Below are 115,343 nucleotides of genomic sequence, written 5' to 3'. Positions count from 1 at the left end.
AAGTCTTAATCTAGATAACCTAATCATATTGCCTGCATCGGCATACTATAATAATGAACAATCTTTGAAAAGGAGGTGTTTCTATGAGTGGTATTTCTGGAATTTTCCTTGGATTTCTCACAGGTGTGATATGGCTGCTGCTAGCATTATTAGGATTCATTTCAGAGTTCTTCGGATTAATCGGTCTAGGAGGAGTTCTTGGTAATATTTTAAATATTCTTGTTGCGTTAATTGGCTTCCTTGCTTTTGTTTACTTTGGTTTACGCCTATTCAAGAAAGCATGGCACTAGTGCAAGTAAGTATAATGGACTTAAAGGAAATTTTACATTCCAAACAAGACAAAACGTTTTGGGGAACAAAGTCCACTTATAAATGAAGAGAAACTGCTTGTTTCCAAATACTATTTAGCTGCGTATGTTGCATCGGCACCTAACGGAGTGATACAAAGATGGCTAGAAACGAGAAGAAAAAAATTCCCTCAAGAAATAGCTCGACTTCTAGCCAACATAACAGTTAATGGTTCTTTTAATGCATTCGAGTTACGCATATTCTTCCTGCTGTATTTTCTCAACTTTTATTTTTAAAATGGATAGCGTTAAAAGCGTTAATATACCTACTATAAGATAACTAATCGTTACAATAAGAGGTAATCCTAATGGATGAAATAACATAAACGTCACTGCAAACATGCCTCCTAGCATTCCTACATTATTCGCTAGACTTGAATATCTTCCTCTAAAAGATGCTGGAATAAAGTTCGCTGAAATGCCCTGTAATGCGGGGAAAAGCAATATTTCTCCTACCGCTGCTAAAAACATAGCACTAAATAATTGTGGTTGCGTTTGCAGCATACTTAGCAAAATATAACCTACAAACAGCAAAACTCCTCCTGTTAACGCCACGTTCATTTCATTAAAACGAACGAATAATTTTTTTACTACTAATAGGAATACCACGGCAATCACCGTATTTTCTGTCCGTAAAAACCCTAATAAAGAATAGCTGTCTTCACCAAATAAATCATAATAATGCAAGCTTAAATAATAACCAATTTGTTGATCCATTAAACTAAATACAAAGCCTAAAAATAATAATAAAAGTAAAATCTTATTATTCCATACAACCTTCCAGATGGAGTTATTTATTGAATGTCCTTCATCTTCTTTGATTGATAGAGAAGTTTCTTGTGTCGCTTTATGAAGCGTTTCGGGAATCCACTTCATGATTACAATAACTGTGATGATCGAGCTTATAATGATGAAGGTGAACAGCAAAATTTTATATCCCGCAAATAAAAGTCCCCCTATTGAACTTCCTATTGCAAACCCTAAGTATGACGTCCACATCGAATAAATATAAACACTTTTGCGGTTTTCCATAGTCGTTTCATCTAATATTAGTGCACTATATCCTGGTAAAGCCATGGCTGTAAAAAAATTTGTTAAAATAAAGGCTACTACACTCAAAAGAATCATGTATTCATTCAGTATTTGTCCTAACAATAACAACATAAAACCAACTGCTGTCATTGATTCTCCTATAACAATCGTTAATTTTCTCCCTTTTAAATCGGCTAGTTGACCGCCAAGCAAACCACCAAATAAAGTTATTACACCTATTCCTATTGCTAAAATTGTTATTTTTACACTTCCGATTTCATTCGCAAAATATAAAACAATAAACGGTAACACTGCTGTATTTGTTATAACGGTAACAAATTTTAATATAATACGTATTTGTACACTTCTATTAAAATCTCGGAAATTCATACACAGCCCCCTATTTTGATTGATTAATCAATCAATAAATTGTTTAAGAAAAGGATTGCTTATTGCAATCCAAATAAACGCGTAGCATTTTCAGCATATAATTTTAAAGCACTCTCCGAAAATTGATCTGTATTAGATAAGAACAGGCCTAATAAAAGGGATATATATGAAATGGCTAAAACATTTGCATTTGCCTCTGCAAGCTTCCCTTCTCGCTGACCATTTTGAATTAACTGCTCAAATTTATCTGACATTTCCCGAGCAGCCTTATTCGCAATAAGATAGGGCTTCATATACTTCTCCCACTGGGATGTCACATGAATTAATAACAGTAAATATAAACGTTTTTCACTAAAAAGTTGGAAATGCTTCAATGTCATTTGATGAATTTCCTCTTGATAATCGTTCGGTTGCGTATTAAATCTTAATACCTCCTCCAAAAAATCTGCCATAGGTTCCTCAACACATTTTAATAGTAAATTTTCTTTGTTCTCAAAATATGTAGCCACTGTCCCAAACCCTACGTTTGCAAGCTTAGCAATTTCAGCCATTGTCGTAGCTTCGTATCCTTTTTCTGCGAATAATTTAGTCGCCACCTCTAAAACATCTTTTCGCTTTTCTTCAATTGTCTTTTTCATTTTGTCCCACCTACTTTTGATTGATTAATCAATCTTTTTATTAAATCTACTACATAAAACATATTTTGTAAATAAAAACCAGTAGTGCTGTAAAATAATATTAATTAAATTTTGAAACAGACCTTTATTTCATTCGAAAGGCGAGCTGTTCATAAACCAGCTCTTTTTCTTTTTAATTTCCATATTATTGCATCCTAAGCTCCTCCGCCATCGCCTATAAGGTAAAAACAAAAAAGGGGGTTATCCTAATGGAACAAGAAACACTGATGACACGAATTCGAAACGGTGAGGATGAAGCTTTTGCTCAACTTGTAAACCCCTTGATCGATAAGGGATACAGGACCAGTTTCAGTATCCTCAAATCGAAAGAACAGGCTGAAGAGGTTGTTCAAAATGCACTGATTGAGGCGTACCGCAACATCATGAGTGGAAAAGAAATCACTTATTTCAATACTTGGTTCTATAAACTCGTCTCCCTCCGCTCAATAGATGCATGGAGAAAAAATGACCGTCTGAAGGAAACTCCGCTTGAAATTGATATAGGGAGAGAAAAACTTGGCGTCATGGAAAGCGTGCTAAAAGAGGAAACCGAAAATGAACTTAAAAAAGGCATACTATCCCTCGACAATAGGGACTATCGAAATGTCCTCATCCTCTACTATTATCAAGACCATGCTATACAGGAAATATCAGCTTTGCTGGGACTGAAAACTTCGACGGTCAAATCCCACCTTCGCAGAGCACGTAACGCTTTGAAAAAAAGATTGATGGAAAATCAGTTTATAGGGGTGAATTCACATGAAAATCGATGACTCAATGAAGAAAGAAATTCAAGAAGAGATGGAAAAAATCCAGACACCATCTTCCTTATATGACTTTGCGAAAAATATTAAGGAAGAGTCGGAAATGAAAGTGGATTTCGTAAAAACAAAAGAAAGAAAAAGAGGCTGGAGGAAGTTCCAGTTTGCAGTTGCAGCGGTGATCAGCCTTAGTGTCCTAACGGCTTCTGCATTTTTAAATCCAACTATGGCAGAAATGGCTTCAAAAATTCCATATGTAGGACAAGTATTCCAAAAACCAATCCAAATAGTAATTAAAGAAGTGTTGGAGAAAGATGGATATAACACGGCAGGAGTCGGTATGAGCAGATGGGAGGATATGACACTTTTTGACATACAGCTGAAAGGAACGGAAGAATACGTCAATCAAGAAAAGGACAATGTTTTAGCTATTTTGTCGGGAGTTTTGGAAAAAAGAGGCTATGATAACTACGAGTTAATGATTTCTGAAACGAATGAAATATCACCTGTGCTAGCTGAAATATTTGATCAAAGGGCCGAAATAGGCGAAAAGTTGAAGTCGGAGTTGCAGGTAGCAGGCTATACGATTTTGGATGTTAACGCATACTCGCCTATCATCAAAGTATATATACCGGTTACTGATGAAGCTAAGAAAACAGAAATTAACACGGTAGCGAATGAATTTTTGGAATCAAACGGTTCATTGAAAAGTGTACACATTATAACTAAAGATGTTTCGGTTGAGGAAATTAAGACAAAGTGGCTGCCCGTCATTACGAGTATTGAAGAAGAGTTATACCTGAAAAAAGAGTACCGGATAGATGACATTCGTTATACCTTCAACCCTGAAAAAGTGTCTATTACCATCAAGCTGAACATGAACTCTTCACATACTGAATCTAAAGAGGCAGTGAACAAAATCCATAAAAGAATTACTGAATTCCTAAATAGTGAAGAAGTAAAAATAAAGACAGACAATCAGGTATATGAGTTAATAATCCAAGACAAGAACGGCAAGGATTTTCATTTTTAAATACTTACAAACATAGTAGAGCAACTTCATTTATGACGTTGCTCTTTTTCTATTTAAAGTTACTTTTGAATCCGAATTCATATTTTGACGTGTCTAGAAACTTTTAGTTTGTCCCTGTTAAATCCTCAATAGTCTCAAAAATTCTTGAGTATACATCTTGAATACTTTGTTCGTTTACTAATTCATTAGATAATACATAACCCCAATACCTTTGACTCTTACTATCATAAAGATAGGCGTAAACACCTGAATCAACATCCGGATAATTTTCAAAATCAAATTGTTCTTTAATGAAAGGAACATATCCTTTTTGTGAGTCGATAAATAAGAATGGACGAGGACTATTATTATAATCCTTCGCATATTGAGCTTTATCTGCTTCTTTGAGATTTTCCTTCGTAATAAATATAGCATCATAATTTTCTACTTTTTGCAGATCAGTAAAATCGATGCTTGTAAATTGTATTTGTTCTTCTCTAACATCTGGTTCTTCACCAATAATCCCAATATGTAACGGCTTGCCATGATAAAGTTCTGTTTCACTTTCATCATTCTGCATAGAACAACCGAATACTATAGCTAGAATTGAAATCATTATTATCGCAAGAAGAACTTTTGTTTTCATATGTTCACCTCAGTATATTAATGAATTCCCCTTCTTTAATTTTAACATAATTATCCATTATCTAATTATAAATTACTCAACAATATGGCGCTCAAATGAAAAGGCGCTTCCCTTTTATTCTAGGAAAGCGCCCGATTGCAGTACCAGTTATGAATTTATAATTATGTTTCTTTCTTTTTTGGATTACTTCTGCCAATTATGTATCCTGTAATGATTCCCATTAAAAACATGAAAAACCTTTCTCCAGAGAAATCACTCGTAAAATACCCCCATATAAGCCAGCCCACTAAGGAACCCAGTATTAATCCAAGTATAGTTTTCATACCATCCCTCCTCACAAATACTTAACTTTCCAATTCATACATATACAGTTCATTCCCGTCCAAAAACAGCAACTTATTCTCCCGGTTATTCACTAATTTCGGTTCGAGAGGCTTACCATTTGGTTTCATCAGTTCGAGTTTACGGACCGTCTTATATTCATTGCCTTCACGTTGTAACTCAAAAAATGCATATTGTTCCCATCTCCCTCGGTACGCAACGATTGTCTCCCCTTTTACCGCAAATGCCGTAAAAGACATATCTTCAGTTGAATAATACTTTGTGAGCCCTTCTTTCCGTAGACCAATCATCGATTCCACGCTAAAGAAAAACCAAATACCTTCATTAGGTACATCATTCAACGCCAAACACTCAAAAATATAATATTCCTTATCCTCTTCAAGCGAATCCATCTTACCACCCGACGCGTCCCAGCCAACTAACCCGCTGCTGCCAATTGGTTCCTTCCAACCGTAATTGCCGAAAACTCCTTCATCAAAGTATCCTGTCCAAATCTCTTGATTCTTTGTTACGTACACATGCTCTATACCATCCCCTAAACAAAATGATCGGATAAATTGCCCATTTTCATTATAGACTCGTGCGTTCTCTTCAATATTTTGAGCATCATGGTAATACGACCGCGCACCTACAAGGAGAATGTGTCCGTTATCAATCGGCTGTATGTAATGATAATTCCATTTCTCTTCTGGCAAATCCAGCACTTTCTTTTGTCCATCTTTTAAATGAATGACTTGATATCTATAGCTTTTTTCCGTAACAGTTGCAGGGAAGGAACCACCAATTAGTGGGATTTGCTCTTCCCTCAGTAGAACAAATACATCGTTATCATGTCCAAGTGCAATTGATTGAGGCATCATTTTTTTTAGCTCTTCTTTCAGATTAGCAATTGGCTTCATCGGTATTTTGAGTATTGATTTCATTTTCTTTCACCAACCTTTTCTTTATAAAGAATTTTTATATCTTAACGGCTATTAATTATTGCTTTTTACTTTTAAACTCTTCATATTCTCCCCAGGCTAAGTAAGCAATACCTATGATTAAAGCAATGATGCTCCCTACATTTAAAGGGCTTCCTACATTGGTTAGCATGGCATTAAATAATTCCTCGTTCCAACTTAAAACACCCGAACCAAAAATTGCTGCACTAATATATTTGGCAGAAAATAAAAATGCAGCTATCGCTATAAAAGCAACCCCAGTTCCACGTTTGTTCATATATTCCACTCCTTCCGATTTTTTATTATTCTATAAAAACAAATTAAGCAAATAATTCCCAATTAAAGATTATCTAAATATATTAACCCATACCTTTCGCCCAACACGCAAACTACATATATCTTTGACTCCTATATGTGAGTGTCATATGATTGGGGTACCCCCGAAGAAGGTGTACGGAGAAAATATTATCAATTATCAGAAGCAGAACAACGAGTTTTGGCAGAAATACTTCATATTTTTCATGACTTTTTGCTGTAAATTTGAGAGGAGATGCTGAGAATGATGAGAGAAAATAATGTAAACGAATACCTAGAAACCTTGAAGGAAAACTTAACTGGTGTTCCTCGAGAAGAAATAAAGCCGATATTACATGAAATAGAAGATCACTTGAATAGAGAAATACAAAATGAAATCCATAATGGCAAAGACAGACAAGAAGCGGAGAAGTATGTAATCTCTAGGTTTAAAAAGCCTCAACAATTAGCAGAAGAATATTTACAGACATATGAACAATCAAGTCCGAAATCCGTAACATTATTATCTGTTGTGTCATCCATGTGGTTAATCGGTGCTGTTTACTTAATGAACCCCATCCTCAAAGGTTTCATAGAACCAGCTTTTTTCACTCTTGGTTTAGCTGTATTGGTTTTCGCTTCCATTTATTTGATGTTGAAAAAGAACTGGAGAAAGCTAGAAATCAAGACGGTAAAGCTCATACCTCCTACGATTGCTTTTCTTATATTTCCTTTATCCATAGTATCGTTTTGGATTAACGGAAATATAAATTCTTTCTTGTTATCCTACACTGTTATCTATTGGCTATTTTTAATAATTAGCAGCCTTTACTTTTTTAAAATCATTAAAAAAAATAATCTTGGAAAAGTGTCTTACAGCTTTTTTTAAAAGATAATAGGTTCGGTTGACGGCAAGTATAAACGTTCAGATTTCTGAGCGTTTTTTGATGTAGTATTAAATTAATTGTACTAAGACATTACACTTCGCGACTTAACACTGAATAGTAGAAAATATCTTCTAAATGTAGTTAGAAACTAAAAAGAGCCATCACGATAATGATCAAAGATACGGGCATAAAAAATATTGCCCAGCTATTTTTACCTTTCGTTTTAAACTCCTCTATTGCAATAAGTGCAAGGAAAATACCAAGTAGTAATGATGATATTGGACCATACGAAAAATCTTTTGTAATTAAGCCATATGCTGATATTCCCATTGCAGCTAAAGCAAGGATGATTTTAATAATTTTCAACTTCAATCCCCCTTGTCTCACAATCCATCATTTTATTTTACCACAAATTTTCCATATCCCTGCGTTTAATATTATGCGAACAGTAAGTTTCAAACTAATCTAAATTACTTCTCATGAACTTTCACATATACACTTCCAAATAGGCTTTCTCCTATATAAGCATCTAACTTCCATATTCCACTTTTAGGTAATGACATGTTAGAGGGGGCGTGTTTGTCTGCGCCATTATTAGCACCACCTAGTCCGCCATTGGTCACAAGGATTTCTTCATCTTCATTTTCATGTGTGCCTACAACTTTTAGTTCTCCTTCTAACTCTTGTTCTTCCCCCCAAAAATGCCACATGTACTTTTGCTCTTTATCAGGATAGAACTTAACTACTTCGCTATCATCGTAAATAAAACCTAATCGACCTTCTTCTCCAATCATTGTGTAACCGCCTGATTCAAAAAGTGAACTTTCATTCCAATTGTTTTTAATTACTTTTTCATTTTTTCCAATGGACTCCTCTTCCTTACAGCCTGCAATTGCAAACGATAAAATTACTGCGAAGATTAAAAGGATTCTTTTTTTCAACATAAATACCTCCCACTGACTTTTTATGTTAATTCTCTAAATAGTACCGATACCCCTTCAAAAAGGGCCCACCCTTTATTTCAAGAAAACCTGAAACCCTACAGAGAAAAAATAAGGGGAGAATTTCCTGTTATTTGAAGAATTGTGCTCATTTCAATGAAAATAAGGGTTAGATTTACCGTTATTTACTTAAAATTTGCTGATTTTCATATTTTTTTAGGCAATAACGAGAATTCCTCCGTTTATTTTCATGGATTTTCACATGATTTTCTAAATAAGCAGAATTTCTCCCTCTATTTTAAACGCGCTTCATTATTATTTTGTTCCGCCTCCCCTGAAACCAAAAACACCATTTTTCACTTAAAGAAAAATGGTGTTTTTTACGCTTTCATATGATTGAAAAGTTAATTTTCCTCAATACTAAATGCACCTCTTTTCTAAACAACTTGATCAACCATCGTAATGAAACAACCCATCTACAAACGCTTTGAAATTCGGTGCCAGCTCTAAAATGAAAATGTCGTCGCCCCATTCCAAATCAATATAAATGATCGGTGGATTATCTTTCGTCTGTCTGTAATCCATTGCCGTCCACGTATGGCCGTCTCCACCTAAAAGGATGACATCTTTCGGTAAGTCCCACTCTTCTATGTAATAGTCATTGGAAAGGATCCCTTCTTCTTCAATGCCTCGAATGTGGTCAACTCCAATATGATCCTCCGCCCACCCTGTAGGAACCGACGTTGGAAAAGCATCGTAAGTGATATAACCTCCATTTTGAATTTTGCATAGCTCAATGTAGGCATCCGGTAATTTTACACCTAATTTTTTCTCGGCGTTTTTTACCATATCATCAGTTAGCTTTTCTTTTTCTTCTATGCGCCATATATTTTCCAACAAATACGCCTCCTTTATTTATCCTTTTTAAATAACACTTTTTCAAAAAGAATGGATAAACCGACCATTAAAAATAACAAATAAAACCCTTTCAGATCGCTTTTCATAAACACTAAATAAAAACCTGTTAGCCCGAGTGTTAGAAAGAGTATCCAGAAAATTATTGTATTGCCTAAAATCTTTTTCGCTAAAAACTCCATCTTTCCCCTCCTCAGTAAATGCACTTCAAATAATTGCCTTCGCAGTGATTACTTAGGAGTTTACCATAATCAAAAATAAATTTTTCTTTAGCTCGCATGCTACAAATAGTCTGAACCGCAAAAATTTAATATCAAAACAATAATAATAAAATAAGTTTAATATAAATCTGTTTATTCTAGCGCTTTCGAGAAAAAAATACACTACTTTTGAATGATTTGATAACTTACAAAAACACAAAAACCATTAAATTCACATCATTTAAAGGTGTAAAAGACATTTATCTAGAATTATTGAAATTTATAAGCCCATTTGACTGATTAATGGGTTGCTTTAGTGATTCGTCTCAGCAGCTTTCTAATGAAAAGACTTCTAACTCCCTATATAATAGAGAAAACTCAAAATAATTGGACGTGAGAATTATGGAAACCATTCATATCCCTGCAGATGAGATGAATGATCCGATTTTTAAACATCTATTCGTGGAAGGTAGTGAAACACATGATTGATTATATGAAGTTTGATGTCATGTGGATGGATGACATCATTGCAACAGTCGATTTAAAGCCTTCAAATGGTGGGTCGCCTTATGTTGTAAATTATATTAATGACTTTAACAAGCAGTTTTCACCAATGATGGAAGGGCATATTACACTAGAAGAACTTGAAAAATGGCTGAAGTGGCGTACGTTCCCACCAACACGTGCCAATGCCAATGAACTACTTGAAAGCCTTGACATGCAAGCCTATAACCGTTGGGGCATCGTACGTAAAACGCATGGTGTCATGGCAGATGACGAAATTTGGATACGATTTAAGGGTGAAAAATTACGTCATAAAGACGTGTGCTTACGAAAAGAGCTCTATTATCCGAATGATTCGGAAGGAACAAATGTTTCAAATATTTGATTATATATTTTTTTAGAGAATTGATTACTAGTCATCGTTGATATCGTATCTCACTTTATTTAAAGCGATGAATAAGTTGATTGGAGTGGAGGGACCGTGACTCCACCGGGAAACGCACGCGCGGAAGATCCACTAAATTGTGCCTGCCGTTGTAGGCACAATTTAGTTAGCTGGAGCCGTGCCCGGGGAAATCAACGGTGTTCATTAGTTAACTTTATTTTAATAAAAAAGACTGTAGGCAATCCCGAATTTCTTCGAGTTTGTCTACAGTCTGAGTTTCTGTATCTATTCTTTACAAAAATCCACGAATTTTTTTGCCTGTATTAAGGACAAACCTGTTTGTTCTCTCACAAACTTCACCGCTTTTACTTCACCGACGGATTTTATTTTCTCTTTTACTAAAATGATTAGTTCCTCATTATAGACTTTTGTATAATCCATTTTCCAACCTCCTCGAATCTTTTATTTGGTGCTACTTTTAACTGTAATACTTCTAATAAATAAAGGTAATAGGAAAGTAACTGTAACAATTAAAAATAACGCATCAGACATTATTCTAACAAAAGCTGTGTTAATAATATAAAGTGTAAGAAGTAATAAATAACCGACTAAAAAAATATAATCGAATACTCTTTTACTAAATAGATATGGTTTCTTCAAATAGATCATTAAAAATAAACCTAGCATTAAAACTACTAAAGTCACTATAACATCATCCCCCTTTTACTGCGTGAAGACTTGTTGGAACTGCCGCATTAGTAATTCTAGCCATTTTCATTTCCATAATATTTTTTATGAATGTTACCGAACTATGTTAAACTCACATTAACAAGATGAATCCCAATTCTGCAACACGAGTATTCACAAAAATCTATGAATGGGAAAGGTGAAGTTACTTATGGATGAAAAACGTAAAGAAGAGCTGAATAAGAAAGAAAATAAAGTAATGAAGAGACAAGTGGGCATTATTGCGTTAATGATTATACTTTATATTCCATTCTTTAACATAGCTGCGTATATATCAAATCAATATTTTTTTGATAGTTATTATTTCGGCTTAGTTATTTTGTTATTAGGTATCCCGTTAACATACTTTGCTGCAAAATATTTAGTTTGGTTAATAAAAAATATAAATTCCTATACCAAATAAGCGGAGGATCTCCCCTTATTTACCCCAAAACAGAGGCCACCTCACTAAATAGCGGGAAATTTCCCGCTTATTTTATTGCAATGCATTCTTAATAACTCAGCGGCAGATTTCCCTTCTCTTGTCTGTAACACTAAGCACTTCGTAAAATTCTACTTTTAAAAGGTGTTATCCCCTTCTAATGAATATAATTAATTTCCTACTACCAAACTGAATAATCGCAATATTTAATAAATATACCACAACCCTTATTTCTATTTATTAAATAGTAAGTATGCGTTAATATGAGAGATGTTGGAAGTCATACTTCTGTAATATACTTAAAGGAATGATGGAATGAAAAGAAAGTGGTTATTTTTATTTAGCTTTCTCGTTTCAATCTTACTTTCTGCTTGCTCAGAAAGTTCAGAGGAAATAAAACAGGAACGATTTAAAATTGGTGTTATGCTGTCAGATGCAGGGCTCGGTGACCAGTCATTTTCAGATATTGCGTTTGAAGGACTGGAAAAAGCGCGTGATGAATTGGATATTACGTTCGATTACCGAGAGCTTGAGATAAGCGGTACATATAAGCAAGGTTTGGAAGACCTGATGGCAGAGGGGCAAGACTTAATTATTGGTATTGGCTTCACAGTGCAAGATGATTTGGAAGCGATTGCTAAAGCCTATCCGGATCAGCAATTTTTATTGATTGATGCTGAATCAGATTTGCCGAATATTCATAATGTAACTTTTAAAGATGATGAAGGATCTTATTTAATCGGTGCATTGGCAGCGATGAAATCAAAAAGTAATGTTGTTGGATTTATCGGTGGCGTAAATAATCCTGTAATTAAACGATTTGAAAAGGGATTTATAGCAGGTGCAAAACAAGTAAATCCGGATGTTGAAGTTTTATCTGTATTTGCCGGGGATTTCGGGGATGATCAACTTGGTGCTTCTATTGCACGGGATATGATCGAACAAGGGGCGGACTATATTTATCCCGCTGCCGGCTTTACAGGTGTTGGCTCTATTTTAGCTGCACAGGAAGCAGGTGTACATGCATTCGGTGTGGACAGCGATCAGTTTTTCCTTGCAGAAGATACAATTGTTTCTTCCATGATGAAACGAGTTGATACAGCTGTTTATCAGGCAATCGAAGAAATTGCTGAAACAGGGGTACTTTCGGAAAAAGATAAAGTGCTTGGCATTAAAGAAAATGGTGTTAGCCTTGCGCCAATTCGTGTCGTGTCTTTAACTGAAGAGGAAAAAAAGCTATTGGAAGACGTTCAGCAAAAGCTTGCAGACGGGCAACTGATAATTAAGTAGAAGAAAGGGTCGTACAACAATGAAATTAAAACAGAAAATATTAATGTTGGCCTTGATTCCACTACTATTAGCTGTCTGTATTATTGCTTATAATATTAGCCAGCTTATGAGCCTCAACGCCTCTACGGAAGAAGTAGTGGATTCCCTTGTTGCAGTTGAGGAATTAAACAGCACGGTCCAAAGCCTTCAAAAGTCACTAAGTGTCTATTCAATTAATGTATCAGAAAACAATAAGCATAATATTGAAACCGATTTAGCCCGAACAGAAGAGGTTTATAAAAATCTGAAAGGCAGCTTTACATCAGGCCGCCAACAAAAGATTAGTACCCGCTTTGAAGAGAAATTCGCAAAAATCGCAGAAGCGACAGCTACCTCACTGCAAGATACAAATGTTGCAGAAATTAAGCGTCAATCACAGCGTACTCGCGGAATTGTAAATGATGTAATCGAGCTAAAACGAGAGGTTAGTGCAAACTATACCGCGATGCAACAAGAACTTGGCAACAAAATTAAAGCCATTACATGGATTTCGATTATTGCCGCAGTCGTACTTTTATTCTTGAGTGTCGTGTCAGCTCTTTACTTTACAAACAAAATTGTCAGTCGCATAGGACGATTAACAGCCGGTGCAAAGGAAATTGCAGCCGGGAATTTAAATGTGGAACTGGATGACAAGGATACAGACGATGAAGTAGGTGAGTTACAAGTTACCTTCCGTCAAATGACAAGCAATTTAAGGGATATTATTACACATGTGTCTGACAGTTCAGACCAAGTTGCTGCATCTGCCGAGGAGCTCATGGCCAGCGCGGACGAAACAATGCTTGGAACCGAACTTATTTCCACATCCATTCAAAATGTATCAGATGCAGCAGACAAGCAAAAAGAAATGTCGGGCTCTTCTGCTGCCTTCGCAAAGGATGTATTAATAGAGGCAAAAGAAATTGCTAGTCAGGCGGGTAAAGCGACGGCACTGTCTGCTTCAACAAGTGAAAAAATTGAAGAAGGTTCGGTGTATGTAGAAAATACCGTAACTCAAATGAATCTGATTCATTCTACCGTTGAGGAAACCGCAGATTCATTAACATTACTTGCTAGCCGTACGAAAGAAATCGTAAATATTTTAAAGCTTGTTCAAGATATTTCCGATCAAACAAACTTACTTGCACTGAATGCCGCGATTGAAGCCGCTCGTGCTGGTGAAGCTGGTAAAGGCTTTGCTGTTGTTGCAGACGAAGTTAAAAAGCTTTCCGAACAGACAAAGCAGTCTGTTTACGATATTTCACGCATTGCAGTTGAAATTGAAACAGATACGACGAAAACTGTTTCTTCTATTCAGCAAGTTAAGGATCGAGTAGATGCAGGAATCAGCATCTCCCATGATACAAAGGCTACATTTGAAGAGATATTGTCAATTATCGGTCAAGTGCAAAATCAAGTAAATCAGATTTCAACTGTATCCGATAGCATCCATTCTAAAATAGAATCTGTTTCAGAGCAGTCGCTACAAATGGCGAAGGTTTCTGAAACAACAGCTGACAATGCTGTATCAGTTGCCTCAGCTTCTGAGGAACAACTGGCATCTATGTCAGAAGTAAATGCAGCAGCTACTTCTCTCGCTCGTCTTGCCGAACAATTGCAAGCGATTGTGGCGGAGTTTAGAACATAAGTTTACTGTGGCTATCAAATAGCCTCACCATCTTATAACCTTTTACGATAAATAAGAAGAATCCATTTTGAAAAGAGATTTAGAAAAATGGATTCTTCTTTAGTAATTTTAAGGGAAGAAATCCTCCAGTTTAACCCCCACTACTTTCAAAACTTTTCAAACCGAATGGATAGACCCATCATTAAGAATAAAAAATAAAATCCTTTCGGGTCCTGTTTCATTAAAACTAAATAAAAACCTGTCGATCCAAATACTATATTAAAATGTTTCCTAAAATTCTTCTCGATAAAAAATTCATCTATATTCTTCTCGAACTCATCATTAATCAGATGAACGTTGACTTTAAACAAGAAAACGCGAAAACCGTTACACTCAACAGGTTTTCGCGTCTCCAATTTAAGAATGCTTCTTCAAATACTCCAACGTTGCCTTTGCAAGTGTGTTGGCAGCAACTAAAAGTGCACGCTCATCGATATCGAACTTCGGATGATGGTGCGGGTACGCCTCTTCTTTCTCTGGGTCACGCGCACCTGTGAAAAAGAATGTGCCCGGTACCTTTTCTAAATAGTAGGCAAAGTCCTCACCGCCCATTTCCGGTTCACAAATAACAACTTCCTCGACACCCGGTGTTTGTCTTGCTTGCTCGATAAAGAATCTTGTTGTCTCCGGATCATTAATAACAGCTGAATAACCGCGCACATAATCGTATTCGTAATCGGCCTTCATCACCAAGCATGCCGCCTTCAAGACATCTTCCAGCTCACGTTCAATCAGGTCACGCGTTTCTTCATCAAATACACGTGCTGTACCTTTAATTTTTACCGAATCGGCAATAACGTTAAATGGATTTAACGCTTCAAAGTGACAAATTGAAACGACTGCAGGTTTTAAAGGATTAATACGGCGACCTAATAGCTGCTGGGCGTTCACAACAAATTGTGAGCCGATATAAATCGAGTCTTTCGTTTCCTGTGGTTTCGCACCGTGACCGCCTTTTCCTTTAATCGTAATGTAAAACCCATCTGCTGCAGCCATTAACGGACCTTCACAAACAGCAATTTTCCCATGCTCAACCGGTGCCCATAAATGCTGACCGAAAATAACATCGACCCCGTCCAGGCAGCCATCTTCAATCATCGGAATCGCTCCACCCGGTGCAATTTCTTCCCCGAATTGGTGGATGAATACGACATTCCCTTGAATCTCATCCTGAATTTTGTTCAGTGCCTTTGCCAATACAAGGAGTGAAGCAGTATGGCCATCATGACCACATGCATGCATTCTACCATCAACTTTAGATTTATAAGGAACATCATTTTGCTCCTGAATTGACAATGCATCGAAATCTGCACGTAGCGCAACCGTTTTACCTGGCTTGCCGCCTCTTAAAGTAGCGACTACCCCACGACCACCTACACCTTCTCGTACTTCATGACCAAGTGCACGATGGTATGCCGCAATATATTTCGGCGTTTCTACTTCCTCATGTGAAAGCTCCGGATTTTCATGTAGGTAGCGACGAATCGCAACCATTTCATCAAAATGCTGTTCTAGTATTTCAAATATATTCGTCATTTCTCATACCCCATTTTCTAAGTTGTCTGTATTTCGAATAAACATTACAAGTAATTCCCTACTTCTAAAGGCTACTTTTCAAAATCCTAAAATATTACTTTAAATAAATCCCATCGCCAGGACCTAATGGCAGGCCAAACATGAACCATACAGCAAATAAAATAATCCACATAATCGCGAAGAATATTGAATAAGGCAATAACGCTGAAATTAACGTACCAATCCCGATATTCTTATCGTAGCGTCTCGCAAATGCTAGTAAAATCGCAAAGTATGCAAGCATCGGTGTAACTGGATTTGAAATGGAATCCCCTACACGGTAAGCCATTTGTGTAACAGCTGGTGAATAGTTTAAATACATGAACATCGGTACAAAGATTGGTGCCAGTAAAGCCCATTTAGCCGATGCACTTGCAACGAGTAAGTTGATCAATGCACAAATAATAATGAAACCGATAAACATTGGTGCGCCAGTAAAGTTCATATTTTGTAAAAACTCTGCACCCTTAATTGCTAAAATCGGACCAATATTACTCCACCCAAAATAAGCAATCATTTGTGCTGCTACGAATGCCAATACGATAAATGAAGATAGGTCACCGATTGATTTAAACATTTGCTCCGCTACATCGCGGTCCGATTTTACCTTCTTCGTCACGATACCATATGCTAAGCCCGGTAATAAGAAGAAGAATAGCATAATCGGCACAATACCCGTCATAAACGGTGAGTTTAAAAAGCCGTTATCTTCTGGATTACGTAATAACCCTGATTCTGGTACGACTAAAATAGCCATTAAAATGATATAGGCAACTGTGACAATCCCTGCCCAGCGAAGCCCTTTATTTTCTAGAGCTGTAAGTGGTTCAGCGACCTCAACTTCTCCGCTGTACTTACCAAAGCGGGGCTCTACGAATTTTACTGTTACCCAACTTGCTACAATCACTATTAAAAATGTCGAAACGATCATGAAGTAATAGTTCATCGTTGCAAGTCCTGTATATGTAGGATCAACCAATTGTGCTGCTGTTTGTGTAATACCTAGTAATAAAACGTCTAAAGACGAAATAATAATATTAGCACTGAACCCTCCGGCAATTGCTGCATACGTCGCGATTAAACCAACAAGTGGATTTCGTCCAACACTCATGAAAATCATCGCGGCAATTGGAGGTAAAATAATGAACGCTGCGTCTGCGGCAACAGTCCCGACAAGACCCGTAAAGATAATAACAGGCAAAATAAGCTTTTTAGGTGCACTTAACACCGTCTTTTTCATCAATGCCGATATTAAGCCACTGTTTTCAGCTACCCCGATACCGATCATCGTCACGACTACGATACCAAGTGGAGCAAATCCAGTAAAGTTCGTCACCATGTTCGTAACGATTTGAATAAGTCCTTCACGATTTAACAGGTTAATAACTTCAATTGTTTCTTCTGTGCCTGGCTTAACCGCCGATACGCCAATTTTTGATAGAACAAATGATAATGCCAGTACAAAGAATGCCAAAATAACGAATAATGTAACTGGGTCCGGCAATTTATTCCCCGCTCGTTCGATTCCATCTAAAAACCGATCCACCATTTTTTTCTTAGCAACTTTATTTTCCATATGGGCCCCCCTAGTTGATTAATGTTTTAAAGAATAACAAAGCAAGAAAAACTTAACAACTAGTTATGCAAATTTTTAGATTTTTTGTTATATTTCGATAATAATAGTGTTTAGTTTAGCGATGAACTTGGGAGGATGCTCTTATTCATTAGATGGTGAGATAGGCCTTTCTTAAGTTAAATAGATCCCTTTTTAGATGTATATAATGAAAATTTTTTTAGATATTCAGTTCTATTTTAAGTTATTACCGTAGAATATTGACATTCAATACCCTTTAATTTACCATTTAATTTACAAGACTACCTATTATTCCCTAGGAGGTATTTTTATGCACTATACCTTAGTAGATTACGAGCACAATATCACGACCGTCACGTTTCATCCTGCGTCCAATTCTGCAAGCATCACTTACTTTATTGATACAGAAGATCGTCACTATATCGAATCGCCACAATACACGTGGAAGCAAGGTGGGTGTGATACCCATAGCCTCCATTACCATGATGAAAATAAGACACGCGTTATGTATAAACGTTTCATTACCAATGCTCTTAAACATGAGGATACCTGTGCATTAAATAATAATAAAAAGGATTTACGGAAAAACAATATTATTAAATATCCTAAAGGGAAAATAGATGTGAGAGAAGAGCTTAAAGAAAGTAGGAAAGCGGAATTAATTCCCTTTGAAATCGATTTAACAAAATTAAAACCTGCTTCTCAAAAGTCCGAGGAAAAAAAGGAAAAAAAGAAAAAATCTAAGAAGAAAGATAAAAAGAAAAAAGAGGAATCAAAAAAGAAGAAGAAGGCGAAGAAAAAATAGCCCCAACATTAAGGGAGGTCCTATGAACGACATTTTAAAGCAATTAACCGAAATTGATCCTAAATTAAGAAAACCTTTTCCTACCCAAGATATTAATAAAATAACGGAAGATTTCCGAACAGAGTTTATGAAATTACCTAATGAGGTGGATTTCTATGATGACTTCCATTTTTATTGCATGAATATAGCCGGCACGCTAAGTTATGTTTTAAGCGATCACATAAATCAAATCCCCCAAGGTCAAATCGATATGCTATTTCAATCTTTTTTTGAGCATTATCAATATGAATTTCTAGAAGACCGAATAGCAAATTATCATCATTTCTATCAGGAATATACAACCTTTGAGCAAGCAAGGAAGCTGCTATTACAGCTGTTTTTCCCTACCTCCAATATTAGCTCCCACTAATTTCCAAACACAAAAAAAGCCTGGCTATACCTGTGCACAACTATTTTGTGCCAGGTTACCATGCCTTATATTTTATAATGCCACTTTGCAAACTCACTAGTTTTCAATCGGTAATCTTTTTTTCGTCTCGTACATATCTTTTAATTTAGCATAATAAGCCGCTGCATTTACTGCATCTTCGCCTTTTTTACGTAAAGCATACTCGAATGCCTCCACTAAATGCTCTGTTGTTACCAATTCATTTTTAATATTAATTAAATCATAATACTCATAGCGGTCAGGAATTTTCGATAAAATATCTTCATCGCCTGTAATCGAAATTAAATGATCGTCGTTAAAAAATAATTGTAGCATAGTTCATGTCCCCTTTTTTATGTAGTATCTGTGTTGTCACCCTTTGATAATATGCTGTTGCAGCCCGCTTTTAACACGCTGTAATGAAGCATCTTCTTATCTTTACCCTATTTCTTACATAATGAATCATCAATCAGTATAATAAATTTCCGACCCGCCCTCATTAATTTAATTATTCGGAAAAAATAAATCTATATGTTGTAAATTAGGTATAATATATCTATAATGACCATTTAACGTTTGGGACGAATTACTTGGAGAGGATAGTCATCTATGAAAATAACACGAACCGTTAAATATAATTTAATCCGTCTATTTCGGCTTAAATCGGGTCCACATGAAGTGGCGTCAGGAGTAACGATTGGTTTTATCCCAAGCTGGCTGCCTACATTCGGATTTGGCCCCGTACTTTCCATCGGTATGGCCAGGCTCGTAAAGGCGAATACCGTTTCCGCACTTGTCGGTGGTGTCATGGGCACTTTTATTTGGCCGCTCCTTTTCTTCTTAAATTATCAGGTCGGGAGCTTTCTATTGGATCGAAATACTAAAGTCAATGAACTGGATGAAGTAGGATACATTGACGCGATCGAACATGCTTATACAGGAATTGTGAGTTCCCATTCAAGTGGATTCATCTTTCTAACAGGTGCCACGTGCAATATCGTGATCTCCTCGATACTTATTTACATCATCGTATATGTCATGTTTAAGACAAACCGGGTAAGGATTTTAAATAAAATTAGGTGAGTCCATCACATAAAGAAAACCGGGTGCCCAACAATTCATCAATTGTTCGTGCACCCGGTTCGTTGTTATATTAAATTCATGATATTAGTGGAGCATGATCGAGCCGCCATCCACCATCAATGTTTGACCTGTTATATACTTCGAGTCTTCTGAAGCTAAAAAGACAGCAGCACGTCCGATATCTTGTTCCGGATCACCGAATTTACCCATCGGAATACCTGCAAGTACCCCTTCATAATATTCCGGTTGAGCTTTTGCCCATGCTTGTACACCTTCTGAATTGGCGATTGGTGAGATCAAGTTCGCCGTCACACCATCAGCCCCAAATTCATTGGCTACGACACGCGTAATCCCACGAATCGCTTCTTTTGCTGCCGCATAAGCAGCTTGTGTTTTATGTCCTTTTAACCCGGCACCTGAAGCAAAGTTTATAATATTACCACGAGTTTTCTTCAAATGTGGAATAGCCGCCTGCATTAAGTACCATGTAGGGTAGAAGCCTGTATCCATTGACAATGCTAAATGTTCTGGTGTTGTTTCAAGGAATGGCACTTGTTTCGAAGCGTGTGCATTATTCACTAACACATCTAAACGACCATATTTCTCGACAACTTGTTCCACTACATTTTTTAGTTGATCATGCTTTGTCAAATCACATTCAATAAAGCTAGATTGTGGTGAGTGTTGCTGCAAATCCGCCAATACTTTTGCGCCTGCTTCAGGATTGAGATCAACTGCCACAACAATTGCGCCCTCTTTTACCATTGCACGCCCCATACCAGCACCAATACCGCCAGCACCACCTGTAATGATCACTACCTTGTCTTTTAATTTCAATACAATTTCTCCTTCTCAGAAAAACCACAACGCTCACGTGATTGTTCCCAGTATCGTTAATAAATTTTTGTTACTAACAAATTAAATATACAACTTCATTATTTTAGAGGCAAATTATCAATCGGACTTATTATGCGCATTTTGGGCAGATACTATTACAGAAATTTGCTTTAATTTCAATCATTGAATGTCAGGAGAAAAACTGACTGTGATACCCTACCTCAGTCAGATACCTCTTTGTCTATATTGGTTCCACGAATGGTATCACTGAAAACTTCATAAGGCTCCATACCAGAAACATAAAACGTATAAGTAGTTTCAACTGCCAACGAGTCCTTTTTCACCACTTCAAACTCATACGTGACATCCGTCCAACCGTACCCTACCTGTTTAATCTCATAGTCCATGTCTGGATACGTTTCTTGCAAAAATGTTTCTAAGCTCACTTTTGCTCTTTGTTTATGCACTGTATTGCCGCTCATTTGCATGTAAGCGTACACTAGGACACCAATTAATGTAATAGCAATTACGCCATATAGTATTTTCTTTTTCATATTAATTTTCCTCTCTTATTTTAAGAATGCTAAAGCCGATCACAATTCCAATAAACGTTATGATTAAATGGATCACCACGGATGTGAGTGCGAGGGAAAAAGACTCCAAAAAGCTTCCTCCATAAAATTCACCGAACCAATCCGTCATATACAATAGACAGTTCCATATAAAATTCGGTACCCCTGCAAGCAGAACGGCAATAAAAATGGAGCGGTAAAACAAATATGTAACCGCGCCCAGTAAGGCATAGGTCAGGATAAATCCACTATTGTTATTCATCACGGTCGTCCCCATCGCCAAGATAAAGGCAATCGCTACAAAGAAAATCTGTATCGTTGTCAGCTTCAGCGTGATTTTTCGAATCATTTTTTTAGAGCCACCGCCATGTTCTACTTCCACAGGCAGCGGGATTTGTGATTGTTCTGCAATGTGGCGGCACTCTTGGCAACTTTTCAAATGCTCCTCGACAAATTGTTTTGTCCCTATCTGAACCAAATCTTCCTCGTATAAAGGTAAAAGATCTTGTATAACCGGACATTCTTTGTTCATAAAGTCACCTCCATTAATTTTTGAATCTTCAATTTCAGCCGGTGAAACGTTACCCGCGCATAGTTCTCTGATTTACCAATTAAGTCACCAATTTCTGCAAAGCTCAGTTCTCCATATATACGCAGCAATACAATTTCCCTCGAAGCATCATCTAGTTTTGAAATATGATGTAAAAGTATTCTTGTATCTTCATTGAGTTCTGCTAACTCTTCTATCGATGGCATTTCAGTTTCCGGAATCGCTGAGAGTTTTTGCATTAAGCTTTGCTGATACTTATTTTTCCGATAATATTTTTTCAGTAAATTTCCCGCAATCGAGAAGATCCATGTCGACAAAGTGGATTGTCCATTAAAGGAGCCAATGCTTTTACAAGCCTCGTAAAAGGTATCGTGGCAAAGATCTTGAGCAGTCATCCGATTTCCTGTCTTGGACAAAAAAAACGCATAGAGTTTTGGATGAATTTGTTCATATTGTTCCTCTAACTTGTTCATAACTGCCCTCACTTTCCTGTTGTTCGTAGTATTAATACCACGACCCTCTATTTCGTTACAAAATATTTTAAAATATTTTTTTCAAGTATTCTGTTGATTTCACTATAACGGCTTTGGAACAGTTATGTATTTGGGGATTGAAAAACAAAAAAAAAAATTTAATATCTGAGTAAGTAAATTATCTATCAATAGTCCGTAAAAAAAATGTGCCAAAATCCTTGATCATAAAGGATTTTGGCACTCATTGAATTCCTGTGAAGTTCATTAGCTTTCTCTAGTTATTTTTACATTAGCCAAGGTATTTCCCAGTTCTCCGCTAATAACTGATAAGCTGCCATCGTTTTCAAGAACAATCGCTTTAACTTCCTTTAAGTCTCCGATTCCATCATTCCGCACAGACTGTAGTATATCGCCCTCGCTAATTCTTTCTTTTTTCATCGTTTCTCTAAGAAATGAGCCATTCAAATAGAGCAAGCTCGGCTCTGACTTAATGATTTTATTGAATTTTTTCCAACGTACAGATGTGAATGTCAATAAGAATTGCAATAAAATCATCAGGACAAATGCTAACAGTCCCTCTAGCAAGCTCACGTTTTTATTCAATAAAATTGTAGAGAGTATAGAACCAAGTGCTACCGTTACCACTAAATCGAAAGCATTTAATTGGGTTAATGACCGTTTCCCAGAAGTCAGCAGAAAGAAGATTAGACCGACATAAGCTAGAATGCCAACAGTGATAATTCGAATAAAACTATCCAATGTTATTGAGAACATGCTACTAGCTCCTCTCCGTAATTATAATAAATTCTCACAACCATTGAAGCTGCTATACCTACTCTCTATACCCTATTCGTAACTTCCAAATACTCATTGCATATTAAATCTTGATTACAAAAAAGTACATCCTGAAAAAATCAAAATTTAATTTTCCCTATAATATCTGTACATATTTTTCTGTAATGATTTATACAAATGAAAATTCCATTCGATAAATTATATTAATAAAATAAATCCCTTTTATTATTCTAAAATAGAATTCCTTCTGTTTTCTCCAACATTTTTTGACCCGCTTTTACTCTTATTTCCTCAGCCAAATCCATCCCTTCCATCGACCCGTTCTAATCCCATCATCAACAACTCAATAAAATCCCATCATCATGTGCTCAAAAAAGTTCGCTCAAAAAGATTTAATTATTTTTTTAATTATTTTTATAAATATATATTGTTGCGTTAACACGCAACTGAATGGTTTTTTTCTTTAGGGCAATGCCAATTCGGATCTCCCCAAAAAATTATTTTCACTTTCATGTCCCTTTTTTTGATTATGGATGCCATATATAAGGCAAGACAGTAATTCAAATTTTGGAGGTTGGAACATGAAAGTATTAGTGAACGATAAACAATTACTTGTATCACACAGTTTGGCAGTCCGAATCGGTGTTGAGGAGGCATTATTCCTGCAGCTGCTGCATTATCGATTAGAAAAGAACGGTGTAGAGAAGGAAGGACATATTTGGTATCGCCAAACTTATGAAGGATGGGCAAAGCAATGCTCCTATTGGAACATAACGAAAGTGAAAAGACTCATAACGAAATTAGAACGCTATCAACTGATCCTTTCTTCAAACAAATTGAACAGTTTCGTTACCGACCGTTCGAAATGGTACCGAATTGATTATGAAAAAATTGAGAAGCTGCTTCAGAAAAAAGTTTATACCCAGGAAGAGCTGTTTCCAGAAGAGCCAAATTTACAGGAAAAGAAAAAAACAAAAGAAGATATGGACTATAGTAATGACATTGCAACGATCATTCACTATTTTAACGAAAAGACCAATAAACACTTTAATCCCGATTCAAAAACGAGTAACCGCCTCATCAAAGCGATTTTAAAAGAAGGCTACACGGTGGAAGACTGCCATTTAGTCATTGATGAGCAAGTGAGGAATTGGATGCACGACCCGCAAATGTACAAATACTTAAGGCCGATGACATTGTTCCGTTCGGGTAATTTTGAAAGCTATTTAAATAATGCCCTCGCAAGAATGCAGGATAATGATTACGTCCCGGCACCTGTCGTACTTGATTTTGATGAAGGTGATTATGAATGATTAAAAAGGAATTTTTAGAGCAAAGCATTTTAGCAACGATGCTCGAGGAAAATTATTTAATACTCGATAGTCAGCTCAAGCCGGACATGTTTTACGGCCAATACCACCGACAGCTTTTTGCGCTCATGCAGCAACTCGCAAATGAAGGACATCCAGTAGACTACTTAACACTAAGTGCACGGTTTGAACAGATTGAAGCGATTGGGATTTCCTATGTGACGGAGCTTATGAGGTTTGCCAATGCCGAAAAGTTCGACGATTATGTCCTACTACTACGAGAAATTTGGCGCGAGCGGCAAAAGGGGCAAATTTTATTTCAGGCGGCTGAGGGAGATTGGGCGATCCCGCAAATTATCGAGCGGCTTGATCATACACAGCTCGAAGGAAATCGGACAGATACAACAATCACGCAAACTTTAGTCGCAATGGATAATCGGCCGTGGGAGGAAGTAGAAACACCTGGACTCATTATCCCCCATATTAAGGATCTCGAGCTACTAATCGACGGATTCCGTCCAGGCGAGCTGACGATTATCGCAGCCCGCCCTTCGATGGGAAAAACCGATGTGATGAACAATTTAGCCCTTTATGCAGGCTGGCAAGGACATTTGCCGATTATCTTTTCATTGGAAATGAGTAAAACGATATTGCTCGATCGGCTCATTGCGACAACAGGTCAATACTCTCGATTAAAAATGCGCGACCCGAAGCAATACTTTTCAGAAGAACAAAAAAAGAACTGGATTCAAGTACTCGAACGGGTCAATAAATCGAGCATCGAAATTGATGATCGCAGCTCTTTAACAATCCCGCAAATCCGCAGCCAAGCCCGCCGTATTATTCGGCAAAACGAAAACAAAACACCAATTATTTTAATCGATTATTTACAAATCATCCAAGCAGACCGCGATGAGGAATATGCAGCCATCGCGATGAGCAAAATTAGCCGCGCCTTAAAGCAAATGGCAAAGGAGTTCAACTGCCCGGTCATTTGTCTATCCCAGCTCAACCGCAATGTGGAATCCCGCGGCAATAAGCGTCCTCTTATGAGTGATTTACGAGATTCGGGCTCCATCGAACAGGATGCAGACGTCATTATTTTGCTCTACCGCAACTCGTATTACGATCGAGAAGAGACCAATACCCCCGATGCATTAGAGCTCATCGTTGCCAAAAACCGCAATGGTCCAACAGGTACAGCTATGGCCCATTACAACAAAAAAACAGGTCATATTTGGACAAGGGAGCGATAAAAATGGAGAAACAAACCGTTTATACACTGCTACTTGAAATGATCAAATACGAGGAAAACTTCGGTGCTTACTGGATTTACCTCGCTTTAAAGAAAGGCTATTTGCAAAAGGAGGACGACCCATCGCGTATTTACGAAGTCCCATTTACGGAGGAGGAAATTGCCGAAATCCGTGAAATGAATCAACGCGACGTACTCGGCATCAACCGCATCAAGCTGTATGCAACAAGCGTTTCCCCTACCCAGTACGCCCTATACTTTGCCCAAACACCGTACGATGCCCAAATGCTCCACGCCTCTATTTACGGCACCAAACCAACAAAGTGGCACAGCATTTACAACCAGCACAAGTACACAAGTATCTACCATCAAGAAACGGATGAGGAAATTTATATGTTTATACTGAAGGAACGCATTAAGAAGTTTCCGTATTATATTGGGGAGGTTGCTGTGGAGGCTGTGAAGGAAAAGAGTTTGGTTAATTAATTTGATTAAACTAAATAGGAGTCTTCCATTTTGCATATTTGGAAGGCTCGTTAATTAAAGGAACAAATTTCCGTTATTTTAAAAATATTTCTTAAATCAGCGAAAATAACGGAACAGTTTTCCGTTATTCAGTAAAAAACCATGAAAATAATGCCTTTAGGACGGAATAGCGGAACTTTCTTCCCTTATTTTAACGTTATTTTTTCAATCAGCGGCAATAGCGGTAAATCGTTCCCTTATTTATTAAATAACTAGGAAAATACTAATCCCAATAATTAAACACTTAGAAGCCTACCATTTGATCACTGATTGAATTTAACAAATACGCTATCTAATAACTGCATGCACTATTTTATATTATTATTAATTAGCATATGATAAATGTATCATTTATTCTGCTATTACATATAACTCTATAATATGCATTATTCTTATCAATTGATTAATCGATTATAATCGATTATTTTTTACCTATAATCGGTAGAGGTGAATGAAATGAAAATGAAAGAATCACCGACTTTACAATTTAAGCGGGAATTAACCGATGCTATTAAGCGGGAAATTATTGCTTTTGCAAATACACAAGGTGGCGAGCTTTATATTGGCGTTGATGATGATGGTTCAATTATTGGTCTTGAAAATGCAGATAAAGTACTCGAATCCGTTTCGAGTATGCTACACGATAGTATCCAGCCAGACATTTTAGTGCATGCTTTTTTAGAAATTGTTAATTTAGAAGGTAAGAACGTTGTAAAAATTAGTGTTGCGAGAGGTACTCGTCGTCCTTATCATTTAAAAGCGAAGGGTATGAAACCATCAGGTGTCTTTATTCGCTATGGAACATCTGTTACAAATGCCTCCGAAGAAAATATCCGACAAATGATTATCGAATCGGACGGTACCAATTTTGAAACAATGCGAAGCTTACAACAAGAATTGACGTTTACTGAGGCGAAGAGAATTTTTGATGAACAAAACTTAAAATTCGGACCAGAAAAAATGCGTACCCTTGGTCTAATCACAGAAGACGGCTATTATACAAATTTAGGTCTACTTTTCTCCGATCAATGTGAACATACGATAAAATGCGCACGCTATTTAGGTAATGACAAAATAGAATTCCAAGACCGAAAAGAATTTAGCGGCTCGATTTTAAAGCAAGTGGAAGCTGTCTATGAATATTTATCAATCAATAACGCAAAGCATGCCCATTTTGAAGGACTTAAAAGGATTGAAACTGAAACCTATCCCAGCTACGCATTACGTGAAGCACTCATAAACGCATTCACACACCGTGATTATAGTTTTAGCGGAAGCATCCTCATCCACCTCTTCCAGGATCGACTGGAGCTTGTTTCAGTTGGTGGTCTCGTGAAAGGCTTAACGCTAGAAGATATTGAATTAGGCATCTCGCAAAGCCGCAACCCAAAACTTGCAAATGTTTTGTATCGATTAAAATGGATTGAAAGTTACGGCACAGGCTTACAACGAATGAGAGAAAGCTATAAAGGCAGTGTAATGGAACCGTACTGGACGGTTGGACCGAATGCTTTCGTCGTAACGCTTCCTAAATATATTTCACTCACGCCTACTGATGAAAATGAAGCATTATCTAACTGGCTAGCACAAAGTAAAGAATTTACTGCAAGAGACCTCGAAAATTATTTGAAAAAAAGTAAAGCGACAGTGCGGAAAATTCTTGAGGAATTAATACAAAGCGGACAAATTATGCGGGTCGGCAGCGGACCAAAGACAAAGTATCAGGTTTTATCTAATTACGAATAATATCAAATACATGAGTCTTCCATTTCGTATATTTGGAAGGCTCTTTGATTAAAGGAACAAATTTCCGTTATTTTAAAGTTTTTTCTTAAATCAACGAAAATAGCGGTAGCGTTTTCCGTTATTCAGTAAATATTCATGAAAATAATGCCATTATGGCGGAATAGCGGAACTTTCTACCCTTATTTTAACGTTATTTCTTAAATCAGCGGTAATAGCGGTAAATCTTTCCCTTATTTAGTTAATAAGCATGAAAATACTAATCCCAATAATTAAACACTAAATCCCCTACCGTCTGTGATCTAAAACGATTCATAAAATGAAGCTCCACATCATTCAGGTCATTTTCATTCAATAAAATATTCCCATTGCCACTAGCTTGAAATGCTAACGGCTCTGTTAATTGAGCTGCGGTTAATACTTGATAAGGATTTTTAAACAAGTCCGCCAATAATGGATGGTCAATAAATTCTAAGCCCCCCATCTCACAATTACTTGTGAAAGCTACATAATCATATAGATCATTATAAAAAATATAGAACGCTTCCCCATCGATTTTCACATGGGCATGAGCATAGCCAACAACACTATCCGGCTCATAAAAGGACAAAACCCTACCCTTTAACTGTCCGACATACGAGTAGCAATACCTTTTGAATTCAGCACTACATGCTACCCCATCCCGTTCAAGTGATAAATCCCCTTTAGTAAAACCAGTTACGCCTCTTTTTAAAATCATATACAAAGCCCCCTCTAATGGCGTTTACTTTAGAATGCCATAACCATTGGAATGAAGCAAAAAAGCACATCCTGATAAACCAAGATGTACTTAAACTTAATGATCGATATTTTTTTGACGAGAAAACTCAATTAACATTAAGTCTTCGGTATCCTTCTCAATCTTTTCTATATTCGGACGATCCCAGTCATCTCCGTTATACTTTTCTTGATCCAGTATATAATGAAGCTTAGTATACTCCGCATTTTGTAATAATTGCAGAATATATCCTACTCGGTCCATCATGTACTTATTTAAAGCCATCATATCTTTATTAGAAAGCTGGCTAATGACTTCTGGAGGTGTATTTTCGGGTATCTTTAAGAACTCATCATAACCATATTTACCAGCATGCATATCTTCAATAATTCCATTTCTAAAGATAAAATGGACAATTTTGCGCGATAAATCAAACACACTTTCTTCAAGATCAAACTCTTCAGGTACCTCGCACTTGTTAATATATTCTAAAATCATTGAATTCTTATGGCTTTCAAAATTTATAGCCTCTTCATCTTCCTCGTAAAAAAAGCCTTCCACTTCTACTAACTCATCGATGAATTCTCGATCAAGCTTTTCAAAGGTACCTTTCATAATCTTTAGCAAATTACTTCTCTCTAAAGGATCAATTGAATCCAAATATCTGTCTTTCTCTGCGCTCATATTTATAGCCTCCATATTGGCACAAGGTTTATGCGAGAATACTTCTTTACATACTTATAGTTATATCTCTATTCAATATTTTTATGCTGAAGGGTTTTTTCATTATTCAGGGGGGAGTTTTGTCTCCTACTACTGCCTTCAAAGTTCAGGACTTTCACTCTACCGCTCATATCCGTACCTGGCGCAAAAAAACGACAAAGCCTTTGTAACTTTGTCGTTTCTATTACTGCATCATGCCATATTTAATTTTAATACGTGTTAGTTTTTCCATTAGCGGCTTCGTTAAAATTAATAAAAAAATAACGTTCGATACAGCATAGATGATCGTAAACGGAATTGCTGAGGCAAGTGCTAATACGTAAGCTTCCATCTCAAATACGCCATACGTCGAAATTGCACCCCAAATGTCCATGCCAAATGAGAAAAAAATACCAGCGAAAATGCCGAATAATACGAGAGGCACCTTTTTCGTAATCCACTTTGTTTTACCTAGCAAACCAGCTACAAAGCCAATCATCCCCCAGGTAAACATTTGAAATGGTGTCCATGGGCCTTGTCCGAAAAACATATTTGATACGAGAGCTGACAATGCCCCTGTTAAAAAACCTGCCTCAGCTCCTAGTGCAAAACCAGTTATAGCCGTAATAGCCGTTACTGGTTTAAAACCTGGTGTAGCCACAAACAAGCAGCGTCCAGCCACAGAAATTGCTGCCATAACTGCAATCGTCAAAATTTCCCGGGGCTGCGGCTTACGACGTTCGAATGAAATGAAAAACGGGATACAGCTAAGTGCAATTACACACAGCGAAATCATATAATACTTTCGGTCCTCGAAAACCGTTATACCTAAATATAGAACAGCCGGCATGGCAAACCCAAACACTATTAAATTGACGAATAATCGAATTCTGTTTTTTGACATCGCGTAACCACATCCTCATATGTAATGACTTCTTTTTCAAACGAACGAGCAATGCGATGTGCTGCAGTTGTATAAAAACTGTTACCACTATAAAAGCTGCGTGGTGTCCCTTGTGACACGAGTGAGCCGTCAAAAAACAATGCACAGCGTGAGCTATATTGTGCAGAAAATTCGATATCATGCGTTACCATCACAATTGTTAACCCTTGTCGCTGTAGCTGATGCAAAATAGCAGCTAGTTCTTCCTTTGCATGTGCATCTAACCCTTTAGTCGGTTCATCTAAAAAAAGGAGTTTCGGTTCCAGCAGTAGCACTTTTGCAAGTGCTAGACGCTGTTGTTCGCCACCACTTAAATCATATGGATGACGCGTTAGAATATGCTGTAAATGCAGCTGTTCAATAAGTACAGCCATTTGTTGCTCTGTTGCCTCAACTACTTGTAATTCCTTTTCTGCAGTTTTTTCTGTGAATAATATTTTGGGGTCCTGTGGTAAGTATGCTACCGTTTGACGATAAAGCTCCTGATTTCGATATTGCTTTAAGTTCTTTCCAAAAATTAAAACCTCACCTCTATAAGGTTTCTCTAGACCTGCCAGTACATTAAGGGCAGTCGATTTCCCCGTACCATTGCCACCAATAATTGTATAAAATTCACCTTCATGCACGCTTAACTCAAATTGCTGTAATATATCGGGGGCATTACGTTCATAGCGAAACGCAATGTTTTTCGCTTCCAATATCGGGCTACCTAACTGTTGCTCCTCTGCTTTGAATGCGACCTTATGCCATGAAAAAGAACGGAGCCATTGTTGTCCTTCACGAATCGTAAGCGGTGCCTCACCTTCGCCGTCTAATGCAGCAAAAATTTTAGTCGCTGTTGGCAGCGCCGTAATCATCGGATGCTCTTTTGGAAGCTCTAATAGCATTTTTCGAGGCGTGCCATCATAGATTATTTCCCCTTGTTCCATCACAACAACACGATTGGAAATCGGTAACAACTCCTCTAATCGATGCTCAATACAAATAATCGTTATGCCAAGTTCTTCATTCAAGCGTTTTAATGTTTGAATGAATTCCATCGCTGCAATCGGATCCAGCTGAGATGTCGGCTCGTCTAATAATAATACTTTCGGCTGCCCTACTAAAACCGATGCTAAATTTAACAGCTGTTTTTGGCCACCCGATAACACCGTTGTCTTTTCACGGAACCATTTATGAATGCCAAAAAAATTTGCCATTTCAGCAACACGTCGACGAATTGTTAGCTGATCCATCCCTAAATTTTCAAGACCAAATGCGAGCTCATGCCATACTTTATCTGTCACAATTTGATTTTCAGGACTTTGCATAACGTAGCCAATTTCTGTCGCGGCTATTTTTGCGTCTAGCTGTTCCAAATTTTCACCTTGATAATAAATGGCGCCGCTTTTGTCCCCATGTGGCTGAAGTTCTTTTTTTAATTGCTTTAATAATGTACTTTTACCGCAACCAGATTGTCCAATTAGCGTAACAAATTCTCCGCTCGCCACCTTTAGCTTAATATTGTTTAACACCGGCTTCGGCTCATTTGGATACGTAAACGTTACATCTTCGACTTTAAGTATTTCCATTTTCGTGTCTCCCTTACTTCAATAACGAGTGGAATCATTAGTAATGCGGTATAAATCGCGTATACCGTTATACTATTCCAGCTCCAATTAATCGCTGTAAATGTTGGATAATAGTAAAAAGTCGCATAGCCTAATGCACTTGCAGTTAATAGCAGCGCGACAAGAAAACTAATCATACCAAGCATTATCCCGTCACGCTTTTCAAATAAAAACAATGAAAAAGACGAACGCTTGCCAATGCCATAACCGCGCGCCTTCATAGAATCTGCTGTTTCGATAGCGTTTTCGAGTGCCCATGTTATTAGAATAGAAATAATCCGCATCGTACATTTAGCTCGATGTATAAGTGAACCCGTAGTATAATCCATTCCCATCGTTTTTTGAGCTCGGGCAATACGCATGAGCTGATGCTGAAAGCGTGGAACAAGACGCATCGTAATCGATAGTGTTAACGCAAGGACGGGTGACAATTTCCCAAATAAATATAAAAATTTATCTGAGGTCATCACTTCGTTGTAGCTGCTAAACCAAAGCATAACAGCTGTTAGCATCGTTGCCATTGCCACACCATAGCAAATTGCCTCCATCGTTACCGCATTGCCATTCAAATAAAACAGTACCATTTTTCCATCGTGGCTTATGAGTGGATTGATAATGGCCATAATAATAAAAAGTGGCACATACAGCTTCCAATCTCGTAGAAATCGCCCTCGACGAAATGCAAAATTAACACTCATCGCCGCACAAATAGTAATAACTAAAAATACAGGATGCATAATAAACATGCCAATTCCTATGGCTGATAAAAAGAATGCAAATAAGACGATTGGATGATACGTTTCAAAAGCTGTCATTATTCCCCATCTACTCCTAAGTCGCGACCTAAATCGACCGTATAATGCCATTCGACAATATCCCCGTCCTTTAAAACGTATTGACTGCTTCCATAGTTCGGGAAATTACCATTTACACGATACATCCAACCACTTAAAGGACCTGCACTAAATTCATATAAATGATTAATCCCTTCAATATAGACGTTGTTATAAACGTTTTCATTTGCTCCTTCGTATTCTAAATGAATACCATGTTCCTTCACGGCACGCTGTAAAACCTTCCAAACAGTTTCATTGTCTGAGAGCAATTCATATTTTTTCGGCGTTAAAACAAAACCACTTGCTGGAACGTATTGCTCGCTTTGCAAAGAAGGGTGCAACATATCCCAATGTTTCAGTAAGCTGTGCACTTGAATCGAAATTGTGGCGTAACGCTTCGGCTTCTCTACTGGCTGAACTGGTTTTTGCTGTACTGGTTTTTGCTGTACCGGTTTTTCATCAGCCTTTTTTTGCTCTGTTGGCCTTTGTGTAATTGGCTGTTGTTCGACTGGCTGCTCAACTACTTTTTGTTCAGTCGGTTTTGGGGCCTGCTTTTCTTCAGTTTTTGTTGTTTCTACTACTCCGTCCACTTCTTCTTTTTGTTCTTTTGGAGACTTTACTTCCTCTACAATAGGTTCAGCGGTCTCTTCCTTTGTTTCTGAAGGGATTGGCTGTACGATTTCTTCCTTACTTCTTTCCTCTTCTTGCATTTGCTCATATTGTTCAACTGATTGAACCCCGCAGCCCGTTAGTAAAAAGGTAAGTAATAAAAAAATGATTAATTTTTTCATCACTTCATCGTTCCTTTCACAAATTGAACGCTCATTTTTGCCATTTGAGCACGTGTTGTCGGATCGGATGGGTTAAATCTACCGTTTGAGCCTGTTGCGATGCTATATTCAGCTAAAAAAGCAAGGGCTTGTTGTTCTTCTGCGGGTAAATGAGCAGTATCACTATAGGTTACATTCGCCTTCGCGACATATGGTGCATGCTGTGTGTTGTATGCACGCATAAGCATTAAACCTAGTTGCATACGTGTAATTTTCTTATTTGGATTGAATGTTCCATTGTTATATTTAATAATTCCAGCCTCATAAGCTGCAGCAATTTCATTTTTACTAGCAATCGCCATATTTCCTAAATCCTGATACGGTGCATTCTCTTTATTGGTAATCTTCATTGCACGAACAATAATTGCGACTGCCTGTGTTCTAGTTAAATGATTATTCGGCCTAAATGTACCATCGGCATATCCTTTTAAAAGACCTAACTCAACCGCTTCATCAATATAAGGTCTAGCCCAACCTGTTGTTGTATCATTAAAATTATTATTAGTTTCTTCCATCTCATATAATGACTTTTTACCATTTAGTACTCGGTTATATGCTGCTAAAGCATACGTCGCTTGCTCTGTTGCCATCCCATTTGCACTCTTTTCTGTTAAGACGTGCTTGAACCCACCATCAGCTGCATTATAAAAAGTTATCATTTTCTGTACATGTTCCGTTGCATCTAGACCTAATGCCGCATAAGCAGTTATTACTTGTGCAGCTGTCTCCGCATTGTTATAACCGTTTGCTGCTAATGCATTCATTTTTGCGATTGCACGCTGAAGTGCAGGTCCAACCTTTTTATCTTCCGCATACGGTGCAAGTGCTTGAATCGCCATCGCTGTTAAATCCAAATCAGCAGTTTCTCCACTTAGCGTAAATCCTCCATCTGGAAGCTGCTCTTGTAGTATAGCGTTTACTAATTGAGCTCTTACAGGGGAATCGTATTGCTTCGTATCTATGGCAATGAGTGCGAAAGTCGGACCGTTCACACCTTGCCAGACAACATTCGTTACTTCTTCAAGTGGCTTCGTTAAATCATAGCCACCTACATTTTTCGGATCTTTTCCAATTGCTGATAAGGCAATGATGACACGTGAGTATTCAGTATATTTATATTGGTGTAGCTTCCCTTTCAGTGCTTTTACTTCCTTCACTACATTTTGATAATACGTCTCAAAATAATTCGCTGGCACTTGAGCCTCGCCTCGTGCTAGACCGATTACAACCCATTCATCACCGTACGTTGGATTTGGCACTTGCTTCACCATGTACTGAGCGGCTGAATTATAAGCATCAACCGTATTTTTTGCCTCCACTTGCTGTAGCGGTACAAATGCAAGTATCGTTAGGAATAGCACAATGAGTATTTTATTCAATTGCTTCATTTTTTCCCCCTCTTTCATATGGCAAAGAGCCGGTACAAAACGAAAAATATCCATTTTCCTAAGGAGAAAATGGATATTTTTCTGCTTCTACCAAAATTGATTTCCGTTCCGGGGACGCTTTCCGGGGGCACGGCCTGAGCCTGTAGTCTCAGGCGTCGTGCTATTCCCCCAGGAGTCGCCCCTCCACTCCAATCAATTCATAAAGTATCAGTTTCTTAATAAGGACATTCCCCTTATACAAACACATTTCTACTTTTGTTCCAGGCTCTTCGACTTATTGTTTTACATCAATCCTGCTTCATTTAATGTACGTTTTAAAATTTTCGCCATTTGTGCACGTGTTAAAGAACCACGTGGATCAAATGAACCATCCTGTTTACCAGTCATAATGTTTAACTGCGCTAATAGTGCAACATCCTGCTTGTACATTGCTCCAATTTGCGCATTGTCCTTATAAGTTACCTCGCCATTTACAGATGGCTTCTTCTCTACGTAAGCAAGTACGCGTGCCATAAATGCTGCTGCTTGTTGACGTGTAACGTAATCTTTTGGATCGAATGTTGTATTTGTACGACCAGTTGTAATACCTGCTTCATATAAAGCTGTAATCGCCTGTTCATACTCTTTCCCAACTGTATCCGTGAATGGGTTCTCACCTAACGGTTGTAAACCTAATGCACGGGCAATCATCATCGCAAATTGACCGCGTGTAATCTTACTTTGTGGCATAAAGTTGCCGTTTGATCCTTTAATTACATAACGGTTTGCTAAATACGTGATTTCATCTTTATTGCTGAAATTTGCAATATCATTGAATGTCACTTGCTCAGTTGATGTTACAAATGTTCCACCTGCTTTTGTGAACACGGTTGCTTTACCGTCTACAATTAAATGCGGTACAGCTATTAACGCACTGTTCTCTTCTTGTAAAATAACGAGTTCTCCATTTTCTGCTGCATTTGATGTTGCATTAAATTTACTATTCACTGCCGCAATGAGTGTAGACTTTACATTGCCATTAGCTACAGCTACTTTATTTGCTGCATTAACAAGGAACGTTAATTTCACATAGCCTGATGAGAGTGGGAATGGCTTTGTTTCGCCTTTTTCATTCAAAATCTGAATTGCAAATATAATTTTCCCATCTTGTTCCTCAACCTTTACAGATAATTTTTCACCCTCTGCAAGTGTTACGTTTTCAACAGGAATTGTTAGTACTAAACCTTTTGGGGTTGTTACGATTACTTCTTTTTCCCCCGCTAAATCTGCACCTGTTAATTGTGTTGTAAAGATTTCATCCGTTTGCTCTGATTCTTCTGTTGTTGGTGGTGTTACTGTTGATCCTTCACCTGTTGAACCACCACCTGCACCTGCTGAATCGCCACCTGCACCTGCTGAACCGCCACCTGGTGAAGCGCCTACATCTTCACCTAAATCAGATGTGTAGACCCAACTTACAACATCGCCTGCTTTTAATTGATACACATCTGCTGATACTTCTGGGAATGCACCGTTAACACTGAACATCCAGCCGCTTAATTTACCACGATCAAACTCATTAACGCCCGCAATACCTGCAACATACATCCCCATTGATGTTTGTCGTGCATTTAACGCAATATTTTTTGCCTGTGTAACACGTTTTAATAAATCAAATGCTGTTTCATCTGCTAAAATTTCAAACTGCTCACTTGGTAAAACAACCTCTGATGCAGATACAGTGATCGACATCATTACCTTACTATTCGTTATCACTGGTGGAGCCGTTGCGCCGCCATCTGTACCTGGTTTCCCTTGATCTGGTTTCCCTTGATCTGGTTTCCCTGAATCAGGTTTTTCTGAATCTGGTTTCTCTGAATCAGGTTTTTCTGGTGTTGGAGCTGGAGTTACTACATTTTCTGCTACTGTATAAAATGTTGATTTTCCATTTAACGCATCCGCTAAAGCGATATACACTTGCTCTAATGCCATTAAATTCGAGTTCGTTTGCGACACCTTATACAGTACGCCACCATCTTTTAGAATATAGTTATCTACTAAGTGACCTACGATATTTACGTAGTCATCACCTTTTTTATACGACCATTTTGTTGAGAATAAATCTTCCTCTACTGCTGCTAGACCTGAAATAATCGCTGCCATTGAGTTCGAGTTATCTGTGAAGCCTTTTGCTTGGTAGTTCGCATGTACAGTCGCTACCGCTTTGTCAATCGCTGCTTTTACTGCTGGGTCATCTTTAAATGGTGAAAGTGCAAATAATGTCCACCCTGTTGCATCGTTATCACCAAAATAGCCTGTTGTTTTATTTTGTAAAGCTAATATAGCCTCGATTTGCTTTTGTTGGTCATACTCTGCATTAGCTAGCTCTAATGCGATTAAAGCGAATGCTTCACCCCAAATTGTCGAGAACAAACCATTTTCCTTTTGCATTGCTAATAAATCTGCTACTTGATTGCGCCCTTTAATGTTTAATGGATCTAAACCTAATGCTTTTGCTGCAATAATTGTACCCGCAATCTTGTTTGTATCATTTTGTGATGCTTCTAACGGGGTTGTAAAGAACGTACCTGCAGTTGTTGGTGCAGTTGTCCATTCGTATGTGCCTGCATTGACATTTGCTGCCTTCATCGCTGTTAACATCCAAAATGCGCTATGTGATTCGTTTACACGTGCCGTTACGGTTTCTTTATTTGCTTGTAAGTATGTTGCGCCTAATTTTAATGCATCTTCCGCTTTTTTACGGTTTTCTGCTGGTTGCTCATCTGGTGTAACCACTAATGATTCATACGTACGAATAATGCGAGGGAACGAGGCAAGTTCTTTATTGCCGTTATCCGTCAAAATAGTACCTGGTAAATCTTTTGTAAAGCGAAGTTCATAATTTCCTTCTACTACTTCCACTGCAGGAATCGTTACTTCACCTTGTGCATTTGTAACATATTTTTTTCCGTTATATTCAACGGTTACGTCTGCTAATTCCGTTGTATGTGGTCCTGAAATATGCTCATACAAGTAAGATACTGTATTATATTTACCTGTCACTTTAATTTTTACGTCTGTACCTGCCACTACCGTTGATGGCATATCAATGATTGGATTCAACGTAATTTTATCGACAGATTCAGCACCTGAATACATGATTAAGTTGTACTCTGGGAATTCATAGTTTCCTATAACTGAAGATGCATTAATATAATCCCAAACAATCGTATCGCCATTTTTAATTTCAACGTCTTTTCCATAAACATCTGGGTATTCCCCATTTACTTTGTACATCCAGCCACTGCCTACACCTAGGCCTTTTTCACCGTCTACACCAATGTTCTTAAAGTAGCCCGTTGAGGCGCTGTAGTCATACGTAATTTTATGGGCATCTAAAATTTGCTGTGTTACTTGTGCAGCATTAATTTTACCGTTACCTTTAATTTCAAAGTCTTTTACATTTAGTACTGTACCTGCAATGCCTTCAACACGGAAATTCACTTTTAAGTCATTTACAGGTTGAATTGAATCGACAACTTTTACCGAAACTTTTTGCTCTTGTGCACTTAATAATGCAGGAGCTAGTAGCTGTAATTCATATGTACCAGGTGCTGCTTCAATTGCTAATGTTAATTGTTGATCGTCCTGCTTAGTAATGTTTGTAATGGTTAAACCATCTGGCGTTATCCAATTTTCTAATGTTGCCGCCTGTTCAGTAAATAAATCTCCTTTTACAGACACTTCAACAAGATTCTCGCCCTCTTGTTCAGACGCCTGTGCCTCTAACATTGGCGATAAACTATAGTAAACAGAGACTATATCATCTGCTTGAAGTTCATAGCTTCCTAAACCAAGATCAGGTGATTCACCGTTAATCGAATAACCCCAACCATCCCAATGACCTAATGAACCCGATTCTAAACTATTAATTGATTTTACATACGGGCCATAATCGCTAGTCACGACTTCAAATGGGATATTTGCAGCTGTTAATGTTTGCTGTAACGCCTCAAGTGCACTTGCTCCCTTTGTTACGGATATATTGGAGTTGGCAATATTATTTTCTTTTAACCCTTTTACTTCTAGTTGCACACTAATTTGTTCCACTTGTTGCTCTAAGTTTTCTACCTGCTCAGCATCTACCGTTGCTGGCGCAATAAGTGATACCATTAGAACAAGTGTTAATGCTATATGCAACCACTTTTTCCAAAAATCCATGCAATAAACCTCCTGAAAGTTTTTTCATGAATTATGTTTTGCCATTAACCCAATACAAAAAAAAAGCCATTCCTCAAATTGAGAAATGGCGGAAAACAGAAAAAAGCATATAAAAATACCCGTTCATCTATTTGCCGTACATTCTCCTTATTCCGAAGAGAGTTAATACGATAAAAATAAGTCAGGTCTCCTGGCTCGTGTATCATGTGCAAGCCTTCCCATTGACTAGAGGCATTTTTCCTCATTTAACAGTGGCATATTTTACACAGTCTTCTACACTTACAGTTGCGGATACAGCTTCGGTTTCACACCGAATTCCCTATTATACTCAATTAAGAGCAACCTATTTCTGCAAAACATATTCAATTGGAATTTATTTTAACACAAAAATATGATTAGCATAGTACTTTTTTCAGAATACTATAAAAAAGAAATTTTTGAATTACTTAATTGTTTAACTTCGACCAACAGGTTTGTAATTGGTTGAGGCTCTTTATCTTTTAATTCAAAGAATATCTTTTCAATATCTCTTGTCAATGACACCATTTTATCCCTCCTCTTTTATTCGGTTATTTTAATCGTCCAATTTCAAAATCAAATTCGAGGATTCTTTTTTGGCATGACATGATAGAAATTCAGCGCTAGCTGAGCTCTAGTTTGTGGATTCGCGTAAGCGAGTGAACGGCAATCATGTGATGCCTTTTCTATTCGTAGTGGATACCCCTCGATCACTCTTAAAAAAGCAGAACCTTCTAGATCTAGTTAAAAAGAGTTATTAAATACAGTTTATTTTTCCCGAATAATAAATTACCATATAATAGTAAGTATCTGATTGGAAGACGGTGACTTAGTGGAGTTAATATTAATAGTTATAATTATTTTGGGGATTGTATTCGGAGGAAATAGACTTAGAAATAAGAAGTTAATTCCTGATATTAAATTATTAGAAGCATCAGAGCGTTTTAAAGATGACCTTGAACATTTAAAGCAACATTATATAGCAAATACAGATTTATTAAATCTCAAAAGAACTTATCTAGAAACAGCTCAAAGGATAAATCTCTTAAGTAAACGACTTTTAAAGAGCCAGGATTCGTTTCTGTATTTTAATCAGACTTATCCTAATTTAGATAAATTGGTACCAACGTATAATGAGGTCTTTATTGATAAAGAACTAACTGAAGCTAAACATCTCTTAAGCAATATTGATGGCAAGGCACTTGATCCTCAACAAAGCCGAGCCGTTGTAACAAACGAAGATAATACATTAGTTGTCGCTGGAGCTGGTAGTGGGAAGACGTTAACGATTTCAGGCAAAGTAAAGTATTTAGTAGAGCGATTGCATGTAGATCCTAAAGAGATTTTACTCATTTCATTTACAGCCAGCTCAGCTAAAGAGATGACCGAACGTATAAAAGAGAAATTAGATCTTCCCATTGATGCAATGACCTTTCATAAACTTGGTCTTGATACTATTACAAATGAAGAAAAACAACGTCCCGATATTTCGGATTCGCTATCTGATTATGTTACTACCTACTTTAATCAGCAAGCATTACATAATCCTTCCGTAATGAAGGAAATCATTCGTTTCTATGCTACATATTTAGCAGTTCCTAAAGATATCGAAAAGTTTACGACACTTGGCGAATATAAAGAAGACCAATCTTCTCATGATTTAGAAACGCTTCGTTCAAAAGTTATAAATACAGGGGAAGAGTTAAAAGTTAAACGGAGAACACTTAAATTTGAGCAAGTAAAAAGCTTGGAAGAAGTAATGATTGCGAACTATCTCTATTTACACGGCGTGAACTATGAATATGAAGCCGTTTACCCATTTGAAACGGATCAATTTAGAAAACGTTACCGACCAGACTTTTACTTACCAGATTACAATGTCTATCTAGAACACTTTGGTGTGAACAAAAACAATCGTGCCCCTTGGCTAACCCCTATTGAGGAACAGAAATATATCGAAGGCATGCAATGGAAACGGAGTCTCCACTTAAAGAATCAGACAAAATTGCTTGAAACATATTCACATTATGTGTCCAGTGGTGTGTTATTTGAAAAGCTAGAAGACATGTTGCGTAAGCTAAACATCCCTTTAATAGAGGCTGATTATGCAAGTATTTATAGGAAGTTACTGATTGAACAAAAGCAAAATCAGCAGTTCAAGGAGTTTAAAAATTTAGTTAGCACATTTATTACTTTATTTAAGTCTAACGGTTACGATGTACAGTATTATCAACAATTAGAAGCAGCTGCCAAACAAGGAGAAATTGATTTCTTACGTGACCGTACACTGCTCTTTTTAAAAATTGTACGTCCCGTTTATGAAGGCTACCAAGAAGAGTTACGAAAAAATTTGGCTATTGATTTCAATGATATGATCAACAAAGCGACGGATATTGTCAAAACAAAACTACCAACATCGATTCAATATAAATATATAATAATCGACGAGTTTCAGGATATTTCAATGGGACGTTTTCGTTTAGTTAAAGCTTTAAAAGATCTTACTAACGCCAAAATATTTGCCGTTGGAGATGACTGGCAAGCAATTTATCGCTTTGCAGGAAGTGACCTGAATATATTTACGAAATTTGAACAGTTTTTTGGCTTTTCAAAACAACTACGAATTGAAAAGACGTATCGAAACTCACAGCAATTGATTGATATTGCGTCTCATTTTGTTGTAAAAAATCCAATCCAAATTAAAAAGCAGCTGAATTCCGATAAACGTTTACTTAATCCTTTAAAGATCTATGGATATGTAGACAACGTTGTAAAAGCATTTGCAGCTGCAGTAGATGATATCGTGGCCTCTATGGGAGAACAGGCTGAGATTAAGGTCGTTGGCCGAAATAATATTGACTTAACATTTATGTTACAAAGAGATAATGAAGGTCGATTTTCAATTCACAATGAAAAAGGTGACCTCTTTATTAGAGATAAGCGACATCCACAAGCAAAAATTACCTATATTACGGTTCACCGTTCCAAAGGGCTTGAAGCTGATAATGTAATTGTAATTAATTTGCGTAACCATTTAATCGGATTTCCTAACAAAATTTCGGATGATCCATTATTAGCACTGGTTTTAACAGAGGCTGATTTATTTTTGTATGCAGAGGAACGTCGTCTATTTTATGTGGCGATTACACGTACGAAAAATAGAACATACTTAATTGCTCCTGAAAAAGATACATCTGTTTTTGTAGAAGAACTCATTAAAGAACAGTCCATCCCTTTTGAAATAGTAACAAATGAGCAAACTATACGTACTAATCCAAAGTGTGATGTCTGCCTAACAGGTGTATTAATGATTCGACAGAGTAATGATGGACGGAGCTTTTTAGGATGTTCGAATTATCCTGGGTGCAATAAAACTTATAAAGAACTTAATATTTTACAAAATCCTATCCGATGTACAAAATGTGGTGGTTATATGCTGAAGCGAAAAGGACCAACAGGCGAATTTTATGGCTGCAGTAATTACCCTACTTGCCATAATTCGATGAATATTAAATTTAATGTGAAGAGTTGAGTATTTATTAAGGGCAAAAGGTGTGACCTAATAGAACTCTACTTCATCGGAGATTCGGTTTGGATTATTCGAATAATGAGCCACCAATCAAGGTTCTGGTTCGAAAATCGATATATTCATTAATTTTGTGACATACTTTAAACTTAGAAATCGGATTAAAAAGTAGCTAGATTTTAATCCAGTTCCCTATACAAATCCAGTACAACTAAAAAGGAAAAAACCCTTGATACACAAGGGTTTTTACCAATCTAAACAACTCTAGAAATATTCATTTATGGAGACGGTGGGAATTTGAACTAATTGCCTATAAACCTAGTCATACCAACGTTTCCAAGCACTTTAAATTATTATTAGCCAGATTATAGCCAGACGTGTTAACACCGACAAAAAATACCCATACAGGGAGACTAGCTTGTTCTTATTGCTAAATGCACATAGTTAACAAAAATTGTGAAACCTATACACATCCTGGATTACTACATTGGTTTGAATAAAATGTTATTTAAGAAACATTCATGTACTTATATAAGTGAATTTTAGTTCATCTCAGTAAATATAATTATACCCATTTAAGCCATTTATATAAATAAAAAAGCCTTAGACACAGAAACCCCAAATACTTACTTTCGAAATTTCTACCTATTCAAGGGTTATAAGTAACTTTGTTAGGTAATTACCTAACACTTCAATTTAGCTATTCTGTTTTGCTAAAAACATACTATATATCGATTTTAAATGCTCAGCATCTATTTCTATATTATTTTCATACATATACTTAACTGCGTATCCTAAAGCAAGTGTAGTAGCACCAGCAACACTAGCACCTACAGCTGATCCAGCACCTGGAACAAATTTTACAATCTGTCTAAATACAGACTTACCTAGATTACCAACTATAGTAGCTAAAATTAACTCCTTTGCATTATCTTTTGATAAAGGTTTATCATATAACGTAGCTAACTTAAGCATCATACCCACCTGAATTCCTGTTATAGGTATAATATCTGACCCTGGAATGGGAGAAGCACCTACAGCTGCTGCTGAAGCCCCTGCTCCAACAATCCATTTATTTGCAACAGAACTTCTATTTTTTAAATGCTTTCCCATTAAAATATCCTTTGACTTTTTTCTAAGTATATTTAACAGATGTTTTTGTAACATCTCTATATTCTCACCTGTTTTGGACGATATTGGTGCGATTGGATATTGATTATAAGTTTTATCTTCTATATATTTGACTAGTGAAGGTAGATCTTCTGCCGCATCTATCTTATTCAAAACAATAACTATATCATTATTAGTTTGAGAAATATCTTTAAGATTTTTCAGTTCATTATCTGATAGTACTGTACCAGCTGCATTTAAAAAAAATAATATAATATCTGCATTTTTATAGTACTCAAGTGTTACGTTGGAATTTTCTTTATGAACATCATCTAAACCTGGTGTATCAACAAAAACAATATTTTCTTTATATGGTATTTCTTTAATTTTAACTGTTTCTCCAGGTTTGGCTCCTACAATAGCCACTTCTTCATTCATGAGTTTATTAATAGTAGATGACTTTCCGCTATTAACATCTCCTACTAAAGCCAATATAATTCTTTGAGATAACTGAGCATTTATTTCTTCTGATTCTTTTTCAAAAGCTTCTTCAAATACTTTATCAAATTCTTCCATATTAATTTGATTCGTCATAATCTCACCTCGGTTATATGATAATGTAATTATAACATTTTTTAACACATATAACTAAAATGGAAATAAATTGAATCCGATGGATTTAAAGGACTAGAAAGAGTATGGGTACAGCAAAACCACAATTGTTTTGCATGTAATTTTGATACCACAAAACCACATTGTATTTCATGCAATTTTGATACTACAAAACCACATTGTTTTTCATGCAATTTGATACTACAAAACCACATTGTTTTTCATGCAATTTTGATACTACAAAACCACATTGTTTTTCATGCAATTTTGATACTACAGAACCACATTGTTTTGCATGCAATTTTGATACTACAAAACCACATTATTTTGCACATTTTTATGGAAGAACAAAACTCCACTTCCGTAACTTTACACACTTCATTCAGTCTATAAATCTAGATACATGCCTCTATAATATTATATTCCTCTACTGAATTCCCTGCAAAAATTACCAGAACAAAGAGAACAAAACGGAATATTTCCATACCCCCTGCTTATAGTAAACAAACACATAAAAATGGTGTCTTTATGACAATTCGAAAGGACTTGTGAATATGAACTTAGTAGCTGAAAAATTAGAATTACAATCGCTTTTGCTGGAGCAGGATGTTTTTTACAATGGTGAATTAATAAGTACAGACATGAAAAAAATTATTCTTTCAACGGTATTCGATCTGTTGAACATTTCAAAAGATCACGCTAATTGCAAACAAAAATTACCATTGCTTAGTACATACTAGGCGATGGTATTTTGCTTTTTACTGAAGAAATTTCTCCTATTTACGAGGCAGCCTGCTTCACTAAGCTTTCTAAATAATCCAGCTTGTACTTAGGTGGAATCGTAATCGGATTTATTCCATGCTCATTGAACAGTTTCAGATATTTTCGATAGGTGCTATCTGAATAATGCTTAGTAGGTGTATCTAAGTTTCCTTTAGAAACATATTTTGCAAATTTTTTCATTTCTGATTTTTCTCTAATTGATAAATCCATTGCAGCAATCATTACCTCTAACATAGGATAAGAATAAAAATCACCAGTAGGGCAAATGTTCAAAATGTACTTGTTCACATAGTTGGCGTATTTTTCTTTTTTAAAATAATCCTTTAGAAACCGTAGCTCTCCTTTTTTATATTTTTTGTATTTCAAATGATCTTTTTTAACACACACCTCAAACCTCATCATCCCTCTTTCCCACATTTCAACATGTTCATTTTTATCTCTACGCTCTTGTTCTTTATCGTAGAAGATAATATGAATGCTTTTACATTGATGATATTGTGAAGTAAAATAAATCTTCTTTTCCAAATGAGCCTTTTTCTTTTTTAACTTCCTGAATAATTCAAAGTAAATCTTCCTAATATTTTCATCGGAAACCTCAATATCAAATCGATAGTCTACTCTACTAAGATTATGCTGCTCGAATAACTGCTCATCCCCATAAACGGTGCTCAATGCTCCTTTAATATAACGTTCAACTTGCTCATAATCGCTTTCTTCTACATTCCCTTTATTTAAAATCAAAGGAATATCTATTACCATCTTACAAGATGCATTTAGGTTATATGAATATTCCATACTACTAACCCCTTTAATCATATGCCTGTGTAAAATTTTGTTTATCGGTTCCTTGCCAAAGTGATCCTTTCTAAAATTTATATGTTCGTAATCTAGTTGTATTGATAACTCTGCTGTATGAATCATATTTCCCCTCCTCTTTTGTAGCAGATAATTTTCTATTTAACGTAGTTATATCAACGGATTGCCGTTTCTTTCTTACGCCAAATTACCGGCTTATTTAAGTCTCTTAACTGCTTATATTTCAAGTGACTTTTCATTCTACAAAGTTGCGAGAGAAACTATTCAAAAAATATTTTTTACACTAGAATTTTCAATTAAAAAATGCTAAAAAAGATAAATTGGGTATGCATAAAAATACGTATTTTTATGCTTTACATGGGGGTTCGATATAATGAAATACTTTACCGAAGAAGCTTTATGATAGTATTTATCACTTTAAATTAACGACAAGATATATGTATAATGTTGCAAATAAATGAGTATGCAACATTGCCGTGTATGACATAAACTGAATGCCAAATTCATTACACTAAATTTGTTTTCAATGTTACTTAGCTTACATTTTAAGAGTAGAATAACGGATGGATTGAAGAAGATAAGCAAAAAAATCCTACACCATTTACGATGTAGGATAGGGATTTAATATAGGGTGAGAATAGGATTTTATAACCCCTATTCTCGTTTACTGTTTTGTTACATCCAATAATCGTATACAAACTAATCACTGAACGACTTAAGTATTCATTCTTCAGGGTCAGTAAATCTTCAATCGATTGGTTTTTGCTTTATCGAATGATTGCCAATATTCACCCCACCCCTAACGTCTTATAAACTGCATCTATCGGATCTAAATAGAAAATCAGTGAATTTTTACAGTTAGGTCTGATGGTGCTGGTAGCAGGATTTTCTTCGCATCTGAATCCACACATACTTGAAGAATATCGGCTAATTTCTCTAACTTTTGTATTTCGCAAATGAAATAGCTCGACTTCTCAATTAAACAGGAGTTCCTTTTAAGTGGACAAGGTAAGTGTCACAGTGTGTTTTTCAGTAGGCATTACATAGAGAGCATAATGCTCGCTCAAAAGGCTTTGTATCGGTGGTTTAACGTCCGAATCAAGATATCATGCCCGCCACTCCAAGTAAAGCCGAAGTATTCTTTTAGAAAATACATATAGTGTAAAGTGCTTACTGGCTCAGTTAACAATTGGCTCATTATTGAATTGCGATATACAACCTTTAAAATTGTGCCACCTTCTGTCATATTTCCAACTATCACAAGAACGTCCTACACAGGTTTATCTAATCCCTATAAATTATGAGAGTAACAGGTACTTGAAGCTAATCATATTATCCAAAGAAAAATAATTCCTTTTTAAACTTAATTAATCAACTAATTGGTTTCATTTAATGGCATCAAACATCTTTTGAATATAAGTATTTTCATCATCATATTGGAATAAAATATGCTTTTGATTCATTTCTTCTTTAGTGAGAGTCGTTCCCGTGTTAATCAATAATTCAAATGGAGTATTAGAAATTATAAATGAATTTAAAACAACATTAGGATCTGCTAACTCTGCTTCTAGTTCTTTAATTGTTGAGGCAAATTCCACTTTTGGATCGTCAATTGATAAATTCCTTATACCTTTTGGATCTGCAAATGTAATAAACTGTTTACCTTCTGAAACCAGCCAAATAATAAAATCAGGATGGAAATTTCCTGCTTCAAAAAATCCAATACCTCTTCCACGAGATTGATTTCTTAACACATATAATTCTTTATTATTAAAGAACGAAGAATGCATTTCATAATAATTTCGTAAGTCAATTAAAAATTGATGTTCATCTTTGTTTAATGATACTGGTTTTATTTTCACGGTAGAGCTTTTTCCATCATAAGAAATTAATGGTTCATACAAATGATTTTCATACTTAAATGATTTGAATTGTCCAAACTCTATTTCTAGCAATTCTTTTTTATCCAAAGCAGCTTTAAGTTTTTTCAACTCTACAATTAATGTTTGTTCACTTTCTTTATCAGCCAATACTTGATATTCATTAATAAAGTTTTTATCATCTTCATCTATCTCGTAGTATTCCATATGCGGGGCTTCATATTGTTTTTTTGCGAATAAATAATACTTTTCACAATACTTTTTTAACAAAGAAATCGCTATTTCTTCCCAATACCGAACTTGCTTGAAACTATTAAATTTCATTTCTTTTTCAGGTATCTGAAGTACGTACCAACTATCATCTAATAGTAATTCCCAAATCTTTTGTTTGGATAAAATTAAATTATGCCATGTCCGCTCGTTTTTGAAATGTTGTAATTCAAAATAGATACTATCCATATTCATAAATTCTATATGGTATGGTTTAAATGTCGTTTCATGTAAAACAACAGGTGATAATGACAAATTGTTTTTATGACTACTTTTAAATTGAATTTTAGGATACCAATTGAGTATAACTTTTTGTGAAGTAAACATTTCTCCATCTGGTTTTTTTAACTCTGGTTTTGGTCCATTCAATTTAAAATTGATACCATCTTTTAATCTTAGTGCTTTTAATTTCAATTTTCGTTTTGCATAGGTAGGAATCGTTGGCAAAATTAATTCTTCAAATTCAATTTCAGTTGCAATCCCTTCATCTTCTAAATACTCTTTAAACTGTTGCATATAATCTGCACGAATTCCAAAAATATTAAGCGTCTCATTATACTTCAAATATTTGATATTTTGAATATCTGGTAAAACCATATTTAAAGCTGAGCTTCGTTTCAATCCATATTGATATCCTTTTAAACGAACTCCTCTACCGAACAATTGAATGATTTGTGATCCTTCACTTTTACCAATATTCATTAATCCCATTGAACTGACACGCCAACTACTCCATCCCTCTGTAAACTTTTTAGAGCCTATTAATAGATTAATTGAAGAGTCTTTAGTGTTTATCGATTGAAAGTAGGATTCAGAAAAATGTCGTTCAATTGTAATTAGTTCAGGGTATTGTTCACATAGCTTCCATAAATCATTTGAATCGCCGACATTTATTAAACCAAACGGTTCACTCTCGCCCAATCTAAGGGCTAATTCCCCATCTTGACCTTTTAACTTTTCAACTCTTAATGTTGTATTCATAACATTTGAATTGAATAAAGTTTGTATAATATCTAGATAAATTTCTTCAGTAGTTAAGTTTAATTCTGCAATATATGGAAATGCATTTTTAAATATTTCTTGATTATTAGAATTAACAAGACCTGATTTACCTTTAACTAATGATTCAATAATTGAAATGCTTTCACGGTCATTTTTTATAAAATGAGCAAGGAATAACAAAATATCTGTTACGTCTGAAACTTTTTTGCCTTTTACAGTTCGCAGGGAATTAACACTGCCGCCAACAAATATCCAAAGTGGCTTTTCTAATAAAAAAGCAGAAAAGTTTCTATGATTGTCCCCATAAATTTTTTGTTGCTGATAAAAAGATAATATAGCAGCTGTTAAATATGTTAGTCTAATATTTTCATCTTGGTCATTCTCTAGATTCAATATTTGATAATCTTTTCCATAGCCGTCAGCGTAAAAATAACGATATGAATAATCAAATAATATACATTTTGCATATTCATCAAATAAGTCTTTCTTTTTTGTTACTGCTTGACCAAATGTGGCAGAATATTCAAATGCAAAACCATTTTCACTTAATTGCTCACGCTTACTTTTCCATTCCTCACCTGAAGAGCCGCGATGTCCTTCATCAACTAATACAAGGTTATTTCCTTCGAATGCCCCAATTGCTACAGTTTTGTCTCCCATCTCATCTTTAAGTTTATGGATGTCTATAATAGAAACTTCTTGTTGCCTGAAAAAGCCACCTTCATTTTTATTAAAGAGTTTTGCTGAAATATTCGACAGTACAAATTCTCTTTCATGTTGTTTAGATAAACCTTCACTTGGTGTTAATAAAATAATGTTATCTAAAAGATTGCTACTGTTACTTCGATGGAAATAATAAAGATACTGCTTAATATTTACATGCATTATTAGTGTTTTTCCTGAGCCAGTTGCATTCCAAAATGCAAGCTTCTTCAAATCTGTTTCTTCATAAGGATTTATTTGTTCCTTTTTCGATAGTGTCTGATTAATTTTATTGAGCGATTCATTTAAATCTTCTAATAACTCTGCTCTAGAATTAAAATATTTATCTAAATATATTTCAGTAAACAGTAAACTTAAATACTGGAAGTATCTCCATTTAATATGTTCATCTCTTTTTTCGCTTATCTCTAAAGTATACCGAATAATATTTTCGTCATAAGTTCGTAACATTTTTTCTGACAGAACTGTTGTACTTGGTAATAATGTGACTAACTGCTGATGAAATTTAGATATATTATTTTCGGTTAAATCTTCAAATATTTCATTTTTCAGCTCATTTGTTAAACTTGCAAATGTATTTACACCAAATAATCCAAGCATATATTGATTTAATACGAGCTGATCACTAAATTTTGATTTTTTCGTCATAGCCTAGATTCTCCTTAAATATCATTTACCTCAAACATAAGTCTTTTAAATTCTTCTTCAATTAATCGAACTTTCCAATTACTTTCATCCACTTTTAAATTTTCTATATGGTTATCTCCATTAACATAAATAAGATCATACTCAGCGTCACGAGAGTTAATATCTAACTGGCGTAATAATTCATTCAACTGTTCATTTGATATTTCAGTACTATTCCGCCAAATAATTAATACTTTTTCATTAGTTTTTAAATTCCCTACCACCAGTTTACAACCTTTAATGAAATCAATTGATTTAACTTGTAACCCTAGTAAATAATTAAAAGTTTCTACTAAATCTACAATTTGCAGCTTACTTTCAGAACCATTACTAATTTTCATTTTATAATCAAATGGATTAGTAAGTTTGTCTATATTTAATAATGTTGTGCTGTTCTTAGTTTCCATGCCTAACATATAAGAAATAAAATATTCTTCCCTGGCTTGAGTACTCATCCGTTGGTCTAATGCACTTAATTGTTCTTCTGTTTGATTAAAAATTATATTATTTAATGCATCTTCATAGGATTCTAATCTCATATATTTAAACAAATGACTAGAGCCCTCACGCGAAACAGGTTTACCATCCTTCCAATCCTTGGAGTATATTATTTTTTGAATTCGAGGTTTTGTAACTGTTTCAAAATACTCTCCCATTTCTATAAGAATATACTTTCTATGCCCATTATCTTCTCTATTTAAATTGATAACTGCATTTCCTGTTGTGCCTGAACCTGCAAAATAGTCTACAGCTATAGCATCTTTTTCTCTAAAAGAGTTAATGGCAAATAAGCAATCCTGAACTGTATATACAGATTTAGGGAAATCAAATTTCTTAGAACCTAGAATATTATTTAACAATTTAGATCCATAAATATTCGCATAATATCTTTTATCTGTCCAAACTGTTTTATAACTAGTTTTTGATTTCGATCTCGAAATAGAAATTGTTCCATTTCTATTTTTTACAATTAAATTGTCTATAATTGACTCAACGGTATCTCTTGCAAATACCCATTTTCTTTCTTCTCCATCCTCAGCAATTGGATAAACTTCAATAATATCACCATTAATTATATTCGATGTACCTGGATGAAAATCATCAGGACAAACATCACCAAAGCCGATGATTGCATCATTTTTCACATATATTGGATAAAAACAATTTTTTGCTAAACTTCGGGCACTTGTACCTCCCCAATCCCTAAATGCTTCTTCAGAAACTTCGTCTCTATCAGCCTTTCCTATCAACCCTTTTTGAGTTTCAAAGGCAAAAATTGCATATTCATGACTGTAAGAAAAGTTATCTCCTTGAACGCCTGCGGGATTATGAACAATTGATATACTATTCTTCTCCCAATAAGGAAAATGTTCGTTAAATAATTGCATTAAATTTGTTATTTCATTTTCATCAATTGCTGTGATAAGTGCCCCATTCTTACTTTTCAAATTACTGGCAAGTTTTATTCTATCTAACATAAAACTCATCCAGGAAGAATGTTTAAATGAATTTTTATATAATATCTCACTACTTTTTGCGTTATATGGTGGATCCGCATATACGCAATTTATATTTTGTTTATATCTTTCCTGCAACAAATTTAGTGCATGAAAATTATCGCTATTAATTAATATTCCATCTATACTTTCATCTAGATTTTCAATAGATTTTAATAACTTAATTTTAAATTCCTCATCAAAAAACTTAGTATCGAGCAACAAAAACCTATTTTGTTCCAAAAACTCAATTTTTAAAGGTTCGCTATATCCAACTGTTGTTAAATCGTCATTTATTAATTCAATACTAAATAATTTTTTCCATTCTTCTAATTGTTCATGATTATTTATTATATCTTTAAACAATTCTTGTGGTACCCGATCTAATGTTATACAATAATTTGTTTCTACAATGAACTTTTTCTTTAACCATAATTTTTTTTGGAAATCTTCTACTTGAGCTAGAAATGTGATTATTTTATACCCAAGAGATTTTATAACTTTAATCTTAGATAAATATCGCACAAAATTTTCTTCATTTTGTAAGTCTAAGTCATCTAAATGCATAACTTCGTTCTTAATATAATAATCCAGCTCTCTATTTAAAAAGACACCTAATTCTTTATGAATAAAATAATCAAAAGTATTTTTAGCTGTATAATCATTTAAATGCTTCTCCAACAATGTTCGATTCTTATTTTTAGCAGTTGGTGCAAGCAATTTCAATTCTTTAATCCAATCATTTACTCTATCACAGTTATATATGTCATCTAAAGTATCCAAATTAATCTTTTCTCTAGAACGCTTTTTATCATCTACTGTATATTCGAAATGTATATAAAGCTCATTTCCATTCTCTATAATTGGTGAATTTTCAGAGAGAATAAATCTTCGCTCTTTGCCAGATTGAGCCTTATTATTATTTTGTTCAGTACTTGCTTCAACTAATTTAAAGTGAACTTTCTTGCCTGAAGGTAATGTAAAAGAATAATCTTTAAATTGTTCAGACGACTTTATATAATATTGGTCAGCATTTGCCCAGTGAAGCTTTACTTCCTCGCCTTCATATGGAATTGCGTATACATCTTTTTTATATCTTCTTAGAGAAATAAAATCTCCTTCACTGTAGTAACGCTTAAAGAAATTTGTTAAATGTGAATACACGTCATTTTCTAAAGCACTAGTATCTACACTTTGTGATAATTTTGCAGATAATGATTGATATTTCTCCGAACTTTCTTTTGCAACACCCATATCTGACAATTGTTTTTCTAATTGTTCTAACTCCTGCTTAATTACATCGACTTCGTAATTTTTAAATTTTTCAAATGCTTGGTTTACTTGAGGCATTAAATCATTCTTTAAGAAACTCTGAATTTCTTCACGTTTCTGATTCATAATACGATAAATACCAAAATCTAAATCTGCTTGGTCAAACTGAAACATTTCTTCAAGCAGGGAAATAAATTTTTCTAATTGTTTGCTCATGGTCTTCCTCCTCTTATACAACTCTCCATTTTATTATAAATAATTCTTCTTCGAAAGTGGTTTGAATCATTTGATTTTCTAATTCATTAATTAAATCATCTCGACGTTCTGCAATTTCATCTTCTGCTTCAAATATTTGCTGGCGTTTCCTACGTTGTGTTTTTTCTAATTCTTGTAGTTCCTTTTGAAATTTATGCTGCTCTTCCATCGAAATGGAATGTCTGGATTTTCTTTTTACTTCTTTAATTTTCACCTTAAGGTCCTGTAACTCTTTTTCCACGCTGTACATCATGTCATCTGCCCATTTTTCTAATCTCTCTCGTTCCTCATTGAAAAAACGGTGATTGTTCTCAAAAGATTTATTCACTGTTGCAGATACATGTTGTTTACTATCCTGTTTCAAACGATGCACCAATTCATGATTTACCTTGACATTTTCATTTACAACAGCATTACAATTAAACATCTTTTCAAAAATATCTGGTTCAACGGTTTGACCGTCTATAGTAAACCCATTAAATAGTAAATATTCTTCTTGTTGATAAGATACTATTGTTAGCTTTTTTAGTATTAAATACCCCTGTTGGCCTTTTAAATTTTCAATTACTGAAATTTTAGTTGGATGATTTGAAATATTGAAAATAACTTCATTACATTCAGTAGTTAACAGTTTACTCATTTCAAGGACAGTTTCTCCAATTGGATGGGACAACCTATATACTTGATGTGTTTTCTTTTGTAAAGATCTTTCTTTCATTTTCAATTGATAATTACCATTACTATTTTCAATAGATGGTATAGGCTTTATCACTTCAAATGAGTATGTCCTTTCATCAAAAGTTGCATAGGGCTTCAACATATATGATGTTACATTCCAAAACATTTGACTGAAACGGTCTAAATGTAGCACAGTTTCCGATACATGCATCTTTAGACGTTGATGTACATCTTCATCAAAATGTTCAAGCAAGCTTCGATGCGTGTCGTCTAACTTATTTTTTATTTGATCTTCTAATTCATCTTGTAATTGTTTAAACGCTATATTAATTTCTTCTGGCGTTCTACACTGTTGATATATTGATAAAATACGTTTTTCAAAATCCACACCAGATTCAATTGTACCCAATACTTCATCTGATGCCCCTAATACTCCTGCAAATAGATTAAACTTATCTTGTAGAAGCTCCAATACTCTTATATCTGCTTCGTTTCTTTTATTAAGGAAGTTAATTACTACTACATCATGTTTTTGACCATAGCGATGACAACGCCCAATTCGTTGTTCAATACGCTGTGGATTCCAAGGTAAGTCATAGTTAATAATTAAAGAACAGAATTGAAGGTTTACACCTTCTGCTGCAGACTCTGTTGCAATCATAATTTCTGCATGATTTTTAAAGTGGTCAATTAACGCTTGTCTTTTATCAGCTGTTTTAGAACCACTTATATTTTGTGCATTTTCATCATTAATCAGCCATTTTTCGTAAATTTGTTTTGATTCTACATCCGTATTTGTACCATTGAATAAAACAATCTTGTTTGCGTAGCCATTTGATTCTAAAAAATCTTTCAAGTATTGTTGAGTTCTTTTTGACTCAGTGAAAATTAGTACTTTTCTTTTAGCATCCATAGATGCCATTTCCTTAAAACCTGTTTCTATAGCTGTAAGTAACGCTTTACTTTTACTATCCACTCGTATTATTCTGGCACGTTGTTCTAAATCCTCTAATTCTTCAATTTCCTTTTTGAGTTTTTCCATTGATAGACTTGGTTCATCTTCAACGATTTCTTCATCTTCTGTTTCATCTTCTAGTTCTTCTAAAATGTCATATTCCATCTCATCATCGAAAATAATTTCAGAACTTAGATTTGTTAAATCTTGATGCTCTTGATTATTGTATTGTAATAAGAGACGTTCCTTAATTGTTTTTAATGTATTTGCAATTGCATATGATGATGATGCTAGTAACTTTCTCAATATCAGTGTAGTTAATACTCTTTGTCGTTTAGGTATTGCATATGTATCTTCTCTTAATAAAAATTCAGAAATTAATTGGTAAAGTTCATATTCATTGTCAGCTGGTGTAAAGGGAACAGTTATCGTCTTTCTTTCCGTATAACGAATATATTCTTGCACTTGGGATCTTAACGTTCTATTTGTAAAGTCTTTTAATCTATCCCTTAGTTCATTTAGATCTTGTTCTCCTTTTACATATTGATTACGGAATGAAGTAACGTCTCCAAATAAATGATCATCTATCAATGTTGATAAACCGTAAAGTTCCATAAGTGAGTTTTGAAGAGGGGTTGCAGTTAACAGTATTTTTTTTGAATCTTCTATAGCCCATTTTATTCCCTTTCCAAGTCTATTTTTTGTTTGATACACATTTCGTAATTTATGAGCCTCATCTATCACAACCAAATCGAAATTAGTTAAACGTATTTGCTCTTTTTTGCGGTTTGCAAATTGAAAAGAAGTAATAATGATTTTATTTTGATTAAATGGATTACTCATTCCTTCTTTTACAAATCGATTAAAAGATGACGATTCTAAAATTAGTGTTGGTAAATTAAATTTTTCTTCTAATTCATTACTCCACTGTTTTCTTAATGATGCAGGACAAATAATAATCAATTTTCTTTTTCGCTCAGCCCAATACTGACAGAGTACTAATCCTGCTTCTATTGTTTTTCCAAGACCCACTTCATCAGCCAGAAGTACCCCTTTTGATAAAGGTGATTTAAATGCAAATAATGCTGCTTCTATTTGATGTGGATTTAAATCTACATTTGCATCAAATAATGATTGAGAAAGCTTCTCTATCCCCTCCCCAGATGTAATACGTGTTAATTCATTTGCAAAATATTTTGCATGATATGGTGTTGTCACTTTAAACACTCCTTACAGATTTTTTTAACCGTTAAAATTTAGATTAAATTGTTTCCTATTTCAGGATTCGCGGTAATTGTGATTCATAACATTTAATCGTTCCTATGGCTCCTAATTACATTGTAATTTAACAGGGAATTATTAGGAATATCACATTGGAAAATTTAGCCAAGAATTATGAATTAAGAATTATTAACTAATATGGACTAATAGAATTTTTAATTATTATCGAGAGAGTGTAAAGTCATGTAAAAAACTTCATACAGTAACCAATCCCTTACGTGTAAGCGATTGGTTAGGGGGATATTGCCGAAGCGAAAACGCTACTCAACCCTTGGTACTAAAGTATTCTTGATAAAAAAGTTAAAAATTTTTTTCGGATTTTTTTATCTTTTTTTTCGCTAAAATTCTTGGAGGAATCAAATAATAGTTTTTTTAGTCGAATCCTTCCATAGCTATTTAACCCCATTTTTACTGGAATAATTATTTAATAGTTTCCCTAGTAATTTCCTTCCAGCAATAATCCCTCTATTTTTATAAATGTAGCTTGAATATTCAAGAAACCTGTATAGCTTTTTTGATATAAATTGTATAAATGTTATATAACTTATATTGTTTTTGGCATAAGTTATATAATTGTTATATAACTTTTTTGCATTATTTTACTCTGTATCAGCTTTTTCATTGGAAGAATCTAATTATAGTTTTTTCGGTCATTCTCTTCCTCTTAAATTTTCTTTAAACTTATAAAACAGTTATATATAAGTTATATAAATGTTGCATAACTTATATCCTTTTCCATATAAATTCGGCACTAATATCCAAGAAACACCCTATGACTTTCGGTATAAGTTATATATATGTTGTTTAACTTATATCCTTTTCCATATAAATGTAGCACTAATATCCAAGAAGCACCCTATGACTTTTCGATATAAGTTGTATATATGTTATATAACTATTTGGCAGTATAAAATCAAAACACTATTAATTAAGGGAAATTGGTATTTAAACCTCTAATGTAGCTGCTGGGTCGATAGTTTTTATAGCCACTATTTGTTTGCAATTATTGGCTTTCCGTAACGGTTGGTACATTAAATTTGCGTCTAAAATGTGACAACTGTGTACAACAAATCCCTATATGTGTGTACGCACTCGTTTCCCCCTTCGAACTAGATGCAGGTATTGCTGTACATTCGTACGTGCGTAAGCCTACTTGTTGGTGGATCACTACTAGCGAGCTTTACGAGTTACTCTCGCTCCGAGCACGCTTATGCCCTTTTGTTTACTAGCACGTACCACGGAATATCAAAACACTATTAATTAAAATGAAAAAGTCATTTAGACCTCAAATTTAGCTGCTGACCTAATTCCCCTTATAGCCCCTATTTGTTGAAAATTATTTGCCTAGGGTTTAGTTTCCTTTACGTAACGGCTGACATGTTTCGTTTGAGTCCAAAAAGTGACAACTATGTACAACAAATTCCTATATGTGTATCCACACTCGCTTTTCCCTTCGAACTAGAGGCAGGTATTGCTGTACATACGACCGTGCGTAAACCTACCTGTTATCGTACTACTACAAGCGTACTTTAAGGATTACTCTTACTCCGAGCACGCTTATACCATTTCGTTTAATGGCACGTATCATGGAAAAACCAAACACTATTAATTAAAAAGAAAAAGGCATTCAGACCTAAAATGTATCTGCTGATCTGAATGCTCTTATATCCCCTATTTTTTAGAATTTATTGGCTTTGAATTTAATTGGCTTTACAGCAGGAATGCTACATTTGCGTCTTAAATATGACAACTGTTTACAAAAAACACCTATATTGTGCACGCACTCGTTTCCTCCTTCGAACTAGGAGCAGGTATATCTCTGTACATTCTGCATGCCTAAGCCTACTTATTGTAGAATCACTTACAAGCGATCTTTACAGATTACATTCGCTCCAAGCCCATTACGTTATTAGCACGTATCATGGAATATAAAATCACTGTTAATTAAAAGAAATTGGTATTTAGACCTCAATAGATGTAAGTAGTTCGCCCTAAGAATTACTTTCTTCACTTCGGATGCTTTAGTACCGACTTTCTTATACTTAACATGACATTTTGTTTAGGTTTCAACCCTAAATTACAAAATGAACATCTCCCTGTAATCCTTCTCCTCGAATCTTAAATTTTCAATCAAACACTATAGCTACCTAATATAAATGTTTAGAAGTAAACAATTTAATTATCTTAATTCTAGTTTCTATCCTACTTAGAATGCTAATCAATAGTTAATTCCATGTATACGACACTTTTTTGTGAATCATCTTTCTTGCAAGTGTATAGAGTGTCGTAGTAATGCAAGCAAGCTTCATTCTTTGTAACAGCCAATTAGATGTGTACAACACTTTTTTTGGAATTATCTTTTCTGCAAGTGTATAGAGTGTCGAAGTAATAATTTAACAAGCGTCATTTTTTATAACTGCTGATTTGAATGTGTACGACACTTTTTTTGGAATCATCTTTTCTGCAAGTGTATAGAATGTCGTATTAACACTTTAGCAACATTCATTGCTTAATAACAATACTACCTATTACGGAGGAACTAACAAATGGAACTAACTATTGAAAAATCAATCGAAGAAAAAATTGAAAGCTTAATTACACAAAGCCTTGAAAAAAACATTGAATCAATCCTTGATACAAAGCTTGATTCTTACCTTGGAAAAAAGCTTGGATTTTCTCCTGATAAAATCCTTGAAAAAAAACTTGGTGAAACAATTGGACAGCATAATGAGCATGTAGCTAAAGAATGGCTAAACGTTCAGGAAACTTGCGATTATATCGGAATTTCCTATAAAAGTTTACAAAAGCTTATTAATCAAGGACTTAAAGGTAATTCAATTGGTCGCAGCAAGCGATTCTCCAAAACGGAAATCAATCACTTTTTAAAAAATGTACAAGCATAAAAATAATATAAAACACAAAAGGAGATCATTTTAATGACAACAATGGAAAAAGCAGTTAAAGAATATATGAAAAGAGGCGTTCCTCATTATATGGTGAAAATGTATGGGGGTATCGATCCTTATACGAAAAAGCAAATTGACATCACAAAGCGTGGTTTTAAAACAAAAACAGAAGCAAAAGCTTTTTATGCTCAAAAGCAAGCAGAAATGCTACAACGAAATGATACTGACAATCCAAACCTTACATTTGAGCAATTCTATCATTCTCACTATGAAAGATACCTTCAAAATTGTTCCCTCGAAAAAAGTACTTTAGGGAAAATTAAAGGTATTTTCAAAAACCACATCCTACCTTTTTACGGAGATTTAAAGCTTAAAAATATTTCTCACCAAGTTACATTGCGGTCTTTTGAAGTATGGAAAGAAAAATTACAAAAACCATCAAAGGTAGCAATCGAACTAAAAAAATGCTTAGAACAAGCTGTCTATGACGATTTCATTACGAAAAATCCCGTTAAAATCAAAGATTTAAGAATATGGGAAAAAAAAGAAGAAAGAAAGAGAGACAATGCACAAGGTGATAAACTGTTCTATACATCTGAAGAAATAGATTTATTTATTCAAAAGTTGAAAACAACTGATGATATACCAAAAATCGCAATTTTTCTAGTGTTTGTAAATTTAGGTTTACGCAAAGGGGAACTATTTGCACTGCAATGGCAAGATATTGATTTTCCAAATAAAAAAATCCGTATTCATCAAGCTGTTGGTACGGACGAATCGAATAAACCTTATATTAAAAGCACGAAAAACTCGTATGAAAGAACACTTGATATTGATGAAGAAACTTTACAAGCTTTATTAAATTGGAAGGTACTTCAAGCAGAGCAATTAAAGTGGCAACATCTTGAGCATCAAGGCGACAAGCAGTTTATCTTCCCAAACAATAAAAATACTTTTTATAATAACAGCAAGTTAAATGCCTGGTTAAAAAAGTTCCAAACTCAACACGGATTAAAGCTTGTATCAATTCATGGCTTACGTCACTCTTGTGCTACCCGCATCTATTATCAAACAAATGATGTAAAATTCATTCAACATTTCTTAGGTCACACAGACATAACAACAACGGTAGATACGTATATTCATTGCATTCCTGAATTAAGCGATCTATTAGTACAGCGATTTAAACGTACTGCATAAATGATCATTAGTTGAATCTCAATTCTTGCCAAAGTACATTCGTATTTTGGCATTTGTTCTTTCTCTATCTTTAAACAGTTTATTAAAATAAGTAAAGAAATACTTAAAACTAATCCCCTTTCATTTATACATTAATAAAAAAAAAGCTTGGCAGATATTTTATTTGATAAGGTTCTACCTAGCTTTTTACATTTTTATTAATTATCCCCACTCAATCGTTACCGGTGGCTTAAACGTAATGTTATACAGCACACGGTTCACGTGTTTTACTTCGTTTATGATACGTACCCAGTGGGAAGTCATCCCGTCGATAGATATTACAGCAAGGATACCTACTGAATAGTCATATGTTTATTTCAAAATATATTGGTGACTCAATTTCCACACCATTTGTTAATTCAATTACAGCTTAAATCTTATTCTATTCCCACTCGATTATCGCTTTAGATTTAAATCTTACAGTACACTGTTTACAACCACTTCTCAAACTGTATGATAAAGATGTAAGTCACTATGTTTCTTTAGAAAACTCCTCCTTTATTATTCCAGATGTTGTTTTTTCTAAAAATTGAAATAGAATAATATTAGAGATAATAGAAATGGAGAATGAAAATGAAAAAAGATATTAAAGTAATCTCCTTCATGAACATGAAGGGCGGGGTAGCGAAAACTACATTATCAGCTAATATTGCCTACACCTTAAGTAAACAAGGAAAAAAAGTATTATTCATTGATATGGACCCACAGTTTAATGCTACTCAATATTTATTCAGCAAATTCAGGAAAAGATATAATGAAACTAAGGAATTTAAAACTGTTGTAGATATATTCAAAATAGAGGAAGAACACAGTACGGTTACTATAAGTGATATCACTAACAAGCTGAACTATAGCCATTTAATTACCAACCTAAGCGATAACCTACATATTATACCGGGTGATTTAGAATTAATTAAATTTGACTTTAGTGATAGAGGAAATGAATTAGAGCTTAAAAACTTAGTAACAGATGAAATTATAAGAAAGAATTATAATTATATTTTAATTGATAGTGCACCTACCTACTCTTTTTATACACTTGCTACATACATCGCATGTGATGCTTTTCTAATGCCCGTAAAACCAGATTATTTCTCTTTATTAGGAACTAACCTATTTGATAGGGCTTTTGCCTCTAAAAAACGTACATATAAATTGGAAAATGTTTGTTTAGGTATTATCTTCACTATAGTTGAAGGAAATACAAATATTGCTTGGGATGTTGAACGTAAATTTAGAAGCAAATATTCCCAATTGCTATTCGAAAATAAATTACAAAAAAGAACCAGTATACAAAATGGTGTTAAAAACCATGAGATGATGCTTGACAACTCTGAAACCAGAAGAAACATCACGCTTATAACAAAAGAATTTATAGAGAGGGTGGAAAAGCTTAATGAACCCGAAGCAAAAGAAAAGTAATGTTTTACAATTATTCGTAGATAGATATAAGGATATTGCAGAAGTTGAAGAAGAAAAATTGCAATTACAGACTGAAGTTATTGCAGTATATACCGAATTATGTTTATCAACAGTATTATTCAAAAGAAATAGCGAATTAAAATCTTTTAATGACAGCCTATTTTTTAAAATAGTAGATTCCCCTCTACTAGACTATCTATATAAATCTAGGACACAACTTTTAGCCAGAGGTATTAGAGAAATATATAGTTTAGATTTATATACTCTAAAAACCGTTCAAGAAAGATTGATAGAATTTATAGATAACAACCATATTAATATTGATAGTCCTGAGAACTCTAATAATAACGATGAAAATAGTGGAGATTTTGTAGACTATTGGGCAAACATTATAAATAATAAAGGAAAGTGATTATATTGTCTTTCTTACAAAGTAAATCCAAAAAAGACTATATTGATTTTAAAGAATTTATAGCTGAATTTACTGTAAATTCAATCCCTCAAGATGCCGAACAATATATAAGAATTATCCATAAGAATTTGTTTAATATACATTTCTTTAAATATTCTATCAAAATAGATGATGTATATTTAAAAGAAACAATATCCGATTTACTTTCTTTTGCCTTCTTATCAAGATTAGGTACTCATAAAGCAGCAATGGTTGTTTTAAGAAGTTCTATAGAAAATTTTATTCGTTATATTGTAAATTCCTATTTAAATAGAGAAGAATTAATTCAATCTACTCTAGTACTACCTCTATTTGAAGAAAGTAAAAAATATTTTGATTCACATTCAATAGTTATTAATCATATTGATAAATTATACAGCAACTATTCCTTTTTATGCTCTTATTCCCACAGTGCACTAGTTGACTTTCAAGAACAAAATTTAGTTTTTAGCGACTTATTAGTGTTTAATACTACTGAAATAAAAAAGTCTTCGAGGGAATGTGAAAAAACTGTAAATAGCATGCTTACAATTTTATATTATTTCTATTACATAATAGATAAAAAAAATTCTTCTATTATTTTATCAGACTATCGTAGTGAATTTGTTGAATTAATTCCTAGTGAGATACTAGAAATACTTACTCCCCCTCTATAACATTAAGAAGGTCATTTCTCGACAAACTTTTATAATTGGAATGACCTTCTTATTTTTATATAGATTTATAGTCGTTAATTATTTTATAAACCGTCGCTCTTCCAATTCCATATTCTTTAGCGATATCAGTCGCACTCTCTCCCCCTTCAAATAATGCTCTAACATGCTTCTTAGTTTTTTCATCAATTGCAGGTCTTCCACCTACTTTTCCTCTCTTACGAGCAGCTTCTAATCCTGCTTTAGTACGTTGCTGAATAATATCACGTTCAAACTCTGCAAAGACAGCTAACATACCAAACATAGCTTTACCAGTTGGTGTTGAAGTATCAAATGAATCATGTACCGATACAAAATCTACTTCCTTTTCTTTTAATTTGTCAGTTAGCTCATATAACTCTTTTGTACTTCGTGCTAAACGGTCTAGCTTATACACAACGAACAAGTCACCTTTTGTAGCTGCTTTCATTGCATTGATTAATTCTGTACGCTCATTCTTACGGCTCGACACTTTCTCTACATATAAAACAAGCTCTAACCCTTTCTGATCTGCATAATTTTGAATTGCTCGTTCCTGCATATCTAAATTCTGTTCTTCAGTACTCACACGACAATAACCAATAATTCTAGTCAAAATTAAACCCTCATTTCTATAAACTTATACGTTTTATACACTTATAATAATAGACAAGTTTATAGACATATTCTATAAAAAAAAGAGAGCCTAAACGTTAATTTAAGCTCCTTCTTCAAATTGTCTATTAAACGATGGTTTTATAGACATTTATTTCATAATTAAAATGTGAACCATATCGCAACCGAAATACTAGATCATTCTGGTAGATAAGATTATCGAGACAGCAAGTTTACTGGTAGGCTTTACACGGATTCTTTGCGGGCATAATTCACTTTTAAAAGGCATAGTAAAAATGTTACTTAACATACCTTTTACTAGGGCTAAATCATACATGATTGAGAACATCAAAATTAATAATTCAATTCAAACTGTATTGAGAATATTCGAAAATTACGCTATAATTCAGTGTGTAGAGATTACAAATAAGACTGTTTAGTGGTGGTACACTAAGCAATCTTAGCAACAAGCAGAATCGATTCAAAGGCGTAGCGAGCAAAAAGTAAAAAAAGTAAACCACTACTCAACTTTGGCGGAGAGGGCGGTTTATTTTTTTTGTAAAAGCAAATGACAATGCCATTACAAATACGATAAGTGTTGAAAAACGTATAGCTATCATCATTGCTTCGCCCTTACCAACAGCTATACACCTCACGATTCTACAATACTAATGTCCGAACGAGTAATACACATGTAAATTGAAGAGGGAAAGTATTTAATCATAAAAAAAGGCTTACCGATCTTATAAGACCAATAAGCATGAGATGAATTCAGATGGATAAGTTTGTTTTTAAAGTTAATTCTCGATTCAACTGAGAGCCATTTAGTCAACGACCTCAAATTGCATCGTTTCAAAATTTAGCTCCATTGGAATGTAATGCGTTACGATCATCATTAATGGAAATGCCAGCGTCACTGTATAAGCATATACGTGCATGAATTGTAGCGGATCAACCTGTGCATATATTACCATCACCCAATGAGCGAGCACATACGGAACATAGAAAACGATAAAAAAGTAAGCTAGGCATCTGGCGGTTTGTTGCATACTCGAATAAAAGCCTGATGCGATATATAATAATACGTCTCTTGTTTCTTCTTTCATAATACCGTCGCCTCCATAATATAATGTTTCTTCTATTATATTATAAAAATGATGTACCACGATATTCTCTATTACACCATAAGACATGTTTTTAATTGTTTAGAAAGTAACTTTATACTATTGCTTAAACAGCAGCATACACCCTTCGTATTTATTCATAATGTAAATCACCCCTAGCCATTTTGAGCAAAAATAGAGATGCAATATGCTGCATCTACTCTATTTTACGCCAATCAATAATCTCAATTATTGCATTTGAAAGCTGATTGTACAGGATTAACCAATTTCCAACGATATTTAATTGAATCAATATTTCACCGTTAATATTTTCTCGAAATACAAGAACAATAATAGAGAGTTCTTTATTTTCGGAACGCTCTAATACCCCAGCCTTCACCATGTAGTCATTAAAATGGCATTCTACGTATTGTTTTTCATCTAGCTGAGCGTCTAGTAGCGTTCGTATCGTCTGAGCCACATGCTTGTACAGCTTATGTGTATTGAATTCGTCTTGTAGTGCTACTGCTAAATCGTGCTTAATTTGCTGTGCTTGCAAAAGAATCGCTCCCTTCATAATGTGTTCTTATTATCATTCTACACACTTCATTGAATTTTTTAACATTTATAAGTAGTTATTGGAACTTTTAGAATTCTTAGTCGTAAATGTAATATGAGTTTTGAAGGAGGTGTAGTGTAGCATGACTTATAAAATATTTATGAAAGATAAATTTGACGGCAGTCTTGAAGAAGTTGATGAAGAAATATATCACAGTAAAGATGATGCTCAAGATGCTTTATCTGAAGTAATCAATAATTTTATGACAGGAGCAGAAGTACTTGAACTGTCTGGAAGAAGCTCTTTAGATTCAAATGATTATGAATTTATAATCAAGAAAATTTAATTTTGGCAAAAGGGTGAAGGTTATTTTTCTTTACCCTTTTTCTGTATTTCATTCATATACACCTAGTTATGCACTATCGTTTGAACTTAAATACAACAAAGCTTTCAATGCTATTCAAAAGAAATTGCACCGGAACATATTTTGAATAAAATCTTGCATATACAGCCGATTCCTTAACGTTAAAAATCATCATTTATAGCTGCTTTTAATAAATCTTTATTCCAAGTCAACAAGAGAAGTGTATATTCTTCTGCCGATAAATCAAATGCTTTCTCACTATGTATTTTAGGTACTATGATGCATGCTCCTTCCAACTACACACCCTTTATAGAATTTATGCGTGCAAAATCTAATTATAGAAATATACAATCCCCATTATTTAAGATGATATTTTTGTCTGTTAGAACACTAAATTACATAACGAACAATTCTCCATAGTCCCCCTCTCTTCGAATCTAAAATTTCCAATTATACAACATAGCTACCTAATTTAAATGTTCAGAAGTAAACAATTTTAATTATTTTAACTTTAGCGTTTGTTCGACTTAGAAAGCTGATGAATAGCTGATTCGATGTATCCGACACTTTTTTCTGAATTACCTTTTCTACAAATGCATAGCATGTCGTATTAATACTTCAGCATGCTGCATACTTCATAATCGCTGATCCGATGTATCCGACACCTTTTTTTGAATAATCTCTTCTGCAAATTTGTAGAGTTGAGTATTAACACTTTAGCAATCTTCATCGCTTAAGAACACTTACTATCTATTACGGAGGAACAATCAAATGGAAAACTTAACTACACAAAACCTTGAAAAAAACATTGTAACAGAGCTTGAATTTGTCCTTGATAATAACATTGAACAAATCTTTGATAAATGCTTATTGATTAGTGGCATAACGATAGTTAACTTTGTCGAAGCGAGCGATTCTCAAAAACGAAAATCAATCACTTTTTAATTAATGTATAAGAATAAAAAAATTGAAAACATAAAAGGAGATCATTTTAATGACAACAATGAACAAAATTGTTAAAGATAAAAAAAATCAAATCGACGTTACAAAGCGTGGTTTTAAATCAAAAACTGAAGAAAAAGCTTTTTATACTCAAAAGCAAGCAGAAATGTTACAACGAAATGATACTGACAACCCAAACCTTTCATTTGAGCAATTCTATCATGCTATTTATGAAAAACACCTTCAAAATTGTACCATCGAAAAAAGTACTTTAGGGGAAATTAAAGGTATGTTTAAAAACCATATTCTTCCGTTTTATGGAGCTTTAAAGGTTAAAGATATTTCCTTTCAAGATACTTTACAGTCATTTGAAGTATGGAAAATAAAATTAATCAGACCATTAAAGGTAGCAAACGAACTAAATAAATGCTTACAACATGCGGTAGAATACGGCATCATTTCAAATAATCCTGTTGATCTTTGGGTTTTGCGTTTATGGGTAAAGAAGGATCGACGTATGAAAGGTAATCAACAAATTGAAAAATTATTTTATACCCCAGATGAATCGGACGAGTTTATTCAAAAATTGATAGCAACAGATGACATCTCAAAAATCGCAAGTTTTCTCTTGCTTATAAATTTAGGCTTACGCAAGAGTGAGCTTCTTGCACTGCAATGGCAAGATATTGATTTTCAAAACAAAACAATCCGTATTCATAAAACCATTGGTTCGGACGAATTGAATAAGCCTTATATCAAAATTCCGAAGAACTGTTATGGTAGAACGCTTGATATTGATAATGAAACTTTGAAAGCATTATTTAAATGGCAGGAGCTCCAAGCAGAGCAATTAAAGTTGCAAAATCTTGAGCATCAAGGCGAAAAGCAGTTTATCTTCCCAAACAATAAAAATACTTTTTATATTAACAGCAAGTTAAATACCTGGTTAAAAGAGTTCCAAACTCAGCATGGGCTAAGGCTTGTTTCAATTCATGGATTACGTCACTCTTGTGCTACCCGTATCTATTATCAAACGAATGATGTTAAATTCATTCAGCATTTCTTAGGTCACACAGACATAACAACTACAATAGATACGTATATTCATTGCATCCCTGAATTAGGCAATATACTAGTAAAGTAATTTAATCAAATTGTATAAATGATTGTTAATTGAATCTCAATCCGTGCCAAAGTACATTTGTATTTTGGCACTCTTTCTTACTCAATTTTTAACAGGTTGTCTCAATAAGTAATACCTTATTTGATTGCTATTGAGTACGCAATAACATTTACGAATTGTTTAGTATTACCTCATTCTGTATATTTATTTTCAGTTATTGGATAGTGATAAATTTCAATACCTGAATCAATAAAACCTCTTCGCTTTGCCCCATGCAACGTTTGATACATATTCTCTCTACCAACAGGGTTGTCCGTATGAATATATATTTTATTTGCCCGTAACCCTTTTTCACAAATATATTTTACTAAGTCATAACCTGTTGGCAATAGATTACCATGTAGGTCTTCTCCTAAATCATGATCAAGAGAAAGTATTTCTACTTCGTGATTTTCAATTAAGTGAATTGCTTCTTGAAAAGTTCTTGCCACGACAAAACCATTCGGACAATCTCTTAAATCATCCACATAAAGATTTATCTTTTGTGTCTCCAAAATCATCACATCCTTTATATAGCCTTTTTGCTATCACAATTATTTCATTTAATGCTACTAAAATAAAGGTAGCTGATTTATTGGGAAACCATTTTTTATAAGCTATACTTACAATATAGTTAATCGCAGCATTAACTGTACCCTAGTTTCCCTGTATGGTTCTAGGAGGCATTTCAATGAAAGAAAATATTAAATCGTACACTAAAAAAGATGGAAAAACTTACTACATGTTTAAACTTTATTTAGGAATGGATAACGAAACAGGCAAACAAATTCACGTTACTAGACGTGGTTTTCTAACGAAAAAAGAAGCTAATCTAGCATTGGCACAATTAAGAGTTGAAGTTAGCAATGGAGAATATAAGAAGCCTAAAACTGAAACATACGAGGATATATATAATGTCTGGATTCAGCACTACGAAAGAACTGTTGAAGAAAGTACCTTTGTCAAAACCCTTGGCATTTTCAAGCATCATATTTTACCTGCAATAGGTCACTACCGAATAGAGAAGCTGAGTGTAGCAATCTGCCAAAGCTTTGTTGATGACTGTTCCTTGAAACTAAAAAGGTTTCGAATGGTTAAAACATACGCATCTAAAGTGATAGATTTTGCAATTAAGCGTGAGTACATCAGTTCTAATCCCTTCAAGCTAGTGGATCTTCCAAAAACCAAAGCTTCTACTGTATTAGATACTGAGGTTAACTACTATTCAAAGGAGCAGCTAATTTACTTTCTACAATGTTTAAAGCAATATGGTAACGCTCAAATCACCGCATTTTTCTATCTGCTTTCATTTTCAGGTATCCGTAAAGGTGAGGCACTTGCATTAACCTGGGCGGATTTAAATTTCGATACAAAGGAATTGTTCATTACAAAAGCTCTTTCGAGAGGTAAAAATAACAAGCTCTATATTAAATCAACGAAAACCGATACTTCACGCCAGCTTTTAATCGATGATGAAACATGCGGCATCTTATCTGAATGGAAAAAGATTCAGCAAGGCAAATTTACAAATGTAAGTGACAAAAGCCAATTGATTTTTACAAACGAACAAAATGGTTTATTGCAGCAAACAGTTCCTAGAAAATGGCTCATGAAAATCATTGATAATTACAGCTTGCCATATACACATGTTCACTCATTTCGTCATGTGCATTGCTCTTTACTTTTCGAAGCGGGTGCAAGTGTCAAAGAAGTACAAGAACGATTAGGTCACACAGATGTGCAAACAACGCTCAACATTTATACGCACCTATCAAAGCGTGCAAAAAACGATACAATTAATAAATTTGTGACGTATTTAAACTCAGAATCTTGACCAAAAAGTAGCCAGATTTTTAGCCAGATTCCGATAAAAATCCCAGAAAACTCAATACAACAAAAAAAGAAAAAACCCTTGATTTACAAGGGTTTTGACCACTCTAGACAACTCTAGAAAATTCATGAATGGAGACGGTGGGAGTTATAACCTAACATCTCACAAATGTTGTTATATCAACGTTTAGAATCACTTTTTCAGTTTGATTTTAAAGTGCTCCTACGGATTTACCTACGGTTAACTAAAATACGCGTTGTAAGAGTATTATAAATATAAAGTATTAAACAAGTAATATAGGCTTGCAAGATTGCTCATCCTCCTCACAATTTTCATTAAATATATTAACGAAGCCTTCTCGTCCATTTTTTTCTCCATAAACGTTTAAGGACATTTTTCATTTTTTGTTGCTCTATATTTCGCTTAACAAAATGTAATTCTAATTCAATTGGCGGGCGTGGCGCCTTTATCCTTTTGATTATAGTAGGCAACATAATTAGAAATGCTCCTATGTAAATAATAGGAGAAATTAATTGAATATACTCTGATCCGTTTTCTAAGTTTGTGTAATCAATTTTTATTAGGGCACTGTACATTAGGAAACCTAAAATTAAAAAACTTAAAACATTAATAATCAAATTTAAATTTGATTCTAATCCTCTTGCTTTTATAACCGTCGGAAAAACAAATATATTCTTTTTCTGTTTTATTTGAAGATTCCAGTATGAATTCGAATTTATTTTAGTTTTCATCATTAAAGTAAAACCTTCATCTGGTCTCAGTAAATCAAAGTCAACTTTTACCATTTCATTCTCTTGATGTAAGTCAAGTCTAAAGTAATCACTGGTTACATCACTAATTTTGGCAAATTCCACAAAATTTTTGTCTTTAACTTTGATCTCCAAACATCTCGAATCATTAAGTAAATCTTCTTTGTAAATAGTCTCTTTCCCAGAGTTCCAAATATAATAATACTGGAAGTTTTCATCATCAAAACTTCCATCGCTCATTACAGTAATTTCATATGTTTTTTGAGCATTTTTATAAAAAAAGTAACTATAGCCAAATCCTAAAAAAAAGAAGATTAATGAACTTAACACACAGATACCTCCCTGATTTCTTTAAACACTTATTATAAATCTTCTTTTTTACAGTGTAAGTCAACTGTTTATTATCTCTTCAAAAAACAAAAAAATAACATGCTCTCTACACCAACTAAATATTACCATATTTAAAGTAATACAGAATTTTTTTTATCCCCCAATTTTTCTACAGAAAAAACCATATATTCTCAAAGATAACATTGGGGGAATTTTGTTTATTTATAGTACCAAAACAGGAAAATCAAGTGAAAATAAATCTAATGTTTTTTCAAAAATTCTATATTAATAATTAGGTTAAATAATAACTTTTAATTTTTAACTCAAGTTGCAATTATTCACCGTTATATTATATTGGGCTATTTTGGAAAAATATGCTTCCAATTAACTATAATATAGTGCATAATTTAATTAAATAGTATATATAGATAAAAAGGGGGATTATTTAAATTATGACCTATATCCCGACTTCAGTAATTTATCAAACTAATTCTGAATATGTTCAAGAAAGAAGAGATTTGCATAATCTAATAATAAAAAAAAATACAGAATCAAGTGTTTCAAAAACACCATCATCAGCAGTATTATCAGCTGGTGGTTCTGCTTCTGGAAAAACATTTTTTATTGAAAAATATTTCTTATCTTCTACAGAAGAAAATTATGTATTGATAGATTCAGATAATATAAAAAATGAATTGCCTGAGTATATTGCTGAAATTGAGAATAAAAATTTAGATGCTGCCGATATTGTTCATGAAGAAAGTGGACATATCGCTAATTCGTTATTGGACTTTTGCATTAAAAATAACTATTCATTTATTTATGATGGAACAATGTCAAATTTAGAGAAATATACTACTTTACTTAAAAAACTTAAGAAAGCCAATTTTATGATTAGTGCTCTTTATGTTGATATTGATATTGATATTGCTTTAGAGAGAGCTGCCATTAGAGCATTTCAAACCGGACGTGCAGTAAGTGAAATTAAAATAAGAGAAACCAATTTACAATCTGCGAAAACATTCTACGCGCTTATATCGCAATTTGATGAGGCAGTATTATTTAATAACTCTAAAAAGTTAGGGACAAGTGAAATACCTTTTGCTCAAAAAGAAATTCACAAATTAAAACCGATAAATTTTGATGAGTATCAATTATTCATAAAAAAGGTGGAATCATAGTATAATTAATAATGCTTTAATTATATTCAAATAAACAGCACCATTAATGGATAATTTACCGTTTTTCGGGTATATACTAAATAAGAAAAAATAAGGGGGCGATTGCATGGTAAATGTATTTGGTAATATGATTAATAATCTTAAGAATGAAGAGTTTGTAAAAAATGTTGCTAAAACTCTACCTACTCAACCCGAATTAACTCCCGAATTCTTGAATAAATATAGGGACTATCAGCAAAAATCTACAAAAAATCAAAAAAAAAAGAGTAGAGTAATGCAACCTATTTAACCTATTACTATTATTTTAAAACCAGATTATTAATTAATCTGGTTTTTTTATTTGCCCACCCATTCTTCTGCTTAAGCAACACTTTAGTTGCGCAGTAATACTTATTACTCATTCACTCATAAAATACATATTTTATTAATCAAAGCACTGATCTTATTTCTTTTTCACCAAACACTTAACAGGTGTTTTTGTTATGGCTACACTACCCTCAGCAGCTGTGGGAGGTTGTAAAAAAAGTACAGTAATTCATTAAGGTATTCAGCGGTATTTTACCGCTGAATGAATTTTTTGTTGTATTCGCAAGCTCTACAACAAAAAATTTAAATAACAACTATTAAATGGACACTTTTTATATTTTATATATAGTAATTTATTAAAAAGTGTCCACTATAACCTTATTTTAATTTACAAATTAAAAATTTTGGATATAACCTCTTTAAAATAAAGCACAAAGAAGGTTATAACTAGTGAAATATTTATCAGAAATTATTACAATAAAACATTTTGAAGAAATTAATAATAAGCAAGACTATTTACTAATTTCAAATACTGGTTCTGGAAAAACACATTTAATGCTAGAAAAATTTGTTTCATGGGCAAAAGTAAATAATAAAAAAGTACTTTATCTTTATAATCGGGTAGGAATGAAACTTCAATTTGGTGATTATTATAGTAAAAGACACGACAACTTAACTATTCAAAGTTACCAACATTACGAAAAGAAATATTCAGATAATTTATCTTATATTTGCCAATTTAATACTGATTGCTTTGCAGAATATGATTATATACTTTGTGATGAATGCCAATATTTCACATGTGATTCATTGTTTAATGATAATACTTATGTTTCTTTTGAAATTATTAAACGGTCGAAAGCAATAAGAATATTTTTTTCAGCTACCCCTACTCCCTTTACATTAATTTCAGATTATTTATTAAAGGATCTAAGGACAATTGATCTTAGTGGTTATACTAAAAAAAATATCAAGAAAATAATTATCACTACAAAAGCTCAATTTAATGATAGTGAAAAGTTTTTCTTAAAAAAGAATAAAATAATTCATTTTGAAAATGATACTAAAAATATTGAAAATTTAAGTGAGTTCTATTCACAATTAGGTTATAAATCAACTTTCATTTCAAAAGCAAATATAGAAGAGTTTTCAAAAGATATTTTATGTAAATATGATAACGATCAAGAAAATATTCCCTTTGATATTGTAGCTACAACATCAGTTTGCGAAACAGGAATGAATTTTAATATATCCAACGATGTTATAGTGTCATTTCCTAAATTTATGAACTGGACTAGTTTGGAACAATCCGCATCAAGACCTCGTTCATTTAATAATAACTCTGTTTCAATGTTATATTGCATACCACACTACACTTCTCTAGTTAATATCTTTATTAGTAATGCAGAAAAGTTGGAGTATTATAAAGCAAAAAAAAGAAAATTATTAAAGTCAGCGGAATTTCTGAAATATACTAGTTGTTATGATTTTAAAATTGCTATGCTTGAATATATACTTTATGAGATTGAGGAAATAATGGATAACTACAATGAAAATTCAAAAAAACTTCTTCCTTACTTTAATAATAAATTGAATGAAATTTACCCCGATGCTGAAATTGTTATTTTAAATGAGTTGGATATGATAGATGTAGAAGGTTATTTTGCGGAATTAATGGCTGGTAATGATGAGCTTCTAATTAACATGGCGACTATCCTAAAAATTAAAACTGATTTAGGCATAGGACCTAAAACCATTAAAAAGAAACTTAAAAACATTTATTCAATCACTCCAAAAAGAATAACTTCTAAAAAAATATATCACTGGCTTATCGAAAAACTGCAAAAATAATTGCAGTTTTTTTTATTTTTTATTTACATCCTAATTTTCGAAGATATAAGTACCTTGCAGTAAATAAAGAAAGGTTGTTATATCAATGAAAAAAAAGAAAATCAGAAAACGTAAAAAGTATATACCATTTGGAGTTAAAAAAAATAAACTACGTGTTACAGATGGGGTTAATTATCCTGTAACTACCTCTAAATATGATGAAAATGGAAATCTACTCTGGCAGAAAACTAGTATACCCAAAAGGAAGTCTAGAATTTTAAAAAAAAACAAACTAAAGGAAGCAAAATAAAGGTTGCCTTTTATGCTTTTGCCGAGATGTTTTTAATAGCAATTTAAAAAAAATTCTTTTTTTGATTTACATTTTATTTTAAATCGATATAAGCACCTTAGACAAAAAAGAAAGGTGTTAAAAAATATGAATAAGAATAAAATTAGCCAACAGAATGAAGTATGTTTTAAAGAAAACCTAACAAAAAAACCTATACCAGAAAAGACAGCAAGAGGGAAAAAAAATCTCAGTAAAATTTATATTGATGAGAGGTTTTTTCGCCAAATAAGTAAACGTTATTAATTTAAGTTAAAAGAAAAAACATAAACCAAGGAGAATTATTATGGACACAACTGATTTACTAGAAAAAATTAAAGAATTAATTATATCTTCAAACATAACTGTACAAAAAGAATGGCTTTCACTAAAAGAAGGAGCAGCTTATGCTGGAGTATCATATGGAACTTTTATAAGGTTTCGCATTAAGGGATTAAAAATAGTGGAAGTAGAAGGAATTAAACGTGTATCACGTAAAGAAATTGATACATTTCTAGAAAATCATAGCTTTTAGCACTTTGACAATGGAATTGCCTTTAAAATCATTACTAGTATAATGGTTTATAGGTAATTCCTTTTTTTATGCTCTTACAACGCAACTAGAAGGAGAATTATTATGCCTAGAAATTCAGTAAACCCTATTGAACCTTATACACTTAAAAACGGAGAAAAACGTTACCGATTCCAAATATATCTTGGAACTAACCCATTAACAGGGAAAGAACAACGTACTACTCGTTCAAATTTTAAAACTCAAAAGGAAGCTAAAGTAGCTTTATTACAAATTAAATATGAAATTGACAAAGGAACGTTTCAGAAGAAGTCATATGACACTTATGGAGAGCTTTATGTACTTTGGATCGAGAATTATAAAAACAATGTAGAAGCTAGCACATACCGTAAGACGCTTGGTATTTTTAAAAATCATATACTACCAGTTATGAAGGATTACCGTATTGAAAAGATTACAATTGATATTTGCCAAAAGCATGTTAATGAATGGGCGCAGAAGTTTAAAAATTACCGCGCTACAATATCTTACGCTGCTAAAGTTTTAGATTTCGCAATAAAGCGCGGTATTATCCAAACAAATCCATACAACTTAGTTGATATGCCAACAGCTATTACAAAGAGAAAAGTAATGCAACAAGAAGAAAAAGAGGAAAACTTTTATACAAAGAATGAGTTAAATAACTTTTTAACATGCTTAAAAAGTGAAAATGACTTTAAGAAGTATACACTTTTTCATGTATTAGCATATACAGGTATGCGTAAAGGTGAGCTATTAGCACTTAAATGGACTGATATTGACTTTGAAAACCATGAAATCACTGTAAGCAAGGCTATCTCATTAGATTATAATAATAAGATTTACTTAAAATCAACGAAAACAGGTAAAACAAGAATCATTAGTATTGATTCAAATACAGAAAATATCTTAATGCAATGGAAAAAGCAACAAATGAAAGACTGTATGGTATTAGGATTTAATGCTAAAAGCAAAACTCAATTAGTATTTAGTAATAAATACAATAGCTATATGCAACCTTCACTTACACAAAAATGGTTAAAAAAAATAACAGATACCCATAAGTTAAAAGCAATCACTACTCATGGATTCCGTCATACGCATTGTTCACTACTCTTTGAAGCTGGTGTAACAATTAAGGAAGTTCAAGACCGTTTAGGACACACTGACGTACAAACAACGATGAACATTTACGCTCACGTTTCACCAGAACGTAAAACTTCAGCTATTGATAAGTTCGCTCATTATTTAGCCAACTAGGATGAAAATCAACTACGATTTCTCCTACGACTTCCTACGAAATCTCCTACGAATCATTTAATATTCATTGATACTAGGTGAAAATGAAAAAGTGCCAAAACCCTTAATATTAAAGGATTTTGACACTCATTGAATTCCTATGAAATTCATTGTATGGAGACGGTGGGAGTCGAACCCACGTCCAGAAGCTCCAATACGCCGGCTTCTACGCGTGTAGTTTGTCTATTTGCAATTCGCGAATTCTTATGCCGACAGACAGGCGTCCGAATCGCTAACCTGGAAATCTCTTACCGTTGACTCAGGTGGTGCCAACGATCGTATCCCACTTAAGTTGAACCCAGCGTAGTCTACATGGGCGATAGACAGGCTGAGTGCTACGCAGTATTAAGCTGCGAAAGCGTAGTTTTGTTGTTTGCCAGTTATTATATAACTTCCGTTGTTGACGAAGACGAGACCTCCGACGCGCGACCAGAGCTTGAACCACCCCTGTCGAATCCGTAACGTCCCCGAGTAGTAGTAAACCCGAGTTAAGTTTCGGCATGAGCGAGATGCTCATTAAAACGTGTACCGTATGAGTAGATACACACTGGCTAGTACATTAAATTATATGACAAAACGTGCGAGCTTGCAAGTAAATCCGCTTCGATTACACCTTACCAATATTTGCTTCGCTCTCCATCGCAAAGCTACGATTCCGTCCTCGCTTCATTTCCATCAAGCACAATGATATTGTCCTGTTCTTTCCACGAACGAATCAACTGAATTGGCTTTGCAACTTTATACGACCGCCCCCATTATTTACGAGCGATTTCTCAGCTCTATATAAACGGATGGCTGAAATATATTCACTTAAAGGCATTCCTACTTGCTCTTCAAAAACCTCCTCGTATTCTGGACATTTTATCGCAACCAGTTCTTCTACCATTGCCATGCATTTAGGATTTTCACTATGTTTTTCAACTAACAAAACAATTCTATCTGTAATTTCCGCATTGCGTATTTTTATCACCTATTATATCCCCCTATTATCCTAATACCTTTCCTATTTACAACCTGTTCTACCTAAAATATTGTCAATTTAATGTCCATTTTAAATTATTACCCACAAGTAAAATTTTCAAAACCACTTTTTTCACACAAAAAAAGATATGTTAAAAGATTTTAAAACCTTTAACATACCTTTTAAAAAATCTTATACAAGCGACCTCAGTAAAAACCGGGCTGCCCCTATTCAATTTACTTATTAGGTAGTTACTCTTACTAAAATAAAGGAAACTCGCTTACTGCTGGCGATCCTTGAAAGCACGCTCCATATCGCGTTTTGCTTCTTTTTTCTTCATATCATGACGCTTATCGTAATCCTTCTTACCCTTTGCAAGACCAATCAGTAACTTCGCATAGCCGTCCTTAATATACATTTTAAGTGGCACGATTGTATAGCCGTCACGTTTTACTGCACCGACTAACTCACTAATTTGCTTTTTATGTAAGAGCAGCTTGCGTTCACGTAGTGGGTCATGGTTGTAGCGGTTACCTTGATCAAATGGAGAAATGTGCATGTTTTTAACCCATGCTTCGCCGCCCATCACACTAATATACGCTTCCTTCAGCTGGACGCGGGCACCTCGTACAGATTTAATCTCTGTACCTGTCAGTACCATCCCTGCTTCAATCGTTTCTTCTATGAAGTAATCATGGCTTGCTTTTTTGTTTTGAGCCAACACTTTACCTGTGCCTTTTGCCATCGTTAAACACCTCTATTATCAACATAAGGGAGATAGCTATGATGCCGAAAATGCACCATAGCCTCACACCTTATTATTTCTTTTTACTTTTTTTCTTTTTCCCTTTAGCGATGCCCTCGAAAAACTTCGGCTTATCGCCCGCTTTGCCTTCTTTTCGGCGTCCACGTGGATCACGGTCAGACGAGCCTCCTGAACGTTTTGCCTTCTCAGGACGTGCCTTGCTTCCGCCACGTGCTTTACGGTCACGCTTCTCGCCTGTACGCTCTACATCCTTGCCGCGCCCTTCTTTGCGACCTGCATGAATCACTTTTGATGTTGAGCGACGTGCTGGACGAGGGCTACTGATCATGTCAACAATTTCAAAGTCGACTGAAGACTCCTCAATCACGACATTCGCTACACGGATTTTCACTTCATCCCCAATACGGAATTGGCGACCCGTACGCTCACCGATCATTGACAATTGACGGTCATCAAATCGGTAATAATCGTCGGTCATATTCGAAATATGCACAAGTCCTTCTACTGTATTTTCAAGCTCCACGAAAATACCGAAGTTTGTAATCGATGATACAATCCCTTCGAACTCTTCACCGATTTTGTCAGACATGAACTGTGCCTTTTTCAATGCATCTGTATCACGCTCTGCCTCTACTGCACGACGCTCACGGCTTGACGTATGTTCCGCAATTTCATCCATTACAGCACTCCACTGTACAACCGTTTCCTTCGACGTATCACCATTTACTAAATACGTACGAATTAAACGATGGACGATTAAATCCGGATAACGACGGATCGGTGATGTGAAATGCGTATAAAACTCTGTCGATAAGCCGAAATGACCTAAAGACTCTGCATAATACTTCGCCTGCTGCATCGAACGCAGTAGCATCGTTGAAATAACCGGCTCCTCTGGTAAGCCTTCAATTGCTTTAATGACCTCTTGCAATGCTTTTGGATGTACCGAGTTGCCTGTACCTTTTATCATAATACCAAAATTTGTCACAAATTCAAAGAAGCGCTGTAATTTTTCAGGCTTTGGATCTTCGTGAATACGGTAGATGAACGGCAGCTCCATCCAGTGGAAATGCTCGGCAATTGTTTCGTTCGCCGCAAGCATGAATTCCTCGATTAGACGCTCTGCTACTGTACGCTCGCGTAATACGATGTCAGTCGGCCAGCCATCTTCATTGACTAATACTTTAGATTCCTTAAAGTCAAAATCAATCGCACCGCGCCCCATACGTTTGTTGCGTAGGATTTGCGCTAAGTCCGCCATATCTTTAAACATCGGCACTAATTTTTCATAGCGCTCCATTAGCTCTGGGTTTTCATCCGGATTTTCTAAAATATTATAAACGTCCGAATACGTCATACGCTCTGTCGTGTTAATGACACTTTGGAAAATCTCATGCTTTACCACATGTCCTGCTCCATCGATAATCATTTCACATGACAATGTTAATCGGTCAACCTGTGGATTTAATGAACAAATCCCATTTGATAAACGGTGTGGAATCATCGGAATTACGCGGTCCGTTAAATAAACAGAAGTCGCACGTTCATAAGCTTCCTGATCCAGTACCGAGCCCTGTGTTACATAGTAGCTAACATCGGCAATATGAACACCTAATTTATACGTACCATCACCATTTTTGACAACTGTTACGGCATCATCCAAGTCTTTTGCGTCTGCACCGTCAATTGTTACGATGACTTCATTACGTAGGTCACGACGACCGACTAAATCCTGCTCCGTAATTTCCTCCGGTACATCGATTGCCGCCTGGACAACCTCTTCAGGGAACTCTGGTGGAATATCATATTTATAAAGGATCGATAAAATGTCCACACCCGGATCATTTTTATGACCTAAAATTTTCGTAATCATCCCTGTCGCTGATTTTGCTGCATCTGGCCAATGCGTCACTTCAACGACTACTTTATGTCCATCCACCGCGCCCAATGAATCTTCCTTCGCGATGAAAATATCCATATTCAGCTTTTTATCATCTGTAATAACAAAGCCAAAGCCACGATTAGCTTGGTACGTACCGACAAATGAAGTTTTACTGCGTTCAACGATTTTAACAACCGTTCCTTCACGGCGGTCACCTGATTGTTCCTTTAATACACGGACCAATACAGTATCCTCGTTTAGCGCCCCGTTTACTTCATGTGCGGGGATGAAAATATCGTCCATGCCTTGTTCTTCGGGTGCAACGAAGCCAAAGCCTTTTGCATTCCCGATAAAGCGGCCGCGCAGTAAGTTCATGCGCTCTGGTAAACCGTAACGATTCGAACGGGAGCGAACGATTTGTCCTTGTGCTTCCATTTTCACAAGTGTTTTCACTAATTCACGGAAATCATCCGCTTCTACCAATTCCAGCATATCTTCAATTTCCGAAACGGTCATTGGTTTGTAGCCATCGTCCTTCATCATATCTAGGACGCGCTGTTGTAATTCATTTTGTTGTGTCATGTATTATTTCCCTCCTTTGAACAGAAAATAAAGTTCAAGTTTATTTATATTTTTAACCGTACAGCAGTTGATTGGAGTGGAGGGGCGACTCCTGGGGGATAAGCGTGACGCCTGAGACTACAGGCTCTGGCCACGCCCCCGGAAAGCGTCCCCGCAACGGAAATCAATGGTTATAAGGGAATAACCTTTTAAACATATGCCCTTTATAAATAAATTGAACAAAATTATTTCACATCATTAGACTGTCCAATCTAATGAATTTAAAAACGTGAGAACTTCTTCATGAAGCTTGTCTTTTTCTTTATCGAGTGTAATGACGTGTCCTGATTCTTCATACCAGCTGATCTTTTTGTCGATGGATTCGACGGTTTCATAGATGATATTGGCGGAATCGGGGTTGATGACTTTGTCGTTCGTCGATTGAATGACTAAAATCGGCGCATACAAATGGTCAATCGTTTGTCGTACATCGTAAATAAGCTGCTGCAGGTCAGGCAATGAAGGCATGCCCTGCTGTTTAATTGCTTCAATCTCTAATTCAATTTCCTGTTCACTTTTACCTTGATTTTTTTTGTATTGTTTTGCATAGTCAAGTACGCCTTCAAACATAATGTCTGTCGTGCGCATCGTCATCGGTGAGCACATTGTGACTACACCTTTCACTGGATGACTTGTCGCAAGCTTTAATGAAAATACGCCACCGAGCGATAGTCCTGCAACGGCGATTTCCTCATAGCCTGCTTCCTTTAATGTAGTATACCCACTTTTTACGTCTTCCCACCATTCATCGGGATTGGAGACGATTAATTCTTCCGGTGGTACACCATGGCCTTTATAATGCGGTGCCAGCGATGTATAGCCCTGCTTTTCCAAAAAGCGGCCAAGCATCCTCACATCCGCTGAACTTCCTGTAAATCCATGTAATAATAATACCGCCCTTTTCCCTGCCTCAAAAAAGAACGGTGAAGACAAAGCTGTTTTCATGCTAGTGGCTCCTGTCTTATTCAAGATATGAAAAATACGACCCGTACACACCTACGAATCGATCATTTTGATGAATAACTTTCCATTTCTTCTATTATACTGTGTTTTCCCCCGTACTAAAAGAAAAAGCCCAACCTAGCAGTAAATGCTTGGTTAGGCGTGTAATAAAATCCGTATAAGATTATTGAGCAAATCTTAGCTTTCTGTAATAAAGGAAGACGATTAAGACAATCCCGCCTACTCCAAGAGCACCACCAATTAACATGAAATTAACTAAATTTGTTGTGCTGTCAGGTAAACGTGGACCTCCTGACATAGGGCTTCCTAAGCTATCAATCTTTCCTATCATCACTTCTTGAACAGTCACAGTCTCTGCCTCACTGTCATTTCCTTCTGCTGTAAAAACGAAATCGAATGAAGCATGAAGTCCTTGGAATTCATTGCCAAGATGCTCTGGAAAACGAATTGTTACATCCAAATTCTCCTCATTGCCGGTTGCCAGTTTTCTTATCGGCAAAGATTCAAAGTCAGCTAATTTACCTTGATACAATTCCTGTTCACCAGCTTTTATTTCAAGTAGCAGCTCATTAAACAACTTTTTATCTCCACTATTTTGTAACTGCATGAGATAGTCAAAGTCTTTTGTTCCCATGTTTTTGACGGTAATCGTTCTAGGCGCCCAGTCACCAGGCTTCATATTTGTAATATCAAATAAGGTTTCTGTTGGTGAAAGGCTTAAGTTTATTTCATTATTTTCCTCAATGCTTTCATCATCTGCAAATGCACTTGTTACGGGAAATAAAGATATACTGCCTAGCAACAACAGAAGCGGTATCATTTGAAACAGTTTTTTCATATAATCCTCCATATCCTTGCAATCGATTCAAGATGTGCTTTTCGCATTATCTTCTGCAATGACTTCATCTTGTTTTCTAAGAGGTATTTCGATTAAAGCTAGTGCTTTCCATAGTGTAAATGCTGAATATAAAAGCAATAGAAGGCCTGGTATGATCAATAAAAATGCACCATTTTTTGAAGAAGCAAAGTTATTAAAATAACCTACATACGGCAATGTGAAGCCCGTGTACTGCGCCACCACATTTTCAGCCATTACCGGATTCATATCTTCAGCATTGTTGTTATCACCTTTTGTTCGGTAAAGTACAGAATCTCCATTTGAAACCACCTCTGTAATGCGGTGAGTTACTAAAAAATCTTCTGCTTCCTGGAACGTGATGACATCCCCTGCTTTATAGCTCGTTTTATCCTCTGCAAGCTTGACTGCGATAATGGAACCCGTTTGGATGTCTGGTTCCATCGATCCCGAAAGAACCGTTTTTAATTGATACCCGAAAAATTGAGGCTCACCGCCCGATGCTTTTGAAATCACTACGATGAAAGCGACGCTAATGAGAAGCGTCATTAAAATAGCTGTCACAATATTATTGACCCATTTCATTATTTTGCTGTTCTTTGCTTTGTTTCTAATACTTCTCATCTGTACCACCCTCTACATAATTTTTTGTAATTAATATTTCCAGTCAACACGAAGCTTTACGGCTCCAGTAATGGTGATCCCTCGCTAGCTGGGGTAGTAGTTTCAGAGCTGCTAACCGGCTGCGCTGGACTTTCATCGTTCGATTTCTGCCCTGCGCTCTCTTTGCTTTCACCTGAACCTGCTTTAGTACCGGAATCTTTCTCCCCGTCTTTTTCCGCAGGAGTTAATTCCTTTTGGTTTGGGGATTCTGCCTTTTCTTTGTCACTAGCTGGAGCTTCTCCCTCTTCTGGTGCTTTATCTTTTTCTTCTTTTTCATTGGCTGGGGCTTCTACATCTTCTGTTGCTTTTTCTTTTTTAGTTTCTTTTTCATCTTTCTCTTCATCATTTTTTGCATCTTCTTTATCACTAGCTGGTCCTTCCACATCTTCTGGTGCTTTATCTTTTTCTTTTTCTTTATCTTTTTCTTTATCTTTTTCTTTATCTTTTTCTTTATCTTTTTCTTTATCTTTTTCTTCATCTTTCTTTTCAGCTTCATCTATATCTTCTTTTTTACAATCGATTTTGTCATTCGATACAGGGACCACTGCTGTTACAGGCTCTGTTCCAGATACTTCCGATACCGGAACGTTCAATACTGGTGCATCTGTTTTCTTACATGCTAAATCACTTGAATTCCCTGCATCTATAGCTCCAGGGGCACCTACGACAATTACACAGTCCATCTCGTTTTCTGGACTTGTTATAGCAACCGTTGCTGTTTGTTCCTGGGAAGTAGTTGCTGTTTCTTCAGGATTTGTTGTTTGTTCAGTATTTACTGTTTGCTCAGTATTAGGCTCGGGTTCCTCACCCGGCACGTTCTCATCCAAGTCTTCCTCCCCACAAGCAGGAGCGACGGGCACTTCCCATATATCAGCCGCAATTGTTCCGGTAAGCACAGACTGGCTGCTGAGATAGGCGGATGTATCAGATGACAAATAATTGACTCCAAAAATAGCTAAATAAACGATAAGTGTCATTTTTATATATAGGATCAGATTATATTGCTTTTTCTTATATCTGCCTCTAGGTCTGGGGTTCAATCCAATACCGCCTTTCTAATTTATTTAATTGGAATTTCCTTAAATATATTCCTCAAAACACAAAAGCTATTTATACGCTGAGAAATATATATAAGGAAGAGTTCCGACACATTTCAAATAAAATAAGGGAGGAGAAGGGCTCTCCTCCCTAAATTCTGATTAAATTATCTTGATTGTCCAGCTGTTTGTTTTGCGTCAAATGTCCATCTTAATTCTAAGTTTGCTCCTTGGTAAGCATTTTGATCTTGATTATTGTCTTTGAATCTAAACATTACATGCAACTCATCATCATCTCCAGCTTTAAGGCCGCTTTTTTCTCCACCTTGCCATCCAAACCACTTCGGTGATTCGTTTTTAACAGCGTCCTCAGTCATATTAGCTAATTCGCTTAAAGACATGGAGTCAATCACATTGCTAGGTCCACGAAGACTGCTTTTATCTTCGTTTATTAAAAACTCAACAATAATGTGATCCGCAAAACCTGCTACTGATTCTGTAAAGTCAGTAGTCAATAACACTTTAGAAATATCAAGAGAACCATTGTTTTCTAATTTAAATCCACGGTACATGAAGTCACCTGGTTTTAAATTATTTACATCAATGATAGTTTCAGGATTAACAGCTAAATCTAATGTACCTGCAGCAAATGTATTTGTTGAAGTTTCCACATCATTGAAATATGCATAAGTTCCCCCGCCGATCATGCTTACAGCTAATGCTCCAGTTGCGATTCCCATTGCTAGTTTCTTTTTGATACTCATTTTAAATTCCTCCAATTAGTTTTTTAATTTTTTTTGCCTCTTCCCTGGATCGTATAAGAAAGTTCTCTTTCTCGACGTTGGGTACGAGTTTCCTACAATTCAATAAAGCATTTTGATCATGTGTACCAAATTCATAATATGGCATATAAATGGTAATGCTCTCCCCCTTTGCATTTCACTTTTTCAACTATGAAAGTGGAACTAGGTTTAGTATAGACCGCCACATAAATTTCCTCTCACCTCTAATGGGTGATTTTTAGCACTTTGGCATTCTACTTTAGAACTTACCCAATGGTATACTTTAGTGTTATCCGATGTACTACTAATTGGTTAAACAGTGTCTATAAATACCGTTCTACCAACGTTTTACCTTTATTTTACGAATACATATGTATACATCGGCTTCGATTTTTTTATTTACCTTCTATATTAAAGGAATTAAAATTAGTAAATAATTGATTGACTTATTTCGAATTCCCATTTATATTAATAAAAAGTATCTTATACACCTCCCCCCATGTCTATTAACTTCCAGAGGTGACCTTCAGACCTCCATTCGTTTTATCCTTAATTCAAGATGCCTATTGCTTCTATAGTTAAACTACATAATCGTCTTTAGAAAATGCTGTCGTCTCTATTAATGGAGATAATCATTCATAGTAGTAATTCTCATCATGTTTTTAACTATCCTATGACCAACTAATGATTCCAATGGCTTTCAAACTACTGCTCATTCATCAAAAGTGGTATATTATGCTCTGACTTCCTACATAAATAGATATAAAACGACGAGATAAGCAATAAGATTACAAAGAAAGTGCTTTAGGAAATATATATAATGACAAAAACTCCCAAAGGCAACTGAGTATAATGAATTAGAGTTTTTAATTTTCGAATCTCATATTTCCGAAGAAAATTCCGCAGAAAATAGACTGAAAATTCCATCATCTGATACTTCATTCTTATCTAAAATCACATACTACTTATTACAGAACTATGTTTTACATTGGGAGACTTGGAAATACATCCTCTAATTGGGCACCTGGGATGTATGGAGTCAGTGGTGCAACCGACCTCATTTCATTTGAAAGTCACTTATTAAGAGCACTTTTTAATTTGACTGGGGAGGCAATTTATTGATGAAAATTTTATTGGTGGATGATCAAGCAATCATCCGCAGAGGATTAATTTCCATTCTATCATCGGATGAAGAATTGGAAATAATCGGAGAAGCTGATAATACACAAGAAGCGCTTAATTTGTTTCAAAAAGAAATGCCTGATTTGGCTATTATTAATTTTCATGTAGGAGATGAATGTGGATTAAAATTGATTAAAGAAGCGAGAAAATTAGGGGGCACTTGCAAATTTGCGATTCTTACCTTTTCAAAAGATCGTGAATCATTTCAACGTGCAATGGCGATGGATGTGGTTGGATATATTTCACTTAATTCACACCCAGAAGAACTTATTTATGCCATTCAAATTATTCAAAAGGGAAAGAAATATTATGATCCAGATTTAATCGATATGCTCGTACAAACACAAAAGGAATCCCCAAAAGATGACAGCCGTCTAGCACTCCTAACTTCTAAGGAAAAAGAGGTATTGCAAAAACTAGGAATGGGCTATTCCAATAAACAAATAGCTCATAGTCTTTATATATCAGAAAATACCGTGAAAAAGCATGTAAGCCAGGTATTATCAAAATTGGAGCTTGGTGATCGTACGCAAGTTGCGCTCTTTGCAAATGAAACTGGGTTAGTTCAATTTAAGCATGGTGTGGTTGTTTAATAACGTAGTGCCAATGATTAAAATTCCATTTTGTAAAAAAAAAAGCCCAACCCTGCAATTAATGCGAGGTTGGGCGTTTAATTTTCGTTCAATTAGAATTTCGTAATAGCAAGTGCCAAAACGAAGAATGCAACAGAAAGAACGATTGTTGTGCGGTGTAATACTAGATCCATCCCGCGAGCTTTCTGTTTACCGAATAGTTGCTCAGCTCCACCAGAGATGGCACCTGATAAACCAGCGCTTTTACCTGATTGTAATAACACGACAACGATTAAGGCTAAAGCTACGATCAGAAGTAATACTGTAAATAACGTATGCATTTGCTCCACCTCCTAAATATGGACGTCACAATACCAAATAGTATATCAAACTGCGAACCTCTTTACAATATTTCTTGGAAATGCACAGCAAATTTTATCCAAATATAGCGCTTTGCAGCCTGCTATTTATTCAAAGCTATTAAATCGGCATTCACTAATATCCCGTTTTGCAGCAAGCGCAAGTGGCACCATCGTTTCAAACAGTAAATCCTCTTCTTCAAAAATGAGCTTGCGCAGTTCGATATTGAAGTACTCCTTCATGCGCGATTCCGTCATGACCTCCTGTACCGGACCGATCACCGCTTTCTTGTTCTTCGCAATCATTAGCACCTGGTCCGCTAAATAAAAGGCATGGTTCGGGTAGTGTGTATTAATAATACATGAAATATTATGATCTTGAGATAGGCGTTTTAACGTTTCTAAAATGACAACTTGCTTTTGCACATCCAAATGCGATTCCGGCTCATCCAATATTAAAATTTCCGGATTCGATACAAGTGTCCGGGCAATTAAAGCGAGCTGCAACTCACCGCCACTCACTTCATTACACGACTTTTTCGCCAAATGCACAATCCCAACTTCATTTAATGCATGATGCGCCTTTTCATAATCTTCCTTGCGTGGCTTTGACAACGAGCCAATATACGGCGCACGCCCCATCACGACTAAATCTTCAATTGAAAAGCCGAACACCATTTTATGCGCTTGCGGTACGTAACCGATCTTCTTCCAAAGCTCCTTTTGCGAAACTTTTTTAAGCGGTACATCATCAATCAATGTTTCACCAACACGCCAACCGTGCAACCCGGTAATACATTTTAACAGCGTTGTCTTCCCTGCACCGTTCGGACCTAGTATCGCCATAATCTTCCCCGGCTCCAGCGTAAAGCTAATATTCGATTCATAAATAAACGGCTTTACTTCCTTCTTTTTCGCATAGCAGAAGTTACCTTCACGTACTTCTATTTTCATGACCAGCTACCCCCTGTACGACGTAAAAGATAAGCAAAGAACGGCGCTCCGACAATCGCAGTTAAAATAGACAACGGAATTTCTGCAGCCGTTACCGAACGAGCCAATGTATCGATTAATAACAAATACGCTCCGCCCAGTGCAATGGACACCGGTAATACCCGTTCATTATTACTGCCAACAAACATACGCGCAATATGCGGAATAATTAATCCAACCCAGCCAACAATCCCCGCTACCGCAACGGCTGCCGCTGTACAAAGCGTAGCCCCTGCAATAACAAGCCACTTTAGACGTGTTACGTTAATCCCTAATGATTTTGCCTCTTCATCAGGCAATGTTAATAAGTTAATGCGCCAGCGTAATGCCAGTAATATCAACATTCCGACTAAAATAATCGGTCCGGCAGTCCATAAATCACGATAAGAGGCTGTCCCTAAGCTCCCCATTAACCAATACGTAATGGCAGGCAACTTTTCTTCAGGATCGGCTACAAACTTTGTTAAAGAAATTAACGCATTAAACAACGCACTTGTTACAACCCCGGCCAATACAAGCATAAAGATCGGCATATTGCGCCCAGACCCGCCGATTACATACGTAAAACCAATGGCTGCTAAACCAAAAATTAATGCCAAGCCTTGTGTTATATAACCATTTCCGAATAATAAAATCCCGATAGAAGCACCAAATCCTGCACCTGCTGCAACACCTAAAATGTCCGCACTCACTAATGGATTGGCAAACATCCCTTGGAAAGCTGCTCCGGAAATGGAAAGCCCCGCACCGATCAATAGTGCGAGGATAATACGCGGCAGCCGAACGGTCATGACAACGTTATATTCCATTTGCGTCCAAGTTTGTTCTATCGGAAAAATATGTGAACCTAAAATTTTTACGACTGTTACAAAATCCACTTCAAAGCGACCAATGCCGAGTGAAGCGATGGCAATAACGAGCGGTAAAACCCACAGTAAAATATTTTTCCACGTTTTCATAAGCGTCCCTCGATTTCTTAATACTTCGCAGCATCAGAAGAAGGATGCAAAATGCGCTCTACTTCTTTATCTGTTATGTCAAATCCGTAAAAGTCCTTATAATAGCTCTTAATCTCTGCATTCATATCATAGTCAAATAACTCCGGCTGGTTATTATTCGCCAACCACTTCAGCATTAACGGTGCATCCCCACTTGGCGGGAACCAACGATAAATACCTAATGGAATTTTATAAACTTGCTTATTCTTAACCGCTTCAACCTCACTCCAGTCCTGACCTGGAATCGTATTGTTATACAGGTCCTCTGGTTGGATTTCCGTAAAGTTCGTTAAGTAAATAATTTCCGGATTCCAGTTGTAAATTTGCTCCATGTTCACATCTTTGCGACCCGTTACTTCGTCTTCTGCTACATCATTAGCACCCGTTGCATTCAGCCATTGATTCCCGAAGAAGTTTTTACCGCTCACTGTAATCGCCTGCTCTGACAATTGATACATCATTAAAGCATTAGGCTTCTGTTCCTTCGTTAAGCCAGCAATTTTTTCGTTGATTTCATTTTGTACCGCTGTACCGATTTCGATAAATTGATCAGCACGTTCTGTTGTGCTCGCAATTTCACCCGTTAACTCCAGCCAGCTATTGAATGTTGCAAGTGGCTCTGCTGCCGCTGCATCGATTGCTTTAATCGCCACTGTATTTATACCGGCTTTACGTGCTTGCTCGATTGACTTTTCATCTGTCGCGAGCTCAAAAAATACGTCCGGGTTAATTTTCATTAATTCCTCTACATTCATTTCACCATTTTGCACGAACGATGTATCCGCTTTTAAAATATCCGGCGACATTTTCGCTAAAATTGAATTTTCTGCTGCATTATAAGAATTCGGATGCATCCCTACAATTTCCTTTGTAGAATTTGTCGCCACATACCAAGTGTGGAAGTACGGTAAAATTCCGCCTGATACAATCGAATTCACTTCAGCAGGAATTGTGACCTCAGTTCCCGCCTGGTCGATAACGATTTTTTCCTCTGCCGTTGCCTGAACCTCTCCTCCAGAATTTGCAACCTCATTATCTGAGCATGCTGCAAGTGCCATCGCCGCCACTGCAAGCGAACTTAAAATTGCTTTACGTTTCATTTCCATCTGTCTCTCCTAACCGAATTTTCAATTACTATAAGGCTAATTTTCTGTTCGCCTATAACAAAAAAATAATTATATTAAAAAAATGATTTGAATTAATTACAAGATTGAGTATAATTGATAATGATTTTCAATGTCAATGAGATTTCTGCTCTCAAATGAGAATATGTATCATTTAACAAAATTTAATTGTTTAAAGGAGAATTTTTATGTCGGAGTATAAAATTGTAAAGCTAGATGGCGGACATGCCTTTAGCTTAGAGGGACGAGCGATGAACGTCTCAAACGAACCAATGGACCATGTAACATTTCTCGATCAGTATGAAATTTCAACTGCTGACCTTTCCGCATTCAATGTGTTGGTCGTAACGGACTTTATCGATCAGGAACATCTTTATGAGCAAAAACAAGTAATTGAGAACTTCTTAAATGAGGGGAAAATTGTTATTGCCAACACACATATTTTCCGTCCTTGGCTACCGGGTGCTGGTCTGTTTATGCCAAAGGAAATTAAGTCGCACGCTGACTATTTAATGGAGCCCGCTGCTGAAGGGACATTTTATGAAGGCGTTGACATGATGGAGCTTGCGTATCGTAAAGGGGTTTCAGGCTTCTATGCACGTGGGTCGCACCCTATCGTAAATAAAGAATCGGAAGTCATTTTGCAATATACAGACGGCACACCAATCGTTTTCATTGACCGTACAGCTACTAAAGGAACGGTTGTTGCAGCTTCTTGCCGTGACTTTTTAACATACGCAACCGGTGAAAACTCGACACAGCTTATCGCACCGCAATTTTTAGCATGGCTGGATGAAGAATTACTACGCTTAAAAGGAGCTCAAGCATGAGAAAAATAGCAGTTTTATATAGCGGTCACGCACCACATTTCGTAACATTCAACACACCAAAGTACAAACAATATTTCGATAAAATTATCTACTTACCTCACTTTGCTGAGCAAGATTTGATGGGGATGGACGTTGTAATCGTTCCTTCGCAATTACACAACAAGTTATTGTTAGAAGCAGCTCCTGCAATTCGCCGTTTTGCCGATAACGGCGGGGTTGTCGTAGCATTTGGTCCTCAGCCATGGAACTGGATTCCAGGTCAAAACTGGGAAACACGCCCGACAAATTTCTGGTGGTGGCTGGAAAAGGATGCCGATAGCGGACTACGTATGGTTGCACCGGATTACCCGTTATTCCGTGACGGCTACCTAGATGAAGCGGCGTGTACATGGCATCAACACGGCGTATTCCATTTACAGGACGGCATGCAATCACTCATCGATATGAAAGATGGAGGCTCATTAATGTACGTCGATAAAGTCAGCTCAAAAGGCACTTGGATCGTCACAACACTTGACCCTGATTTCCATTTCGGTTCATATTTCATGCCGGCAACGGAGAAGTTTTTAGACGGCTTCCTCCCATGGTTAGCGTGCGGGGAAATTTAATAGAACAGAAAAAAAGCATGGTACCCGCAAATCAATGCGAGCGCCATGCTTTTTGCTTTTAATTAGTCGTTGCTGTTGTCATCAGTAGTGTCTTCGTCTTCAATACCTGTACCTTCAGTACCGTCAGTACCTGCATCGCCGTCAGTATCTACATCTAAGTCTAGATTAGTACCGTCGTTATTATCGTCAACAACACCATCGTTATCATCTTCAATAATAACCGGATCATCGTCGTCGTTACATGCTGCTAGTGATAATGATAATACCGCAGCTGCCATAAGTGTAGAGTATTTTTTTAATTTCATAAATAAATTGCCTCCCTTACTGTTTGATGGTCTTTTCCCAGCATTACTAAAAGAGAAACATATTTTTTCATTTTTCCTGCAAAAAATACATTTTCACCCTTTCTATTTTCCCATATATTAGGATAATTTATAATGAGTACAGGAGGTGAAAAAAGTGCAAAAATCAAAGCACTATTTACTTATCGAAACACTAATGAAGCGCATAAGGATGGACGATTCGGAGACCCCGACAATCCAACAGGAATTTTACCGACTAGAGGCCGGCTTATCAGGCGAGCAAAAATTAAAGCGGCTACTAACAGATTTTTATTTTAAATCAGATTTTCACATCTTTTATAATTTTGAATGTAAAAATTCCAACGGCTTTACCCATCAAATGGACGCTTTGCTCCTAACACCAAATTTCCTCTTAATCATCGAAGTAAAACAAATATCCGGTACCCTATTTTACAAACCTTCCCTACACGAATTTTTCCGCGTACAGGACCAATTGAACGAAAATTTCCCCAATCCATTTGACCAAGCCTACCGTCATCAACTGTTCTTGGAGCACCAGTTAAAAACCTGGCAACTATCCATTCCCGTTTACCACATCGTCGTTCTAGCCAATTACCGCGCAAAGCTCGATGAGTCCTTAAACAATTTCCCAATCATGCATATGAGCGGCATCCCGAGATTTATTGAAAAACTCTATAAGCAACATCCAATACCCCGTGCACATCTCACTTTTCTGCAAAAACAATTCGAGCAATTATACGAGCCGCTCCCCCCACGCAGAACGATCGAAAAGCACCGACTCCGCAACGGCGTTCTATGCAAGCAGTGCGATTATGTCAACGAAATGTACTATAAGCAAGGCTATTTCATCTGTCCCGTCTGCCGCGCAAAAAGTAAGGAAGCCCTATATGAAACTTTATTGCAATACAGAATTTTAGTCAGTCCCCGCATATCCAATAAAGCGTTCCGCGAATTTTTCAACATCCCCTGTATCCATATCGCGTCCAAACTATTAGCCAAAGCCGCCCTCGAAAAGCACGGGACGAATAAAGGGACATACTATATCATTCCGGAGAGGTTTGACTGAAATAAAGAAGGGACTTTTACTATGTCTCGAGAGACGACCTCTCGAGACCTTTTTTGTTGTTCAATCGTTTCTATTAAAATGATTAATAAGTTGATTGGAATGGAGGGCCCGTGACTCCACCGGGAAAAGCGCGCGCGGAAGATCCACTAAATTGTGCCTGCCGTTGTAGGCACAATTTAGTTAGCTGGAGCCGTGCCCGGGGAAAGCATCGGTCCCGGAATGGAAATCAACGGTTCGATGAAGTCCCTTCTTTTTGCAATAAAAAAAGCAGCACAATGGCTACTAATTTACAAAATACAATAGTACAAAAACTAAAAATAAAACGATACCCAGTGGGACAGAAATTTTATCTAGCGTATTTTTTTTGCGAATAAAGCCACCGTACGCTAATAAAGCTGAAGCAATCGCAAAAATAATATACTCGTACGCATTAGGTTTAAACATAATCAATAAAAAAATCGCGAAAAAGCCGATGAGTACAGCAAATACCCATTTTATATCTATTTTTTCCATAAAGTAATAAACATTCCTTTTATTTCATTTATAGTAACAATACCATAATTATATTAAGAAAACATTAATACATAAGAAATAACTGCTTTCCCTCGCCCACGGATTTTCTAATATATCGCGATATGTTCTAATATAAATTTATTTGTTCTAATAAATTGCCGATCTTCTAATAAAAGTTCCCATTGTGCTAATAAGTGCTCCACATGTTCAAATAAAACTCGAAAATGTGCTAATAACCCCTCACTATTTTCTAATAACCCACTTCAATCTTCTAATAAAATCCGTACCCCCATCTCTCTGTCCCACTTAATGCAGCGATCCACCCCCGTCCCCACCCCAAATCCACGTATCTTCTAATATCCTCCGCACTTCTTCTAATAACCAGCACAACTTTTCCAATAAACACACTCAATCTTCTAATAAAACACCCCCACAAAAAAAACAGCACCGGCAATAACCCGATGCTGCACCCCCAACGAAAAACCTTAGTTCCCCACTGGCTTACTATTTTTCACAAAGAATGAACCTACTAACCCGATCACAGATACTACACTTACTACAACGAACGCTGTGTGTACACCGTGCGCGAGCATTTCTCCCGGTAATGCATTGCTGAACTTTTCAGCATAATTTTCCTGCCCAATAGTGAACAGTGTAATCGCGACCGCTGTACCTGAAGCACCCGCGATTTGTGTTAATGTATTCAATGCCGCTGAACCGTCCGCAAATTTCTGTGGCGCTAATGAGTTCATTGCATTCGTTTGCGCCGGCATAATAGTCATCGATACCCCTACGAAAAATACACATAAGTTAACGATAATAATCCAAGTCGCTGTTGTAGCCGAAATTGTCGTTAAGAATACAACCATCGACACTAAAATCATCGTAAATCCAATGCGTGTGAAGATTTTTGCTCCCACTTTATCGAAATTAGCACCAACGATGGGTGACATAATAATATTTAAAATATTCCCTGGCAGCATACATAAACCTGCCGTTAATGCTGCGAAACCTAATACTGTTTTCAAAAACATTGGCACTAATATTGCTACGGATAAAATCATGAACATGGACGCTACCATTAAAGCGACACCTAAACTAAACATCGGTGACTTGAATACTGATAAGTCGATCATTGGCTCCTCCATTTTTGTTTGGCGAATACCGAATACTACTAATAACACTAACCCCACTACAAGCGGTACCCAAACGATCACTTCTGTAATCGATTGCTCAGCCAATGAAGCGAGTGCAAATACAACACCACCGAAACCAAATGTCGAGGCAACTAATGATAATAAATCAATTTTAGGTCGTGTCACATTTGATACGTTGTCTATTTTATTCCACGCTAATAAAATAACGAGCGCATAAACAACCGCCATGATCCAGAAAATATATCTCCAGCTAAGTGAAGAAACGATTAACCCTGCAATCGATGGCCCTAATGCTGGACCTGCAGTTAAAATAACCCCTACAATCCCCATTACTGCGCCTCGCTTTTGCACTGGGAAAATCAACATCACAACACTAAACATTAACGGTAAAATCATACCCGTTGCAACCGCTTGTACAAAACGACCGACTAATAAAACCGTAAAATTAGGTGCTAATGCGCCTAATAAAGAACCGATAATTGCAATAACCATTGCCGCCACAACTAATTGTCGCGTTGTAAACCAACGTACTAAATACGATGATAATGGCACTAATACTGCCAAAACTAAAAGATAACCAGTTGTTAACCACGCTGCTGATGCCGCGGATATACTGAAATCATCCATAATATTTGTTAACGCCATGTTTAAGGCTGTTTCACCGAATAGACCTAGGAACGTCCCGATCATTAATACCGCTGCCATACCTTTAGGGCTTTTAACATTGAAAAAAGGTGCTGCCACTTCTGTTTCCTCCTGTACTATAAAAACATTTTTATGAAAGATGATAATTGCTTCCTATCATACTTTTGCTGTTATGCCTTTAACAGCACGCTTTACAATATATCAAATTTTTTCACTGAAATTCAATTCGTTCTAGCAAAAATTAGACCAATCATTATAATTGTGAACAACAAATATCCATTTATCACCTTTTATGGACCTATACATCATATACATTTATTTACAAATATCACTGAAAACGATTACAAAATTACATTCAAAAACTAACCATCCTGTGACAAAAGCCGCTCTACCAACATTTAGAATGCTTTGCTATGAAAATCACTGAAATATCAACACTCTTTTAACAATTCCCCCAAAAAACTTCTCCAATTGTGAACAACTTTTCACGGATAAAACTAGCCAAAATAAAACCGCTAAGACGGTATGCCTTAACGGTTACTTATATTGTGCCAGTATTGCTGGGATTACTTTACTTATATTTAACAAAGGTTCATTTGACCGCTGCGATAATGATAATGTAACGGCCCCTTCAATCATTGCACTAACAGCTTTACTAATAATGACAGTCGATTCATCGCTATAGCCGTTTGATATCAGTTTCGTATAATAGATCGACTCCCAGTACTTATACGTATCCCCACACGCTTTACGTAGGCGTTCATTCATAAAAGCCGATTCCGCCGCTAGCAAACCAAAGGGCATAATTGAAAATGAATGCTCCTCAAGGCCACTCTCCATATCAAATAACTCCGCCATTGCTAAAATATGCGCATTTAATGCAACCTCTACATCCTCAAATTCATTCATATAACGCTGAATGGAGGCACCAATTCTTCGCTTCGACAGCTCTATCGCCGCCTCCGCCAATTGCTCCTTGCCTTCAGGAAAATAATGATAAAGCGAACCTTTAGGCGACCCTGATTCCTGAATAATTTGATTTAAGCCTGTTCCGTGAAACCCTTGAAAATAAAAAAGCCTTGTCGCTGTTTCTAAAATTTTATCCTTTGATTGCTTTGTCATGCTGCCCTCCTAAATTATAATGATCAGTCTAATTAATATATACTTATCGGTCTAACCTTATCACATAATGCCAAATGACGAAAAGCATTAGTTAAATGTTCACAAAATCTCTACAGTTCCCTTTCTTGCTTACTCTCTGTTGGATTCATACAAACTATTAAAAATTCAAATCGTTTACATAATTATTAGAATATTATAAAATAGCCTAATCATAAGTATATCACTAGGCTTTATATACCATTATTGTGGAGGCGATACATTATGGAACAACAGCCAGTTTCCATCAAACCATATTCGATGGAATACATGACAGCAATGCTTTTCACTCAAATCGAGACGAATGCCAAAGAAGCTTTCTGGCAAGAAGTCGTACCGCTCATCCAAAACGCCGTTCGCTCTTTTGGCTATTATAACGCGGAGCAAATAGCTATTAAAGCAACGTTGGAAGGATCTATTCACTCACTTTACGACTACATTCCCACTGACCATCAAGCAACGGACAACTACGAAAATGCCACACCTTTTGCCTTATTCGCCAAGCTGTTTGCACAAGTAACAAAGCAAATTGTAGACCGCTACGGTAATGAAGGTGAAGAAGTAATTAAGAAAAGCGTATGGCAATTCGGCCAAAAACGTGGTCGGGGCATTGCACAGCGCGCTCGCTTAAACGGCCAGGAAAACACCGTTGAGAACTATATTCCGAACTACGATATGGGGCGTAGTGAGTTATTCGTAATGGAAGATAACTACACGCCAAATGAATTGGAGCAAACTTTTACAGGCTGTCCATTAGGTCAACAATGGGCTGACGACAATATGCATGATTACGGCATTTTGTACTGCCAAGTCATTGATAACTCCATTGCCTATGGCTACAACAACAAATTTGACGTTATTCACGATCAGTATTTACTCCGTGAAGGCCAGTGCCACTTCCGCTTCCAAATGAAAGAGAAAGGAATTGATCCTCTATATGATTAATGAAGAACGATTACTGCTGCATCTAGCTGAACTTGCCAAAATTGGCTCTACTCCCGAGGGAGGGGTCAATCGCTTTTCATTTACCGCAGAAGAAATGGTAGCGAATCTCTATATTAAGCAACTGATGGAAGCAGCCGGAATGACAGTATCTACTGATGCAATCGGCAATATTATCGGTGAAGTAAACAGTCATATTGACGCTCCGGCCATTGTGTTAGGTTCACATATTGATACGGTGCCAAACGGTGGACATTATGACGGTGCGCTAGGCGTATTAAGTGCAATTGAGGTAATCCATACACTACAAGACAACAACATCCTATTAAAACGCCCGGTAAAAGTGATTGCCTTTAAGGATGAGGAAGGGACACGCTTCCAGTTTGGTATGATTGGCAGTCGTGCAGCTGCCGGAACATTACAGCTAGAGGAATTACAGCGTACGGATGAAGAAGGTATTTCGATAGCAGAAGCGATGCAGCAGGATGGGCTAGATGCCGCAAATGTAGCAGATGCAAAATTATCGAATGTTGAATGCTATGTTGAATTGCATATTGAACAAGGGAAAGTGCTAGAAAAGGCAGGTGTGGGTGTCGGTGTAGTAACAGGCATTGCCGGACCACTTTGGCAGCAAATTACTCTTACCGGTACAGCTGAACACGCAGGCGCAACACCAATGGCACTAAGACAGGATGCTTTAGTCGGCGCCAGCTTAATCATTGCGAAAATTGAAGAGCTCGCACGTCAGTATCCTGCAGCAGTAGCGACGGTCGGAAAGCTATCCGTATCGCCAAACGGGGTCAATGTCATTCCTGGTGAAGTCACTTTTACAGTTGATATTCGGGATATCGAAGAGGAAGTCCGTAATGTATTGGAACAGGAAATCCATCACGCAGCTCAAGCCATCGCCCAAGAGCGCCAACTTACTTTATCAATTGAAACATTGCAAAGAGTAGCACCAGTTAAATGTGATGCCGAAATCCAGCAAATAATCGCACAAGCTATCGAAGACAATGGACAGCAAGTCGTCCATTTACCAAGTGGTGCCGGTCACGATGCGATGCAATTTAACGGACAATTCCCAGTAGCAATGATTTTCGTCCGCTCAAAAGACGGCATCAGCCATAACCCAAAAGAATTCACCTCAGCCGAAGATATCATAACAGGGGCAAATGTTTTAAAACAAACTTTACTTGAACTTGATCAGAAATAACAACCCTTAAGAGAATAGTTAGCTGAAGCCATGCCCGGGGAAAGCATCGATTCCGAAATGCAAATCAACGGTTCGATGAAGTCCCTTCTTTTTATGCAATAAAAAAAGCAGCACAATGGCTACTAATTTACAAAATACAATATTACAAAAACTATAAATAAAATGATGCCCAGTGGGACAGAAATTTTATCTAGCGTATTTTTCTGCGGATTAACTCCCTTTAAACCTTAATAGAGTTTAAAGGAAGCATTATTACTACATATCCAATTATGATAAAAGTTCAACCCATCGCTCAGTTTCTTTTTGAAGCAATGCCCACTTCTCATTTTTAACCATCTCTTTATTAATTAAGTCACTACCCGCGCCTACTGTAGAGGCACCTGCTTCTAAATAGGTCTTTGCGTTATTTATCGTAATTCCCCCTGTCGTCATAATAGAGATATGACTTAGTGGACCTTTGACATCTTTAATGAAACTTGGACTAAGTGCAGAAGCTGGAAATAACTTAATCATTTCTGCGCCTGCACTATACGCCGTTTGCATTTCGGTCGGTGTAAATACGCCTGGAACGACAGCTATGCCATTTTTCAGACTATGTTCAACAACTGCCAAATTTAAAGAGGGTGAAACGATGAATTGGGCACCTGCATCGAGAGCTAGCATACATTCTTCAAGAGTCAGTACCGTACCGGCGCCAACAATAACTCGATCACCAAAGTTTTGACGTGCTTCTCTAATAATCTCGGGAGCGTTTTTAGTATCCATCGTAATCTCAATTGCTTTAACGCCTCCCAAAATGAGCGTTTCAATTAATATTTGACTCGTTTCGTAAGGAATTTTTCGTAAAACTGGGATTAACTTTGCTGATTTCAATTCGTTATACATCATTTTCCAACTACCTCTCGATATAATCACGTTTTCCTAAAAACATTTCAACCTCTTCAAAATATGGTAACCCTTCATTATCCCCTTGCACTTGTACAACCATTGCTCCTACTGCATTGGCAATTTGCAAAATCTTTTCAATATCCCAACCTTGCAATTTCCCATATAAAAATGCTGCTCCAAAGCCATCACCCGCGCCTACTGTATCAACCACTTTATTAACAGGAAAACCCGTGACTACATTCCACTTGTTATTTTTATAATAAGAGGCCCCTTTTGCTCCCTCTTTTACGATTACATGCTCAAAATTATAATTCTCTATATGTCCAAATAGTTCAGTATCCTCATTCGTATCAAATAAAATTTCTAATTCCTCGCGACCAGTTAATAAATAGTCTACATAAGGTAAATACTGAGTAAGTGTTTGTCTTGCTTGCTCTTTCGACCATAATTTTAAGCGAATATTCGGATCGAGTGCCACCTTCACACCAGACTTTTTTGCAAATTGAATGGCTTTTAAAATCACTTGACGATTTTGCTCTGTAATTGCCGGGAACACTCCTGAAACATGAAGGATTTTGGCCTTTTTAATATAGTCAAAAGGTAAACTTTCTATTGTCAGTGTTTCTGTTGGTGATTTTTGCCGGTAGTAAAATGTTTTACTATCTCCTGATTCTTGAATTTCTTTAAAATTTAACGAAGTGGAGTAGTTTTCCATCAATTTTACTTCTGAAATATCAATGCCTTCCCCACGAACGGTATTCAAGATATGACGCCCAAATTCATCATTTCCAAGTCGGCTAATCCAACCTGCTTTTGCACCTAGACGGGCGCAACCGATCATCACATTTAACTCCGCTCCGCCAATTTTCCGTTCGAATTGATGAACGAAACGCAGTGGTCCTTTTGATATCGGATCAAAAGTAATCATGCCATCCCCTATTGTAATAATGTCCATACTTCTCCCTCACCCGTCTTAAAATTAGCGACCCATCCAGCCACCATCCACAACTAATACATGACCTGATACATAGTCAGAAGCTTTTGATGCTAAAAATACTGCTGCTCCCGCAATGTCTTCACCTTGTCCCCAACGCCCAGCAGGAATTCTCTCTAAAATCGATTTATTTCGTGATTCGTCATTACGTAAAGCTTCTGTATTATTTGTAGAGATGTATCCAGGTGCAATAGCATTAACTTGAACATTCTTACCAGCCCACTCATTAGCTAATGCCTTAGTTAAACCAGCTACAGCATGTTTACTCGTTGTATATCCAGGTACATTAATACCTCCCTGGAATGATAGTAATGACGCAATATTTACAATTTTCCCGCCGCCATTAGTAATCATTTGATTACCGATTTCTTGACATAAAGTAAATACCGCATGAATATTTACATTCATGACACGGTGCCATTCAGTATCCGCATGCTCTGCTGCTGGCTCACGATGAATAATCCCAGCATTATTGACTAAAATATCAACTCTATTTTTTTCTAAAATTGACTGTACTTTCTCTCGAAGTGTTGTGATATCACTTAAATCCATTAAAAATGTTTCAAATGTACCACCTAATTCTGTAATTTGAGATTGGGTACCTTCCATATTATCTTGATGTCCAACTAATAAGACATGTGCTCCTGCAGATGCTAATCCTAGGGCAATTGCTTGTCCAATTCCAGTACGTGCCCCTGTTACTAATGCCGTTTTACCTTTTAAAGAAAAATAATCAAATTGAAAACTCATTTTTTTTCGACTTCCTTTCTATTTATATAGTATTCGAATGATCCGGAACCAAAGAGTACTCCGATGACAATTAATACTAATCCTATCCAATGCGCATAAGTAATTGGTTCTCCTAAGATAAGTGCCGATCCAATTAATGCGAAAAGTGTATTAAAATTTATGAAAATGGCTGCTTTCGCTGCCCCAACTTGCGGAATTGTATTGTTGTAAAGCATATGTCCTACAGCTGTTGCGAGTGCCCCTGAAATAATAAGCACGACCCAAAATATTGTATTTGTATAAGGGATGTCTTTAAACCCATTCGGCTCGAATATCATTCCTGTAATTCCTAAAAAAATCGACCCTACTAAAAACATATATGCTGTCAAAAGTCTTGGATCAATTGTATTTGAAGCTTTTGAGATAATAATAAAGCTAAAAACTTGTGAGAAGACTGATAAAAATACAATCAAATCTCCTAAAGAAAGTGCGGATACTTCCCCACCAGAAAACAGAACAGTTATACAAATTCCGGTCATCCCTATCCCAAAACCAAACCATTGAATAGGGGTAGGTAAATTTTTCAAAAGCAAGGAACCTAATACAGCTGTTAACATTGGACCTGTACCGATGATTAAGCTGGCATTTGCACCTGTCGTCATACTAACACCAATTGCCATTAATGAATGGTGAATCGCTACATTTAATAAGGATCCTATAAGTACGAAACTCCACTCTTTTTTCGTTAATGGACGAATTATTCCTATCACTTTTAATATTATAAAAACCACGATGGCTGCAACGAAAATACGGATGGACGTCATAGAGATTGGCGAGGCTTGCGTTGTTAAATACTTTATTGCGGGTAAATTTAAGCCCCAAATAAACATGACCATAATTAAGACCAAATACGCTTTATTATTCGCCACATTACATCCTCCTTATCGGCCTAACCAACCACCATCCACTGCGATAGTAAAACCGTGAATATAATTCGATGCCTCCGATGCTAAAAAGATTGCAGCCCCTTGCATATCTTTTCCGTTCCCCCAACGATTGGCAGGGATACGCTCCATAATTTGACGACTCCGAACCACATCATTCATCAAGGCCTCATTCATATCTGTCGCCATATAGCCTGGTGCAATACAGTTTACATTGACACCTTTAGATGCCCATTCATTAGCTAATGACTTTGTAAATTGCATAACTGCCCCCTTACTTGCGGCGTATGCGGGTACTGTTAATCCACCTTGGAAAGATAATAGTGAAGCCATGTTAATAATTTTTCCTGAACTGCGCGCAAGCATAGGTTTCCCGAATATTTTACATAAACTAAAAACAGCATTTGCATTCACATTCATCACGAATTCCCAATCTTCTTGCGGAAATTCAACAGCTGGATGACGCTTTTGTACGCCTGCATTATTTACTAAAATATCAATTTCACCTAATCGGGAAGTGACCTGTTCAAATAATTGTTGATGCTCGGCTATGTTTGATATATCAAATGGTATCGATACGGATTTTACACCGTAAACTTCGATTTCCTTCACAATTTCCGGACATTCTGTACGTGAAATAACAGCAACATTTGCTCCAGCACTGGCAAGTCCAATGGCAATTTCTTTACCTAGCCCCCGGTTGCCACCAGTAACTACCGCATTCTTCCCTACTAAACTAAACAGATTCGTTTTCATTATTTACCTCCCCAAATGCATATAACACCTTAATGGCATCTGTAGGTGTAGTTAATAAGTTGAATCCTTCTTTGGCTTGTTCAGCATGTAATGTATGTGTAATGATTTCATCAAATTCTTTATTTTTCACGAGCAAATCTAATGCAAGTTCAATATCCCTCTTCGTATAAACACGAACAAATTGCATTGTTAATTCTTTAAACATTCCTTGTAGCAAATTTAGCTCTGTTGGTTTTTTATAACCCGCCACAATTACAACCGTACCTTGTACTTTTGCAATTTGAGTCACCTGCGCCAATACTGCAGGATGTCCGGCGCAATCAAATACATAATCTATTCCTGATTGATTAGTTAACTGGTCGATCACAGCTTCCACATTATCTTTAGCAGGGTTTAGTGTTTGAAAACCCAGCTCCTCCGCTTTTCTTAACCGCAGTTCATTATTTTCAATAACAACCACTTCAGAAGCTCCATAAGCACGTAATGTTAAAGCTACGCATAAGCCGATTGTTCCTGCACCGTACACAACTGCTCGATCGCCAACTAAAAACTTTGATTTTCTTACTGCATGTACTGCAACTGCCACAGGTTCTGCTAAAGCTCCGGTTTTTAAAGATAAAGCTTCTGGCAATACAATCAACTGATCTTCATGTACCACTACGTACTCTGCCATTCCACCATCCACATCAATACCTACAAGTTTTAAATCATCACATACATGAGATTGCCCTGAAAGACAAGGCATACATATACTACAGCTAAGTAATGGATTCACCGTTACTTTTGTACCGATTAGATATTTTGGATGATGACTCGCTACTGTTGCTGAAAATTCATGCCCAAGTATTAATGGTGCTTTCGCTCTTGGATGTGTTCCTGCAAAAATGTTTAAATCTGTTCCACAAATTCCTGCATAAGCATTTTTTAATAACACATAGCCTTCTTGGACCTCAGGCTTTTCCACTTCACGATATTCCACGTTTTGCGGGTTTGCATAGACGATTGCTTTCATAAAATATCCCCCATTATAAAATAAGGGGCTGTCTCTTGTAACACACTAGACACCCCCTCCATCATTACTTAATAAACCCTAATAAAGTTGGTAACCACAGTGAAAGTGCTGGAATATATGTTACTAATAATAATACTGCTACTGTAATTCCGAAGAATGGGATTAACGGTTTAATTACTTGTTCAATTTTCAGTTTCGCAACTCGAGCCCCCACAAATAATACCGGTCCTACTGGGGGAGTGATTGTACCTATACTTAAGTTGAATACAACCATAATTCCAAAGTGCACTGGGTCCATACCAAATTGTAAAACGATTGGCAGGAAAATTGGTGTGAAAATCAAAATTGCTGGTGTTGGATCCATAAATGTTCCTACGATTAAAAGTACGATATTCATAATGATTAAAATCACAATCATATTATCAGTAAATCCTAATAATGCATCTGCAATTAGTTGAGGAATTCCCGTAAAGGCCATTACCCATGACATAATTGTTGATACACCAATTAAGAAAATTACGATTGCTGTCGTACGAGTTGATTCTAGTAAAATACGTGGTAATTCTTTAACTTTGATAGTTCGGTATATGAAAGAAAGAACAAGTGCATAAACAACTGCGATTGCTGAACCTTCTGTCGCTGTAAATGCTCCCCTAATAATTCCGCCAATAACGATTACGATTAATAGTAAACTTGGAATTGCATCTATAAATACCTTTAGTGCAACCTTAAACGGTACCTTTTCATCGCTCTTGTATCCTTTTCTTTTTGCCATAAAAAAAGCAACAATCATACAGCCTAGCCCCCATAAAATGCCAGGTATATAACCTGCCATAAATAAAGCAGCAATCGAAGTTCCACCACTTACTAAGGAAAAGACAATTAGCGTATTACTCGGTGGAATCAACATACCTGTTGGTGCGGAAGCTATATTTACTGCAGCACTAAAGGATTTGTCGTAACCTTCTTTTTCCTGCAACGGTGCCATAGTAGATCCAACTGCAGCTGCAGCAGCTACTGCTGAACCAGAGATTGAACCGAACATCATATTTGCTAATACATTTGTTTGTGCCAGTGATCCAGGCATACGACCTGCTAATACTTTTGCGCAGTTTACTAGCCGCATCGCAATTCCACCGTTATTCATAATGACACCTGCTAATATGAAAAATGGAATTGCTAATAATGTAAATGAATTCATCCCTGTAAACATACGCTGCGCCGATGTTTGTAGTGCATTTTCAGGACCTAATATCGAAAACATCGCAAGTACAGAAGCAATACCAACACTAATACTGATAGGTGCTCCAATAATTAAGAAAAATGCGACGCCAAGCAATAGTATTAATCCAGCAACCCCTGCTGTCCCCATAATTAATTTCCCCCCACCATATCCCTATACGATTTCCAATGGTTTTTTTGTTTTTGCGATGACATAAATATTGTATATACAGTAAAAGATAATGAAACCCCCACTGACCGGCATAACTGCATATAAATAGCCGACTGGTACATTTAATGCTGCCGACATTTGTGTCCATGCAATTTTTGTTGTTGTCAATCCACCTGAAATTAATACGAGCGCAGAAAAAGCAATAATACTAACTTCAATAAATAATTGAGAAGCAATACGCAACTTTTTAGGCATACTGTCTTGAATAAATTCAATACGCATATGACCATTTTCGCCAAATACAAATGCTGCACCAAACATAACTAACCAAACAAAACAATATTTGGCCAATTCTTCAGAAAAAGCACTTGGATTGTTCAAAATAAATCGCGTAATTACCTGCCAAGTAACAAGTACAACTAATGCGCCAAATAATATGACGCATATTGTTGAGAGTACTTTATCTAATATTTTCTTAATTGATTCCAATCAAGCCACCACCTATTATTGTGTTCTTGCTGCTTGAACTTTCTCATATAAAGCTTTCGCATTTTCACTTACTAATTTTGATTCAACAACCGGTTTTGTTGCTTCACGGAAAGCATCTACGTCTGCATCATTGAAAACTGCTCCTGCTGCTTCAGCATCTGCAATTGCTTTTTTCACATCTTTATCCCACATTACAACTTCTTTATCAATTGCTACTAAAAGTTCTTCTTTAAAAATTTGTTGGTGTTCTTCCGACATACCATCAAATAATTTAGAGTTTACTAGTAAATAATCCGGGAACATTAAATGTTTTGTGTAAGAGAAATATGGTGCGATTTCTGCATGTTTTAAGTTTGAGTAAATTAATTCGTTATTTTCTCCACCCTCAATTACTCCTGATTGGATCGCTGTATATACTTCACCTTGTCCCATTGGTGTACCTGTACCACCCATTTGAGTCATCATTTGAATATTTGTATCAGATTCAATAATTCGGATTTTCATACCTTTTAAATCTTCTGGTGTGTTGATTGGTTTTTCCTTGTTATAAACGTTACGTACACCCGAGTGGAATGCCCCAGCGACAAATAATCCTTGGTCTTTCAATGAATCGTATAAATCACCCACAACTTCCTGATTATTTAATACGGCCATTTGGTGTTCTGCAGAATCAAAAACGTATGGTAAATTGAATACTGAGAAGTCTTCGTTAAAGTTTTCCAATAAACTACCTGCTACAAGAGACATTGCAATTGTTCCAGTTTGAACAAGCTCAATTGTTTCACGTTGCGCGCCTAATAATTCATTTGGGAAAATTTCTACAGAATAGGCACCATTCGTACGCTCATTAAATTTCTCACCGAATTCCTTCATTGCTTTATACTGTGGGTGATTTTCTGGTTGATTGAACGCTAATTTTAACACTTCTGTCTTACCGGATTCTCCACTTACTGGCACACTACCTGAGCCTTCACTATCACCACAAGCAGCTAATACTGATAAAATTAAAACAAACATACTCAACATCCAAAACTTTTTTATAGATTTCGACATTTTCCCTATCCCCTTTTAATTAATTTATAGAATTGACTGGATACTGAACAAATTGTCCTTCCAAATATCTAACTGCTTCCTGTGCAACTTTTCTTTTTAATTCTTGTGCTGCTTCTTCAGAATACCAAGCCATATGAGGTGTACATATTACCTCATCTAGTTGAAGCAATTTTGAATTTGGGCCAATTGGTTCCGTCTCACTAACATCCAAACCAGCACCAGCAATTTCGCCATTTACAATAGCTTCATATAATGATGTTTCATCAATAATTCCACCCCTAGAAACATTGATTAAATAGCTGTGCGGTTGCATTGCTTTAAATACTTCCTTATTAAACATATGATACGTGTTGTCTGAAGGACAGTGGATTGAAACCACATCTGACGTTCGAATTAATTCATCAAACGATGTAAACTCTATAAACTGTAAATCTTCAGCCAATGCTTTTTGTTGTTTAGAGGGATCAAACGCAATTACCTTCATTCCAAGCCCGTTCACTTTTTGCGCAAAAGCACTTCCGATTCTCCCTAGACCAATTACGCCTACCGTTTGCTCTCTATGCCTATAAATTGGAATACTTTTTTGATAATCCCAATTTCCAGTTTTCACTCGATTATTCATAAGTGGAATTTTCCGAGTAAGCGCTAACATTAATGCCAAGGCATGGTCTGCAACCTCATGTGTCCCGTAATCTGGCACGTTGCAAACTTGTACACCATATTTTGTTGCTGCTTCTAGGTCAATATTATTTACACCCACGCCATAGCGAATAAGTAGCTTTAAATCGGGCAACTTCGCTAAAACTTTTTCTGTAAAAGGTGCATATTGATTAACAATAACAACTGCTTGTTGGCAATTTTGAATGATATCTTCTTCTGTTTTATTTTGTTGAAGCTCGAATTCTATATTGGCTTCATTAAATATGGATTGTTCAATTTCAAGACTTGCGTGATCACAATCAGAAATAATTACTTTCATCATGTCTACCTCCTTATCTCAAATCTTTCATTGCAACATGGTCCATATCATCAAAATCCAAATTCTCTCCACACATTCCCCAAATAAATGTGTAGTTTTTCGTGCCAATACCAGAATGAATAGACCAGCTAGGCGATAAAACGGCTTGTTCATTTGCCACGACTAAATGACGAGTTTCATTCGGCTGACCCATTAAGTGGAATACACGCGTGTCTTCCTCCATATCGAAGTAAAAGTAGACTTCCATTCGACGTTCGTGCGTATGACATGGCATCGTATTCCATCCGCTACCTTCTTCAAGCACAGTCATTCCCATACTTAATTGACAAGTTTCTAATACATCCGGGTGAATAAATTGATTAATAACACGTTTATTCATATTTTCAGATGTACCCATTGGACGCTTAATTGCTTTTTCGAATCCAATTTTTGTCGTAGGGTATGATTTATGGGCAGGACAGCAATTCACATAGAATTTTGCTGGATTTTGCGGATCACTCGATTCAAATACCAAGTCACGAGTCCCTCGACTTATATAAAGTGCTTCTTTATTATTGATTTCATAAATTTCCTCATCGCATTTAATACGACCAGGACCCCCTATGTTAATAACTCCCATTTCTCGACGCTCTAAAAAATATTCTGCTGCTAACTCTTTCCCCGCATCCAGTGTTACACGCTTTTCTACCGGCATAACTCCGCCATAAATAATACGATCCACGTGGCTATAAACAAAATTTGCTTCATCACTTACAAAAACTGTTTCAAGCATAAATTGTTCACGTAATTTTTCGGTTGTATATTGTTTAAAATCTTCCGGATGGTGTGCATAAAGAATTTTCACTATTAAATCCTCCTCGAAATTTAGTAAACGCTTTCATTTGTTCCACAATGTAGAACTATGTTCCAAATATATCTTAATTATATTATTATTTTTAGAATTTTCAAGATAAATTTTTTATTCTGAATATTATTTGCGAAATTATTGAATTAGTATAAAGTTTACAAAGGAAAACAATTTCGAATATGATATTAGTTATATGTAATTTATAGAAAGGTGGATTATCATTGGCTACTGTACAATCAATTGAACGCGCTTTTATTATTTTAGAGCACTTGTCTGGACACCCCCATGGTATGCAAATTACTAAATTAGCCAAGGAAACAGGGCTTTCAAAAAGTACTGTTCATCGTTTACTTTCAACTTTGATTGAACTTAAATATGTCAAACAAGACATGGATACGGAGCGCTATACAATTGGATATCGAGCTTTGTATTTATCACGGAATTTATTAAACACTTCAAGTTTAATCTCTACTGCTAAACCATATTTCCAAAATCTGGTAGCAGATATTAACGAAACTATCCATTTATGTGTGGAAGAACATGAGGAAGTAGTTTACATCGATAAAATTGAAAGCAACCAAACAATACATATGTCATCAAGAATCGGTAGCCGTGCACCGTTATATTGTACAGGGGTTGGTAAAATGATTTTATCTGGTAAAACAGATGAGGAAGTTCATGATATTACAAGTAGAATTGAATTTATAAAAAAAACGCCAAATACAATAGTAACACCTAGCGAATTTATTGATGAAATATTTCAAATTCGGAGACAAGGCTATTCATTAGATAATATTGAAAACGAAGAAGGAATTCGTTGTATCGCAGTACCCATTTATGATTTTTCGGGTCAAATCATTGCTAGTTTTAGTGTTTCTGGTCCTAGTAGTCGTATTAGTTTAGAGTGGATTCAATCAGAATTAGCTGAAAAACTAATTCAAACTGCTAAAGAAATATCCCTTCAATTAGGTTTTAGAAATTAACCGATTTTTTATATTAAAACAGGAAGAGCTCCCGAAAATGTCCGGGAGCTCTCTTTAAATCAATTCATTATTTAATATTATAGAAAGACTTTAACCCTTCAAAACGGCTAGTGTCGCCTAATTGATCTTCAATGCGTAATAATTGGTTGTACTTCGCAACGCGGTCTGTACGAGATGGTGCGCCCGTTTTAATTTGACCCGCATTTGTTGCAACTGCAATATCAGCAATTGTGTTGTCTTCTGATTCGCCTGAACGGTGAGAAATTACTGCCGTATAGCCAGCGCGTTTCGCCATTTCAATCGCTTCAAACGTTTCAGTTAAAGTACCGATTTGGTTTACTTTAATTAAAATCGCATTGCCAACACCCTCTTCAATACCACGAGATAATTTTTCAGTATTTGTTACGAACAGATCGTCACCTACTAATTGTACGCGGTCACCGATACGCTCTGTTAATAGCTTATGGCCAGCCCAGTCATTTTCGTCTAAGCCGTCTTCAATTGAGATGATTGGGTATTTAGAAGTTAACTCCTCGTACCAAGCAACCATTTCTTCAGAAGTTTTTTCTACGCCTTCACCAGCTAAAACGTATTTGCCTGTTTCTTTGTTGTAAAGCTCAGAAGAAGCTACGTCAAGCGCGATACGGATATCATCGCCCATTTTGTAGCCAGCTTTTTCAACTGCTTCAATAATAACAGTGATCGCTTCTTCGTTTGAGCTTAAATTTGGCGCGAAACCACCTTCGTCACCTACTGCTGTGTTGTAGCCTTTACCTTTTAAAACTGCTTTTAAGTTATGGAAAACTTCAGTACCCATACGTAATGCTTCTTTAAATGATTTCGCACCTACTGGCATTACCATGAATTCCTGAATGTCTACGTTGTTGTCTGCATGTTCACCACCGTTGATGATGTTCATCATTGGCAATGGTAATTGTTTTGAATTGAATCCACCTAAATATTGATATAAAGGAATATCTAAGTAATCAGCTGCTGCATGTGCTACAGCCATAGAAACACCTAAAATTGCGTTTGCACCTAATTTACCTTTGTTGTCTGTTCCGTCAAGTTCGATTAACGCTTGGTCGATTACAACTTGGTCCAATACAGAATATTGACCTTCTAATTCTTCAGCGATAATTGTGTTTACGTTTTCTACCGCTTTTTCAACACCTTTACCTAAGTAGCGGCCTTTATCTCCGTCACGTAATTCCACTGCTTCATATTCACCAGTTGATGCACCAGATGGCACGATCGCACGACCAAATGCACCTGATTCTGTGAATACTTCTACCTCTACTGTTGGGTTACCGCGAGAGTCTAATACTTCACGAGCGTATACTTGAGTAATGAATGGCATAATAAAAAATCTCCTCTGTCAATAAATTTATTAGGTGCTTGCACAATGACAAGCGATATAATTAACCGCGCGATTTACTTCTCGCTTGGCATAACTAACGATTTCCCTGTCATTTCGGCAGGTTGGTCAATTCCAAGCAAATCCAGCATAGTAGGTGCTAAATCTGCTAAAATCCCATCTTCATAAAGCATCACACCAGGCTTTGTCACAATGACCGGCACTGGGTTTGTCGTATGGGCTGTCATCGGCTGATTATCCAATGTCACAACTTCATCCGAGTTGCCATGGTCTGCAGTAATAATCGCATGGCCTCCTTTTTCTGCGATCGCATCGACGATTTTACCTAAGCACTCATCGACCGCTTCAATCGCTTTAATCGTTGGCTCCAGCATGCCTGAATGCCCTACCATATCTGGATTGGCAAAATTTAAAATAATGGCATCAAATTTATCCTCTGCAATGGCATTCAATAAAGCATCTGTCACTTCATAAGCACTCATTTCAGGCTTCAAATCGTATGTCGCTACTTTCGGAGAAGCGATTAAAATACGCTCTTCCCCTACAAATGTAACTTCACGACCTCCACTCATAAAGAACGTGACATGCGGATACTTTTCCGTTTCCGCAATGCGTAGCTGTGTTTTGCCTGCTCTTGAAATGACCTCACCAAGTGTTTTTACAAGGTTGTCATTCTCATAGGCAACTTCAGATACGACATCTTCACTATAATGTGTGAAAGAAACAAATTTTAAGTTTTGTGGATGGTTTTGTGATAACGGAATGCCATCACAATTTTCACTTGTAAACACTTGCGACAATTGAATCGCACGGTCCGGACGGAAGTTGAAAAAGATTACCGCATCATTCGTATCAATTGTAGCGACCGGCTTACCTTCTTCTGTCACAACAAACGGAACAACGAACTCATCATGAAGATCGCGCTCATACGAAGACTCTACACCAGCAGTAGCAGAAGAAGCAGTCTGTCCAACTCCATCGACTAAGGCATTATATGTCAAAGCGACACGCTCCCAGCGACGATCTCGGTCCATTGCATAGTAGCGGCCATGAATCGAGGCAAACTTCCCAACACCGATTTCCGTCATCTGCTTTTCCGTTTCAAGAATATAGTTAAGCGCTGTCGTTGGACCAACATCACGACCATCGAGGAAGCCATGGACATATACTTCCTCCAGATTATTTGCCTTCGCTAATTTCAATAAGGCAAACAGATGCTCATAGTGACTATGTACGCCACCATCTGAAAGCAGCCCCATTAAATGCAGCTTTGAACCATGAGCCTTTGCATGTTCAACAGCAGCTAAAAATGCTTTATTTCTGAAAAAATCACCTTCACGAATCGATTTATGGATACGTGTAAGATTTTGATAAACTATGCGCCCTGCACCGATGTTTAAGTGACCTACTTCAGAGTTCCCCATTTGGCCCTCTGGCAGACCTACAGCCTCCCCGCTCGCTGTTAATGTAGCGTGCGGGTAAACATTCCAGTAGCGATCGAAATTCGGTTTATATGCTTGGGCAACGGCATTTCCCTTTACTTCATCACGAAAAGCAAAGCCGTCCAAAATAATTAATGCAACAGGTTGTTTAGGCATTTGCTGCCGCCTCCAATAACTTCATAAATGATGCCGGATCTAAGCTCGCTCCACCTACTAAGGCACCATCAATATGTTCTTGCGCTAATAACTCTTTAATATTTTCAGGCTTTACGCTGCCACCGTATTGAATACGTACTTTTCTAGCAGTATCTTTGCCATATAACGTTTCGATCGCTAAACGAATTGCACAGCATACAACATTAGCATCTTGAGCCGTAGCCGTTTTACCTGTTCCAATTGCCCAGATTGGCTCATAAGCAATGACCATATGTTCAACCTCAATCGGTGCAAAGCCTTCCAGCGCCTTTGTAATTTGTCGTGCTACCTTTGCCTCTGTCTGTTCCGCTTCACGCTCTTCTAACGTTTCACCACAGCAAATAATCGGTACAATTCCTTGACTAAGCGCTGCTCGAATTTTTTTGTTAATCGCTTCATCTGTTTCGTTAAACATTTCACGTCGCTCTGAATGCCCTAAAATAACGTAATCTACATTAATATTGGCAAGCATCACAGGACTGATCTCACCTGTAAATGCCCCTTCATTTTCGTAATGCATATTTTGTGCGCCAATTGCCAGGCTTGAATCTTCTGATGCTACGACAAGCGTCGGTAAATATAGGGCTGGTGCACAAATGACTGCATCCACTTTATCAGGGGATGGGATGTCTTGCTGAATCTCTTCCACAAAGTCCACTGCCTCATCAAATGTTTTATACATTTTCCAGTTTCCTGCTATGATCGGTTTTCTCATACAAAACCCTCCGTTTTTAATTATTTTGTTCATTAACACTTACTGTTTTCCGCTACGACGGACGCTTTGAGTCAGTGTTGACACAAATAATTACTCTATAAATTATTTATCGTTTAACGCAACAATACCCGGTAATTCCTTACCCTCCATTAACTCTAATGAAGCACCGCCGCCTGTTGAAATATGGTCCATTTTAGATGCTACTTCAAATTTTTCTACCGCTGCAGCTGAATCACCGCCACCGATAATTGTGTAGCCATCTGTTGTTGCCATTGCATCTGCTACTGTTTTTGTACCATTTGCAAATTTCTCCATTTCGAACACACCCATTGGTCCATTCCAAATAATTAATTTTGATTGTTTAATAACTTCTGCATAGTTTTCGGCTGTTTTCGGTCCGATATCAAGTCCCATCCAGTCAGAAGGAATCGCATCGATTGCAACTACTTTAGTGTCAGCATCTTTTGAAAATTCGTTTGCTACGACTGCATCAACTGGCATGTGCAGCTGAACGCCTTTTTCTTTTGCTTTTTCGATAAAGCCTTTTGCCAACTCGATTTTATCTTCTTCTAGCAATGACTTCCCGATATCATGCCCCATTGCTTTTACGAATGTGAATACTAAGCCGCCACCGATAATGAGGTGGTCTACTTTATCTAATAAGTTTTCAATTACACCGATTTTATCTTTAACTTTTGCGCCACCAATAATCGCTGTGAATGGACGCTCCGGATTTGATAAAGCTTTCCCTAATACGTCTAATTCTTTTTCCATTAATAAACCTGATACAGCTGGTACATGCTTTGCAATACCTTCTGTTGAAGCGTGTGCACGGTGAGCTGCACCAAATGCATCATTTACGTAAAGGTCCGCTAATTTTGCAAACTCTTTTGCCAATGTCTCGTCGTTTTTCTCTTCGCCTTTATGGAAGCGTACGTTTTCAAGAAGAATGATGTCGCCGTCTTGCATATTGTTTACCGCTGCTTCTACATCTGTACCAATTGATTCATCAAGCTTCGTAACAGGCTTGCCCATTAATTCAGAAAGACGTTCACCTACTGCTGTCAAACGCATATCTTCATTCACTTCACCTTTTGGACGACCAAGGTGTGAAGCTAAAATAACTTTTGCCCCTGCACTCACTAATTGCTCAATTGTTGGAACAGCTGCACGAATACGCGTTTCATCCGTAATTTTGCCATCTTCCATTGGCACATTAAAATCAACACGTACAAATACGCGCTTCCCTTTTACATCTACATCATTCATTGACTTCTTTAAAAACATAAAGAAAATCCTCCTTTAAATTCAATCGTGAAATTATTGTGTGGATAGTATACTCGTTAGTTAAAATAGTATCAAACTTCAATAATGCTGTCTTGTGTCGCCTCTGATTTCCCTCGTATTCGCGATTATTTATGACGAAGATGAATCTTTGCGCTTAAATCCCTAAACAATATGTATGTACCCAATTTTCTTATATTCAAAAAAAAGAGCGGTCGGGTAATTCCCTGCCGCTCTTTTACCCTTATACATTATAAGGTTTCTACCTTTTAAAGGCTATACTTTTTATGTCAAATTCTAATTAATATGTCACATATTTTCTTCATTCTTTAAAAAGTATGTCACAATTAGTTTTTGTCGATTCCTTGCTCAGCGATATATAACGCTAGATCCATTAATCGAGTAGAATACCCAATTTCATTATCATACCAAGCGACTACTTTTGCCATACGGTTTTCCATTACCATTGTCGATAAGCCATCGATTGTTGATGATGCCGGATTGCCGTTATAGTCGATCGATACTAGTGGCAATTCATTGTACGCAAGAATTCCTTTTAAGTCGCCCTCTGAAGCCTC

General features: G+C 36.0%; 113 protein-coding genes, 1 other RNA gene, 1 pseudogene and 2 riboswitches (1 of these 117 only partly in view). Of the genes and pseudogenes, 41 read left to right on the top strand and 74 right to left on the bottom strand.

From position 1 onward, the window contains the following. Window positions 1-83: 83 nt before the first annotated feature. Window positions 84-290, top strand: a complete 207-nt coding sequence (locus H9635_RS08050) for an ABC transporter (RefSeq protein ID WP_191699673.1) — start codon at window positions 84-86, stop codon at window positions 288-290. Window positions 291-326: 36 nt separating this feature from the next. Further along, window positions 327-584, top strand: coding sequence for a TetR-like C-terminal domain-containing protein (locus H9635_RS19530; protein WP_191699883.1), 258 nt, complete (start codon window positions 327-329; stop codon window positions 582-584). Here H9635_RS19530 and H9635_RS08040 read toward each other — a convergent pair. Continuing rightward, complete coding sequence (locus H9635_RS08040) at window positions 540-1,769, bottom strand: MFS transporter (RefSeq protein ID WP_191699672.1); 1,230 nt, start codon at window positions 1,767-1,769, stop codon at window positions 540-542. The two genes, H9635_RS19530 and H9635_RS08040, sit on opposite strands and share 45 nt — an antisense overlap. 59 nt (window positions 1,770-1,828) lie before the next feature. After that, window positions 1,829-2,407, bottom strand: a complete 579-nt coding sequence (locus H9635_RS08035; RefSeq protein WP_191699671.1) for a TetR/AcrR family transcriptional regulator — start codon at window positions 2,405-2,407, stop codon at window positions 1,829-1,831. A 248-nt stretch (window positions 2,408-2,655) separates the two neighbouring features. Between H9635_RS08035 and H9635_RS08030 the strand changes: the two genes are divergently transcribed. Together H9635_RS08030 and H9635_RS08025 are read left to right on the top strand one after the other, a co-directional pair. Next, a complete protein-coding gene (locus H9635_RS08030; protein ID WP_191699670.1) occupies window positions 2,656-3,219 on the top strand; it encodes an RNA polymerase sigma factor in 564 nt (187 codons plus the stop codon). Next, window positions 3,206-4,240 (top strand): DUF4179 domain-containing protein, encoded by a 1,035-nt coding sequence (locus H9635_RS08025; protein WP_191699669.1) that lies wholly within the window; start codon window positions 3,206-3,208, stop codon window positions 4,238-4,240. The genes H9635_RS08030 and H9635_RS08025 overlap by 14 nt, the downstream gene beginning before the upstream one ends. A 103-nt stretch (window positions 4,241-4,343) precedes the next feature. Here H9635_RS08025 and H9635_RS08020 read toward each other — a convergent pair whose 3' ends face one another. From H9635_RS08020 to H9635_RS08005, 4 genes are all read right to left on the bottom strand, one after another. Next, window positions 4,344-4,865 (bottom strand): hypothetical protein, encoded by a 522-nt coding sequence (locus H9635_RS08020; RefSeq protein ID WP_191699668.1) that lies wholly within the window; start codon window positions 4,863-4,865, stop codon window positions 4,344-4,346. A gap of 161 nt (window positions 4,866-5,026) precedes the next feature. Further along, a complete protein-coding gene (locus tag H9635_RS08015; RefSeq protein WP_191699667.1) occupies window positions 5,027-5,188 on the bottom strand; it encodes a tRNA U-34 5-methylaminomethyl-2-thiouridine biosynthesis protein in 162 nt (53 codons plus the stop codon). 21 nt (window positions 5,189-5,209) lie between these two features. Next, window positions 5,210-6,130: a hypothetical protein gene (locus tag H9635_RS08010; RefSeq protein ID WP_191699666.1), complete on the bottom strand. Its 921-nt coding sequence runs from the start codon at window positions 6,128-6,130 to the stop codon at window positions 5,210-5,212. Between the two features lie 55 nt (window positions 6,131-6,185). Then, window positions 6,186-6,425 (bottom strand): hypothetical protein, encoded by a 240-nt coding sequence (locus tag H9635_RS08005; protein ID WP_191699665.1) that lies wholly within the window; start codon window positions 6,423-6,425, stop codon window positions 6,186-6,188. A gap of 282 nt (window positions 6,426-6,707) precedes the next feature. Between H9635_RS08005 and H9635_RS08000 the strand changes: the two genes are divergently transcribed. Beyond that, entirely contained in the window at window positions 6,708-7,331 is a 624-nt protein-coding gene (locus tag H9635_RS08000; protein WP_191699664.1) for an HAAS signaling domain-containing protein, read from the top strand. 139 nt (window positions 7,332-7,470) lie between these two features. Here H9635_RS08000 and H9635_RS07995 read toward each other — a convergent pair whose 3' ends face one another. From H9635_RS07995 to H9635_RS07980, 4 genes are all read right to left on the bottom strand, one after another. Continuing rightward, a complete protein-coding gene (locus tag H9635_RS07995) occupies window positions 7,471-7,695 on the bottom strand; it encodes a hypothetical protein (protein ID WP_191699663.1) in 225 nt (74 codons plus the stop codon). 104 nt (window positions 7,696-7,799) lie between these two features. Next, entirely contained in the window at window positions 7,800-8,273 is a 474-nt protein-coding gene (locus tag H9635_RS07990; RefSeq protein WP_191699662.1) for a hypothetical protein, read from the bottom strand. Between the two features lie 447 nt (window positions 8,274-8,720). Next, complete coding sequence (locus H9635_RS07985; RefSeq protein WP_225231191.1) at window positions 8,721-9,167, bottom strand: SMI1/KNR4 family protein; 447 nt, start codon at window positions 9,165-9,167, stop codon at window positions 8,721-8,723. Window positions 9,168-9,181: 14 nt separating this feature from the next. After that, window positions 9,182-9,367, bottom strand: a complete 186-nt coding sequence (locus H9635_RS07980; RefSeq protein WP_191699661.1) for a hypothetical protein — start codon at window positions 9,365-9,367, stop codon at window positions 9,182-9,184. 499 nt (window positions 9,368-9,866) lie between these two features. On the opposite strand from H9635_RS07980, the gene H9635_RS07975 reads away from it, so the two are divergent. Further along, window positions 9,867-10,274 carry a hypothetical protein gene (locus tag H9635_RS07975; protein ID WP_191699660.1) on the top strand — a complete coding sequence of 136 codons (408 nt, stop codon included), beginning with the start codon at window positions 9,867-9,869 and terminating at the stop codon, window positions 10,272-10,274. Between the two features lie 285 nt (window positions 10,275-10,559). On the opposite strand, the gene H9635_RS07970 is transcribed toward H9635_RS07975, so the two are convergent. Next, window positions 10,560-10,715, bottom strand: coding sequence for a hypothetical protein (locus tag H9635_RS07970; RefSeq protein WP_191699659.1), 156 nt, complete (start codon window positions 10,713-10,715; stop codon window positions 10,560-10,562). A gap of 457 nt (window positions 10,716-11,172) precedes the next feature. Here H9635_RS07970 and H9635_RS07965 point away from each other — a divergent pair, with 457 nt between their 5' ends. The 3 genes from H9635_RS07965 to H9635_RS07955 all read left to right on the top strand — a co-directional run bounded on the left by H9635_RS07965 (window position 11,173) and on the right by H9635_RS07955 (window position 14,401). Beyond that, a complete protein-coding gene (locus H9635_RS07965; RefSeq protein WP_191699658.1) occupies window positions 11,173-11,424 on the top strand; it encodes a hypothetical protein in 252 nt (83 codons plus the stop codon). Between the two features lie 333 nt (window positions 11,425-11,757). Further along, a complete protein-coding gene (locus tag H9635_RS07960) occupies window positions 11,758-12,732 on the top strand; it encodes a BMP family lipoprotein (protein ID WP_191699657.1) in 975 nt (324 codons plus the stop codon). 19 nt (window positions 12,733-12,751) lie between these two features. Beyond that, the gene (locus tag H9635_RS07955; RefSeq protein ID WP_191699656.1) at window positions 12,752-14,401 is read left to right on the top strand and encodes a methyl-accepting chemotaxis protein; all 1,650 of its coding nucleotides are present in this window, start codon (window positions 12,752-12,754) and stop codon (window positions 14,399-14,401) included. 396 nt (window positions 14,402-14,797) lie between these two features. Here the strand turns inward: H9635_RS07955 and H9635_RS07950 are convergent, their stop codons facing one another. Together H9635_RS07950 and H9635_RS07945 are read right to left on the bottom strand one after the other, a co-directional pair. Next, window positions 14,798-15,976, bottom strand: coding sequence for an amidohydrolase (locus tag H9635_RS07950; protein WP_191699655.1), 1,179 nt, complete (start codon window positions 15,974-15,976; stop codon window positions 14,798-14,800). Window positions 15,977-16,070: 94 nt separating this feature from the next. After that, entirely contained in the window at window positions 16,071-17,591 is a 1,521-nt protein-coding gene (locus H9635_RS07945; protein ID WP_191699654.1) for an AbgT family transporter, read from the bottom strand. 328 nt (window positions 17,592-17,919) lie between these two features. Here H9635_RS07945 and H9635_RS07940 point away from each other — a divergent pair, with 328 nt between their 5' ends. Together H9635_RS07940 and H9635_RS07935 are read left to right on the top strand one after the other, a co-directional pair. Next, a complete protein-coding gene (locus H9635_RS07940) occupies window positions 17,920-18,414 on the top strand; it encodes a hypothetical protein (protein ID WP_191699653.1) in 495 nt (164 codons plus the stop codon). Window positions 18,415-18,436: 22 nt separating this feature from the next. After that, window positions 18,437-18,823: a YxiJ family protein gene (locus H9635_RS07935; protein WP_191699652.1), complete on the top strand. Its 387-nt coding sequence runs from the start codon at window positions 18,437-18,439 to the stop codon at window positions 18,821-18,823. A 96-nt stretch (window positions 18,824-18,919) separates the two neighbouring features. Here the strand turns inward: H9635_RS07935 and H9635_RS07930 are convergent, their stop codons facing one another. Next, entirely contained in the window at window positions 18,920-19,177 is a 258-nt protein-coding gene (locus H9635_RS07930) for a UDP-glucose 6-dehydrogenase (RefSeq protein WP_191699651.1), read from the bottom strand. Between the two features lie 273 nt (window positions 19,178-19,450). Here H9635_RS07930 and H9635_RS07925 point away from each other — a divergent pair, with 273 nt between their 5' ends. Further along, window positions 19,451-19,924 (top strand): DUF2062 domain-containing protein, encoded by a 474-nt coding sequence (locus H9635_RS07925; protein ID WP_191699650.1) that lies wholly within the window; start codon window positions 19,451-19,453, stop codon window positions 19,922-19,924. Between the two features lie 84 nt (window positions 19,925-20,008). On the opposite strand, the gene H9635_RS07920 is transcribed toward H9635_RS07925, so the two are convergent. From H9635_RS07920 to H9635_RS07900, 5 genes are all read right to left on the bottom strand, one after another. Next, the gene (locus H9635_RS07920) at window positions 20,009-20,761 is read right to left on the bottom strand and encodes an SDR family NAD(P)-dependent oxidoreductase (RefSeq protein WP_191699649.1); all 753 of its coding nucleotides are present in this window, start codon (window positions 20,759-20,761) and stop codon (window positions 20,009-20,011) included. Between the two features lie 221 nt (window positions 20,762-20,982). Continuing rightward, window positions 20,983-21,315 carry a YfjL-like protein gene (locus H9635_RS07915; RefSeq protein WP_191699648.1) on the bottom strand — a complete coding sequence of 111 codons (333 nt, stop codon included), beginning with the start codon at window positions 21,313-21,315 and terminating at the stop codon, window positions 20,983-20,985. 1 nt (window position 21,316) lies between these two features. After that, on the bottom strand, window positions 21,317-21,865 hold the full coding sequence (locus H9635_RS07910) for a zf-HC2 domain-containing protein (RefSeq protein ID WP_191699647.1): 549 nt from the start codon (window positions 21,863-21,865) through the stop codon (window positions 21,317-21,319). Further along, window positions 21,862-22,356, bottom strand: coding sequence for an RNA polymerase sigma factor (locus tag H9635_RS07905; protein WP_191699646.1), 495 nt, complete (start codon window positions 22,354-22,356; stop codon window positions 21,862-21,864). The genes H9635_RS07910 and H9635_RS07905 overlap by 4 nt, the downstream gene beginning before the upstream one ends. A 264-nt stretch (window positions 22,357-22,620) precedes the next feature. Beyond that, entirely contained in the window at window positions 22,621-23,130 is a 510-nt protein-coding gene (locus H9635_RS07900) for a DUF421 domain-containing protein (protein WP_191699645.1), read from the bottom strand. A 602-nt stretch (window positions 23,131-23,732) separates the two neighbouring features. Between H9635_RS07900 and H9635_RS07895 the strand changes: the two genes are divergently transcribed. The 4 genes from H9635_RS07895 (at window position 23,733) to H9635_RS07880 (ending at window position 27,987) form a co-directional block, all read left to right on the top strand. Next, window positions 23,733-24,464 (top strand): conserved phage C-terminal domain-containing protein, encoded by a 732-nt coding sequence (locus H9635_RS07895; RefSeq protein WP_191699644.1) that lies wholly within the window; start codon window positions 23,733-23,735, stop codon window positions 24,462-24,464. After that, complete coding sequence (locus H9635_RS07890; protein ID WP_191699643.1) at window positions 24,461-25,717, top strand: replicative DNA helicase; 1,257 nt, start codon at window positions 24,461-24,463, stop codon at window positions 25,715-25,717. The genes H9635_RS07895 and H9635_RS07890 overlap by 4 nt, the downstream gene beginning before the upstream one ends. Window positions 25,718-25,719: 2 nt before the next feature. After that, window positions 25,720-26,202, top strand: coding sequence for a hypothetical protein (locus H9635_RS07885; protein WP_191699642.1), 483 nt, complete (start codon window positions 25,720-25,722; stop codon window positions 26,200-26,202). A gap of 495 nt (window positions 26,203-26,697) precedes the next feature. Continuing rightward, a complete protein-coding gene (locus tag H9635_RS07880; RefSeq protein ID WP_191699641.1) occupies window positions 26,698-27,987 on the top strand; it encodes an RNA-binding domain-containing protein in 1,290 nt (429 codons plus the stop codon). Between the two features lie 256 nt (window positions 27,988-28,243). Here H9635_RS07880 and H9635_RS07875 read toward each other — a convergent pair whose 3' ends face one another. The 9 genes from H9635_RS07875 to H9635_RS19370 all read right to left on the bottom strand — a co-directional run bounded on the left by H9635_RS07875 (window position 28,244) and on the right by H9635_RS19370 (window position 39,793). After that, window positions 28,244-28,723, bottom strand: coding sequence for a hypothetical protein (locus H9635_RS07875; protein ID WP_191699640.1), 480 nt, complete (start codon window positions 28,721-28,723; stop codon window positions 28,244-28,246). A gap of 96 nt (window positions 28,724-28,819) precedes the next feature. Further along, window positions 28,820-29,425, bottom strand: coding sequence for a hypothetical protein (locus H9635_RS07870; RefSeq protein WP_191699639.1), 606 nt, complete (start codon window positions 29,423-29,425; stop codon window positions 28,820-28,822). A gap of 223 nt (window positions 29,426-29,648) precedes the next feature. Beyond that, window positions 29,649-30,347 (bottom strand): ECF transporter S component, encoded by a 699-nt coding sequence (locus tag H9635_RS07865; protein ID WP_191699638.1) that lies wholly within the window; start codon window positions 30,345-30,347, stop codon window positions 29,649-29,651. After that, the gene (locus H9635_RS07860; RefSeq protein ID WP_191699637.1) at window positions 30,311-31,957 is read right to left on the bottom strand and encodes an ABC transporter ATP-binding protein; all 1,647 of its coding nucleotides are present in this window, start codon (window positions 31,955-31,957) and stop codon (window positions 30,311-30,313) included. The genes H9635_RS07865 and H9635_RS07860 overlap by 37 nt, the downstream gene beginning before the upstream one ends. Next, on the bottom strand, window positions 31,930-32,811 hold the full coding sequence (locus H9635_RS07855; RefSeq protein WP_191699636.1) for an energy-coupling factor transporter transmembrane component T: 882 nt from the start codon (window positions 32,809-32,811) through the stop codon (window positions 31,930-31,932). The genes H9635_RS07860 and H9635_RS07855 overlap by 28 nt, the downstream gene beginning before the upstream one ends. Beyond that, the gene (locus H9635_RS07850; protein WP_225231190.1) at window positions 32,811-33,623 is read right to left on the bottom strand and encodes a DUF4430 domain-containing protein; all 813 of its coding nucleotides are present in this window, start codon (window positions 33,621-33,623) and stop codon (window positions 32,811-32,813) included. The genes H9635_RS07855 and H9635_RS07850 overlap by 1 nt, the downstream gene beginning before the upstream one ends. Beyond that, the gene (locus H9635_RS07845; protein ID WP_191699634.1) at window positions 33,623-35,050 is read right to left on the bottom strand and encodes an S-layer homology domain-containing protein; all 1,428 of its coding nucleotides are present in this window, start codon (window positions 35,048-35,050) and stop codon (window positions 33,623-33,625) included. Before H9635_RS07845 ends, H9635_RS07850 begins: the two co-directional genes overlap by 1 nt. A gap of 282 nt (window positions 35,051-35,332) precedes the next feature. After that, a complete protein-coding gene (locus tag H9635_RS07840) occupies window positions 35,333-39,250 on the bottom strand; it encodes a DUF4430 domain-containing protein (protein ID WP_191699633.1) in 3,918 nt (1,305 codons plus the stop codon). 163 nt (window positions 39,251-39,413) lie between these two features. Further along, a riboswitch (cobalamin riboswitch) is annotated at window positions 39,414-39,611 on the bottom strand. Window positions 39,612-39,670: 59 nt separating this feature from the next. Further along, the gene (locus H9635_RS19370; protein WP_263616961.1) at window positions 39,671-39,793 is read right to left on the bottom strand and encodes a hypothetical protein; all 123 of its coding nucleotides are present in this window, start codon (window positions 39,791-39,793) and stop codon (window positions 39,671-39,673) included. Between the two features lie 307 nt (window positions 39,794-40,100). Between H9635_RS19370 and H9635_RS07835 the strand changes: the two genes are divergently transcribed. Then, window positions 40,101-42,800: a UvrD-helicase domain-containing protein gene (locus tag H9635_RS07835; protein ID WP_318245190.1), complete on the top strand. Its 2,700-nt coding sequence runs from the start codon at window positions 40,101-40,103 to the stop codon at window positions 42,798-42,800. 690 nt (window positions 42,801-43,490) lie between these two features. Here H9635_RS07835 and H9635_RS07830 read toward each other — a convergent pair. Beyond that, window positions 43,491-44,498, bottom strand: coding sequence for a YcjF family protein (locus H9635_RS07830; RefSeq protein ID WP_318245189.1), 1,008 nt, complete (start codon window positions 44,496-44,498; stop codon window positions 43,491-43,493). A gap of 572 nt (window positions 44,499-45,070) precedes the next feature. Between H9635_RS07830 and H9635_RS07825 the strand changes: the two genes are divergently transcribed. Further along, window positions 45,071-45,256 carry a hypothetical protein gene (locus tag H9635_RS07825; RefSeq protein ID WP_191699631.1) on the top strand — a complete coding sequence of 62 codons (186 nt, stop codon included), beginning with the start codon at window positions 45,071-45,073 and terminating at the stop codon, window positions 45,254-45,256. 40 nt (window positions 45,257-45,296) lie between these two features. Here the strand turns inward: H9635_RS07825 and H9635_RS07820 are convergent, their stop codons facing one another. The 5 genes from H9635_RS07820 to H9635_RS19455 form a co-directional block, all read right to left on the bottom strand. Next, window positions 45,297-46,220, bottom strand: a complete 924-nt coding sequence (locus tag H9635_RS07820; protein WP_191699630.1) for a hypothetical protein — start codon at window positions 46,218-46,220, stop codon at window positions 45,297-45,299. A gap of 958 nt (window positions 46,221-47,178) precedes the next feature. Then, window positions 47,179-47,361, bottom strand: a complete 183-nt coding sequence (locus tag H9635_RS07815) for a hypothetical protein (RefSeq protein WP_225231189.1) — start codon at window positions 47,359-47,361, stop codon at window positions 47,179-47,181. Between the two features lie 139 nt (window positions 47,362-47,500). Continuing rightward, window positions 47,501-50,638: a DEAD/DEAH box helicase family protein gene (locus H9635_RS07810; protein WP_191699628.1), complete on the bottom strand. Its 3,138-nt coding sequence runs from the start codon at window positions 50,636-50,638 to the stop codon at window positions 47,501-47,503. Window positions 50,639-50,652: 14 nt separating this feature from the next. After that, on the bottom strand, window positions 50,653-53,661 hold the full coding sequence (locus H9635_RS07805; protein ID WP_191699627.1) for a site-specific DNA-methyltransferase: 3,009 nt from the start codon (window positions 53,659-53,661) through the stop codon (window positions 50,653-50,655). 13 nt (window positions 53,662-53,674) lie between these two features. Next, a complete protein-coding gene (locus tag H9635_RS19455; protein WP_191699626.1) occupies window positions 53,675-56,551 on the bottom strand; it encodes an SNF2-related protein in 2,877 nt (958 codons plus the stop codon). A gap of 2,609 nt (window positions 56,552-59,160) precedes the next feature. On the opposite strand from H9635_RS19455, the gene H9635_RS07795 reads away from it, so the two are divergent. After that, a complete protein-coding gene (locus H9635_RS07795) occupies window positions 59,161-59,517 on the top strand; it encodes a helix-turn-helix domain-containing protein (protein ID WP_191699625.1) in 357 nt (118 codons plus the stop codon). Window positions 59,518-59,550: 33 nt separating this feature from the next. After that, window positions 59,551-60,720: a tyrosine-type recombinase/integrase gene (locus H9635_RS07790; RefSeq protein ID WP_191699624.1), complete on the top strand. Its 1,170-nt coding sequence runs from the start codon at window positions 59,551-59,553 to the stop codon at window positions 60,718-60,720. A 201-nt stretch (window positions 60,721-60,921) separates the two neighbouring features. Here the strand turns inward: H9635_RS07790 and H9635_RS07785 are convergent. After that, window positions 60,922-61,071, bottom strand: a pseudogene (locus H9635_RS07785) (GMP synthase (glutamine-hydrolyzing)); the annotation flags it as partial. Window positions 61,072-61,332: 261 nt separating this feature from the next. Here H9635_RS07785 and H9635_RS07780 point away from each other — a divergent pair. The 3 genes from H9635_RS07780 to H9635_RS07770 are packed head-to-tail and all read left to right on the top strand — an operon-like array spanning window position 61,333 to window position 63,288. After that, window positions 61,333-62,181 (top strand): ParA family protein, encoded by an 849-nt coding sequence (locus H9635_RS07780; RefSeq protein ID WP_191699623.1) that lies wholly within the window; start codon window positions 61,333-61,335, stop codon window positions 62,179-62,181. Further along, window positions 62,156-62,593 carry a hypothetical protein gene (locus tag H9635_RS07775; RefSeq protein WP_191699622.1) on the top strand — a complete coding sequence of 146 codons (438 nt, stop codon included), beginning with the start codon at window positions 62,156-62,158 and terminating at the stop codon, window positions 62,591-62,593. The genes H9635_RS07780 and H9635_RS07775 overlap by 26 nt, the downstream gene beginning before the upstream one ends. Before the next feature lie 5 nt (window positions 62,594-62,598). Next, window positions 62,599-63,288 (top strand): hypothetical protein, encoded by a 690-nt coding sequence (locus H9635_RS07770; protein ID WP_191699621.1) that lies wholly within the window; start codon window positions 62,599-62,601, stop codon window positions 63,286-63,288. A gap of 55 nt (window positions 63,289-63,343) precedes the next feature. Here the strand turns inward: H9635_RS07770 and H9635_RS07765 are convergent, their stop codons facing one another. The 3 genes from H9635_RS07765 to H9635_RS07755 form a co-directional block, all read right to left on the bottom strand. After that, complete coding sequence (locus H9635_RS07765; RefSeq protein ID WP_191699620.1) at window positions 63,344-63,919, bottom strand: recombinase family protein; 576 nt, start codon at window positions 63,917-63,919, stop codon at window positions 63,344-63,346. An 823-nt stretch (window positions 63,920-64,742) separates the two neighbouring features. Then, window positions 64,743-65,024, bottom strand: a complete 282-nt coding sequence (locus H9635_RS07760) for a hypothetical protein (RefSeq protein ID WP_191699619.1) — start codon at window positions 65,022-65,024, stop codon at window positions 64,743-64,745. A gap of 214 nt (window positions 65,025-65,238) precedes the next feature. Continuing rightward, window positions 65,239-65,580 carry a hypothetical protein gene (locus H9635_RS07755; protein ID WP_191699618.1) on the bottom strand — a complete coding sequence of 114 codons (342 nt, stop codon included), beginning with the start codon at window positions 65,578-65,580 and terminating at the stop codon, window positions 65,239-65,241. Window positions 65,581-65,740: 160 nt separating this feature from the next. Here H9635_RS07755 and H9635_RS07750 point away from each other — a divergent pair, with 160 nt between their 5' ends. Beyond that, window positions 65,741-65,926, top strand: coding sequence for a hypothetical protein (locus tag H9635_RS07750; protein ID WP_191699617.1), 186 nt, complete (start codon window positions 65,741-65,743; stop codon window positions 65,924-65,926). 179 nt (window positions 65,927-66,105) lie between these two features. Here H9635_RS07750 and H9635_RS19365 read toward each other — a convergent pair whose 3' ends face one another. Then, window positions 66,106-66,240: a hypothetical protein gene (locus tag H9635_RS19365; protein WP_263616959.1), complete on the bottom strand. Its 135-nt coding sequence runs from the start codon at window positions 66,238-66,240 to the stop codon at window positions 66,106-66,108. A gap of 475 nt (window positions 66,241-66,715) precedes the next feature. Here H9635_RS19365 and H9635_RS07745 point away from each other — a divergent pair, with 475 nt between their 5' ends. Together H9635_RS07745 and H9635_RS07740 are read left to right on the top strand one after the other, a co-directional pair. After that, window positions 66,716-66,889, top strand: a complete 174-nt coding sequence (locus H9635_RS07745) for a hypothetical protein (RefSeq protein WP_191699616.1) — start codon at window positions 66,716-66,718, stop codon at window positions 66,887-66,889. Between the two features lie 49 nt (window positions 66,890-66,938). Continuing rightward, the gene (locus H9635_RS07740; protein WP_191699615.1) at window positions 66,939-68,030 is read left to right on the top strand and encodes a site-specific integrase; all 1,092 of its coding nucleotides are present in this window, start codon (window positions 66,939-66,941) and stop codon (window positions 68,028-68,030) included. Between the two features lie 170 nt (window positions 68,031-68,200). On the opposite strand, the gene H9635_RS07735 is transcribed toward H9635_RS07740, so the two are convergent. Then, window positions 68,201-68,569 carry a cyclic-phosphate processing receiver domain-containing protein gene (locus H9635_RS07735; RefSeq protein ID WP_191699614.1) on the bottom strand — a complete coding sequence of 123 codons (369 nt, stop codon included), beginning with the start codon at window positions 68,567-68,569 and terminating at the stop codon, window positions 68,201-68,203. A 170-nt stretch (window positions 68,570-68,739) separates the two neighbouring features. Here H9635_RS07735 and H9635_RS07730 point away from each other — a divergent pair, with 170 nt between their 5' ends. Next, window positions 68,740-69,882: a site-specific integrase gene (locus H9635_RS07730; protein ID WP_191699613.1), complete on the top strand. Its 1,143-nt coding sequence runs from the start codon at window positions 68,740-68,742 to the stop codon at window positions 69,880-69,882. Window positions 69,883-70,223: 341 nt separating this feature from the next. Here the strand turns inward: H9635_RS07730 and H9635_RS07725 are convergent, their stop codons facing one another. Then, entirely contained in the window at window positions 70,224-70,979 is a 756-nt protein-coding gene (locus H9635_RS07725) for a hypothetical protein (RefSeq protein ID WP_191699612.1), read from the bottom strand. 452 nt (window positions 70,980-71,431) lie between these two features. Here H9635_RS07725 and H9635_RS07720 point away from each other — a divergent pair, with 452 nt between their 5' ends. The 7 genes from H9635_RS07720 to H9635_RS07690 all read left to right on the top strand — a co-directional run bounded on the left by H9635_RS07720 (window position 71,432) and on the right by H9635_RS07690 (window position 76,431). Beyond that, entirely contained in the window at window positions 71,432-72,160 is a 729-nt protein-coding gene (locus H9635_RS07720) for a zeta toxin family protein (protein WP_191699611.1), read from the top strand. A 106-nt stretch (window positions 72,161-72,266) separates the two neighbouring features. Further along, window positions 72,267-72,449 (top strand): hypothetical protein, encoded by a 183-nt coding sequence (locus H9635_RS07715; RefSeq protein ID WP_191699610.1) that lies wholly within the window; start codon window positions 72,267-72,269, stop codon window positions 72,447-72,449. 467 nt (window positions 72,450-72,916) lie between these two features. Continuing rightward, complete coding sequence (locus tag H9635_RS07710) at window positions 72,917-74,317, top strand: DEAD/DEAH box helicase family protein (protein ID WP_191699609.1); 1,401 nt, start codon at window positions 72,917-72,919, stop codon at window positions 74,315-74,317. Between the two features lie 85 nt (window positions 74,318-74,402). Further along, window positions 74,403-74,606 carry a hypothetical protein gene (locus H9635_RS07705; RefSeq protein ID WP_191699608.1) on the top strand — a complete coding sequence of 68 codons (204 nt, stop codon included), beginning with the start codon at window positions 74,403-74,405 and terminating at the stop codon, window positions 74,604-74,606. Between the two features lie 126 nt (window positions 74,607-74,732). Then, on the top strand, window positions 74,733-74,888 hold the full coding sequence (locus H9635_RS07700; RefSeq protein ID WP_191699607.1) for a hypothetical protein: 156 nt from the start codon (window positions 74,733-74,735) through the stop codon (window positions 74,886-74,888). A 40-nt stretch (window positions 74,889-74,928) separates the two neighbouring features. Then, window positions 74,929-75,156: a MerR family transcriptional regulator gene (locus H9635_RS07695; RefSeq protein ID WP_191699606.1), complete on the top strand. Its 228-nt coding sequence runs from the start codon at window positions 74,929-74,931 to the stop codon at window positions 75,154-75,156. A 102-nt stretch (window positions 75,157-75,258) separates the two neighbouring features. Further along, window positions 75,259-76,431, top strand: a complete 1,173-nt coding sequence (locus H9635_RS07690) for a site-specific integrase (protein WP_191699605.1) — start codon at window positions 75,259-75,261, stop codon at window positions 76,429-76,431. Window positions 76,432-76,582: 151 nt separating this feature from the next. On the opposite strand, the gene ssrA is transcribed toward H9635_RS07690, so the two are convergent. The 9 genes from ssrA to H9635_RS07645 all read right to left on the bottom strand — a co-directional run bounded on the left by ssrA (window position 76,583) and on the right by H9635_RS07645 (window position 84,983). After that, window positions 76,583-76,939: a transfer-messenger RNA gene (gene ssrA, locus H9635_RS07685) on the bottom strand. Between the two features lie 246 nt (window positions 76,940-77,185). Then, the gene (locus tag H9635_RS07680) at window positions 77,186-77,440 is read right to left on the bottom strand and encodes a hypothetical protein (RefSeq protein WP_191699604.1); all 255 of its coding nucleotides are present in this window, start codon (window positions 77,438-77,440) and stop codon (window positions 77,186-77,188) included. 271 nt (window positions 77,441-77,711) lie between these two features. Beyond that, a complete protein-coding gene (gene smpB / locus H9635_RS07675; protein WP_191699603.1) occupies window positions 77,712-78,176 on the bottom strand; it encodes an SsrA-binding protein SmpB in 465 nt (154 codons plus the stop codon). A 73-nt stretch (window positions 78,177-78,249) separates the two neighbouring features. Next, window positions 78,250-80,661: a ribonuclease R gene (gene rnr / locus H9635_RS07670; protein WP_191699602.1), complete on the bottom strand. Its 2,412-nt coding sequence runs from the start codon at window positions 80,659-80,661 to the stop codon at window positions 78,250-78,252. A gap of 237 nt (window positions 80,662-80,898) precedes the next feature. Continuing rightward, on the bottom strand, window positions 80,899-81,645 hold the full coding sequence (locus tag H9635_RS07665) for an alpha/beta hydrolase (RefSeq protein WP_191699601.1): 747 nt from the start codon (window positions 81,643-81,645) through the stop codon (window positions 80,899-80,901). A gap of 181 nt (window positions 81,646-81,826) precedes the next feature. Continuing rightward, entirely contained in the window at window positions 81,827-82,501 is a 675-nt protein-coding gene (locus H9635_RS07660) for a M73 family metallopeptidase (RefSeq protein WP_191699600.1), read from the bottom strand. A 27-nt stretch (window positions 82,502-82,528) separates the two neighbouring features. Continuing rightward, the gene (sipW, locus tag H9635_RS07655; protein ID WP_191699599.1) at window positions 82,529-83,143 is read right to left on the bottom strand and encodes a signal peptidase I SipW; all 615 of its coding nucleotides are present in this window, start codon (window positions 83,141-83,143) and stop codon (window positions 82,529-82,531) included. Window positions 83,144-83,199: 56 nt separating this feature from the next. Beyond that, on the bottom strand, window positions 83,200-84,159 hold the full coding sequence (locus H9635_RS07650; protein ID WP_191699598.1) for a hypothetical protein: 960 nt from the start codon (window positions 84,157-84,159) through the stop codon (window positions 83,200-83,202). A 227-nt stretch (window positions 84,160-84,386) separates the two neighbouring features. Continuing rightward, window positions 84,387-84,983 carry a TasA family protein gene (locus H9635_RS07645; protein WP_191699597.1) on the bottom strand — a complete coding sequence of 199 codons (597 nt, stop codon included), beginning with the start codon at window positions 84,981-84,983 and terminating at the stop codon, window positions 84,387-84,389. Between the two features lie 1,000 nt (window positions 84,984-85,983). Continuing rightward, window positions 85,984-86,067, top strand: a riboswitch (cyclic di-GMP riboswitch). A gap of 55 nt (window positions 86,068-86,122) precedes the next feature. On the opposite strand from H9635_RS07645, the gene H9635_RS07640 reads away from it, so the two are divergent. Beyond that, window positions 86,123-86,776, top strand: coding sequence for a LuxR C-terminal-related transcriptional regulator (locus H9635_RS07640; protein ID WP_191699880.1), 654 nt, complete (start codon window positions 86,123-86,125; stop codon window positions 86,774-86,776). Window positions 86,777-86,868: 92 nt separating this feature from the next. On the opposite strand, the gene secG is transcribed toward H9635_RS07640, so the two are convergent. The 4 genes from secG to H9635_RS07620 all read right to left on the bottom strand — a co-directional run bounded on the left by secG (window position 86,869) and on the right by H9635_RS07620 (window position 90,205). After that, window positions 86,869-87,096, bottom strand: coding sequence for a preprotein translocase subunit SecG (gene secG, locus H9635_RS07635; protein WP_191699596.1), 228 nt, complete (start codon window positions 87,094-87,096; stop codon window positions 86,869-86,871). Between the two features lie 126 nt (window positions 87,097-87,222). After that, window positions 87,223-88,068 carry an ABC transporter ATP-binding protein gene (locus tag H9635_RS07630; protein WP_191699595.1) on the bottom strand — a complete coding sequence of 282 codons (846 nt, stop codon included), beginning with the start codon at window positions 88,066-88,068 and terminating at the stop codon, window positions 87,223-87,225. Then, the gene (locus H9635_RS07625) at window positions 88,065-89,066 is read right to left on the bottom strand and encodes a FecCD family ABC transporter permease (protein ID WP_191699594.1); all 1,002 of its coding nucleotides are present in this window, start codon (window positions 89,064-89,066) and stop codon (window positions 88,065-88,067) included. The genes H9635_RS07630 and H9635_RS07625 overlap by 4 nt, the downstream gene beginning before the upstream one ends. 17 nt (window positions 89,067-89,083) lie before the next feature. Beyond that, entirely contained in the window at window positions 89,084-90,205 is a 1,122-nt protein-coding gene (locus H9635_RS07620; RefSeq protein WP_191699593.1) for an ABC transporter substrate-binding protein, read from the bottom strand. Window positions 90,206-90,417: 212 nt separating this feature from the next. On the opposite strand from H9635_RS07620, the gene H9635_RS07615 reads away from it, so the two are divergent. Both H9635_RS07615 and H9635_RS07610 read left to right on the top strand, forming a co-directional pair. Then, entirely contained in the window at window positions 90,418-91,059 is a 642-nt protein-coding gene (locus H9635_RS07615) for a phosphate starvation-inducible protein PhoH (RefSeq protein WP_191699592.1), read from the top strand. Then, a complete protein-coding gene (locus tag H9635_RS07610; RefSeq protein WP_191699591.1) occupies window positions 91,056-91,667 on the top strand; it encodes a type 1 glutamine amidotransferase family protein in 612 nt (203 codons plus the stop codon). The genes H9635_RS07615 and H9635_RS07610 overlap by 4 nt, the downstream gene beginning before the upstream one ends. A gap of 62 nt (window positions 91,668-91,729) precedes the next feature. Here H9635_RS07610 and H9635_RS07605 read toward each other — a convergent pair whose 3' ends face one another. Next, window positions 91,730-91,972, bottom strand: a complete 243-nt coding sequence (locus H9635_RS07605; protein WP_191699590.1) for a hypothetical protein — start codon at window positions 91,970-91,972, stop codon at window positions 91,730-91,732. 154 nt (window positions 91,973-92,126) lie between these two features. Between H9635_RS07605 and H9635_RS07600 the strand changes: the two genes are divergently transcribed. Next, window positions 92,127-93,056, top strand: coding sequence for a nuclease-related domain-containing protein (locus H9635_RS07600; protein ID WP_191699589.1), 930 nt, complete (start codon window positions 92,127-92,129; stop codon window positions 93,054-93,056). 282 nt (window positions 93,057-93,338) lie between these two features. On the opposite strand, the gene H9635_RS07595 is transcribed toward H9635_RS07600, so the two are convergent. From H9635_RS07595 to H9635_RS07585, 3 genes are all read right to left on the bottom strand, one after another. After that, window positions 93,339-93,569 carry a hypothetical protein gene (locus tag H9635_RS07595; protein WP_191699588.1) on the bottom strand — a complete coding sequence of 77 codons (231 nt, stop codon included), beginning with the start codon at window positions 93,567-93,569 and terminating at the stop codon, window positions 93,339-93,341. 485 nt (window positions 93,570-94,054) lie between these two features. After that, window positions 94,055-95,470: a DHA2 family efflux MFS transporter permease subunit gene (locus tag H9635_RS07590; RefSeq protein ID WP_191699587.1), complete on the bottom strand. Its 1,416-nt coding sequence runs from the start codon at window positions 95,468-95,470 to the stop codon at window positions 94,055-94,057. Window positions 95,471-95,908: 438 nt separating this feature from the next. Then, the gene (locus H9635_RS07585; RefSeq protein ID WP_191699586.1) at window positions 95,909-96,493 is read right to left on the bottom strand and encodes a TetR/AcrR family transcriptional regulator; all 585 of its coding nucleotides are present in this window, start codon (window positions 96,491-96,493) and stop codon (window positions 95,909-95,911) included. 261 nt (window positions 96,494-96,754) lie between these two features. On the opposite strand from H9635_RS07585, the gene H9635_RS07580 reads away from it, so the two are divergent. Both H9635_RS07580 and H9635_RS07575 read left to right on the top strand, forming a co-directional pair. Then, entirely contained in the window at window positions 96,755-97,474 is a 720-nt protein-coding gene (locus H9635_RS07580) for an L-2-amino-thiazoline-4-carboxylic acid hydrolase (protein WP_191699585.1), read from the top strand. Further along, window positions 97,467-98,684 carry a Zn-dependent hydrolase gene (locus tag H9635_RS07575; protein WP_191699584.1) on the top strand — a complete coding sequence of 406 codons (1,218 nt, stop codon included), beginning with the start codon at window positions 97,467-97,469 and terminating at the stop codon, window positions 98,682-98,684. The genes H9635_RS07580 and H9635_RS07575 overlap by 8 nt, the downstream gene beginning before the upstream one ends. Before the next feature lie 267 nt (window positions 98,685-98,951). On the opposite strand, the gene H9635_RS07570 is transcribed toward H9635_RS07575, so the two are convergent. The 11 genes from H9635_RS07570 to kduI all read right to left on the bottom strand — a co-directional run bounded on the left by H9635_RS07570 (window position 98,952) and on the right by kduI (window position 108,765). Next, window positions 98,952-99,569 (bottom strand): bifunctional 4-hydroxy-2-oxoglutarate aldolase/2-dehydro-3-deoxy-phosphogluconate aldolase, encoded by a 618-nt coding sequence (locus H9635_RS07570; RefSeq protein WP_225231187.1) that lies wholly within the window; start codon window positions 99,567-99,569, stop codon window positions 98,952-98,954. A 10-nt stretch (window positions 99,570-99,579) separates the two neighbouring features. After that, a complete protein-coding gene (locus tag H9635_RS07565; RefSeq protein WP_191699582.1) occupies window positions 99,580-100,527 on the bottom strand; it encodes a sugar kinase in 948 nt (315 codons plus the stop codon). 24 nt (window positions 100,528-100,551) lie between these two features. Then, entirely contained in the window at window positions 100,552-101,316 is a 765-nt protein-coding gene (gene kduD, locus H9635_RS07560; RefSeq protein WP_191699581.1) for a 2-dehydro-3-deoxy-D-gluconate 5-dehydrogenase KduD, read from the bottom strand. Then, a complete protein-coding gene (locus H9635_RS07555) occupies window positions 101,313-102,224 on the bottom strand; it encodes a DMT family transporter (protein ID WP_191699580.1) in 912 nt (303 codons plus the stop codon). Before H9635_RS07555 ends, kduD begins: the two co-directional genes overlap by 4 nt. A 12-nt stretch (window positions 102,225-102,236) precedes the next feature. Then, window positions 102,237-102,995, bottom strand: coding sequence for an SDR family NAD(P)-dependent oxidoreductase (locus H9635_RS07550; protein ID WP_191699579.1), 759 nt, complete (start codon window positions 102,993-102,995; stop codon window positions 102,237-102,239). Then, window positions 102,976-104,007 carry a zinc-dependent alcohol dehydrogenase gene (locus H9635_RS07545; protein ID WP_191699578.1) on the bottom strand — a complete coding sequence of 344 codons (1,032 nt, stop codon included), beginning with the start codon at window positions 104,005-104,007 and terminating at the stop codon, window positions 102,976-102,978. Before H9635_RS07545 ends, H9635_RS07550 begins: the two co-directional genes overlap by 20 nt. Window positions 104,008-104,071: 64 nt before the next feature. After that, on the bottom strand, window positions 104,072-105,379 hold the full coding sequence (locus tag H9635_RS07540; protein WP_191699577.1) for a TRAP transporter large permease: 1,308 nt from the start codon (window positions 105,377-105,379) through the stop codon (window positions 104,072-104,074). A gap of 24 nt (window positions 105,380-105,403) precedes the next feature. Next, window positions 105,404-105,889 carry a TRAP transporter small permease gene (locus tag H9635_RS07535; RefSeq protein ID WP_191699576.1) on the bottom strand — a complete coding sequence of 162 codons (486 nt, stop codon included), beginning with the start codon at window positions 105,887-105,889 and terminating at the stop codon, window positions 105,404-105,406. A gap of 15 nt (window positions 105,890-105,904) precedes the next feature. Beyond that, window positions 105,905-106,942 (bottom strand): TRAP transporter substrate-binding protein, encoded by a 1,038-nt coding sequence (locus H9635_RS07530; RefSeq protein ID WP_225231186.1) that lies wholly within the window; start codon window positions 106,940-106,942, stop codon window positions 105,905-105,907. A gap of 19 nt (window positions 106,943-106,961) precedes the next feature. Further along, a complete protein-coding gene (locus tag H9635_RS07525) occupies window positions 106,962-107,924 on the bottom strand; it encodes a C-terminal binding protein (RefSeq protein ID WP_225231185.1) in 963 nt (320 codons plus the stop codon). Between the two features lie 10 nt (window positions 107,925-107,934). After that, window positions 107,935-108,765, bottom strand: coding sequence for a 5-dehydro-4-deoxy-D-glucuronate isomerase (kduI, locus tag H9635_RS07520; protein WP_191699575.1), 831 nt, complete (start codon window positions 108,763-108,765; stop codon window positions 107,935-107,937). Window positions 108,766-108,989: 224 nt separating this feature from the next. Between kduI and H9635_RS07515 the strand changes: the two genes are divergently transcribed. Beyond that, window positions 108,990-109,751 (top strand): IclR family transcriptional regulator, encoded by a 762-nt coding sequence (locus tag H9635_RS07515; RefSeq protein WP_191699574.1) that lies wholly within the window; start codon window positions 108,990-108,992, stop codon window positions 109,749-109,751. Window positions 109,752-109,818: 67 nt separating this feature from the next. Here the strand turns inward: H9635_RS07515 and eno are convergent, their stop codons facing one another. From eno to gap, 5 genes are all read right to left on the bottom strand, one after another. Then, window positions 109,819-111,111, bottom strand: coding sequence for a phosphopyruvate hydratase (gene eno / locus H9635_RS07510; protein ID WP_191699573.1), 1,293 nt, complete (start codon window positions 111,109-111,111; stop codon window positions 109,819-109,821). Window positions 111,112-111,185: 74 nt separating this feature from the next. Continuing rightward, window positions 111,186-112,727, bottom strand: coding sequence for a 2,3-bisphosphoglycerate-independent phosphoglycerate mutase (gene gpmI / locus H9635_RS07505; protein ID WP_191699572.1), 1,542 nt, complete (start codon window positions 112,725-112,727; stop codon window positions 111,186-111,188). After that, window positions 112,720-113,481, bottom strand: a complete 762-nt coding sequence (gene tpiA, locus H9635_RS07500; RefSeq protein WP_191699571.1) for a triose-phosphate isomerase — start codon at window positions 113,479-113,481, stop codon at window positions 112,720-112,722. Before tpiA ends, gpmI begins: the two co-directional genes overlap by 8 nt. A gap of 102 nt (window positions 113,482-113,583) precedes the next feature. Next, window positions 113,584-114,768: a phosphoglycerate kinase gene (locus H9635_RS07495; protein ID WP_191699570.1), complete on the bottom strand. Its 1,185-nt coding sequence runs from the start codon at window positions 114,766-114,768 to the stop codon at window positions 113,584-113,586. A 344-nt stretch (window positions 114,769-115,112) separates the two neighbouring features. Further along, window positions 115,113-115,343: the end of a type I glyceraldehyde-3-phosphate dehydrogenase gene (gene gap / locus H9635_RS07490; RefSeq protein ID WP_191699569.1), read on the bottom strand. Its footprint extends 783 nt past the window's final position; only the last 231 of its 1,014 coding nucleotides appear in the window; its start codon lies off the right edge, out of view — the gene reads right to left on this strand; it ends in the stop codon at window positions 115,113-115,115.

The sequence above is a fragment of the Solibacillus faecavium genome (genome assembly GCF_014836905.1).
GTDB lineage: Bacteria > Bacillota > Bacilli > Bacillales_A > Planococcaceae > Solibacillus > Solibacillus faecavium.
The sequence above is the reverse complement of the archived record's forward strand: the minus strand, read 5'-3'. Positions and strand labels throughout refer to the sequence as shown.

What these genes read in the sequence shown, in the direction of transcription:
- eno (WP_191699573.1), bottom strand. Translation starts at nt 111,111, where the DNA reads ATGCCATTCATTACTCAAGTATACGCTCGTGAAGTATTAGACTCTCGC.
- H9635_RS07910 (WP_191699647.1), bottom strand. Translation starts at nt 21,865, where the DNA reads ATGAACAAAGAATGTCCGGTTATACAAGATCTTTTACCTTTATACGAG.
- H9635_RS07865 (WP_191699638.1), bottom strand. Translation starts at nt 30,347, where the DNA reads ATGTCAAAAAACAGAATTCGATTATTCGTCAATTTAATAGTGTTTGGG.
- H9635_RS07875 (WP_191699640.1), bottom strand. Translation starts at nt 28,723, where the DNA reads ATGATTTTAAAAAGAGGCGTAACTGGTTTTACTAAAGGGGATTTATCA.
- H9635_RS07550 (WP_191699579.1), bottom strand. Translation starts at nt 102,995, where the DNA reads ATGAAAACGAATCTGTTTAGTTTAGTAGGGAAGAATGCGGTAGTTACT.
- H9635_RS07905 (WP_191699646.1), bottom strand. Translation starts at nt 22,356, where the DNA reads ATGAACAAGTTAGAGGAACAATATGAACAAATTCATCCAAAACTCTAT.
- H9635_RS08015 (WP_191699667.1), bottom strand. Translation starts at nt 5,188, where the DNA reads ATGAAAACTATACTTGGATTAATACTGGGTTCCTTAGTGGGCTGGCTT.
- H9635_RS07695 (WP_191699606.1), top strand. Translation starts at nt 74,929, where the DNA reads ATGGACACAACTGATTTACTAGAAAAAATTAAAGAATTAATTATATCT.
- H9635_RS07720 (WP_191699611.1), top strand. Translation starts at nt 71,432, where the DNA reads ATGACCTATATCCCGACTTCAGTAATTTATCAAACTAATTCTGAATAT.
- H9635_RS07665 (WP_191699601.1), bottom strand. Translation starts at nt 81,645, where the DNA reads ATGAAAACAGCTTTGTCTTCACCGTTCTTTTTTGAGGCAGGGAAAAGG.
- H9635_RS07890 (WP_191699643.1), top strand. Translation starts at nt 24,461, where the DNA reads ATGATTAAAAAGGAATTTTTAGAGCAAAGCATTTTAGCAACGATGCTC.
- H9635_RS07580 (WP_191699585.1), top strand. Translation starts at nt 96,755, where the DNA reads ATGGAACAACAGCCAGTTTCCATCAAACCATATTCGATGGAATACATG.
- H9635_RS08030 (WP_191699670.1), top strand. Translation starts at nt 2,656, where the DNA reads ATGGAACAAGAAACACTGATGACACGAATTCGAAACGGTGAGGATGAA.
- H9635_RS08020 (WP_191699668.1), bottom strand. Translation starts at nt 4,865, where the DNA reads ATGAAAACAAAAGTTCTTCTTGCGATAATAATGATTTCAATTCTAGCT.
- H9635_RS07845 (WP_191699634.1), bottom strand. Translation starts at nt 35,050, where the DNA reads ATGAAGCAATTGAATAAAATACTCATTGTGCTATTCCTAACGATACTT.
- H9635_RS07545 (WP_191699578.1), bottom strand. Translation starts at nt 104,007, where the DNA reads ATGAAAGCAATCGTCTATGCAAACCCGCAAAACGTGGAATATCGTGAA.
- H9635_RS07855 (WP_191699636.1), bottom strand. Translation starts at nt 32,811, where the DNA reads ATGACAGCTTTTGAAACGTATCATCCAATCGTCTTATTTGCATTCTTT.
- H9635_RS07820 (WP_191699630.1), bottom strand. Translation starts at nt 46,220, where the DNA reads ATGATTCATACAGCAGAGTTATCAATACAACTAGATTACGAACATATA.
- H9635_RS07660 (WP_191699600.1), bottom strand. Translation starts at nt 82,501, where the DNA reads ATGAAAAAACTGTTTCAAATGATACCGCTTCTGTTGTTGCTAGGCAGT.
- H9635_RS07760 (WP_191699619.1), bottom strand. Translation starts at nt 65,024, where the DNA reads ATGAAAGAAGAAACAAGAGACGTATTATTATATATCGCATCAGGCTTT.
- H9635_RS07810 (WP_191699628.1), bottom strand. Translation starts at nt 50,638, where the DNA reads ATGACGAAAAAATCAAAATTTAGTGATCAGCTCGTATTAAATCAATAT.
- H9635_RS07700 (WP_191699607.1), top strand. Translation starts at nt 74,733, where the DNA reads ATGAATAAGAATAAAATTAGCCAACAGAATGAAGTATGTTTTAAAGAA.
- gpmI (WP_191699572.1), bottom strand. Translation starts at nt 112,727, where the DNA reads ATGCCTAAACAACCTGTTGCATTAATTATTTTGGACGGCTTTGCTTTT.
- H9635_RS07815 (WP_225231189.1), bottom strand. Translation starts at nt 47,361, where the DNA reads ATGACAGAAGGTGGCACAATTTTAAAGGTTGTATATCGCAATTCAATA.
- H9635_RS07570 (WP_225231187.1), bottom strand. Translation starts at nt 99,569, where the DNA reads ATGTATAACGAATTGAAATCAGCAAAGTTAATCCCAGTTTTACGAAAA.
- H9635_RS07945 (WP_191699654.1), bottom strand. Translation starts at nt 17,591, where the DNA reads ATGGAAAATAAAGTTGCTAAGAAAAAAATGGTGGATCGGTTTTTAGAT.
- H9635_RS07895 (WP_191699644.1), top strand. Translation starts at nt 23,733, where the DNA reads ATGAAAGTATTAGTGAACGATAAACAATTACTTGTATCACACAGTTTG.
- H9635_RS07605 (WP_191699590.1), bottom strand. Translation starts at nt 91,972, where the DNA reads ATGAAATTAAAAAAATACTCTACACTTATGGCAGCTGCGGTATTATCA.
- H9635_RS07885 (WP_191699642.1), top strand. Translation starts at nt 25,720, where the DNA reads ATGGAGAAACAAACCGTTTATACACTGCTACTTGAAATGATCAAATAC.
- H9635_RS08005 (WP_191699665.1), bottom strand. Translation starts at nt 6,425, where the DNA reads ATGAACAAACGTGGAACTGGGGTTGCTTTTATAGCGATAGCTGCATTT.
- H9635_RS07935 (WP_191699652.1), top strand. Translation starts at nt 18,437, where the DNA reads ATGAACGACATTTTAAAGCAATTAACCGAAATTGATCCTAAATTAAGA.
- H9635_RS07625 (WP_191699594.1), bottom strand. Translation starts at nt 89,066, where the DNA reads ATGAAAACGTGGAAAAATATTTTACTGTGGGTTTTACCGCTCGTTATT.
- H9635_RS07955 (WP_191699656.1), top strand. Translation starts at nt 12,752, where the DNA reads ATGAAATTAAAACAGAAAATATTAATGTTGGCCTTGATTCCACTACTA.
- H9635_RS08000 (WP_191699664.1), top strand. Translation starts at nt 6,708, where the DNA reads ATGATGAGAGAAAATAATGTAAACGAATACCTAGAAACCTTGAAGGAA.
- H9635_RS07615 (WP_191699592.1), top strand. Translation starts at nt 90,418, where the DNA reads ATGTCGGAGTATAAAATTGTAAAGCTAGATGGCGGACATGCCTTTAGC.
- H9635_RS07950 (WP_191699655.1), bottom strand. Translation starts at nt 15,976, where the DNA reads ATGACGAATATATTTGAAATACTAGAACAGCATTTTGATGAAATGGTT.
- H9635_RS07960 (WP_191699657.1), top strand. Translation starts at nt 11,758, where the DNA reads ATGAAAAGAAAGTGGTTATTTTTATTTAGCTTTCTCGTTTCAATCTTA.
- H9635_RS07740 (WP_191699615.1), top strand. Translation starts at nt 66,939, where the DNA reads ATGACAACAATGAACAAAATTGTTAAAGATAAAAAAAATCAAATCGAC.
- H9635_RS07645 (WP_191699597.1), bottom strand. Translation starts at nt 84,983, where the DNA reads ATGAGTATCAAAAAGAAACTAGCAATGGGAATCGCAACTGGAGCATTA.
- H9635_RS07585 (WP_191699586.1), bottom strand. Translation starts at nt 96,493, where the DNA reads ATGACAAAGCAATCAAAGGATAAAATTTTAGAAACAGCGACAAGGCTT.
- H9635_RS07690 (WP_191699605.1), top strand. Translation starts at nt 75,259, where the DNA reads ATGCCTAGAAATTCAGTAAACCCTATTGAACCTTATACACTTAAAAAC.
- rnr (WP_191699602.1), bottom strand. Translation starts at nt 80,661, where the DNA reads ATGACACAACAAAATGAATTACAACAGCGCGTCCTAGATATGATGAAG.
- H9635_RS07705 (WP_191699608.1), top strand. Translation starts at nt 74,403, where the DNA reads ATGAAAAAAAAGAAAATCAGAAAACGTAAAAAGTATATACCATTTGGA.
- H9635_RS07775 (WP_191699622.1), top strand. Translation starts at nt 62,156, where the DNA reads ATGAACCCGAAGCAAAAGAAAAGTAATGTTTTACAATTATTCGTAGAT.
- H9635_RS07990 (WP_191699662.1), bottom strand. Translation starts at nt 8,273, where the DNA reads ATGTTGAAAAAAAGAATCCTTTTAATCTTCGCAGTAATTTTATCGTTT.
- H9635_RS07825 (WP_191699631.1), top strand. Translation starts at nt 45,071, where the DNA reads ATGAACTTAGTAGCTGAAAAATTAGAATTACAATCGCTTTTGCTGGAG.
- H9635_RS07880 (WP_191699641.1), top strand. Translation starts at nt 26,698, where the DNA reads ATGAAAATGAAAGAATCACCGACTTTACAATTTAAGCGGGAATTAACC.
- H9635_RS07525 (WP_225231185.1), bottom strand. Translation starts at nt 107,924, where the DNA reads ATGATGAAAGTAATTATTTCTGATTGTGATCACGCAAGTCTTGAAATT.
- H9635_RS07540 (WP_191699577.1), bottom strand. Translation starts at nt 105,379, where the DNA reads ATGGGGACAGCAGGGGTTGCTGGATTAATACTATTGCTTGGCGTCGCA.
- H9635_RS07850 (WP_225231190.1), bottom strand. Translation starts at nt 33,623, where the DNA reads ATGAAAAAATTAATCATTTTTTTATTACTTACCTTTTTACTAACGGGC.
- H9635_RS07495 (WP_191699570.1), bottom strand. Translation starts at nt 114,768, where the DNA reads ATGTTTTTAAAGAAGTCAATGAATGATGTAGATGTAAAAGGGAAGCGC.
- H9635_RS07750 (WP_191699617.1), top strand. Translation starts at nt 65,741, where the DNA reads ATGAAAGATAAATTTGACGGCAGTCTTGAAGAAGTTGATGAAGAAATA.
- H9635_RS07715 (WP_191699610.1), top strand. Translation starts at nt 72,267, where the DNA reads ATGGTAAATGTATTTGGTAATATGATTAATAATCTTAAGAATGAAGAG.
- H9635_RS07980 (WP_191699661.1), bottom strand. Translation starts at nt 9,367, where the DNA reads ATGGAGTTTTTAGCGAAAAAGATTTTAGGCAATACAATAATTTTCTGG.
- H9635_RS07780 (WP_191699623.1), top strand. Translation starts at nt 61,333, where the DNA reads ATGAAAAAAGATATTAAAGTAATCTCCTTCATGAACATGAAGGGCGGG.
- H9635_RS07870 (WP_191699639.1), bottom strand. Translation starts at nt 29,425, where the DNA reads ATGAGCGCAGAGAAAGACAGATATTTGGATTCAATTGATCCTTTAGAG.
- H9635_RS07795 (WP_191699625.1), top strand. Translation starts at nt 59,161, where the DNA reads ATGGAACTAACTATTGAAAAATCAATCGAAGAAAAAATTGAAAGCTTA.
- H9635_RS08050 (WP_191699673.1), top strand. Translation starts at nt 84, where the DNA reads ATGAGTGGTATTTCTGGAATTTTCCTTGGATTTCTCACAGGTGTGATA.
- H9635_RS07940 (WP_191699653.1), top strand. Translation starts at nt 17,920, where the DNA reads ATGCACTATACCTTAGTAGATTACGAGCACAATATCACGACCGTCACG.
- H9635_RS07595 (WP_191699588.1), bottom strand. Translation starts at nt 93,569, where the DNA reads ATGGAAAAAATAGATATAAAATGGGTATTTGCTGTACTCATCGGCTTT.
- H9635_RS08010 (WP_191699666.1), bottom strand. Translation starts at nt 6,130, where the DNA reads ATGAAATCAATACTCAAAATACCGATGAAGCCAATTGCTAATCTGAAA.
- H9635_RS07565 (WP_191699582.1), bottom strand. Translation starts at nt 100,527, where the DNA reads ATGGACATTATTACAATAGGGGATGGCATGATTACTTTTGATCCGATA.
- H9635_RS07630 (WP_191699595.1), bottom strand. Translation starts at nt 88,068, where the DNA reads ATGAAAATAGAAGTACGTGAAGGTAACTTCTGCTATGCGAAAAAGAAG.
- H9635_RS07925 (WP_191699650.1), top strand. Translation starts at nt 19,451, where the DNA reads ATGAAAATAACACGAACCGTTAAATATAATTTAATCCGTCTATTTCGG.
- H9635_RS07915 (WP_191699648.1), bottom strand. Translation starts at nt 21,315, where the DNA reads ATGAAAAAGAAAATACTATATGGCGTAATTGCTATTACATTAATTGGT.
- tpiA (WP_191699571.1), bottom strand. Translation starts at nt 113,481, where the DNA reads ATGAGAAAACCGATCATAGCAGGAAACTGGAAAATGTATAAAACATTT.
- secG (WP_191699596.1), bottom strand. Translation starts at nt 87,096, where the DNA reads ATGCATACGTTATTTACAGTATTACTTCTGATCGTAGCTTTAGCCTTA.
- H9635_RS07730 (WP_191699613.1), top strand. Translation starts at nt 68,740, where the DNA reads ATGAAAGAAAATATTAAATCGTACACTAAAAAAGATGGAAAAACTTAC.
- kduD (WP_191699581.1), bottom strand. Translation starts at nt 101,316, where the DNA reads ATGAGTTTTCAATTTGATTATTTTTCTTTAAAAGGTAAAACGGCATTA.
- H9635_RS07970 (WP_191699659.1), bottom strand. Translation starts at nt 10,715, where the DNA reads ATGGATTATACAAAAGTCTATAATGAGGAACTAATCATTTTAGTAAAA.
- H9635_RS08040 (WP_191699672.1), bottom strand. Translation starts at nt 1,769, where the DNA reads ATGAATTTCCGAGATTTTAATAGAAGTGTACAAATACGTATTATATTA.
- H9635_RS07745 (WP_191699616.1), top strand. Translation starts at nt 66,716, where the DNA reads ATGGAAAACTTAACTACACAAAACCTTGAAAAAAACATTGTAACAGAG.
- H9635_RS07830 (WP_318245189.1), bottom strand. Translation starts at nt 44,498, where the DNA reads ATGACGAATCAAATTAATATGGAAGAATTTGATAAAGTATTTGAAGAA.
- H9635_RS07610 (WP_191699591.1), top strand. Translation starts at nt 91,056, where the DNA reads ATGAGAAAAATAGCAGTTTTATATAGCGGTCACGCACCACATTTCGTA.
- H9635_RS08035 (WP_191699671.1), bottom strand. Translation starts at nt 2,407, where the DNA reads ATGAAAAAGACAATTGAAGAAAAGCGAAAAGATGTTTTAGAGGTGGCG.
- H9635_RS07640 (WP_191699880.1), top strand. Translation starts at nt 86,123, where the DNA reads ATGAAAATTTTATTGGTGGATGATCAAGCAATCATCCGCAGAGGATTA.
- H9635_RS07530 (WP_225231186.1), bottom strand. Translation starts at nt 106,942, where the DNA reads ATGTCGAAATCTATAAAAAAGTTTTGGATGTTGAGTATGTTTGTTTTA.
- sipW (WP_191699599.1), bottom strand. Translation starts at nt 83,143, where the DNA reads ATGAGAAGTATTAGAAACAAAGCAAAGAACAGCAAAATAATGAAATGG.
- H9635_RS07620 (WP_191699593.1), bottom strand. Translation starts at nt 90,205, where the DNA reads ATGAAACGTAAAGCAATTTTAAGTTCGCTTGCAGTGGCGGCGATGGCA.
- H9635_RS08025 (WP_191699669.1), top strand. Translation starts at nt 3,206, where the DNA reads ATGAAAATCGATGACTCAATGAAGAAAGAAATTCAAGAAGAGATGGAA.
- H9635_RS07930 (WP_191699651.1), bottom strand. Translation starts at nt 19,177, where the DNA reads ATGCTACAATTATTTTTTAACGACGATCATTTAATTTCGATTACAGGC.
- H9635_RS07860 (WP_191699637.1), bottom strand. Translation starts at nt 31,957, where the DNA reads ATGGAAATACTTAAAGTCGAAGATGTAACGTTTACGTATCCAAATGAG.
- H9635_RS07965 (WP_191699658.1), top strand. Translation starts at nt 11,173, where the DNA reads ATGGATGAAAAACGTAAAGAAGAGCTGAATAAGAAAGAAAATAAAGTA.
- H9635_RS07805 (WP_191699627.1), bottom strand. Translation starts at nt 53,661, where the DNA reads ATGAGCAAACAATTAGAAAAATTTATTTCCCTGCTTGAAGAAATGTTT.
- H9635_RS07650 (WP_191699598.1), bottom strand. Translation starts at nt 84,159, where the DNA reads ATGACACTTATCGTTTATTTAGCTATTTTTGGAGTCAATTATTTGTCA.
- H9635_RS07975 (WP_191699660.1), top strand. Translation starts at nt 9,867, where the DNA reads ATGATTGATTATATGAAGTTTGATGTCATGTGGATGGATGACATCATT.
- H9635_RS07735 (WP_191699614.1), bottom strand. Translation starts at nt 68,569, where the DNA reads ATGATTTTGGAGACACAAAAGATAAATCTTTATGTGGATGATTTAAGA.
- H9635_RS07900 (WP_191699645.1), bottom strand. Translation starts at nt 23,130, where the DNA reads ATGTTCTCAATAACATTGGATAGTTTTATTCGAATTATCACTGTTGGC.
- H9635_RS07790 (WP_191699624.1), top strand. Translation starts at nt 59,551, where the DNA reads ATGACAACAATGGAAAAAGCAGTTAAAGAATATATGAAAAGAGGCGTT.
- smpB (WP_191699603.1), bottom strand. Translation starts at nt 78,176, where the DNA reads ATGGCAAAAGGCACAGGTAAAGTGTTGGCTCAAAACAAAAAAGCAAGC.
- H9635_RS07840 (WP_191699633.1), bottom strand. Translation starts at nt 39,250, where the DNA reads ATGGATTTTTGGAAAAAGTGGTTGCATATAGCATTAACACTTGTTCTA.
- H9635_RS07575 (WP_191699584.1), top strand. Translation starts at nt 97,467, where the DNA reads ATGATTAATGAAGAACGATTACTGCTGCATCTAGCTGAACTTGCCAAA.